111 protein-coding genes, 1 tRNA gene and 1 pseudogene (2 of these 113 running past the window's edge) are annotated in these 115343 nt (G+C 44.1%); 78 read left to right on the top strand and 35 right to left on the bottom strand.

From position 1 onward, the window contains the following. Both BM210_RS11145 and BM210_RS11150 read left to right on the top strand, forming a co-directional pair. On the top strand, window positions 1–206 hold the 3' end of the coding sequence (locus BM210_RS11145) for a galactitol-1-phosphate 5-dehydrogenase (RefSeq protein ID WP_091167904.1). Its footprint begins 838 nt before the window's first position; the window shows 206 of its 1044 coding nt (coding positions 839–1044); the start codon falls outside the window, past its left edge; the stop codon is at window positions 204–206. A 99-nt stretch (window positions 207–305) separates the two neighbouring features. Continuing rightward, window positions 306–1010: an MgtC/SapB family protein gene (locus tag BM210_RS11150; RefSeq protein ID WP_091168450.1), complete on the top strand. Its 705-nt coding sequence runs from the start codon at window positions 306–308 to the stop codon at window positions 1008–1010. A gap of 60 nt (window positions 1011–1070) precedes the next feature. Here BM210_RS11150 and BM210_RS11155 read toward each other — a convergent pair whose 3' ends face one another. Next, a complete protein-coding gene (locus BM210_RS11155) occupies window positions 1071–1928 on the bottom strand; it encodes a helix-turn-helix domain-containing protein (RefSeq protein ID WP_091167905.1) in 858 nt (285 codons plus the stop codon). A gap of 243 nt (window positions 1929–2171) precedes the next feature. Between BM210_RS11155 and BM210_RS11160 the strand changes: the two genes are divergently transcribed. Together BM210_RS11160 and BM210_RS11165 are read left to right on the top strand one after the other, a co-directional pair. Continuing rightward, entirely contained in the window at window positions 2172–2981 is an 810-nt protein-coding gene (locus tag BM210_RS11160; protein ID WP_091167907.1) for a phytanoyl-CoA dioxygenase family protein, read from the top strand. Between the two features lie 157 nt (window positions 2982–3138). Further along, window positions 3139–3936: a potassium channel family protein gene (locus BM210_RS11165; RefSeq protein WP_091167908.1), complete on the top strand. Its 798-nt coding sequence runs from the start codon at window positions 3139–3141 to the stop codon at window positions 3934–3936. A gap of 105 nt (window positions 3937–4041) precedes the next feature. Here the strand turns inward: BM210_RS11165 and BM210_RS11170 are convergent, their stop codons facing one another. After that, window positions 4042–4512 (bottom strand): DUF2306 domain-containing protein, encoded by a 471-nt coding sequence (locus BM210_RS11170; protein ID WP_091167910.1) that lies wholly within the window; start codon window positions 4510–4512, stop codon window positions 4042–4044. A gap of 196 nt (window positions 4513–4708) precedes the next feature. Between BM210_RS11170 and BM210_RS11175 the strand changes: the two genes are divergently transcribed. After that, entirely contained in the window at window positions 4709–5191 is a 483-nt protein-coding gene (locus BM210_RS11175; RefSeq protein WP_091167911.1) for a DUF2798 domain-containing protein, read from the top strand. Window positions 5192–5653: 462 nt separating this feature from the next. Continuing rightward, entirely contained in the window at window positions 5654–7144 is a 1491-nt protein-coding gene (locus BM210_RS11185; protein WP_091167914.1) for an FAD-dependent oxidoreductase, read from the top strand. Between the two features lie 55 nt (window positions 7145–7199). On the opposite strand, the gene BM210_RS11190 is transcribed toward BM210_RS11185, so the two are convergent. Both BM210_RS11190 and BM210_RS11195 read right to left on the bottom strand, forming a co-directional pair. Then, entirely contained in the window at window positions 7200–7451 is a 252-nt protein-coding gene (locus tag BM210_RS11190) for a hypothetical protein (protein WP_091167916.1), read from the bottom strand. 2 nt (window positions 7452–7453) lie between these two features. Continuing rightward, window positions 7454–7774: a heavy metal-binding domain-containing protein gene (locus BM210_RS11195; protein ID WP_091167918.1), complete on the bottom strand. Its 321-nt coding sequence runs from the start codon at window positions 7772–7774 to the stop codon at window positions 7454–7456. Between the two features lie 318 nt (window positions 7775–8092). Here BM210_RS11195 and trxB point away from each other — a divergent pair, with 318 nt between their 5' ends. From trxB to BM210_RS11225, 6 genes are all read left to right on the top strand, one after another. Next, on the top strand, window positions 8093–9040 hold the full coding sequence (trxB, locus tag BM210_RS11200) for a thioredoxin-disulfide reductase (protein ID WP_091168453.1): 948 nt from the start codon (window positions 8093–8095) through the stop codon (window positions 9038–9040). 272 nt (window positions 9041–9312) lie between these two features. Next, window positions 9313–10560, top strand: coding sequence for a multidrug effflux MFS transporter (locus BM210_RS11205; RefSeq protein WP_091167919.1), 1248 nt, complete (start codon window positions 9313–9315; stop codon window positions 10558–10560). A gap of 353 nt (window positions 10561–10913) precedes the next feature. Continuing rightward, the gene (locus BM210_RS11210; protein WP_091167921.1) at window positions 10914–11801 is read left to right on the top strand and encodes a foldase protein PrsA; all 888 of its coding nucleotides are present in this window, start codon (window positions 10914–10916) and stop codon (window positions 11799–11801) included. Window positions 11802–12014: 213 nt separating this feature from the next. Beyond that, window positions 12015–12218 carry a hypothetical protein gene (locus BM210_RS11215; RefSeq protein ID WP_091167922.1) on the top strand — a complete coding sequence of 68 codons (204 nt, stop codon included), beginning with the start codon at window positions 12015–12017 and terminating at the stop codon, window positions 12216–12218. Between the two features lie 128 nt (window positions 12219–12346). After that, window positions 12347–12601, top strand: a complete 255-nt coding sequence (locus BM210_RS11220) for a YkgJ family cysteine cluster protein (protein ID WP_091167924.1) — start codon at window positions 12347–12349, stop codon at window positions 12599–12601. 34 nt (window positions 12602–12635) lie between these two features. Continuing rightward, window positions 12636–13787: a serine hydrolase domain-containing protein gene (locus BM210_RS11225; protein ID WP_091167925.1), complete on the top strand. Its 1152-nt coding sequence runs from the start codon at window positions 12636–12638 to the stop codon at window positions 13785–13787. An 8-nt stretch (window positions 13788–13795) separates the two neighbouring features. Here BM210_RS11225 and BM210_RS11230 read toward each other — a convergent pair whose 3' ends face one another. Next, on the bottom strand, window positions 13796–15550 hold the full coding sequence (locus BM210_RS11230; RefSeq protein WP_371263464.1) for a sulfatase family protein: 1755 nt from the start codon (window positions 15548–15550) through the stop codon (window positions 13796–13798). Between the two features lie 117 nt (window positions 15551–15667). Then, window positions 15668–16561, bottom strand: coding sequence for a helix-turn-helix transcriptional regulator (locus tag BM210_RS11235; protein WP_256223505.1), 894 nt, complete (start codon window positions 16559–16561; stop codon window positions 15668–15670). Window positions 16562–16694: 133 nt separating this feature from the next. Between BM210_RS11235 and BM210_RS11240 the strand changes: the two genes are divergently transcribed. The 10 genes from BM210_RS11240 (at window position 16695) to BM210_RS11285 (ending at window position 28669) form a co-directional block, all read left to right on the top strand. After that, window positions 16695–18668 carry a glycoside hydrolase family 127 protein gene (locus BM210_RS11240; RefSeq protein WP_091167926.1) on the top strand — a complete coding sequence of 658 codons (1974 nt, stop codon included), beginning with the start codon at window positions 16695–16697 and terminating at the stop codon, window positions 18666–18668. A 34-nt stretch (window positions 18669–18702) separates the two neighbouring features. Further along, window positions 18703–20103, top strand: coding sequence for an ABC transporter substrate-binding protein (locus BM210_RS11245; protein WP_177237759.1), 1401 nt, complete (start codon window positions 18703–18705; stop codon window positions 20101–20103). 91 nt (window positions 20104–20194) lie between these two features. Next, the gene (locus BM210_RS11250; protein ID WP_091167930.1) at window positions 20195–21154 is read left to right on the top strand and encodes a carbohydrate ABC transporter permease; all 960 of its coding nucleotides are present in this window, start codon (window positions 20195–20197) and stop codon (window positions 21152–21154) included. After that, the gene (locus tag BM210_RS11255) at window positions 21154–21984 is read left to right on the top strand and encodes a carbohydrate ABC transporter permease (protein ID WP_091167931.1); all 831 of its coding nucleotides are present in this window, start codon (window positions 21154–21156) and stop codon (window positions 21982–21984) included. Before BM210_RS11250 ends, BM210_RS11255 begins: the two co-directional genes overlap by 1 nt. Before the next feature lie 178 nt (window positions 21985–22162). Further along, the gene (locus tag BM210_RS11260) at window positions 22163–23002 is read left to right on the top strand and encodes an immunoglobulin-like domain-containing protein (protein ID WP_091167933.1); all 840 of its coding nucleotides are present in this window, start codon (window positions 22163–22165) and stop codon (window positions 23000–23002) included. Between the two features lie 78 nt (window positions 23003–23080). Further along, complete coding sequence (locus BM210_RS11265) at window positions 23081–23767, top strand: FadR/GntR family transcriptional regulator (RefSeq protein WP_091167934.1); 687 nt, start codon at window positions 23081–23083, stop codon at window positions 23765–23767. A gap of 60 nt (window positions 23768–23827) precedes the next feature. Beyond that, window positions 23828–26002, top strand: a complete 2175-nt coding sequence (locus BM210_RS11270) for a dihydroxy-acid dehydratase domain-containing protein (RefSeq protein ID WP_091167936.1) — start codon at window positions 23828–23830, stop codon at window positions 26000–26002. Between the two features lie 35 nt (window positions 26003–26037). Further along, window positions 26038–26976, top strand: a complete 939-nt coding sequence (locus tag BM210_RS11275; protein WP_177237760.1) for a U32 family peptidase — start codon at window positions 26038–26040, stop codon at window positions 26974–26976. 109 nt (window positions 26977–27085) lie between these two features. Continuing rightward, on the top strand, window positions 27086–27640 hold the full coding sequence (locus BM210_RS11280; protein WP_091167937.1) for an SLOG family protein: 555 nt from the start codon (window positions 27086–27088) through the stop codon (window positions 27638–27640). 123 nt (window positions 27641–27763) lie between these two features. After that, a complete protein-coding gene (locus tag BM210_RS11285) occupies window positions 27764–28669 on the top strand; it encodes an amidoligase family protein (RefSeq protein WP_177237761.1) in 906 nt (301 codons plus the stop codon). 232 nt (window positions 28670–28901) lie between these two features. On the opposite strand, the gene BM210_RS11290 is transcribed toward BM210_RS11285, so the two are convergent. After that, window positions 28902–30281: a hypothetical protein gene (locus BM210_RS11290; RefSeq protein ID WP_143101038.1), complete on the bottom strand. Its 1380-nt coding sequence runs from the start codon at window positions 30279–30281 to the stop codon at window positions 28902–28904. Window positions 30282–30542: 261 nt separating this feature from the next. On the opposite strand from BM210_RS11290, the gene BM210_RS11295 reads away from it, so the two are divergent. The 8 genes from BM210_RS11295 to BM210_RS11330 all read left to right on the top strand — a co-directional run bounded on the left by BM210_RS11295 (window position 30543) and on the right by BM210_RS11330 (window position 39247). Next, window positions 30543–31253, top strand: coding sequence for a GntR family transcriptional regulator (locus BM210_RS11295; protein WP_091167943.1), 711 nt, complete (start codon window positions 30543–30545; stop codon window positions 31251–31253). A 296-nt stretch (window positions 31254–31549) separates the two neighbouring features. After that, window positions 31550–32560: a LacI family DNA-binding transcriptional regulator gene (locus BM210_RS11300; RefSeq protein ID WP_177237762.1), complete on the top strand. Its 1011-nt coding sequence runs from the start codon at window positions 31550–31552 to the stop codon at window positions 32558–32560. A gap of 124 nt (window positions 32561–32684) precedes the next feature. Further along, the gene (locus BM210_RS11305) at window positions 32685–33779 is read left to right on the top strand and encodes an ABC transporter substrate-binding protein (protein ID WP_091167947.1); all 1095 of its coding nucleotides are present in this window, start codon (window positions 32685–32687) and stop codon (window positions 33777–33779) included. A gap of 95 nt (window positions 33780–33874) precedes the next feature. Next, a complete protein-coding gene (locus tag BM210_RS11310; RefSeq protein WP_091167948.1) occupies window positions 33875–35521 on the top strand; it encodes an ABC transporter permease in 1647 nt (548 codons plus the stop codon). Window positions 35522–35533: 12 nt separating this feature from the next. Beyond that, the gene (locus tag BM210_RS11315; protein ID WP_091167950.1) at window positions 35534–36625 is read left to right on the top strand and encodes an ABC transporter ATP-binding protein; all 1092 of its coding nucleotides are present in this window, start codon (window positions 35534–35536) and stop codon (window positions 36623–36625) included. A 23-nt stretch (window positions 36626–36648) separates the two neighbouring features. After that, window positions 36649–37566, top strand: a complete 918-nt coding sequence (locus BM210_RS11320; RefSeq protein WP_177237764.1) for a ComEC/Rec2 family competence protein — start codon at window positions 36649–36651, stop codon at window positions 37564–37566. Continuing rightward, a complete protein-coding gene (locus BM210_RS11325; protein ID WP_091167953.1) occupies window positions 37563–38378 on the top strand; it encodes a Cof-type HAD-IIB family hydrolase in 816 nt (271 codons plus the stop codon). The genes BM210_RS11320 and BM210_RS11325 overlap by 4 nt, the downstream gene beginning before the upstream one ends. A 23-nt stretch (window positions 38379–38401) precedes the next feature. Further along, window positions 38402–39247, top strand: coding sequence for a sugar phosphate isomerase/epimerase family protein (locus BM210_RS11330; protein WP_177237765.1), 846 nt, complete (start codon window positions 38402–38404; stop codon window positions 39245–39247). 183 nt (window positions 39248–39430) lie between these two features. Here BM210_RS11330 and BM210_RS11335 read toward each other — a convergent pair whose 3' ends face one another. Further along, window positions 39431–40714, bottom strand: a complete 1284-nt coding sequence (locus BM210_RS11335; protein WP_091167956.1) for an MFS transporter — start codon at window positions 40712–40714, stop codon at window positions 39431–39433. A gap of 39 nt (window positions 40715–40753) precedes the next feature. Further along, window positions 40754–41590: a polysaccharide deacetylase family protein gene (locus tag BM210_RS11340; RefSeq protein WP_177237766.1), complete on the bottom strand. Its 837-nt coding sequence runs from the start codon at window positions 41588–41590 to the stop codon at window positions 40754–40756. A gap of 153 nt (window positions 41591–41743) precedes the next feature. Here BM210_RS11340 and BM210_RS11345 point away from each other — a divergent pair, with 153 nt between their 5' ends. After that, entirely contained in the window at window positions 41744–42940 is a 1197-nt protein-coding gene (locus tag BM210_RS11345; RefSeq protein ID WP_091167959.1) for an MFS transporter, read from the top strand. Between the two features lie 232 nt (window positions 42941–43172). Next, window positions 43173–44078 (top strand): aldo/keto reductase, encoded by a 906-nt coding sequence (locus tag BM210_RS11350; RefSeq protein ID WP_091167960.1) that lies wholly within the window; start codon window positions 43173–43175, stop codon window positions 44076–44078. 528 nt (window positions 44079–44606) lie between these two features. Here BM210_RS11350 and BM210_RS35350 read toward each other — a convergent pair. After that, complete coding sequence (locus tag BM210_RS35350) at window positions 44607–44732, bottom strand: YjcZ family sporulation protein (protein ID WP_218184919.1); 126 nt, start codon at window positions 44730–44732, stop codon at window positions 44607–44609. 232 nt (window positions 44733–44964) lie between these two features. On the opposite strand from BM210_RS35350, the gene BM210_RS11355 reads away from it, so the two are divergent. After that, window positions 44965–45684, top strand: coding sequence for a class I SAM-dependent methyltransferase (locus BM210_RS11355; RefSeq protein ID WP_091167962.1), 720 nt, complete (start codon window positions 44965–44967; stop codon window positions 45682–45684). Window positions 45685–45741: 57 nt separating this feature from the next. On the opposite strand, the gene BM210_RS11360 is transcribed toward BM210_RS11355, so the two are convergent. The 3 genes from BM210_RS11360 to BM210_RS11370 form a co-directional block, all read right to left on the bottom strand. Next, entirely contained in the window at window positions 45742–45837 is a 96-nt protein-coding gene (locus BM210_RS11360; RefSeq protein WP_091167964.1) for a sporulation protein YjcZ, read from the bottom strand. Window positions 45838–46036: 199 nt separating this feature from the next. Then, on the bottom strand, window positions 46037–46312 hold the full coding sequence (locus BM210_RS11365) for a YxcD family protein (RefSeq protein WP_091167965.1): 276 nt from the start codon (window positions 46310–46312) through the stop codon (window positions 46037–46039). 29 nt (window positions 46313–46341) lie between these two features. Further along, window positions 46342–46776, bottom strand: coding sequence for a hypothetical protein (locus tag BM210_RS11370; RefSeq protein WP_091167967.1), 435 nt, complete (start codon window positions 46774–46776; stop codon window positions 46342–46344). Between the two features lie 259 nt (window positions 46777–47035). On the opposite strand from BM210_RS11370, the gene BM210_RS11375 reads away from it, so the two are divergent. Further along, complete coding sequence (locus BM210_RS11375) at window positions 47036–48352, top strand: voltage-gated chloride channel family protein (RefSeq protein ID WP_091167968.1); 1317 nt, start codon at window positions 47036–47038, stop codon at window positions 48350–48352. Between the two features lie 136 nt (window positions 48353–48488). Here BM210_RS11375 and BM210_RS11380 read toward each other — a convergent pair whose 3' ends face one another. Next, window positions 48489–50474: a methyl-accepting chemotaxis protein gene (locus BM210_RS11380; RefSeq protein WP_091167970.1), complete on the bottom strand. Its 1986-nt coding sequence runs from the start codon at window positions 50472–50474 to the stop codon at window positions 48489–48491. A gap of 251 nt (window positions 50475–50725) precedes the next feature. Here BM210_RS11380 and BM210_RS11385 point away from each other — a divergent pair, with 251 nt between their 5' ends. The 6 genes from BM210_RS11385 (at window position 50726) to BM210_RS11410 (ending at window position 57638) form a co-directional block, all read left to right on the top strand. After that, the gene (locus tag BM210_RS11385) at window positions 50726–51646 is read left to right on the top strand and encodes a phosphate ABC transporter substrate-binding protein (RefSeq protein ID WP_091167971.1); all 921 of its coding nucleotides are present in this window, start codon (window positions 50726–50728) and stop codon (window positions 51644–51646) included. Between the two features lie 699 nt (window positions 51647–52345). Continuing rightward, window positions 52346–53278: a phosphate ABC transporter permease subunit PstC gene (pstC, locus tag BM210_RS11390; protein ID WP_091167973.1), complete on the top strand. Its 933-nt coding sequence runs from the start codon at window positions 52346–52348 to the stop codon at window positions 53276–53278. Then, a complete protein-coding gene (gene pstA, locus BM210_RS11395) occupies window positions 53275–54132 on the top strand; it encodes a phosphate ABC transporter permease PstA (protein ID WP_091167974.1) in 858 nt (285 codons plus the stop codon). The genes pstC and pstA overlap by 4 nt, the downstream gene beginning before the upstream one ends. Further along, window positions 54078–54896, top strand: coding sequence for a phosphate ABC transporter ATP-binding protein PstB (gene pstB / locus BM210_RS11400; protein ID WP_091167976.1), 819 nt, complete (start codon window positions 54078–54080; stop codon window positions 54894–54896). Before pstA ends, pstB begins: the two co-directional genes overlap by 55 nt. An 18-nt stretch (window positions 54897–54914) precedes the next feature. Continuing rightward, window positions 54915–55574: a phosphate signaling complex protein PhoU gene (gene phoU / locus BM210_RS11405; protein ID WP_091167977.1), complete on the top strand. Its 660-nt coding sequence runs from the start codon at window positions 54915–54917 to the stop codon at window positions 55572–55574. Window positions 55575–55802: 228 nt separating this feature from the next. After that, window positions 55803–57638 carry a GGDEF domain-containing protein gene (locus tag BM210_RS11410; RefSeq protein ID WP_091167979.1) on the top strand — a complete coding sequence of 612 codons (1836 nt, stop codon included), beginning with the start codon at window positions 55803–55805 and terminating at the stop codon, window positions 57636–57638. On the opposite strand, the gene BM210_RS11415 is transcribed toward BM210_RS11410, so the two are convergent. Next, entirely contained in the window at window positions 57627–58385 is a 759-nt protein-coding gene (locus BM210_RS11415) for an HAD family hydrolase (RefSeq protein WP_177237767.1), read from the bottom strand. The genes BM210_RS11410 and BM210_RS11415 overlap by 12 nt on opposite strands. Before the next feature lie 158 nt (window positions 58386–58543). On the opposite strand from BM210_RS11415, the gene polA reads away from it, so the two are divergent. The 5 genes from polA (at window position 58544) to BM210_RS11440 (ending at window position 64312) form a co-directional block, all read left to right on the top strand. Continuing rightward, the gene (gene polA, locus BM210_RS11420; RefSeq protein WP_091167982.1) at window positions 58544–61210 is read left to right on the top strand and encodes a DNA polymerase I; all 2667 of its coding nucleotides are present in this window, start codon (window positions 58544–58546) and stop codon (window positions 61208–61210) included. A 169-nt stretch (window positions 61211–61379) separates the two neighbouring features. Then, window positions 61380–62240, top strand: coding sequence for a DNA-formamidopyrimidine glycosylase (mutM, locus tag BM210_RS11425; protein ID WP_091167984.1), 861 nt, complete (start codon window positions 61380–61382; stop codon window positions 62238–62240). A gap of 61 nt (window positions 62241–62301) precedes the next feature. Continuing rightward, window positions 62302–63003, top strand: coding sequence for a sporulation membrane protein YtaF (ytaF, locus tag BM210_RS11430; RefSeq protein ID WP_091167986.1), 702 nt, complete (start codon window positions 62302–62304; stop codon window positions 63001–63003). A gap of 98 nt (window positions 63004–63101) precedes the next feature. Further along, complete coding sequence (coaE, locus tag BM210_RS11435) at window positions 63102–63698, top strand: dephospho-CoA kinase (RefSeq protein WP_091167988.1); 597 nt, start codon at window positions 63102–63104, stop codon at window positions 63696–63698. Next, window positions 63695–64312, top strand: a complete 618-nt coding sequence (locus BM210_RS11440) for a lytic transglycosylase domain-containing protein (protein ID WP_091167989.1) — start codon at window positions 63695–63697, stop codon at window positions 64310–64312. Before coaE ends, BM210_RS11440 begins: the two co-directional genes overlap by 4 nt. 35 nt (window positions 64313–64347) lie before the next feature. On the opposite strand, the gene BM210_RS11445 is transcribed toward BM210_RS11440, so the two are convergent. Then, window positions 64348–64572 (bottom strand): alpha/beta-type small acid-soluble spore protein, encoded by a 225-nt coding sequence (locus BM210_RS11445; protein WP_076229044.1) that lies wholly within the window; start codon window positions 64570–64572, stop codon window positions 64348–64350. Between the two features lie 123 nt (window positions 64573–64695). Here BM210_RS11445 and nrdR point away from each other — a divergent pair, with 123 nt between their 5' ends. The 11 genes and pseudogenes from nrdR to BM210_RS11505 all read left to right on the top strand — a co-directional run bounded on the left by nrdR (window position 64696) and on the right by BM210_RS11505 (window position 74462). Continuing rightward, complete coding sequence (nrdR, locus tag BM210_RS11450) at window positions 64696–65172, top strand: transcriptional regulator NrdR (RefSeq protein WP_091167990.1); 477 nt, start codon at window positions 64696–64698, stop codon at window positions 65170–65172. Window positions 65173–65347: 175 nt separating this feature from the next. Further along, window positions 65348–65423 (top strand) — tRNA-Ala (locus BM210_RS11455). Window positions 65424–65560: 137 nt separating this feature from the next. After that, window positions 65561–66187: a hypothetical protein gene (locus BM210_RS11460; protein WP_091167992.1), complete on the top strand. Its 627-nt coding sequence runs from the start codon at window positions 65561–65563 to the stop codon at window positions 66185–66187. A gap of 24 nt (window positions 66188–66211) precedes the next feature. Next, window positions 66212–66466, top strand: coding sequence for a zinc ribbon domain-containing protein (locus tag BM210_RS11465; RefSeq protein ID WP_091167994.1), 255 nt, complete (start codon window positions 66212–66214; stop codon window positions 66464–66466). A gap of 617 nt (window positions 66467–67083) precedes the next feature. Continuing rightward, entirely contained in the window at window positions 67084–68748 is a 1665-nt protein-coding gene (locus BM210_RS11470; protein WP_091167995.1) for a helix-turn-helix domain-containing protein, read from the top strand. Window positions 68749–68887: 139 nt separating this feature from the next. Then, entirely contained in the window at window positions 68888–69847 is a 960-nt protein-coding gene (locus tag BM210_RS11475; RefSeq protein ID WP_091167997.1) for an iron-hydroxamate ABC transporter substrate-binding protein, read from the top strand. A 16-nt stretch (window positions 69848–69863) separates the two neighbouring features. Then, on the top strand, window positions 69864–70871 hold the full coding sequence (locus tag BM210_RS11480) for a FecCD family ABC transporter permease (protein ID WP_091167999.1): 1008 nt from the start codon (window positions 69864–69866) through the stop codon (window positions 70869–70871). Continuing rightward, window positions 70868–71875: a FecCD family ABC transporter permease gene (locus BM210_RS11485; RefSeq protein WP_091168000.1), complete on the top strand. Its 1008-nt coding sequence runs from the start codon at window positions 70868–70870 to the stop codon at window positions 71873–71875. Before BM210_RS11480 ends, BM210_RS11485 begins: the two co-directional genes overlap by 4 nt. Before the next feature lie 224 nt (window positions 71876–72099). Then, window positions 72100–72408 (top strand): annotated as a pseudogene (locus tag BM210_RS35645) (IS1595 family transposase); the annotation flags it as partial. 72 nt (window positions 72409–72480) lie between these two features. Next, a complete protein-coding gene (locus tag BM210_RS11495) occupies window positions 72481–72993 on the top strand; it encodes a GNAT family N-acetyltransferase (protein WP_091168002.1) in 513 nt (170 codons plus the stop codon). 362 nt (window positions 72994–73355) lie between these two features. Further along, window positions 73356–74462: a glycoside hydrolase family 88/105 protein gene (locus BM210_RS11505; protein WP_091168006.1), complete on the top strand. Its 1107-nt coding sequence runs from the start codon at window positions 73356–73358 to the stop codon at window positions 74460–74462. A 174-nt stretch (window positions 74463–74636) separates the two neighbouring features. Here the strand turns inward: BM210_RS11505 and BM210_RS11510 are convergent, their stop codons facing one another. Further along, window positions 74637–74963: a YnfA family protein gene (locus BM210_RS11510; RefSeq protein WP_091168008.1), complete on the bottom strand. Its 327-nt coding sequence runs from the start codon at window positions 74961–74963 to the stop codon at window positions 74637–74639. 414 nt (window positions 74964–75377) lie between these two features. Here BM210_RS11510 and BM210_RS11515 point away from each other — a divergent pair, with 414 nt between their 5' ends. From BM210_RS11515 to BM210_RS11525, 3 genes are all read left to right on the top strand, one after another. Then, on the top strand, window positions 75378–76184 hold the full coding sequence (locus BM210_RS11515) for an AraC family transcriptional regulator (RefSeq protein WP_091168010.1): 807 nt from the start codon (window positions 75378–75380) through the stop codon (window positions 76182–76184). A 94-nt stretch (window positions 76185–76278) separates the two neighbouring features. Further along, a complete protein-coding gene (locus BM210_RS11520; RefSeq protein ID WP_091168464.1) occupies window positions 76279–76701 on the top strand; it encodes a VOC family protein in 423 nt (140 codons plus the stop codon). 247 nt (window positions 76702–76948) lie between these two features. Continuing rightward, window positions 76949–77470, top strand: coding sequence for a TetR/AcrR family transcriptional regulator (locus tag BM210_RS11525; protein WP_091168012.1), 522 nt, complete (start codon window positions 76949–76951; stop codon window positions 77468–77470). A 153-nt stretch (window positions 77471–77623) separates the two neighbouring features. Here BM210_RS11525 and BM210_RS11530 read toward each other — a convergent pair whose 3' ends face one another. Together BM210_RS11530 and BM210_RS11535 are read right to left on the bottom strand one after the other, a co-directional pair. Next, the gene (locus tag BM210_RS11530) at window positions 77624–78544 is read right to left on the bottom strand and encodes a DsbA family protein (protein ID WP_091168013.1); all 921 of its coding nucleotides are present in this window, start codon (window positions 78542–78544) and stop codon (window positions 77624–77626) included. A gap of 18 nt (window positions 78545–78562) precedes the next feature. After that, window positions 78563–78877 carry a winged helix-turn-helix transcriptional regulator gene (locus BM210_RS11535; protein WP_091168465.1) on the bottom strand — a complete coding sequence of 105 codons (315 nt, stop codon included), beginning with the start codon at window positions 78875–78877 and terminating at the stop codon, window positions 78563–78565. Window positions 78878–78977: 100 nt separating this feature from the next. Here BM210_RS11535 and BM210_RS11540 point away from each other — a divergent pair, with 100 nt between their 5' ends. The 5 genes from BM210_RS11540 (at window position 78978) to BM210_RS11560 (ending at window position 82538) form a co-directional block, all read left to right on the top strand. Next, on the top strand, window positions 78978–79385 hold the full coding sequence (locus BM210_RS11540; RefSeq protein ID WP_091168015.1) for a MerR family transcriptional regulator: 408 nt from the start codon (window positions 78978–78980) through the stop codon (window positions 79383–79385). Between the two features lie 64 nt (window positions 79386–79449). Continuing rightward, on the top strand, window positions 79450–80361 hold the full coding sequence (locus BM210_RS11545) for an alpha/beta hydrolase (RefSeq protein ID WP_091168017.1): 912 nt from the start codon (window positions 79450–79452) through the stop codon (window positions 80359–80361). 98 nt (window positions 80362–80459) lie between these two features. Beyond that, window positions 80460–80894 (top strand): MFS transporter, encoded by a 435-nt coding sequence (locus BM210_RS11550; RefSeq protein WP_177237768.1) that lies wholly within the window; start codon window positions 80460–80462, stop codon window positions 80892–80894. Between the two features lie 170 nt (window positions 80895–81064). Further along, complete coding sequence (locus BM210_RS11555; protein ID WP_091168019.1) at window positions 81065–81256, top strand: hypothetical protein; 192 nt, start codon at window positions 81065–81067, stop codon at window positions 81254–81256. Between the two features lie 541 nt (window positions 81257–81797). Then, a complete protein-coding gene (locus BM210_RS11560) occupies window positions 81798–82538 on the top strand; it encodes a class I SAM-dependent methyltransferase (protein ID WP_091168020.1) in 741 nt (246 codons plus the stop codon). A 68-nt stretch (window positions 82539–82606) separates the two neighbouring features. Here the strand turns inward: BM210_RS11560 and BM210_RS11565 are convergent, their stop codons facing one another. Continuing rightward, window positions 82607–83341 (bottom strand): WecB/TagA/CpsF family glycosyltransferase, encoded by a 735-nt coding sequence (locus BM210_RS11565; protein WP_091168022.1) that lies wholly within the window; start codon window positions 83339–83341, stop codon window positions 82607–82609. A 207-nt stretch (window positions 83342–83548) separates the two neighbouring features. Between BM210_RS11565 and BM210_RS11570 the strand changes: the two genes are divergently transcribed. From BM210_RS11570 to BM210_RS11605, 8 genes are all read left to right on the top strand, one after another. Next, entirely contained in the window at window positions 83549–84844 is a 1296-nt protein-coding gene (locus BM210_RS11570; protein WP_091168024.1) for a Gfo/Idh/MocA family protein, read from the top strand. Window positions 84845–85185: 341 nt separating this feature from the next. Further along, window positions 85186–87042, top strand: coding sequence for an assimilatory sulfite reductase (NADPH) flavoprotein subunit (locus BM210_RS11575; protein ID WP_091168025.1), 1857 nt, complete (start codon window positions 85186–85188; stop codon window positions 87040–87042). A 72-nt stretch (window positions 87043–87114) separates the two neighbouring features. Then, on the top strand, window positions 87115–88839 hold the full coding sequence (gene cysI, locus BM210_RS11580; RefSeq protein ID WP_091168027.1) for an assimilatory sulfite reductase (NADPH) hemoprotein subunit: 1725 nt from the start codon (window positions 87115–87117) through the stop codon (window positions 88837–88839). Window positions 88840–89615: 776 nt separating this feature from the next. After that, window positions 89616–91496 carry a molecular chaperone HtpG gene (gene htpG, locus BM210_RS11585; protein WP_091168028.1) on the top strand — a complete coding sequence of 627 codons (1881 nt, stop codon included), beginning with the start codon at window positions 89616–89618 and terminating at the stop codon, window positions 91494–91496. Between the two features lie 321 nt (window positions 91497–91817). Further along, a complete protein-coding gene (locus BM210_RS11590) occupies window positions 91818–93107 on the top strand; it encodes a cytochrome P450 (protein WP_256223509.1) in 1290 nt (429 codons plus the stop codon). 380 nt (window positions 93108–93487) lie between these two features. Continuing rightward, window positions 93488–95839, top strand: a complete 2352-nt coding sequence (locus BM210_RS11595; RefSeq protein WP_091168031.1) for an FdhF/YdeP family oxidoreductase — start codon at window positions 93488–93490, stop codon at window positions 95837–95839. A gap of 144 nt (window positions 95840–95983) precedes the next feature. After that, a complete protein-coding gene (gene fdhD / locus BM210_RS11600) occupies window positions 95984–96808 on the top strand; it encodes a formate dehydrogenase accessory sulfurtransferase FdhD (protein ID WP_091168468.1) in 825 nt (274 codons plus the stop codon). A gap of 198 nt (window positions 96809–97006) precedes the next feature. After that, on the top strand, window positions 97007–97774 hold the full coding sequence (locus BM210_RS11605; RefSeq protein WP_091168033.1) for a sugar phosphate isomerase/epimerase family protein: 768 nt from the start codon (window positions 97007–97009) through the stop codon (window positions 97772–97774). Between the two features lie 89 nt (window positions 97775–97863). Here BM210_RS11605 and BM210_RS11610 read toward each other — a convergent pair whose 3' ends face one another. Both BM210_RS11610 and BM210_RS11615 read right to left on the bottom strand, forming a co-directional pair. Continuing rightward, window positions 97864–100614 (bottom strand): CHASE3 domain-containing protein, encoded by a 2751-nt coding sequence (locus BM210_RS11610; protein WP_177237769.1) that lies wholly within the window; start codon window positions 100612–100614, stop codon window positions 97864–97866. 124 nt (window positions 100615–100738) lie between these two features. Beyond that, window positions 100739–100957 (bottom strand): hypothetical protein, encoded by a 219-nt coding sequence (locus tag BM210_RS11615; protein ID WP_091168034.1) that lies wholly within the window; start codon window positions 100955–100957, stop codon window positions 100739–100741. A gap of 179 nt (window positions 100958–101136) precedes the next feature. Here BM210_RS11615 and BM210_RS11620 point away from each other — a divergent pair, with 179 nt between their 5' ends. Continuing rightward, window positions 101137–101418 carry a hypothetical protein gene (locus BM210_RS11620; RefSeq protein WP_091168036.1) on the top strand — a complete coding sequence of 94 codons (282 nt, stop codon included), beginning with the start codon at window positions 101137–101139 and terminating at the stop codon, window positions 101416–101418. Window positions 101419–101532: 114 nt separating this feature from the next. Here BM210_RS11620 and BM210_RS11625 read toward each other — a convergent pair whose 3' ends face one another. The 4 genes from BM210_RS11625 to BM210_RS11640 all read right to left on the bottom strand — a co-directional run bounded on the left by BM210_RS11625 (window position 101533) and on the right by BM210_RS11640 (window position 104435). After that, entirely contained in the window at window positions 101533–102159 is a 627-nt protein-coding gene (locus BM210_RS11625; RefSeq protein ID WP_091168037.1) for an FMN-dependent NADH-azoreductase, read from the bottom strand. Window positions 102160–102299: 140 nt separating this feature from the next. Then, a complete protein-coding gene (locus BM210_RS11630) occupies window positions 102300–102581 on the bottom strand; it encodes a hypothetical protein (protein WP_256223511.1) in 282 nt (93 codons plus the stop codon). Window positions 102582–102690: 109 nt separating this feature from the next. After that, window positions 102691–103800: a glycine oxidase ThiO gene (thiO, locus tag BM210_RS11635; RefSeq protein ID WP_091168039.1), complete on the bottom strand. Its 1110-nt coding sequence runs from the start codon at window positions 103798–103800 to the stop codon at window positions 102691–102693. After that, the gene (locus BM210_RS11640) at window positions 103797–104435 is read right to left on the bottom strand and encodes a thiamine phosphate synthase (RefSeq protein WP_091168040.1); all 639 of its coding nucleotides are present in this window, start codon (window positions 104433–104435) and stop codon (window positions 103797–103799) included. The genes thiO and BM210_RS11640 overlap by 4 nt, the downstream gene beginning before the upstream one ends. 187 nt (window positions 104436–104622) lie before the next feature. On the opposite strand from BM210_RS11640, the gene thiD reads away from it, so the two are divergent. The 3 genes from thiD (at window position 104623) to BM210_RS11655 (ending at window position 106789) form a co-directional block, all read left to right on the top strand. Further along, a complete protein-coding gene (gene thiD, locus BM210_RS11645; protein ID WP_091168041.1) occupies window positions 104623–105465 on the top strand; it encodes a bifunctional hydroxymethylpyrimidine kinase/phosphomethylpyrimidine kinase in 843 nt (280 codons plus the stop codon). Between the two features lie 109 nt (window positions 105466–105574). After that, complete coding sequence (locus BM210_RS11650) at window positions 105575–106012, top strand: DUF86 domain-containing protein (RefSeq protein ID WP_091168043.1); 438 nt, start codon at window positions 105575–105577, stop codon at window positions 106010–106012. A gap of 147 nt (window positions 106013–106159) precedes the next feature. Continuing rightward, window positions 106160–106789 carry a helix-turn-helix transcriptional regulator gene (locus BM210_RS11655; RefSeq protein ID WP_256223513.1) on the top strand — a complete coding sequence of 210 codons (630 nt, stop codon included), beginning with the start codon at window positions 106160–106162 and terminating at the stop codon, window positions 106787–106789. A 58-nt stretch (window positions 106790–106847) separates the two neighbouring features. Here BM210_RS11655 and BM210_RS11660 read toward each other — a convergent pair whose 3' ends face one another. Next, window positions 106848–107486, bottom strand: coding sequence for a bifunctional 4-hydroxy-2-oxoglutarate aldolase/2-dehydro-3-deoxy-phosphogluconate aldolase (locus tag BM210_RS11660; protein ID WP_091168045.1), 639 nt, complete (start codon window positions 107484–107486; stop codon window positions 106848–106850). Between the two features lie 179 nt (window positions 107487–107665). Between BM210_RS11660 and BM210_RS11665 the strand changes: the two genes are divergently transcribed. Together BM210_RS11665 and BM210_RS11670 are read left to right on the top strand one after the other, a co-directional pair. Continuing rightward, window positions 107666–108124: a DUF948 domain-containing protein gene (locus BM210_RS11665; protein WP_091168047.1), complete on the top strand. Its 459-nt coding sequence runs from the start codon at window positions 107666–107668 to the stop codon at window positions 108122–108124. A 17-nt stretch (window positions 108125–108141) separates the two neighbouring features. Continuing rightward, window positions 108142–108525: a YtxH domain-containing protein gene (locus BM210_RS11670; RefSeq protein ID WP_091168049.1), complete on the top strand. Its 384-nt coding sequence runs from the start codon at window positions 108142–108144 to the stop codon at window positions 108523–108525. A 106-nt stretch (window positions 108526–108631) separates the two neighbouring features. On the opposite strand, the gene BM210_RS11675 is transcribed toward BM210_RS11670, so the two are convergent. The 8 genes from BM210_RS11675 to BM210_RS11715 all read right to left on the bottom strand — a co-directional run. Next, complete coding sequence (locus tag BM210_RS11675; RefSeq protein ID WP_371263458.1) at window positions 108632–109765, bottom strand: phosphodiester glycosidase family protein; 1134 nt, start codon at window positions 109763–109765, stop codon at window positions 108632–108634. 67 nt (window positions 109766–109832) lie between these two features. Continuing rightward, window positions 109833–111641, bottom strand: coding sequence for an EAL domain-containing protein (locus BM210_RS11680; RefSeq protein WP_091168051.1), 1809 nt, complete (start codon window positions 111639–111641; stop codon window positions 109833–109835). 84 nt (window positions 111642–111725) lie between these two features. Continuing rightward, window positions 111726–111848, bottom strand: coding sequence for a cyclic lactone autoinducer peptide (locus BM210_RS11685; RefSeq protein WP_091168052.1), 123 nt, complete (start codon window positions 111846–111848; stop codon window positions 111726–111728). 1 nt (window position 111849) lies between these two features. Continuing rightward, window positions 111850–112401 carry an accessory gene regulator B family protein gene (locus BM210_RS11690; RefSeq protein ID WP_091168054.1) on the bottom strand — a complete coding sequence of 184 codons (552 nt, stop codon included), beginning with the start codon at window positions 112399–112401 and terminating at the stop codon, window positions 111850–111852. Beyond that, the gene (locus BM210_RS11695; protein ID WP_091168056.1) at window positions 112398–113069 is read right to left on the bottom strand and encodes a hypothetical protein; all 672 of its coding nucleotides are present in this window, start codon (window positions 113067–113069) and stop codon (window positions 112398–112400) included. The genes BM210_RS11690 and BM210_RS11695 overlap by 4 nt, the downstream gene beginning before the upstream one ends. A gap of 139 nt (window positions 113070–113208) precedes the next feature. Continuing rightward, window positions 113209–113796: a CPBP family intramembrane glutamic endopeptidase gene (locus tag BM210_RS11700; RefSeq protein WP_091168057.1), complete on the bottom strand. Its 588-nt coding sequence runs from the start codon at window positions 113794–113796 to the stop codon at window positions 113209–113211. Between the two features lie 22 nt (window positions 113797–113818). Further along, window positions 113819–114475, bottom strand: a complete 657-nt coding sequence (locus BM210_RS11705) for a hypothetical protein (protein WP_091168059.1) — start codon at window positions 114473–114475, stop codon at window positions 113819–113821. A 758-nt stretch (window positions 114476–115233) separates the two neighbouring features. Then, on the bottom strand, window positions 115234–115343 hold the final stretch of the coding sequence (locus BM210_RS11715; protein WP_091168063.1) for a hypothetical protein. It continues 538 nt past the right edge of the window; only the last 110 of its 648 coding nucleotides appear in the window; its start codon lies off the right edge, out of view; its stop codon occupies window positions 115234–115236.

Consider the following 115343-nt stretch of genomic DNA (forward strand, 5'->3'; position numbering starts at 1 on the left):
TTACGATTATCGGTACTTGGAATTCGTATTATGCGAATTTACCGGTTAATGAGTGGCAGCTTGTGCTAAGCTCTATAGCTTCGGGAAAGCTGCGTCTTGCTCCTTTAATAACTCATCGCGTGCCTATAGAAAAAATCGGTGATGCCCTACAGATGTTACGGGATCGCAGCGAGTTTTCAGTTAAAGTGATGTATGTCCAAAATTAAAGGTTGTATGCATACATTTCAGTCATCTAAAAGGAAGTGTAAGTCGTGAATGACATTTCACAAATTTGGTATATCCCACACTGGGAACTGCTTCTTAGGATGGTCCTTGCCGTTGTTTTGGGAGGGCTGGTTGGCATGGAGCGGGAGTGGAACAACCATGCTGCGGGTTTCCGTACCCACATTTTGGTTTGTCTAGGTGCGGCTACGATTATGCTTCTATCGATATATGGTTTCAGCCAATTTGTGAACGAGCCTAATGTACGGATGGACCCCGCCCGTCTTGCTGCGCAGGTTATCAGCGGAGTTGGCTTTCTGGGAGCAGGTGCCATTCTACGTAATGGCCCCGTCATCAGTGGACTGACGACGGCCGCATCCGTGTGGGTAGTTGCTGCAATCGGCTTGTGTGTGGGAGCGGGTTTTTTGTACGCTGCTTGCTATGCCACGTTATTGGTACTGGTCAGCCTTTTTCTGTTGAATAAGTGGGAGAAGCATCTACTTAGAAATCGAAGAAGCAGTGAAGTATGCGTGAGATCATTGGATTGTCCGGGGGTTCTTGGTAAAATAGCGTCTAAATTTGGAGAGCATGGTATCCAAATCATCAACGTCAAAATGATCTCGGATGTGGAAACTAATGATTCGGAGGGCAGGCCTACGATCCAATTAATTTTCAGCCTGAAGGTACAGGAACAGACCAAGCTGCTCTTAGCGGTTGATCAAATTAATTCCTATGACTTTATTCTCTATATGGAATCGGGCCGAAACTTATTGAACCCGCTAGGTCAATCAGCAGAACATGTCCATTAGGTTGATGTAGGATCACAAGATAACAGGTTAACTCAAGCGCAGATGCTGAGGTTAACCTGTTTATTCATTTGTATTGAATTGACTTGCAAATGAATGGTTCCCAAGCTCTATAGCAGCCAATCGGTTGTTCTTCATATAGGAACTGGGATTGATGCCATACCATTTGCGAAATTGATTCGTAAAATGGTTATAATTCTGAAACCCGACGTCAAAGCATACCTGGGTTGCACTGCGTTCGGTATGCTCAAACAAAAGCGCAGCCTGCTGCACGCGCATCCTGTTCAACGTGTCGACAATGCTGTGTCCTGTAATGGTTTTGAACAGGTGGGATAATCGAGAAGCAGACAGACCGACGGATTGGGCCAACTCCTCTATCCGAATGGGTTCTCTCATCCGCTGTGAAAGCAGATATAGCGTTTCTTCTATTCGTGAATCCATAATATGCCTTTTCTTTTGGGCTAGCAGCATAATGATCTCACGAATTGCAGTGCAGCATAATTCATTCCAATACTCCCCGCGCTCTCTGGAATCCGAAATGACTCTCGTAAATGCATGGTGGATACGTTGGCGGGCAGATTCATTTTCTATGCGCTGCTGGATCAGGTTATCGTTAGGAAGCAGGCTGGTTTCAATCACATTTGAAGAGAAATGAGCCCACACGAAGTACCATGTATGCCCTCTTCGCGTACCATATTGATGAGGAATATCCGGCTTCAGCAGCGTCACATCCCCGAATTGACTGATCAACTCCTTGCCAGGCACTTTAAAATAACCTTCACCATCCAAAGTGAATGTCATTAGCCAATCATGCCTGCCGTTCGGCCTGTTGATGAAGTACGTTTCATTCTCCTGAAAATGTCCGGCAATAACCGTATCGTAGGCATAGCTTTTGTATCCGCCGATGAGACCTCTTTCCATATTAACCCGGCTTTCATTTGATATATATTACGGTTTTAACAAGTTCTCTTAGGGTACCTTCTGATTATCAGCATATAACAATTGTGTACATTGTGCTACTAAAAAAAGCATGTTCATAAGTATGATGTAGCAGGATTGTATGAATAAATAGCATCATTGTTACTTTTCTATGGGGCGTAATTCGATTACGATTAGTGTATTCAATTAATGCTTAATTACCGAGCTTTTTAAGGAGGTAGGACCATGACGCAACAGTTACAGAGATTGACAAGGGAACAGAAGCAGCATTTTGAAACCGAAGGGTATCTCGTTGTAAAAGGATTATTTGCGGAGGACCATCTAGCAGAGATCGACAGCACATTTGAGGAGATTAGCCATCAAACGATTTCCGGTTTTTTTGAACCGGATTTGCATGAGGATACAACAGACCCTCTGAAAAGATATCCACGGGTCATGCATCCGCACCGCTTTAACGAAACGGCCAAAAGGTACATGCTGCATCATCCGGTGCTTGAGGTTTTGACCGATTTGTATGAGGAGGAGCCGCTGGCCGCTCAAAGCATGTTTTATTATAAGCCACCAGGATCACGTGGGCAGGCTTTGCATCAGGATAATTTTTATTTAAAGGTCGATCCGGGAAACTGTATTGCAGCCTGGACAGCCATTGATGAGGCAGATGAGGAGAATGGCGGCTTGCTGATCGTACCCAAAACGAACCAATACGACATTGTCTGTCCTGATCTGGCTGATGAGAGGGAGTCGTTTACGACTCATTATGTGAGGCCTCCCAAGGATCAAAAAGCGATTCCAGCGCTTATGGACCGAGGCGATGTGTTGTTTTTCAATGGAAATCTGATTCATGGCTCATACCGCAACAAATCGAAGGACCGCTTCCGCAGAGCCTTTATCTGCCATTATGCGAATCAGTCGGCAACCAGTATTAGCAGCCATTATCACCCGTTATTTCGGAAGGATGGGACAACGGTAGAACTGGAAGCCAATCCAGATGGAGGCCCGTGTGGGATTGAGCATCAGAATGTGTATCCACATTAAAGATGTGAAAAAGATACCAAATTTTGGTATCTTTTTTGTGTTTGAGGTGTTCATGAGACAAGTTTTCTATGGAAAAATTTTACTATCTCCAATATAGACAAATATCCATGAATTTAGATACTATCTATTCAATGACGCAAATAGGAGTGTTTGAATAATGGGTAAGTCTAAGATTCAGTTAGTATATGAAATAGGAATGTTAGTTCTGGCTTTGATCTCCATATCCTTTATTTGGGTAGAGGAAAATACTTCAAGAATCATTGATTGGATTATTTGGGCCATTTTCGTAATCGATGTATGTATTCGCTTCTTCAAAGCAGAAAATAAGCTTGAATATATTAAAAAAAATCCTCTAGATATTATTGCAATCATACCGTTAGATTCAATATTTCGGCTTGCCAGATTAGCGAGGGTTTTCAGGATCATACGCATCATTAGTATGTCGGCTCATTTTTTTAATCCGGTTTTTAAAATATTGCATACCAATGGACTCCACAAGCTGATTACTTTTACATTTGTTCTTGTTTTTATTTCTGCTATACCTGTCTATCTGGTTGAGCCTGGTATTACCACTTATGAGGATGCTCTTTGGTGGAGTGTAGTTACGACAACTACGGTAGGCTATGGTGATATGTCTCCAGTAACGTTTTTAGGAAGATCCGTTGCAGTTGTTCTTATGATCATCGGAATTGGATTGATCAGCATGATAACAGGAACCATAGCGACGTATTTTTTGTCTTCAGAAAAAAAATCTGCACCATCTACAGTAATATTTATAAAACAAGAACTGGATAGATATGATGAACTAACAATAGATGACATGGATACACTATTGGTTCTTCTTGGTAAGATGCGGGAACAAAAGAAACACACAGCCCGAGCGGAGAAAGCGGACCCTTCTAGAGAAACAAAGTGTTCGCCTTTGCAGACGGATTCGTACCCCTATGGGGGCTAAGAATCGAAAGAATCTGGCTGCAACAGCGATTGGAGGAGGGGTCTGCTTTTGCAGCGCCCCTTTGCTATCATGATGTTTTGTTCATCTTATGGAAATGTACATCTGTTAAGATAACTTTTTTGCTCGCTTATAACGTTTTCCTATAAGGATAATGATTGGAGTCCCTATAATCGTCGGCAAAAACCAGAGCAGTAAAGTAGGTAATTGTTTAATTAAGGGGATATTAGGCCCATTAACCACAAGTACAGCCGTTATTATAGCAATATAAGATCCAAGCATGCCGCCAATATGTTTTCCTAACCAGTTGTTCCAACGCAATTTTTTGGATAAATACCCGTACAAGGCAATCGAATAAGAGAAAATGCCAATGAATAAAAGATAAGCGCTTTGAGACCAATGCATAATACCCATAGCTACAGAGGTTATAAAGATAGCAACAAAAGCACCATGATAGATCTCACCAATGAGAGTATGAATTCCTCGTCGTTTGGTTGCCATAGATGAAATAGCTCCAGTTACAAGACATATACACCCTGAAATAATATGGATGATAAGTAGAAAATGAAATAGCTCCATTTGCATTTCCCCTAACAGTATCAGATAGAATCTTATATCTAAATGTATGATAATCGATTTCCGAATTTTACGCCTCTGTATTCTTAGCCTATAGGGGTAAGAATACGTCTAAATTATATTCACAAATTATTCACTTACGAAAAAAAATTTCAGTAGATATACTAAAACCATAATAAAAATGAAAGGATGTTTTCATTTGCCTGGTAACAAAAAAGAAGAAATGATCTTTGGCTTAATGATGGTATTTGGTATGGTAAGTATTATGTTTGCTTATAACATCACTCTTGAGGGCTTATGGGGGGGAATGACAATTGGAAAAGGTTTTACTCTATTTGCCTTAACATTTATTGTCGCATTTATTATTGAAGCATTTGTTGTTGGGACTATTGCTCGAAGAATTGCATTCAAGCTGCCTTATAATAAATCAAAGAAAATCTATAATATTGTTGCCATTTCAACTTGTATGGTAGTCGGTATGGTTTTATTTATGTCGGTTTATGGATTAATTTCAAAAATAGTTACGACTGGTATTGAAGGCACAATACTTAGCAATTATGCTAACCTGTTATTATTGAACTTTATAGTAGCTTATCCAGCACAATTACTAATTGTAGGTCCAGTGGCGCGTTATATTTTAATGAACTATGTGAAGCCATCCAATAAAGCTGTTCAGTTATGATTAGTTTGAAAATAATAGTTTCCCCTTTGCCAAAAAATCAAGGTGCTTGAAATCCTCAGCGTAACCATTGAAAAATGCTGGCGTATATTGCTCAAATAATTGCTGAAAAAATTCAGATGTATGTGCGAAACTAATAAAGAGGGGCCATTTGCCCCTCTCATATGTTACTGACCTTGCTCCTCTTTTGGCCAACCACCCCATATTCCCAAGTGATTACCATCCGGGTCGAGAAACTGGAAGCTATAACCGACTCTTTGACATTTTTAACTGGCAGTTCGATAATTTGAAGATGAACTGATAATACCATGAGTTTTTTTATTGTAGACGCACATGATGGAGTTTTTTTATATGCTAACTGATATACTAATTTGGCGAAAATTGGTATGATTTATATAGTTATTCTAAGATATTAATAATATCAATGCTGTTAATGGAAAACCATATTTGTATTTGGGGGAAGCGATGAAGAGGTATCGAATTTTATTATTTGTTTTACTTTTTGGTTGTTTATTATTTTTAGCTGCTTGTGAAGGAGAAAAGGAGAAAAATACTTCAAGCCAGACACGTGTTGTTGTGATCGGTTCTGAAATTGAAGGTATTTATTTGGCTCGAGCTGCTATGGACGAAGGACTGTCAGTCATTATTTTAGATCCAAGGGAACAACCAGGTGGCCAACTCATTCAAGGGCAAATGCAATTTTTGGATGAACCCATGGATGATCGCAATCATACATTGCTTCAAGGAAGAGTAAAGGACCTTTTTACTCGTTATAAAAAAGGCGAGATACGTAAGGCAAATGAGTTCGAACAATACTTTAACTCACTTATTAATGGCATACCGATGGAATCAGGCATCACGATTACTGGCATAGAAAAGGTGAAGGACATGAATACGTCTGCACAGAGAATTAACTCCATTACTTACCGTACCGCTGACGGTCTAGAAAAGACCCTAAGTGCTGACTATTGGGTGGAAAATACAGATTTCACTGCTTTGGCAGGTGGTCTGGGATTAGAACCCCTTCCTGGTATTGAAACGGTATTTGGTGGAGCTAAAGATTACATGGCGGCTTCGATGATGATGAAATTTCGCAATGTAAATTGGGACAAGTTCCAAAAAGAAACCAGTCGCTTATCTAAAAAAGAAATTGAGGATAAATACGGTTCAACGAGTACGGTGACAGATAAATTTACGTGGGGTTTTGGGAAAACAGGAGCCTCGTTTACACCAAGCAACAAGGAAGTATTTCTACGTGGTTTAAATACGATCAACCAACGTGATGGTGAAGTGCTGATAAATGCCCTGTTACTATTTAATGTGGATCCTTCTAACAAAGGAAGCATTCAAGGGGCAATGGAGTTGGGGAAATCGGAAACCAAACGCATCCTTCCTCATCTACGCCAAGAGCTCCCAGGATGGGAAAATGCCGAAATCAATGGCTATCCAAACTACTTATATATACGTGATTATAAGCGTTACTCAACCGAATATGTTCTGCAAGCATCCGATATTATGAGTGGAAAGATGTTCTGGGATAATGTAAGTGTCGCCGGATACCCGATAGATCTACAGGGAACAGCTAGCCATACTTGGGGTCAGCATAGCGGAGACCCGGACAAATACGGGATGCCTTTACGATCCTTTATTCCGAAGGATTATTCCAATGTAATTCTTGCAGGTAAAAACGTGGGTGCTTCAGCAGTCGCTTACGGTAGTGCCCGTATCCAAGCCAACACTTCCTTGGCAGCCGAAGTCATAGGAATCTTACTTGGGAGATTAAAGGGAGAACAGGATTTAACCAAAATAACAAAAGAAGATATGAATGATATCCATGCGTATGCAAAGAAAAAATATAGTATCACGTTGAGTGATGTAAAAGCTGTAAATAAGATTAAAGACCTATCAGAAGATCAGATCAAGGAGCTAAACATCGGAAAACTGACACTTCCATAGCATGTACAGAGTATCATTCAGGCTCACCTTGGAGAAATATGAAAACAGCTGAAGTCTATTCATCTTCTATCTTTTTTTTCTCATCAATATTTTGATAAAATCTTTCCCCGCTATTCGGATTAAACCAAACTTGCTGCTTGATGCCTGTCGTAGGATCAATAAATACTTCGTTTGTTTTCTGAAAATCAAAGGGAGGTTCATTTATAAGTTTCTTTAAACGATTGCGACGATAAATGACTGTACCCATAACCGAGATAATGGCAACCAACGGGAAGACAATGAAGTAAAGGACAGCTAGAAAGTGCATAGCTACACCTTTTCCACAATAACTGCTGTTCCGTAAGCGACGATTTCCGACATGGTTTGCCCGATTTCACCAGAATCGAAACGCATCATCACGATGGCATTCGCGCCCATGCTATGCGCATTTTGAATCATGCGGTCGATGGCGGATTTACGAGCATCCTCGATCATTTCGGTGTATTCCTTGATCTCTCCGCCGAATAAACTGCGAATAGAAGCTGTTATATTTCCTCCTAAACCGCGGCTTCTTACGATAACGCCAAATGTGTGACCTAATACTTGATTAATGCGATAACCGGAAATATTTTCAGTAGTAACGACTAGCATGAGCCTTCACTCCTATATTTGACTGGGTGCGATATGGTTAGAGGGTCACTCCTCTTGATGTACTTATTATGCTCCTAAAATAATATCTAAATTCGGAAATGCTTTTAGGTAATAAGCTGATTATCGGTAATTTCTGAAGGATTGAGCTTATCTATTGCGGTTTTGAGCGGCTGTTAACCCATTTTTCATTGGATCTTCATGCGAATTTCACGAGACCTTCATGAGGCAGGATTTGGATTCTGATAAGATAGACATATCGCAGAACAAATCAATCAAATGAAAATCGAGATATAAGGGGAGCTAACCATGAGTACATCCGTGTATAAATCAGTTATTATAGGAACAGGTCCAGCGGGGTTAACCGCAGCTATTTATTTGGCCAGAGCCAATCTAGAGCCGTTGATTATTGAAGGGCCAGAGCCGGGCGGTCAATTAACCACAACAACTGAGGTTGAGAATTTTCCAGGGTTTCCAGAGGGTATCATGGGACCGGAGCTAATGGATAATATGCGCAAGCAAGCGGAGAGATTTGGAGCCGAATTTCAGACAGGCTGGGTGAATAAAATTGATTTCTCCAACCGTCCATTCCGTATTTCCATCGAAGGCCGAGAGGATATTGTTGCTGAGACCATTATTGTTTCTACTGGCGCTTCAGCTAAATATTTGGGTATTGAAGGTGAAAAAGAAAATGTTGGTCGTGGTGTGAGTACCTGCGCAACCTGCGATGGATTCTTTTTCCGCAACAAAAAAATCATCGTAGTCGGCGGTGGTGATTCGGCTATGGAAGAAGCCAACTTTTTAACTCGCTTTGCCTCAGAGGTAGTCGTGGTCAATCGCCGCAGTGAGCTGCGCGCTTCCAAAATTATGCAGGACAGAGCACGCCAAAATCCGAAAATCAGCTGGGGCTTGAATAAAACTCCGCTTGAGGTGCTTACCAATGACAGAGGCGTTACCGGCTTAAAAGTAAAAAACAACAGCACGAATGAAGAAGAAGTTATTGACACGGATGGCATCTTTATCGCTATTGGTCATACGCCTAACACCAAATTTCTTGATAACCAGCTGCAAACCGATGACCAAGGCTACCTGCTGGTTAATCCAGGTACAACAGAAACCAATATCCCTGGCGTATTCGCTTGCGGAGACGTTCAGGATCACCGGTATCGCCAAGCGATCAGCGCGGCAGGAACAGGCTGCATGGCCGCATTGGATTGTGAGCGATTCTTGGAAGCGGCGGAGAGTGCGCATCTGCAAGCTGTTCGCTAATCATTTCATAAGAGGGGCATAAGCCTCTCTTTTTTTGCTGGGAAATTTCGATCTTTTCGCTTAACGAATTGAAATAACCAGACATCTCATATTGTCATACCCGAAACGATAGAGTAGGATATACATGATCATTCGTCTATTTAATTCCATAAAGTACAAGTGAGTATGCTATCCTTACCGGGGATGGGCCACAGTACGAGTTAGAGAATGATGACAATTGAGAAAGGATAGAGCACATTAAACTTCGGGTGGAAAATGAGGAGAATCATACGATGAATAGAGAGAAACATACAGTAAATACGAAGAAGAATACGGGGAATACAAAAAAGAATCGAAATCAACTCAGATTTGCATTATTATTAGGTACATTTTCAGCTTTGGGACCTTTTACGATAGATATGTATTTACCTTCATTTCCTGAAATCGTGGCACAATTTGGTACTACAGCTTCTCTGGTACAGCTCAGCTTAACCGCTTGTCTGTTAGGACTGGGGCTGGGACAATTGGTCATGGGAACTTTAAGTGATGTGCATGGAAGACGCATGCCGCTGCTGATTTGTATGATTTTATATTTGGCAGCATCTTTTACATGTGCGATTGCACCGAACATTGTTTTTTTCATAGTGGTTCGATTTATTCAAGGCTTTGCCGCATCTGCAGGTATAGTTATTTCGAGAGCTATGGTTCGTGATGTATATAGCGGTCATGAATTAACTAAGTTTTTTTCATTGCTCATGTTAGTGAGTAATTTGGCTCCTCTGGTAGCACCCGTAGTTGGAAGTGGAATCATTTCCTTTACCACATGGGTAGGCGTGTTTATTGCTTTGGGCTTGATCGGCATTTTCCTGAGCCTAATGACGACCTGGAAGCTGGATGAAACCTTACCTGTGGAGAAACGGGTTCCGAGCAATTTTATGCAGGTATTAAGGAATTTTAAATCCTTGCTTAAGGATCCTCAGTTTGCCGGCTACGCACTCGCACAGGGCATTATGATAGCCGGGGTATTTGCCTATGTATCGGGGACACCATTTATTTACCAAAATATTTACGGAGCATCGCCTCAGCTGTTTGCGATATTGTTTGGTTCGAATGGGATCAGTTTAATCATCGGCTCTCAAATCGTGGGTAGATTAACTCATCGGATCTCGGAGCGCAGCTTCCTGTTGATAGGATTATTGTTAGCCGGTGCTTCCAGCGCCGCAGTATTAATTGCAGCACTTGTTCATGGTCCTTTATTTGCACTTGTGATTCCACTTTTCTTTTTTGTAGCTTCCATCGGGATGACGGCAACAGCTTCATTTTCACTGGCTATGGAGCATCAAAGCCATATCGCGGGCAGTGCTGCTGCTCTGCTCGGGTTGATTCCGTTTATTTTAGGTGCGGTGGTTTCACCACTTGTTGGAATTGCGGGTGAGCATACGGCTGTTCCTTTGGGCGTAATTATCTTATTGACGAGTTTAATAGCTTTGCTTGCTTACCTCGGTCTAGTAAAAAGGTCAAGTAAAGAGCTAGCTGGATAAGGAGACCTCAGCATTAGAACGAAATTAACTGAATCAGGTTAGTCAACTGCCGCGGCAAATGAAAAGTAGCATCGTAAAAGGAGAATTATTTTCCTTTTGCGATGTTTTTTTGTATGACTGGTGGATTATGTATTCAGAAAACATTCAGGTTAAAATCAGCTTTTATTCAGGTGAGCCCTTTATAATTCATATCGTAACGGAGATAAGAATTCATCGAGGAGGTGCTTCATGTTAAGAACCCATATTTCCACGTATTCGCTGCCGCTGTATTCTCTTATAATGGTCACCTTGTTGATACTCACGTATAACCTTTCCTGACATAATAACCTCTACTATAGAAAGGAAGAATAAATGTGACAAAAAAAGCTAACTTTAAATGGATCATCTCAATTTTATTATTATTGGTCGTCTTTATCACATATGTGTTTCTATATCCTCCGGTAAGCAAAGGAGAATCGATTGCAAAAGTAAATGGTATTTCTATAGCCAAGGAGCAGCTTTACAATGCGGTAATGGAAGCCGATGGTAAAAAGGCGCTGCAGAATTTAATCGATCAGGAATTGATTCAGCAGGAGGCTCAAAAGGCTGGTGTTCACGTTGAGCAAACGGAAATTGACAGCGCACTGGAATCAACCAAAGGACAATTTTCAACAGAGGATGAATTCAATCAGGCATTGGACAATTATGGGATGACTCTCGCCAGCCTAAAGCAAAATTTACAAACTCAGTTGACGATTGAAAAGATTTTGGAGCCTCAGGTAACGGTGACTGATGATGAAATCAAGAAATACTATGACGAAAATCTGGAAACATTAAAAACACCAGAGCAAGTTAAGGCTTCACATATCTTGGTTGCGACGAAAGAAGAAGCTGAGGCGATTCTTCAAGAATTAAAGAACGGTGGGGACTTTAGTGCAATTGCTCAGGAAAAATCACTCGATACGGCCACCAAAAGCCAAGGCGGAGACTTGAACTATTTTGCTAAAGGCGAAATGGAGGAGCCTTTCGAAACTGCAGCATTCAAGCTTGAGATCGGAGCCTTAAGTGATGTCATTCAGTCCACAAACGGCTTCCACATTATTAAAGTAGCCGATCATAAACAGGCATATACGCCAACCTTAGAAGAGAAAAAGGAAGAGATTCGAAAGACTGTGACGAAGGAAAAAATATCGACTCTAGCTACAAGCTGGCTTGAAGAGAAAAAATCTGGAGCTTCTATAGAGAACTACTTGACCAGCTAACGATTGGAAATCATGTAAAGACGGTAACGTGGCATCTTACAAAGGAAGCCTCAGTTGCCGTTTTTTTTGAGGAGACGCCCACATAAAACGAACGATAAAGGAGAATTATATAATAGGAATCAACCCTACATCTGCATGCTGACGAAAGTTGTTATTGTAACAAACCTCTATAACTACCTTACAGGGTGTGGTTCTATTTGAGGAGGAAGACATATGATGATCGAAACAAGCGTATTGATAGAGATAAAACTAGAGAATGAGGAAAAGGCTTTGTTGATCCAGACAATGAAAGAGGAACAGGTTAGACTAAGTATCCACTTGGCTCAACTTGATGAGCTGCTGCTGCAGCTGGAAAAAAAACTCAACAGGTTTGATCATTCTACAGATTTCACTTCCATTATTGAAGCATCGGCGTAGATATTGCGTCTACTGCTTGAAAATAGAAAAAGACTCTTAATTCCGAATGGGAATGAGGGTCTTTTTGCTCGTCTAAAGGAAACGATATGTTATAATAAGTAAAATTGGAAAAGAGTGGGGGCTAAGCATTGGAATGCCGATTAGGTTGTGCGGCCTGCTGTATAGTCATTTCAATTTCTTCACCAATTCCAGGAATGCCGAATGGAAAGCCGGCAGGAGTTCGATGTATTCAGCTTTCCGATCACAATACGTGCAAATTGTTTGGTTCGTCAGAACGCCCAGCTGTGTGCAGCAGTTTAAAACCTTCAATGGATATGTGTGGGTCACTTGATGCAGAGGCTTTCCAGATTTTGACGGATCTCGAGCAAGCAACAACTCCTTAATAACATGAAATCCAATTCGGAAGGGGATTAGGAAATGGACCGATTACAACGTTTGACGCCATTGCTTAAGAGCTTTATGGAAAAAGGACCTGCTGGTTGTGCCATTACGGTTGTTAGAAGTGGAGAAGTTCTGTATCAGGAAAGCTTTGGATATGCAGATTTGGAAAAGAAACAGAAGCTTAATTCCGACACGATTTACCGGATCTACTCGATGACCAAAGTGCTTACCTGCGTCGCGGCTCTCATGCTATATGAGAAGGGGATCTATCTGTTAAACGATCCACTGGAGGAATACTTGCCGGAATTTAAGGATCTTTCGGTGTACCGATATAACGAGTTCGGGCTCAGGTCTACTTCTCCCGCGTCTGGCCCGATACGAATCAAGGATCTGTTCACTATGTCCTCCGGTCTTACCTATGGTGGGGACGGAACGGAAACGGAAAGACACACCCGTACCATCATGGAGAATGCCATTACTACCATGGATATGAGAGCGCTATCAAAAGCGTTGGCGGCGGTTCCTCTGGCTTTTGATCCAGGAACGCACTGGAAGTATGGTACGAGCCACGATGTTCTGGCCGCCTTGATCGAAGTATTATCGGGGGTTACCTTCGGAGAGTTTCTGCAAAAGGAAATATTCGATCCGCTTCAAATGAAAGATACTTCATTCCGAATTTCAGAGGAAAAGCGTGACCGTCTCAGTATGATGTACAACCGTGCAGAAGACGGAACCTTGACCCCTAATACCGAGCGAGACGTTCCCTATCAGCCTGGATGTATTCACGAAAGTGGCGGAGGCGGGCTGCTGTCAACGATAGGGGATTACAGCCGATTTGCGCAGGCATTGGCAAGAGGCGGAGAATTGGATGGGGTGCGGATACTTGGACGAAAAACCGTGCAATTGATGGCGACCAATCATTTGGGACCCCAGCAGCTTCAAGATTTCAATTGGCCACAGATGAAGGGTTTTGGTTATGGTTTAGGGGTTCGAGTTTTGATAGACCCGGCAGAGGGTGGCCTTAATGGCTCGATTGGTGAATTTGGCTGGGCTGGGCTAGCCGGATCTTGGGTGTTAATTGATCCTAAGGAGCAGTTGTCTGTGGTTTACATGCAGCAAATGCTGCCGAGTCTAGAGCCTTACATTCATAACCGTATGCGTGCCGTCATTTATGGAGCGTTGGAATAGACAGTCGTTCACATCACAGTTTGATATGGCACCAAGCGTTTTTGATTCCTCTGCTCCTTCAAAAGCTTTGCCATAAACTGCTGAATAGGTTTCGTTTCCTCAGTTGCCAACGTAATATGGGCGAGATTACGAGTTTCAAGAGGGTCTTCAGATAAATTGTAAAGTTCATATTCCTCTGCGACTGGTTCTGTTTTGATTGAAAAGCTGTTAGTCTGGTAGCCGCCTTCGGGGGTTAGATAGACGCTCCCCATTGGAGTGGACGACTCATCCCGAAGGCCTGGCTGACTCCAAAACTGCTTGTTGTCAAAATAACGGGAAAATTTCCACAATTGCTGTTTATTATCTTTATTGATAAAGGCAATTACGGTTTCAATGTGATTAGGTTGGATCACGGAAGAATAGGGAATACCAATTGGATTTACTTGATGGGGGCCGCGTGTCACATCGTCATCAGTCATAAAGTAAACAGGTTCGTCAGCACGCTCGCAATCGAAGCCAAAGAAGCAAGGTGACAGGTCACGCCCCACTAAGGGGTGAACTTCGCTGAACTTTAATCGCAATCTTTGTTGGATGTCTTCCAGATCTGCGTCGGCCAACCCAAGCATGGTGGGGATCAGATCTACATGACTTGTCAGCTTATCGAAATGTTCATGCTGCTCAAATAATTGTTTATTATGAATGATGAAAGGCACGTGAACGATTTCTTCATAAGCACAGTACCATTTTTGGTGAAGATAGCCATGAGCGCCTAACAGATCTCCATGATCCGATGTAAAAATGACAATGGTTTGATCATAAAATGAGGACCTCATTAGGGAATCGAAAACCTTGAGCATTTGCTGATCGGCATTTTTTTGAAGCTGGTAGTACAGCTTACTGTAATGAGGCTGGTTGAATATGGGCTGCAAAGCCTGTGGATAAACTTCCTGATAGCTTGCCTGGCATCGAGGTTTCGTATGTAAAGACTCGTGGATGGTAGGTGGGGGATCCGGCTGCGGCATGGACTCCACTGCAAAATTAAACATTGGGTTATGGGCAGTCAGCGCTCCATACAAAACGATATCATGCGGGTTTACGAAGGATGCAACAAGAAGCCAAGGCTGCAAATGCCCAGCTTCATTTTTTTTGTGATCCAGTGACTCGATAAGATCGACAACTTCTGCAGCATAAAACTCATCTCTACCGCTTACGCCCACCCCAGCTGAAGAGGCGGAATTTCGGGGACTTTTCCCATGCGGCTCCGGTCCAATCCAGCTGGAAAATCCATAATCCTCTAAAGGATCAGCATGCAGATATAACTGTTCTTTTTCCTTATTCGGTATGCCGGTTATGGGGTCATAGCTCAATAATCCACTGCGAGTACCAGGGATGATGATATCTTCATACGATACATGCCATTTCCCTTTATAAAATGTTTGGTAGCCTGCTTCCCGGAAATAATGGCCCATTGTGGGTACTGTGTTTCTATTTAGCCAAAACATATCGGGATCGGATGCTTCCTTGGCGATTCCGTTCGTCTGACTGACACCATGGAGCGAAGGATACTGTCCGGTAAATAATGTGGCTCTACTGGGACAGCAGGCAGCACTTCCGATATAATGTCGATTGAATTCAATACCGTTTGTTCTTAACAGTTCCTGTGTAATGAGATTGTTGACTCGCCATTCTTTGATGTCATTGCTCTCATATATAGGGGGATACTGCTGTTCATCGATAACGAGTACAAGAAAATTAGGCTTCTGAATGCTCCGGGTACGTGTCATCATTCACCCCGCCATTTTGTCATGTCTAAGTAATATGCGGAAGGCTTATGTCCTATGAAGACCTTTTATAGATTCAATTGCAGCTTACGGGTTTTCATCTGGCTTCATCTATTAAGCTTAAGCATGTCTAATAAACTTTTTTCGATAGTTGAGCGGAGAGATCCCCTCCGTATTAGAGAAGCACGAAGAAAAATAAGAACCATGATGGAAGCCGACCTCCTCTGCAATACGGGTGACAGACCACTCGGTTTGAATCAGCAGCTTTTTGGCCTGCTCGATACGATACAGCTGTAAATAGTGGATGGGAGTCATGCCGTAAACCTTAAGCATACATTTGGCCAAATAGTTAGGATGATAATTCATTTCCTTGTGCAGCAGCGCATTGGTTATCGATAGCGTGTAATTATGCCGTATAAATAATTCAACCCTTTCAGCCACATGAATGGCTGCCGCATCAGTCGTAGCTGCCACTTCCCGATCCAAATGCTGCATAAAAAGCTGAAAGGAATTTTGCCTTTTCCAATTTCGCAACGATCGCGGCTCCAAATCTAACAAAAAAAACTGCTGTAATATGTCCATTGCTTTTGGGGTCAGCTTCATATATTTAGGAATAAAGATCGAACACACCTCGCTATGATTCAAATAGGCGGTTTGTTTGTGTTTATGGATTAAACTTGATTGATTTTCGAGGCAAGCACTCATATTGCCGCATTCATCCCAGGCACCGAAGGTGTGAAAGTGAATCCAGATAATATCGGTTTCCTCTGAACAAGGCTCCGTTCCATAATGACTGGCATCAGGTCTTAAGATACAGGCTTCCCCCTCATCAACCCGCCACTGATCCGTACCCTCTCCAAGAAATAAGGTGCCTCTCGTAACCACGATCAAATCGAATACGCCAATTTGTTGTCTGCTGATATGACGTTCGCCCATACGATAAAAATCCCGGCCGCAATCAATAAAATAGGGAACTGGTGGAGAAATAAAGTGAAGAATGGGTGAGTTCAGCATATGCCCCTCCAAAAGGTTGATATTTTTAAAAAACAGGTTGGTATTTATTGTATTAATACCAATATATAACATGTAATATAATTAATAAAGCGCTTACCATAAATAGCGAAAACAAATAAAGGAGCTGCGCATCATGAACCAATTATTAAGCTCCAAGCCCATTCCACTAAGCAATTTGCGCATTCAGGATAACTTCTGGACTGAGTATATTCGGCTCGTTCGGCATGTTGTTGTACCTTACCAATGGGAAGCACTGAATGATCGGGTAGAAGGAGCAGAGCCAAGTCATGCGATACAAAATTTTAAAATTGCAGCAGGCTTGGAGCAGGGAGAATTTTATGGAATGGTGTTTCAGGATAGCGATGTCGCCAAATGGCTGGAGGCGGTTAGCTATTTGCTGGAAACCGGTCCAGACCCCGAATTGGAGGCCATTGCCGACGGGGTGATTGATATTATTGCCAAAGCACAGCAGGCGGATGGCTATTTGAACACCTACTTTACGCTAAAAGAGCCAGGGAAAAGATGGACCAATTTAGCGGAATGCCATGAATTGTATTGCGCGGGCCATATGATTGAAGCCGCTGTTGCTTACTATCACGCGACTAGAAAAACGTTAATTCTGGATGTAGCCTGCCGTCTGGCGGATTGTATCGATTCGGTCTTTGGCGATGGAGAGGGCAAGTTAAAGGGCTATGACGGTCATCAGGAGATCGAGCTTGCGCTCGTCAAGCTGTACCATACCACATCACAAAAGAAATATTTGCAATTGAGTCAATTTTTCCTCGACGAGCGTGGGCGTGAGCCGGATTTTTATGATATTGAATTTGCGCGCCGTGGTCAGAAGGTCCACTTTCCAGCACTGGATATGGTGCATAACAAGTCATACAGCCAAGCTCACTTACCCGTGCGACAGCAAAGGTCTGCAGAGGGCCATGCCGTACGTGTCGTGTATATGTGCTCGGGGATGGTGGATGTAGCGTATGAAACGGGTGATGTGGAGCTGTTTGAAGCCTGCAAAAGCTTATGGCGCAATATTGTGAGCAAACGGATGTATATTACCGGCGGAATAGGGTCATCAGCTTATGGTGAAGCCTTTTCGATGGATTATGATCTGCCAGGCGATACCGCTTATGCCGAGACTTGTGCGTCGATTGGACTGATCTTTTTTGCACAAAGGATGCTTCAATTCGAAGCGGTCAGCGAGTATGCCGATGTGATGGAGCAGGCGCTGTACAACACCGTAATCAGCGGGATGTCGAGAGATGGCCAACGTTTTTTTTATGTGAATCCGTTAGAGGTGTGGCCTGATGCCTGTGATAGGAATGCCAATGTTCGCCATGTCAGGTCGGAGCGTCAAGGCTGGTTCGGATGTGCTTGCTGTCCGCCCAATATCGCAAGATTGCTTGCTTCGCTTGGCCGTTATATGTATACCCTTCAAGATCGAATTATTTACACGCATTTGTATATAGGAAGTGAAATTTCAATAGGCTGGGAAGGAGGCGATGAGGTTAGATTGGTGCAGGACTCAAAGTTTCCTTGGGAGGGTGATGTTCGTTTTGAGATTACAACAAGAAAGGAGACCGAATTTACATTGGCGCTGCGTATTCCCAAGTGGTGCAGAGCAGAGCAGGGACTAAGGGTGAGTATCAATGGCCAAGACATTGCTTATGAGGGGCTGGAGAATAACGGTTATATCCATATCCATCGAACATGGCAGTCTGCTGATGTGGTTGAGCTGCTGCTTCCCATGAAGGTAAGTCGAGTTCGAGGCCATCCACTCATCCGTGAGACACTTGGCAAGATAGCGCTTCAGCGTGGACCCATCGTCTACTGTATGGAAGAAGCCGATAACGGACCAAATTTACATCAAATCATACTGGAAAAGCAATCCGTGGAAGAGGTCCGTTTTGAGTCGGAGCTTCTTGGTGGAGTTCCAGTCATTACCGTTCCGGCTGTAAGGGTTCAATCCACAAATTGGGAAGGACAGCTGTATCAAGCAGCTTCAGAGGTCCAAACCCTACCTGTGACAGCGAGGTTCATTCCTTATTTTGCTTGGGCTAACAGGGGACGTAATGAGATGGCAGTTTGGGTCAAAGAAGAACTTTGAAAGCTTTCAAACCAGATTATTTGGAGGGGTTATAATGGGATCGATTGGGCAGCTTTTGAAAATGGGAACCATTTCAGCGTTAGCATTAGCTTTGGCAGCAGGTTGCACCTCAGCAGGAACACCGGCGTCAGGGACAACGGCCACGGATGCCAAGAAAGCAGGCAGTGAGCAGGTAACGATCAAATACATCGATTGGGGCGAAAAGGAAGAGCATGCGGCCAACGCCATTGGCATAGCTAATTTTGAAAAGGCTCATCCGAATATTAAAGTGGATTATCAAAGTATTCCCTATGATCAATACAACACGAAGCTGAGTGCCATGGCTGCCTCCAAAACACTGCCTGATTTAGGAAATCTACTGGAAGCACAAGCTTTAAAATGGGCCGAATCCGGCGTATTGCTCGATTTAACCCCTTATTACAAGGACGGTTCGGTGAAGCCGAAGCTGGAAAGCAATAAATTTACGACACCTGACGGTAAAGTTATAGGCTACAGTGTGGCTAACGAAGTCGTCCTGCTGCATTATAATAAGGATTTATTTGACGAAGCCAAGGTTCCTTACCCGCCTGCCGAAACGGAAAAAGCATGGACATGGGATCAGATGGTGGATGCAGCCAAAAAGCTGACGAAGGATAAGGCCGGCAAACATCCGGGAGAAAGCGGTTTTGACCCGAAAAATATTGTGCAATACGGGATACAAATGAGTACAGGCGCAGATTTCTTCTGGACCCCGTTTGCAATTAGTAATGGCGGTGGGGAGGGCAGCCAGGACGGCAAACAGCTCCTACTGGACAAACCAGAAACGATTGAAGCGATCCAAAAGGTAGCTGATCTGGCGCTGGTTGAGCATGTATCGCCGAATCCGGCTCAAGCCAAATCACTGCCTGGAGATGTGGGTACTAAGCTGTTTACCAAGAAGGTAGCGATGGTCGAATCGGGACAATGGGAACTGTCTAATATCGGACCGCAGGTTAGCAAAGGCTTAAGAAACGGTATTGGTGTGCTGCCAATCTTCAAAAAACCGGCGACTACCAACACAGGAACACCGCTCGTTATCTTCAATACAACCAAGTATGCAAAGGAAACTGTGGAGCTTTATAAATTTCTGATGGACCCGAACAATAATATGGCGTTGATTGATAATGGAACATGGATGCCCGCCGAAACGCAGTGGTATAGCGACCCTGAATTGATCAAAAGATGGACGCAGAACCCTGTACATCCTCCTGAGTATAAAACGGCTGTTATTGATTATGCATTGAAAGCTACTTACCCGACTCCATGGTTTTTTCTTCCAACATATGGCAGAATTTCCGATGTGTTGAACCCTGGCCTTGATCCGGTATGGTTAGGTACCAAAACAGCGAAGGAAGCCATCCTTAATGATATTATGCCTAAGGTCAAACCTATATTTGAGAGCGGTAAAGCGAATTAATAATGCGTTGTTGTAACCAAATCGCAAGTGTACAGAGACTTTCGGAAAGCGGGGAGCTCTGTACACTTCGATATTGAAGGAGAGGACCCCTATGTCTGTGTTAAAGCCAGCTGTAACCAAGACCGCGGCAGCCAAGACTTTTACTGCAAAGCCAGCCAGCTACAAAAGCTTTTACAGGCAGCGGGTATTGGTGGGGTACATTTGTATATTGCCTGCGATACTCGGCATTTTTCTGTTTACGATCGGTCCGATGCTGTACAGCCTGTATTTAAGCTTTACGGATTGGAACATATTAACCGATGCCAAGTGGATCGGGCTGGCTAATTATACGAACATTTTTACACAGGATTTGTTTTTCTATAACTCACTTAAAGCGACGGCGTACTATTCGTTGGGCGCGGTTGCGGCTTCAATGGTTTATGCTTTTATTATTGCGTTATTTTTGACTCAGAATATTAAAGGAAGATCCTTGTTTCGGGCCATCTTCTTTATCCCCTCGATCATTCCGGTTCTGGCGAGCAGTATACTTTGGACCTGGCTATATGATGTGGATTTTGGTGTAATCAATCATATTTTGGGGTGGTTTGGGATTGAGAAGCAATTGTGGATAGGCAGCCCGCAAACCTCCGTTATGTCGTTGATCATCCTTGCGGTATGGGGCTCGGGCAATGTGATTGTTATATTTCTCGCAGGCTTGCAGGATGTTCCTCAGCATCTGCATGAGGCGGTTGAAATGGACGGTGGGAATTGGTGGCACAAGCTAAGAGCGGTTACGGTTCCGCTAATGACGCCAATTATTTTTTATAATGTGATTCTAGGCTTGGTGAACTCTTTCACGACATTTACACAAGCCTATACAATGACCAAGGGCGGGCCAGAGGACTCGACGCTGTTTTATGCGTTCTTTATACATCGTGAAGCATTTGAGCATCAGAGTATGGGTTATGCATGTGCGCTGGCATGGATTCTGTTCGTAATTATTTCATTATTAACCTATCTGCTGTTTAAATCATCGTCAGGCTGGGTTCATTACGAAGGAGGGAAATCCTGATGAGCTCTCGAAGACTAGGCGCTTGTTGCACATATACATTTCTCATATTGATGTCAATTCTGGTGTTCTTGCCCATCTATTGGCTGCTTCGCAGCTCCCTTATGGATACCTTGGAAATTTATGCGTTTCCGCCGATCTGGTTTCCGCATGTTTTCAGATTTGAAAATTATACGGAGGCCATGACTCGTGTGCCTTTTCTGCTTTATTTTAAAAATACACTGATTATTATCATCCCCGTACTCATAGGTGTGACCTTAACCAGCGGTTTGGCTGCCTTCGCCTTCGCAAGACTAGAATTCCCGTTAAAAAACCTGTGGTTTACGATTGTCATCATGACCATCCTGCTTCCAAGTATTGTGACGTTGATCCCCACTTATATCGGTTGGTCCCGAATTGGTCTTGTCAATACATTTTGGCCGTTGATTGTTCCCGCCTTTTTTGGTGGAGGAGCCTTCAATATATTTTTACTCAGACAGTTTCTGCTTACGATCCCTAAGGAATTGGATGAATCGGCGGTCATTGACGGTGCTAATTATTTTGTTGTTTATTTAAAAATCATTCTGCCTTTGATCAAGCCTGCGATGGTTGTTGTGATGCTGTTTACATTTGTTGGCGTCTGGAATGATTTCCTCGGTCAATTGGTGTATCTCGGCGATCAACAAATGTTTACGGTCGCACTCGGCCTATTTCAATTTAGAGGCAATTTGACTACGGCATGGAGTTTGTTGATGGCTGCGGCTGCGGTACTGATAGCACCTGCTGTTGTGGTTTTCCTGATCGGGCAAAGATACTTTATTGAAGGACTGACGATGACGGGAATCAAAGGATAACGTTATCACTATTATAAATCACTTGCTTTCCATAACATCCAGCTTTCCTGCTTTGGGGATTGCTGGATTTTCATTTAATCTCCTGATACCAAACATTTTATGCAACTTTATCCAGTTCGCTGCAGTCTATTACAATGAGAGTGATTGAACCGAAACCCTTTAACAAAGGAGATTTGATATGAAGCTTTTTGTCCTATGGGTAATCCTGACGGGAATGGCTTTAATAAATTCAAGTGGATACAGCAGCTCTGAATCGAGGGCTCTATGGATAGCTCAGGAAGCAGAAAAAGCTGGATTTCATTCCACAAGCGCACCTTATTTTGAATTTCAGTCTGCTACTGGAAAATGGTTTTGTTGTTCAGAAAATAAAGCCATATTTGCGCTGAGTAGCTCTGCCGGGGCTCACAAGCCTGGGACGGAAATTGGGATTCATTTGTATTCATATGGGGAAGAGCTGAAAGTAAACAGGGACATTGTGTTCAAATTAACGGAAAGAAATGCGGATAGCAGCTATAAACAGACGTTAGATATCACAACACTACATTATACTACGACGGCAAGTCATCCGGCCGGTTATTCGATTACGCTGCCCGCGCAGGAAGGATCGCAATACTTTTTGTCAGCCGAAGTAATGAATGGTAATGGAGTGGAGGACACTTTGCTCACTTCGATTGAGGTTCCTATTCAAAGCGTGACGGCCTCGATGCATACACAGCAGCCCCTGTATGAGGGAAATGAAAGGGTCATACTGGTTGTCGAAAATCAGGGGCCTACAGCGATTGAATTCGGGCTTTTGTATACGCTTGAAACTCTAAGTGAAGGTGAATGGACAGAAGTCAAGGCAAAAGGAATAATAATTTTTCCCATGATCGGTATCGGGCTAAAATCCGGGACTTGGGAGCAGAAGACACAATGGGATGAGCTCGCACCTGGTCACTACCGCTTCGTAAAGGAAATTTCGGCAGAAGGAACGGACATCAAACAGCGACTATATGCTGAATTCGATGTTGCGAACTAAGCATTAATTATGTATTGTTTTCATGTATTTCAAGTGTTACTATAACTTTATATACATATCATATGAGTTGGTGATACATTGAAAGAGCTTGCGAGTACGAAGGTACTGAATGAATTGCTACAACGCATCGATCAGGAAGTATGGGCAGCTGGCGATAAGCTGCCTTCCTTGTCGGCATTAGCCAAGGAGCTGCAGGTAGGTGTTTCTACAGTGAGGGAAGCACTGCGTATAATGGAAAATAAGGGTTATTTGTTGATTGAGCATGGTCGAGGTATGTTCGTGCGCAGTCGGAATCATTGGAGGCAGGACAGCTCGCTTGATCTGACATCGCTTCCTGTTGGTGATCTGTTCTCCCTGCTGGAGTTTCGCGTTATGCTGGAGCCAGAGATGGCAGCGTTGGCGGCTGAAAGAGGCTCACCAGGACAAATTCGCAATATTAAAGAAGCGGCGGCTCAAATGATCGCTGATTTGGCTTCAGGCAAGGATTATTTTGCATCTGACATTGCCTTTCATGATCATATCGCAGAGGCTTGCTCCAATGAGGTGATGGCGAGTGTGATGAAAGGAATCTCAGAGCTGCTTCTGGAGAGCCGTAGAAAGACAACGCGTATTAAAGGCAGTCCGGAGAGAGCGGCGCACTTTCATATGTTGATTGCCTTGGCGATTGAACAGAGAAATGTACAGCTGGCCAAGGACATGATGAGATCTCATCTGCTCGACGTGAAACAGGACAGTATGAAGCTCAAGGTAAATACAGAAGGATAAGTGTTATATACGGAGAAATTTGCGGAAAGCTTTTTATTATGAACCTGAGATGGGGGATGCATGGTGAGAATAACGATTCCGAACAAGGCCAATTCTTATCAGGGAAATGTGCAGGGAAAAGCAAATGAGCCGATTACCGTTGCAGGTCTGCTGGATAACGCGAGACGTGGACTAGATGGTTATTATGGGGGTGGTGAACCCGATTGGACGCTGGAGCATATATACGACCGTCTGGAACATAATGCACCAAGAATCGCAATCATTGGTGGGTCATCTGACCATCCGGCGCACATTTTGGATCATGAAACGGTGTTCAAGGCGGCTTTGAAAATTTGGCAGGAGGGCGGTGTGCCTTTCTATTTCAGCACCCCAGTTCTTTGTGACGGAACGGCCCAGAACAATATTGGCATGTCGTATTCACTGCAAAGCCGCAACGCAATAGCTGAGATCGTAGTCAATCAAATGGAAGCGCATTCATATCATGGCGCCTTTGTCATTCAAGGCTGCGATAAGCAGCCGCTTGGTATATTAAGCGGGCTTGCCCATCTAGATCGGGTTCGACGTTTTCGCGGGGAGCATCATGTATTTGCGACCTTTAGTCCTTCCCATGTCCTGAAGGGCGGCACGATTCCCGACGATTTGAAGCTGGAGTTGGCCGATCTGGCTTTGCAGGCTGATGCCGCAGGCTTTGATGATATAGGTGCTGATATCCGCGAGGCAGTGAGTTATATTTTGCAATGCTCCTCGAATACTTCCTTTCAGGGTGTGTTTCAACGCGCTGTGGAGCGTGGGCTTTTGACGGTGGAGCGGCATCTTGATTTTGAAAAAAGATTAGCCGTCAATACCTGTGATTCTGCGGGCGGTATTTGCGCGTTCCATGGTACGGGCAACAGCTCGCGAGATATTACCGCTGGCTTCGGTATCGTAAGCCCTGTGCTTGAGCTGCTGACAGAGCCGCCTACCCAGGCTCAGGTCGACAAGGCCATTGAGCAATTATTTTCCATTATCGATAGGCAAGAATGCAGTGTGGGTGAATTAGTGCGGGCGAATATTGGCAATACAATCAGACTGCACAGCGCAGGTGGCGGCTCGACGAACCTGATGATGCATATCGTTGGAGCGATGATTTATGCTGGTTACGATTTTCGATTAAAGGATCTGGAAGCGATTTGTAATTCGCATCCTATTCCTGACCTGTTTGACTACAGTCTTACGGAAGGCAGAGATATCTATGCTTTGGCGCAGCAGTGCTGCTCAGGGCAAATACGAGGCATGGAGACGTTGATCTACGAGCTGTCGCGTAATGGGGTCCCTATGGATTTGGACGCACCAACCGTAACGGGAGAAACATGGAGGGAGCGTCTGTCTGACACAACTAATTTAAGCGCGGATGGCGTTAAGGAAAATCAGATTATTTTAAGTACACCAAGAAGAAGCTTTAGCGGTGTTGATGTACTAAGCAGCAACTTTTTTAACAACGCCGTTGTGAAGATTAGCGGGATGCCGACCAAGCAGTTGGATCTATTTGATCGCAGGATTGCCTTCGTGCTCTATTACGAGAATGAAGAAGAAGCCAACCATCATCTGCTGGATGTGAATTTGCTGGACGGATTAAAAAAGAGCAGGCTGTTCCAGCTGGAGCATATGCGGCAAATGGCCTGTCATAACGCAGCGGTTTCAATGGAGCAGCTGCAGCATATGAATTATGATGAGCTGTTTGATAACATGATTCAACACGAATGGCTGAGGCTGGCTGTCATTATTTCGGGACAAGGGCCGGAGGCATTTGGCATGCCGGAAATGATGACCCCGATGCAGCATATTAACGCGGATCGAAAGCTTAGACGTTTAACGACTTTAATCAGCGATGGACGCTATTCAGGAGTTACCTTCGGAGCGGCAGTTGGGCATGTGACACCAGAGGCCTATCATGAAGGTGGCTTGCTGTATGTGCAGGAGGGCGATCTGCTGCATCTCCAGTTCCGCAGTAAAAGAATTGATTTGCTTGATTCTGAAGCATTCGCTGCCGGAGAAGTGACGCCTTTTCAAGGAGAACTTCGTGTGCAGCGTAAGGAATTGGGTACGGCAAGGCTTGATCGATTGCGCCAACGTCAACGGATGGTGGCAGCCTCCAACCGTCTGCGTGATTGTACGGATGCTTCACGTGGGGTTGTTCCAATGGGAGTGGCATTGGACGCGGATATAGAATGGTCGTTAGCGCTGCTGCACAAGTAACTTAAATCAGATAAGAAATGGAAGGGATTATTATTATGGATAAATCGAGAGCACTATTAAAATCATTAGGTTTTCTGGAGCGAGAGGCTTATGACCTGCCGGATTCACCAAAGCGATTTCCAGATGGAGCGCAATATCGTGTGGAAATTCCAAGTGTGGAAGGACCGGAGGCGTTAAAGGCTGTATTTGAAGAAGCGGACCGTTACGGGATTCGGATTCACCGCGTCTCTCAGGGCAGTGGCATTATGCTGCTTACCGATGCGGAAATTTCTGAGATGGTCGAGCTTTGTGCAGCTCGCGGCGTTGAACTCAGCTTGTTCGTCGGCCCGCGCGGAACATGGGATATTAGCGCGCTGCCGTTAACACCTGCGGGCAAGGTCGTTGCACTACGCCATGAGGGAATAGATCAGCTGGTTTATGCTATGGAGGATTTACAGCGTGCTAACCGTCTGGGAGTACGGGGCGCTTTGGTTGCCGACGAGGGGCTGCTCCTGCTGACCAAAGAAATGAAAAAGCAGGGATTAATTGCTGCCGATTTTGTCGTCAAAGTATCGGTACAAATGATGGCGGCGAATCCGGTTTCAATCAAGCTGATGGAGGATATCGGCGCAGATACGTACAATTTACCTACTGCACTGACGCTGCCCAAGCTGGCTTCTATCCGTCCGGCTGTTGATATCCCGCTGGATCTCTACGTGGAGGCACCGGACGGTTTGGGCGGATTTATTCGTCACTACGAGATACCGGAATTCATCCGTGTGCTGTCACCGGTATATATTAAATTTGGTCTACGTAATCATCCGGATGTATACCCGAGCGGGCAGCATCTGGAGCAGATTAACATCAATCTATGCCGTGAGCGCGTGCGACGGGCTTATATGGGCCTGGAGCTGCTCAAGCAGTATGCACCGGATTTGGTAACCTCCGAGCTTGGCGTAGCAGATTTAGGCATTCCAGTTCCGCCGAGATCGTAGATACTTTTCATTGTTGCCTTTTCTGTGCTAAGGTGGTACTAGGAGTCTGACCGACGAAATACTTTTTGTATTTGTCGATAAGACTTTTAGATAAGGAAGTGTGGAAGCCATGAAGAGGGTACTCATAACAGGATACAAGGCGACGGAGCTGGGTATCTTTTCGATGAAACATCCCGGGATTGCCATCATCAAGAAAGCTATCGCCAAACAAGTGACTGCATTAATGGATGAAGGTTTGGAGTGGGTCATCGTTAGTGGTCAATGGGGCGTAGAGGTGTGGGCTGCTGAAGCAGTTATCGAGCTCAAACAGCAATATCCCAACCTGCAGCTGGCGGTCATAACCCCATTTCTGGAGCAAGAAGAGAAATGGAGCGACGATAAGAAAGAAATCTATAACCATATGCTGCAGCATGCCGATTATGTGAATAGCGTGACGAAGAGCAAGTACGAGGGGCCTTGGCAGTTTAAGGAGAAAAACAGGTTTTTGCTGCGCAATTCCGATGGTATGATACTGCTTTATGATGAAGAAACCGAGGGTTCTCCCAAATATATGAGGGAACAAGCTTTAAACCAAGCAGCAAAAACCAATGCCTATGCACTTTATACGATTACAGCATTTGACTTGCAAAGTATCGCAGAGGACGAACAAAATCGTTATGATTAATAGACTGCCACCTAAGGAGGAATAGCTATGTTAAGAGACAAAATCCCCCGTTAATCTCGTGGTCCACCTCCTCTCATTTCATTATCGTATCTGTTTCCATATGATAACGAGAGGATGAATGCAATGTGGCCTAAATCAATTGATTGGAAAGACCTGAAATTTGGAATTGAAATTGAGTTTATAGGCGGCAACCCAGCCAGCTTGGAGCTTTTACCTGGTTGGGTTATGTCATTGGATGAACGACAAATAGACGAGACAGGGGCAGAGTCAGGAAGTGAACTGAAGCCGCCTCCGATTTTGTGGGAAGACAGAGAGCAAATACGAGTCATGCTGAACCGACTGAAGGCGCAAGGAGCTACAGCGAATTGGAGCTGTGGGCTCCACGTTCATATAGGTTTAGAGTCATGGGGGCAAGACATTGTGCTTCCACTGCTAGACGCAGCACTGCGATATCAAGCGACTATTCAAGAACTATTGAATACGAGCGAGCATCGACTCCTATTCTGTCCTCCAGTTACTCCTGAGATGCGAGATAGCTTTATGATCAATCCAAGCTCCAAAGCAGTTCGCCATCGGGGGCGTCCCCAATCACATCGATGTGGAATCAATACAGCAGCTTGGTTTGATTTCGGTACTGTGGAAATTCGCTATGCGAACGGAACAATGAGCTATGATGAACTGCTTCATACCGTTGAGCTTTGCTTAAAGTTTGTGGCAGCGATAGGTGCTGGTCGCCAACTTTCAGACGCCCCCTGCAGCATGGCGGTCGAACTCGAAGCTCCCGTTAAGGGCTATCCAGTTTCCATAACACCTCCACGCTGGTTTCAAGAAAGAACGTGGCTGGAGGAATCCATTATTCCTGTATTAACGGTTCTCGCAGCTGAACTTGTACAGGATGGCGAAATTCACCACGTACTGCCGGTACCTGATGGTTTATTAATTGCGATAGAAAATCATGATGGAAAGCTATTCAACTATGTAGTTGAACCACCCACTGAGGGCTGGAAGCTTAAACGTCAAGTTTTATAATGAAACATGACTAATTCAAGTAAGACCCTTCTGCCGTGTTGAGGCAGAAGGGTCTTTATGAACGATGCGCAGGCATCGAGTATTCCACACTTCTGGTTTGTACGCTACTTGCCCAGCATATAAGCTTGGGTGTAACGATAAGGAGAAAGCATAAAGAGACAAGCACACGAAAGGTAAAAACCGTCAGGAGGATCTTTCCTGACGGTTTTTCTTATTCGCAATTTGCGCTAAATTATTGAGCGCGCACGGTGGCAGAAACCTTAGCCTGTCCGTTGCTGGTTACGACGTTTTCCCATGTCTTTGTGGTTCCGGGAGCCACAACAGCCGATACGTATCCCATGTCATCATCTCCGGATGTTCCGTCAGAATCGTAGACATGAATTTCTACATTGGTATTGGATGGTTTTGCTACGTATATGGAATTGTAGCTTTCCGAGAAGTTGGGGCCGAATTCAGCATCATTAGCGCCAAATACAATGTTGTAATTTTGGTACATCGGTGCATCATTTTTCTTCCAGAACCTGGCGTCTGTCTGGCCTTGGCCGTTGACGTAGGCTTTAATATAGATGTCGCTCTTACCTCCAAATGGGTCGCGATCAGCCATGCTCTGAGTATTAACAAGCACGATTTGATGAGAATAATAAGGGTTGTAAACGTAAGAGTGCGAGAAGCTGCCCAAATTATTAAGGTGGACATCCACCTGGTGCGCCGGATCGGACCAGTTCATCCCTTGCAAGGTTGGACCGTCGTCACTGTCGTCCCATCCCCAAGGGGCGTTAGCCGAGTTGGCTGTGTGATTATTACCTGCAATGGTACCCCAGGAAGAGAAAATATTAGGGTCGTTTCTTTTGCTCCAGAGGTCACCCCACTCGATAAGGGCATACCCGTAATGATTTACATAGCTGCCGGCCGTGTTAGTTGGGAATTGAGCCGTGCCTGTATAATCATATACGATGCCGTCGCCACCCGGGGCGCTGGACCCGTCATACGCATGTACGCCATGCCCGCCGCTTGGGCTCTGTCCATTTGCTTGACAGAATACCTTAGGATGACTGCCATTAAAAAGAACACCGCCGTCCACGTTGTCAGAACCTGAAGTAATGGTCGTATCGTTGGTGTAATCGTACCACTGGTTATGTGCCATGGTCTCCATTAACTGGAATGTTCCGTAAGTGGAGCCGTCCTTTCTGATGACGAGGATTAAGCCTTCGAAATCATTTTCATGTGCATCGAGAGGTCTCGTATAAGCATCGTCTCTAGCGTGGAACAAGTCATATTCTATAAAATAATGAGTCAAGGTTTCAGCCACTTTGTAGTAAACATATCCGTTCTCATTGTAGTTATCTAGGTTGTCCCAATTGTTAAGCGCAAGATAATCCCCGTCATAATTGAAATTCGTAATAAAATCTGCTCTTACGTTCAGATCTGCGTTAACGTCTTGATAAATTTGAGGAGCCCAATGAGCAGCCAATTCAAAGTAGCTTGCAGCACTTGCCTTCGTTGCAAAGGTACCGCAGAAGAGAGGAAGAACGAGTGCCACTACGCTTAAGAGGTGAACGATCGTTTTTTTCATAAATGATTTCCCTCCAATAATTTTAATTGATTTTCCCACGAATGCTGCTCAACTGGTGCTTAAAGATTGGATTTTCCTGATAAAGCTCCCCTCCTTTGCATCTTATGTGACTTCAGCTGTCTGACAGCTAGAATTATAATTAGCCATTTTGACTTTGTCAACCCATTTTTTCCCAAGCAGTTGTGCGTTTATTTTACAAAAAAACAATGCCATCTTATACTTATGATGTCAGACATCACTCCGATAAAGTAATCATTTACATGATTATCGCAAAATCACGCAGGGAGGAACTGCCGTCATATGGAGAAAAAATTGCTTTATCTCAAAATAAAAGAAGAAATCGAAAAAATCATAAGAGAAGGAGAGTTCAAGCCGGGGGATAGACTTCCATCGGAACCGGAATTGGCGAAAAAATTCGATGTGAGCCGCTCTACACTCAGGGAAGCGCTCAAGTTGCTGCAACGGGAAAAAATTCTTATCAGCAAGAACGGAGTCGGAACCTATGTTAATAACCGTTCCGATTTCATTACCAATCCACTTAGCAAGCTTCAGAGTTTGGGTCAAATGATTCAAAACGAGGGTTATGTGGAAAGTGAGTCAGACGTAAAAATTTATACGAGTGATCAGGAAGCAGATTGGAAAAAACAGCTGGCCATTGACGAACCGGTCGTTATTTTAGAACGGTCACGAACAGCAGACGATAAAAAAGTAGCCTTTTATTATAATATTTTCCCGCAAAGCTTGGCCAAGCATTATTTCGACGATGGATTTTCCGGTGCCATTTTCGATTTTTTAAAAAGTAAGCTCGGGATCAACATTGCCTACGCCATAACGGAAATTTGTGCTATAAACAGCTCCAATGAAAGAGATCAGAAGGCCATTCAAATGCTCGGAAACGAAATTGTTTTGCTCAAACAGCTTCACTTCGACGATGCAGACCACCCGGTCTTTTATTCGTTGGATTACTTGAAGAACAGCGTTTTTAAATTAATGATTAAACGTGAGTTGTAAGGTTCAAGATCGGATCAGTTTGCTCACGGAGAGAGTGTTTTAAATCAGAGAATTCAAACGAATGGACCCGCCATACTTCGAAAGCTGCTACCTTTAAGTTACAGGTAACGGCTTTTTTTTGCAGACAGAGCATCAAAAGAGGGAGGAAAACTCTTTACAAAATCAATAGATAAATTTTACAAAAAACGTATTGAAAACGTATACAACTTGTTGTAATATAAACTCAAATGTAACCGGGAACGTTACCGGTAACGTTTCCGGCATTGTTTCAGTAACGTTTGTACGGAGGTGTGATTGTGGCCAACATCAAAGACATTGCCAAACATTTGGGCGTATCAGTATCGACGGTTTCCAGAGCGATCAACAATCATCACGATGTACGCGAAGAAACTAAATTACAAGTGATGGAGGCGATCAAATCCCTTAATTACCGACCTAATGCAATCGCAAAAGGGTTGATCCAGAAAAAAACCTATACGATAGGGCTTATGATCCCGGAAATATCGGACCCGTTTTTTTCAGGACTGGCCAACGCAGTTGAGGAAATACTTTTTGAACACGGCTATCAGGTTGTTTACGGTAATACGAACCGAAACCCTGAAAAAGAAAAACAATTCATATCCAAGGCGATCGAGAGACAATTCGACGGGTTAATCATCACGCCTGACTGTTTGGATGAAGAATTCGTTCAACTACTCTCCAGTATCGATATGCCGTTCGTCTTCTTGCGAAGGCGAACGCCGGCAGCGATATCCATGCCGTTCGTTGACGTCGATCATTATGAAGCGGCCATCACAGCGGTAAATTACTTAATTGAACTGGGGCATAAGCAGATTGGTTTTATCGGCATGCCGGAAAGTTCATTTACAGGAAATGAAAGATTGCGGGGGTATAAGGATACCATGCGCAAACACGGACTTTCCCCGGATCAGTCCCGTATCGTGATAGGCGGAAGAACGATAGATCACGGCCGTGAAGCGATGGGGAAGCTCTATGAGAAGAGCCCGGATGTAACCGCCGTGTTCGCGGCAAACGATTTGCTCGGGATTGGAGCTCTCGAGTGGTTGGCCGTCCATCAAATACAGGTGCCTGACAAACTTTCCGTTATAGGCTTCGATAACTTGGAATATGCAGAGCTGTATTGGATCCGATTGACCACGATGGAACAGCCACGAGGAGAAATGGGAAGTAGGGCAGCGCAGCTGCTGCTGCAAATGATCGAAAATAAGGGAACGACGCTCAATTCTGAACTGATTCAAGCAAAGCTCATCGTCCGACAATCATGCAAACCGTTGGAAGTAACGTAGACTCCATGATAAACCAGACGAGAGATCCATCTTAATTCCATTAACACCATCTGCGGAATGATACATAAGTTACCGGACAATTTAACAAGAAGCGACTGTTGGCAAACAATAAGGAGGTTCTCATATGTTACGGACTTTTAATAAAAAAATGGTTAGTTTAGGTTTGGTGGCTTTATTATCGAGCATGACTATTTTAGCAGGGTGTGGAACGAGTACGCCTGCGGCGACGGTTACGCCTGCGGCCGCTCCTAAAGCGGGGGAGGCTAAAGGTTCCGGTAAGCTGGTTGTATATGCGGCACTTAATGAAGATGACATCGTTGCAATACAAAAGAAGTTTAAAGAAGATACAGGCATCGAAATCGAATATTTGCGCACAAATGGTGCAGGAGAGGCGAGCACGAGAGTTCAGGCTGAGAAGGCAGCTCCAAAAGCTGATGTCTTGATTGGCGGATCGGTTGAATTCTATGGACCGTTAGCGGAGCAAAGTTTGCTTGAAAAATACAGCTCTCCGAATAGCAAAGAGCTTGATGCGAAATTCAACGATCCGAGCGGCTTCTGGCAAGGATGGTATATGGGCGTACTCGGCATCGTGCTAAACACGGAAAGATTCAAAAAAGAGCTAGAGCCAAAAGGTGTGAAGGAACCAAAAACATGGGATGATCTGCTAAATCCAGCTTACAAAGGCGTGTTCGTGACAGCCAATCCTGCAACAGCAGGCAGCGGATATATTTTTGTAGCGGATCAATTGTTTCGCTTAGGTGAAGACAAGGGTTGGGACTACGTGAAACAGCTGCATACCAACGTTCACCACTATATACCTGCAGCAGGGGACGTCATCAATCTAACGGCTACAGGCGAATTCATTGCCGGCATGTCCTGGGCGCATGATATCGTCAAGTCTCAACAAAAAGGCTATCCGATCAAAGTCATCGTCCCTGAGCAAACGGCATTCGAGATAGGCGGTGCTGCGATCGTAAAAGGCGGCGCCAATATGGAAAATGCAAAGAAATTCATCGACTGGCTATTAACGAAACCGGTTGGTGAAATGAACACAACCATCTCCAATCGTTATTCCGTACGCAAGGATGTCGCACCTCCACAAGGCATGATTAAAATCGAAGACGTTAAGCTTGTTAACTATGACCGTGATAAAGCAGCCAAGATGAAACCGGATGCATTAAAGAAATTTTCCGAAGTGACCGGCCAAGGCGCGAAGTAGCAATTGCTCAACATATGAGGGGACTTGACTATGCGGGAAATGAGATTTCCATTTTCCGCATAAATTGGGTTTGTAACTGAAAGGTGTGAAACGGATTGAACTCATCTGCAGCCAAACATACATGGATGGAAATTAGAAAGTTAAAGAACGAACCTGGCTTAGCCATCGTTATTGCAGCCATCGTCCTGATTACGACTTATTTCGTACTGTGGCCTATCCTTAAAGTTGTAAGTGTCCCTAATTTAGGTGATTATGAAAAGTTATTTACCATAACCCGTTGGACCGAAGCGGCTTTGAACAGTTTGTTTATGACGGTTATTTCTACGATATCATGTACGGTTGTGGCTTTTATTTTCGCTTATACGATTTCAAGACTGGATATACCATTTAAAGGGCTGTTCAAATTCATTACGATATTGCCTATCGTTTCACCACCTTTTATTGTAGCTCTGTCATACATCCTGTTGTTTGGAAGACAGGGCATTGTTTCCAAGCATATCTTGGGTGTGAGCATCGACGTCTATGGCTGGCATGGCTTGTGGTTAGTGCAGACGATCAACTTTTTTCCTTTTGCTTACGCCGTCATATACAGTGTTTTGAAGACGAGTTCGACTAATTTGGAATATGCAGCCTACAATTTGGGGGCCACACGCTGGCAGGTTTTTAAAGATATATTTTTTCCGCTCTGCAGACCGGGCGTTGCGGGGGGCGCGCTGATCGCAGCCATGAATATTTTGGCCGATTTTGGTAATCCGATGATCATTGGAGGGAATTTTTCCCTGCTTCCTACAGAAGCTTATCTGCAAATGTCGGGTTGGAATGATCTGAATTCGGCAGCGATGCTGTCGACTACATTACTGGTTCCAGCGTTGGCGTTATTTATCCTGAATCGTAAATGGGTCGGGAAACGATCCTATGTTACCGTAACAGGTAAAGAGACATCCTTAAAGCCTTACCCAGTAGCCGGATATGTGAAATGGATATTGTTTGGGTTTTGTTCATTTGTCACAATCGTCATCCTTGCCGTTTATGGCGTTTTGTTCTATGGGGCATTTACAAAAACGTGGGGGTATGATTGGACGTTTACTTTGAAAAATTTGGACTATGTGTTCGGTAAAGGAACGGAAATCATCAACAGTTTGAAATTTGCATTTTTCTCTTCGGTAGGCGCTGCCTTCTTAGGCATTATTTTGGCGTATATCGTTCAAAGAAAACAGATTGGCATTAATCGCCTCCTGGACTTCCTTGCCATTCTACCCGGTGCGGTTCCGGGAATATTCTTAGGACTTGGTTTCGCGATGGCGTTCAATGGAGAGCCGCTGGCACTAACGGGTACATCCGCTATTATGATACTCGCATTGATGTTCTGGAATTTGCCGACGTGCTATAGCGCCAGTCTTGCAGGCTTTCAGCAAATCGGTAGTTCGCTTGAAGAAGCGTCAACCAATCTGGGCATCGGTAGTTATGGGACATTTAAGATGATTCTGCTGCCACTGCTTAGAGGGCCGTTTATGTCCAGCATTATCACATCCTTTCTAAGATCGATAACCTGCTTAAGCGTCATCGTTTTTATATACTCGGCTAGCACTTCGGTTGGCACAATTTCTATTCTTGGCCTGGTAGGAAACGGTGAATGGGGCAGAGCGTCAGCATTTACGGTTGTGTTGATTTCCATCGCGTTCGCCGTGCTGGCGATCTCAAAGCTTATTTTCAAAGACAACGATAAATCATTAAATATATAGACGGAGGGACCTATGAGCGCAGCGGAAAGCATTATCAGAATTGAAAACGTCACCAAAACATTTGGATCATTCACGGCTATCAAAGACGTATCGCTGGACGTGTCTAAAGGCAGCTTCACAACGCTTCTTGGTCCCAGCGGATGTGGGAAAACGACGTTAATGCGGTTGATCGCCGGTTTCCACGAACCGGACGGCGGGACGATCGTCATCGAAGGCAAAAAGGTAAACGGCATACCTGCCTATAAAAGAAACACGCCGCTCGTTTTCCAAGAGTACGCTTTATTCCCCCATATGACCGTATATGAGAATATTTCCTACGGTTTAAAATTAAAAAAATTGTCCCGAAAGGAAATGAAAGATAAAGTAGATGTCATGCTGGATATGTTCGGTCTTCAAGGAATGGAAAACAGGTTTCCTAAGCAGCTCAGCGGGGGACAGCAGCAGCGCGTAGCATTCGCTAGAGCTCTAATCACTGGGCAAAATATTTTGCTTATGGACGAACCGCTCAGTAATCTTGACGCCAAAATGCGTGTTGAAGTTCGGAGCGAGCTTCGGGAGCTTCAGCAGCGCACGGGCATCACGGCTATTTTCGTCACCCATGATCAGGATGAAGCACTATCGTTGTCCGATAGGATCGCTGTGTTCGATAAAGGGCACATTTGTCAGGTGGGCACGCCTTGGGAAGTGTACTTCAAGCCACAAACGGCGTTTGTCGCCGATTTTGTGGGTGTAGCCAATTTTATCAAGGGCCAAGTTGTCGGCATAGAAAATCAAGACATCATAGTTAGGAGCACTGATGGCCCCATACGAGTGAATAAAGGCGATTATAACGTCGACATGGGTCAAGAGGTAACGCTCGTCATTAGGCCGGAATGCATTTCGATTATTGAAAACACGAATACGGATGCCAGAAGTGAAAACGTATTTATTGGCACCATCGTACAGAGCAGTTTTCTTGGACGCATGATCCGTTACTGGGTGCAAGCGGGTTCTTTGAAATGGATTGTGGACGATACGAGCCCGAGTGTTCGTGGAACGCTGCAAGGCACCATAAAAATCGCCTTAGATAAAAATAAGATTCATATATTACCTAAAGAAAGCTAATGCATTGGATGGGAGAGGACAGTTTGCAACCGACATTGTATGCACTAAATGTAGGGCGTGGTGATTCTTTTTTTGTCGAAATTCCGACAGAGAGCGGTACCTCCGTCGTGCTCATAGACGGGGGCGATGATTTTTTCGATGAGTCGGTTAAACCGTTACGCTTCGTGCAGGACAAAGGCTGGAACCAAATCGATTTGATGATTTTAACCCATATCCATCCCGATCATCTCACTGGGTTGTTGGAAGTGGCGGAACATATTCCCATTCGGGAAGCGATACTCCCGTATCCAGAAATTGTGGTGGAGTTAGGGAAGATGATGCATCCGAAAGCCATTCAAACCGCCGAAATGCTCCAGATGTACAAGCAATTACATGTATGCTTGGAGCGGCAAAATACCCGAATCACACTAAGACCACCCTTTGGTGAAAGAACGATATGGCAGTTTGGGAATTTTCTGTTGAGACATTTGGATCCGGTGGAAAAAAGTGATTTATCTGCTTTTCACATATTGGAAGAACTCCAGACTGCGCCAGCTTATAGGCAGGAACGGCTGTGCGCAGCTTTCGATGGACAATCGAACGGCGACAGCAGCGTTTGGCTGCTTGAGGATGCCGACGGCGCTCATTTGGTTCTGTTCGCAGGTGATGCGCTTCAACCGAATTTGGAACGCATTACGGAACGTGAATATATCCGTCCACGCGGATTCAAGGTGGGCCATCACGGCATGATGGACGCCTGGAATGAGCCAATGCTGCGGCTGTTATCGCCGGAATGGATTCTCATTACGAACCATCGCGAGGAATATAAAATATTTGTGGATGCTTGGATGCAGTTAGCACAATGCTCAGATAGCAGGTTGTTCGTGACTGGCTCAGAGGCGAACACGTTCTATCTTGTATCCCGCTTACCGTTGATGCCAGAAAGGATTGAACTGCTATGACGCCGACAGTACGGCCTTATCGAATGGTAGTGACCGATATTGACGGAACACTAGTTGATTTAGAGCAAATGATCAGCAGGCGGAATAAGGACACGATCCATGCTTTTCAGCGGCAAGGAGGTATCGTCACTTTGGCGACCGGCCGCATGGAGGACGCTGTGCGGCATTATGCGAAGGAACTGGATATCCGTCACCCCGTTATCCTCTATAACGGAGGCAAGATCGTAGATTTAATAACGGGAGAATGTTTTTTTGAAGCATTGCTCGATGAGCAAGTCGTTAGAAAAGCGGTACAATTGCTGCAGGACACTCCGCTTGATATGATTTTTTATTCCGAAAAGAAATTATGGGTTAAAAAGATCACTCCTGTCATTTCAACCTATATGAATAAGGATCGCGTGCAGTGTCTAGAGTGGGAGACACCTGAATATTTGATAAAAGGCAACGTGAATAAAATCCTAATCATTCGGGAAAATCAGGATTTCACATCCGTACTGGATGTCTTTCTGCCCGTTAAGGGAATTGAGTGTGAGCTAGTGCAGTCCGAGTCAACGTACTTGGAGATTTTGCCCAAAGCAGTATCCAAAGGTCATGCCCTCAAATTACTGGTCGAACGCATAGGCATCGACATGAAGGACGTGATTGCCATCGGCGATAATTTAAACGATTTGGAAATGATTCGCGAAGCGGGGCTTGGAGTAGCGGTAGATAACGCGCATCCGAAGCTGAAAGACGAGGCTCAATATATCAGCCATTCACACTTGAATCATGCAGTAGCGGAAGTGATAGAGAAGTATTGTTTAAAAAAATAATAGCAATGAGGAGGCTGCAGAGTATGATCGTCGGATTAGGAGAATGGGGTTTGCAGTATCGTACGATTGAAGAACATTGCCGGATCACCCAAGATTTCGGCTTACGTTATCTCGAACTCGGGATCGGCGGCGATTTTCCGGGCAGAATCCAAAGGGATATTAGCCAACTGGAAATCGATAGTCTCCTTGCTTGTATACGGGACTATGGCATAAAGGCGCCTTTTTTCGCGCTGGATAGCGATTTTACATTAGAAGATCCGAATGCGTTACAAGAGATGATGGGGCAGGTGACCCATGATATACAGCTGGCTGCCCGATTTAACGCTACACACGTCCGATTGTTCGCCGGGTTCGAGCTTGCTTCCAACATGACGGAGGCGCGATGGGCTCTAATGATACAAGCCTTTTTCGAAATGAACGAACTCTGCTCTCGACACGGCATGGTTATTTCTATAGAAACACATGGACGCATCACGAAGAAGAACGAAGGTTTCATTCAAGAGCATACGACAACTACGGATTGGAATTGTTTACAGCGGCTGCTGCGTGAACTGCCTCCCACTGTGGGCTTTAACTTCGACCCTGGCAATTTAAAAACGGTCGCGGAGGGACGTCGGCTGACGGATTATGCCAAGCTTTTAGGCAACCGTATCAACTACTGCCACCTCAAGGACTGGAGACGTGTCGATGATTATTGGGTAGCCTGCGCACCGGGCGATGATGATCTGGATTATGACGACCTCTTAAAGGACGTACCCTTTAATGGTGTTCATCTGATTGAATACGAACAAGCGGACGACATCATAGAGGGAATCGGCAGAAGCTTGACTTATTTACGTTCTATACGTCCGAATTTGCTAGTGGAATAAGAATGGGCCATTATCGGTGAAGCGGAGGCGTATGGCCTGCAAGTTGTGGATCCAACAAACGAAAAATTAAAAATTTATATGTAAAAAAAGGAAGTCCAGAACATCTTTTTCAAGTTCTGCACTTCCTTTTTGCTTTTTTGATATTCAGCCTCGTCCTCGTTGTATAAAATCACTCATGCGGGATTAGTTTGATCCTTGATTGCTTTGCTTGGCACTTGCCCAACGCAGCATACTGGGGGTGACAATCAGCAGAAAGCATAAGGAGCCGATTACACGGAAGGAGCCTATTAAGGTCATACTCGTTTCATAAGCTACAGATGAAAAAAGCTTCATACCGAGAATCGGGGCAAAAATAGCTGATATTTGTGATAGTGTTGTATAAATTGCGATGCCCCGCTGACGACCTTGCTCGGGAACGATTTCCAATAATCGGTTAAAAGCGGATTGCTGAAAGCCCGCGGTAGCAATCCCGCCTATAAAATCGTAAAGATAAACCCAGTTCATATTAGGCGCATGCAGCCAAAGATAAGGGGTCAGACCCAGCATAAGCGCAGAGATGAACACCGTCCAGGCTGTTCCCCTGCGATCGGCAACCCGCGCAAATAAACGGAAACCGAGCAATGCGCCAAGTGCTCCGGCGATAACATCGATACTGATCATCGTATTGGTTGCAAGCAGGGTGTCAGCTTTAATTTTGGCGTAAATCGGCCAAGCAGCCTGCCAAGCAAATATGTAAACAATGGCGCTCCCACAAAAAAGGTAGTAGGCTCTCCCTTGATTCAGCTTGTAACGTTCGATCCAACTGGTTGAGGAATGGCTCTCTTTGACAGGCCCAATCTGCTGCATGATTTGATTATGATCAATGATTTCCTCACTGGGAATGCGAAGCTTCATAAAATACCAGGTTTCAATAATGGCAAACAAGAAGCCTACGGAAAAAGCAACCTGATAGCCAAATGGATAAGGAAGACTATCAATGCCCCAGCCTGCAATGAAAGCAACTACACAGCCGCACAATCCGGTCCACATATTACGCTGTGCAAATACACGATTCCGGTAGCTTGCCGGTATAATTTCACCCATCATGGATTGCCAGGCTACGGCGATAACGGAGTTAGTCGCACTGTACAAGCCGACAAGCAGAATCAACGAGGTAATCGCCGATACCCCCATATAGGGGACGAATATTAACAAGAAATAAAACAATCGACAGATGATGATGATAGTGGCGATAATCCGTTTTTGCTTACGGAAGCGTCCGATGATGATAGACGCGGGAATAACCAGCAGAATTGTGAGCAGGGCGGGTATGGAAGATAATAAGGCATAATCATTATTGGTAGCACCCAAACGGGCAGCCAGCACAGCAATAAAAGGAGTAACGCAATTGAATCCGATCGACCATGCAATGCCGTTCCATAGATTATTACGGATGTTATTGCGCAGGACTTTGTATTCAGCTTTCATCCAGTCACCCTGAATCCTTTAATTTTTGTTAAGCTCACGCTATGAAATCAGGTTGGAAATCGTCACGAATTGATATCCATGCTCTTTTAAAAAATTAATGATTTGCGGGAGCGCCTGGATCGTATTGTCCAAGTTGCCATTTTTACCGCCTGCAGAATGCTGCAAAATGATGGCGCCTGGCTTGGATTGCTTTTTGACATTTTCAAGTATGCGATCAGGGGTAATTCCTTCCCAGTCGCGTGTATCCACAGACCAGTTAATGATACGATGCGACTTTTCCGCGTATTCAATAACCTGCTGCGACACCGAGCCATAAGGTGGACGCATCAGAGTGGAGGGTCGATTCGTAAAGCTTGTAATGATCTCGTCGGTCTTATTAATTTCTGCTTCTAGTTGCTGTTGGTCGAGTTTGGTTAAGTCTTTATGACTCCATGAATGGTTGCCAATCTCATGACCAGCGCTAACGATTCGTTTCATCACTTCTTTATGGGCAGCAGCATGTTCTCCTATTACGAAGAAGGTGGCTGTCACATTTTGTTTTTTTAATAGATTGAGAATTTGATCTGTATACTTGGCATCAGGACCATCGTCAAAAGTCAGTGCTACCCTTTTGGGATTACTGCGATCGCCGGAGTATGTGACATGATCCTTGATCCTGTAAGAGCTGCTTCCTGTTTGAAGAGCAAGGGGGTCAATTACTGTCGGATTGGTCAGGGTTGGTAAAGATGTCAGTGATTGTGGCTGAGCTGGCGCGTCGACAGGCTTGCTTTCGTTTACAGGTACAGCACTCGGTGCCACCAAAACAGGGTTGGTAGTTCGACCGCAGCCAACAAGTAATAGCATAATCACAATAACTGCAATAATCTTAGGATGCATGATATCATCTTCTCTCTTAAGCTTTATATCATTATTATAATAGATTTGTAGAACGTTGTCGTATATTAAAATAAGATCACGAAAATAGTTGTTGATTTCCCAATAAATTGCTAGCATAGGGGTCATAGACGTTACTAATAGTGGAGGTTGTATATGACTGCGTTTAAATTATGGGCGATTGCTCCCCCGGAAATTAAGGTACTGTATGTCACAATTTTCATGATGAATATGGGTTTTTATGCACTGATCCCTTACTTGACCTTATACCTGACTGGCAGTCTGCTGTGGTCGATGGCTCTGACCGGTATTATGCTGGGTGTGCGCCAGTTTTCACAGCAGGGTTTGACCTTTGTTGGAGGGCTGCTGGCGGATCGCAGAGGCTGTAAACAAACGATGGTCCTTGGACTAGCCGTTCGATCTATCGGGTTTCTGGGATTTGCTGTGAGTGTGCAGCCATGGCACTTTTTTGCTTCCGCCATTATTGCAGGCTTGGGTGGAGCCTTGTTTGAACCTTCTCTGCAGGCTGCCTTTGCTAGATTGGCGCCGCTGGCTTATCGTAAGCAGTTGTTTTCATTAAAAAATATGATAGTAAATATCGGGATCATCGCTTCAACACTGATGGGCAGCTTGCTGCTATCGGTTGATTTTCAATATTTGAGCATTTTTGCGGGTTTGGTTTTTCTTTTTCTTGCCATTTATGTATATGTCAAACTGCCTGCACTGGATGTAGAGATCGCAAGAAGTCATTTTCGCAAGGATATCGGAAGTATTCTTAAGGATATGCCCTTTGTTTGTTACACGATTATCCTGATCGGTTATTTTTATTTGTATATGCAGCTGTTTCTTACGATTCCGCGGCATGCTGTGTCGGTAACCGGAGATTCTTCGAGTGTTGCTTATGTATATGGGACGGTTTCCGGGTCGGTCATTTGCTTTCAGTTGATGGTGACACGTTTCTTTGAGCGTTTTTCGAATCGCTTTGTTCTTATTGGATTGGGAGCCGTATTGATGGGCACGGCGTTAATGCTATTTGGTCTGTCTGATGGGTTGTTCATGTTATGTGCAGCCTCGGTATTGTTTGCGCTAGGGACTATGATTTCGGCTCCACTCATGCTAGATGTAGTGCAAATGTTCGCTTCTCCCCGACTAATTGCATCTTATTATGGGTTTAACGGTTATTCGATGGCTCTGGGCGGTGCTCTAAGTACAAGTTTGGGAGGATGGTTTTATGATCTGGGACAAGCGAAGGGACTGCCACTTCTGCCTTGGAGCTTGTGTTTGGTCGTTTCGCTGTTCGTCATGATCAGTATGTGTTTCTTCAAGGAAAGAAAAGCGAGTCAACCTGCTTAGCAAGTTTTTCGAAAACTCCAAGCAGACGCTTACGAAGCCAGCTTCCTACTAGGCGCTTGCAAAAAAGGATCGGATCGTCGATGTGACAACCTTCAATTCGGCAATAGACAGCTCTTCTATTAGTTACTTTAGATTAACTAGCGCACCTTTTTTTCCATTCTTGTTGAGGTTTGGAAACTTCCCTATAATGGGTATTGTTACGTAGAACTCAAATCGAAGGAGCTGACGTTACTTGAAATACCGCAGACTAGGTAAGACAGAGCTAAAGGTTTCCGTCGTTGGAGTAGGCACATGGCAGTTTGGCGGAGCTTGGGGTAAGGATTTTACACAGGATGAAGTGGATGCAATCCTAGATAAAGCTGCAGAGCTTGGCATTAATCTGATTGATACGGCAGAATGCTACGGTCATCATCTTTCGGAAAGCTTTATCGGAGATTACATCGCACGCAGAAAAAGCAGGTCAGACTGGGTAATTGCAACCAAATTCGGACATAACCACGCAGATAGAGAAAGTACAACAATTGATTACTGGTCGCCTGAACAAGTGCTTATTCAATTGGAGAACTCGCTGAAGTCATTGAAAACCGATTATGTCGATTTGTACCAGTTCCATTCGGGTACTGATGAAGTGTTTAATAACGATGCGCTTTGGACGATGCTGGACAAGCAGGTTCAGGCAGGCAAAGTGAGAAATCTAGGTATTTCAATCAGCAGCAACGATAATTTGTATCAGACAGATGCGGCGTCGAAAGTGAATGCCAAAGCGATTCAGGTCGTATACAATCGATTGGATCTAACCCCTGAAAATCGCGTATTTCCATCTTGTGAACGTCAAGATCTCGGTGTGCTTGCGCGTGTGCCTTTAGCAAGCGGTTACTTGAGCGGCAAGTACAAACCGGGTGCGGATTTTGCCGATAATGATGTGCGCTCCAGACATAACAAAGAGCAGACTCTGATCAAGCTGCAAAAGGTGCAGGAGATCCAAAAAAATGAACTGCCGGAAGGCGTAAATATGGCAGAGTGGGCGCTTGCTTGGTGCTTGAAGCATCCGGCTGTAACCACTGTAATCCCAGGCTGCAAAAGCCCGGAACAGGTGGAATCCAATGCAAGAGCAGCGGATTTTGATTTTGTTAAATAAATAAAGCAGCCTCCAAGCCACATTTCTATTATGTGAGCGAGGAGGCTTTAATTATTTTTCAAGAGGGTGAGATAAATTCGGCCTAACGAGTGGTTAGGTTCAGGTGATTTAATGCCTAACCCCTTTGCTAACTCCTTGGGCGGTGGCTCATACAATATATTTAAAGTTGGTAGCCAAGGTATGACGGCCACTTTAGATATAGATGGATCTACGAAAAGAAAAACGATAAGGGTATGTATCTTGCCAATTATTATACAGCGTACATCAAGACGTGATCGATTAGACAGCAGTCGCAGTAGACGGTGTGCTAAGAAGTTAGAATTTGAACACGATTGGTAATGGGATCAGCTTGCAAAAGCTCTTGATGGCCTGTATCGAAAAGGCTTATTCAGGGATTACCGAAGCAGACGCTTAATTTCTGAATACTGTCATACTGGCGCGGCAGAACGGTGTTGATAGATAACATTTAGACAAAAAAAGTAGGTAGTAACCACCTCCTGTATCAACCTGGAGGTGGTTAACAAATATTTAAATAATAAAAGCACTACTTATAATAACCAACAAAATGAAAAGTACAAGAATGGCACCTGTGGAAGTTCCTAAACCGAAACCTCCACAGCTTGCACCAACTCCACCAACTCCGAGTGCACCCATGTTCATCCCTCCTTCCGCCTTGCATAGAGTATGTTATGAATGTCAGCGGTAACGTGATTGGACTGACGCCAAAATGGGTGATTAAATGTAGGACATCATTCGTAAATATGTTTGTATTGAGTTTAAATTCTTAATTGGGTCTATTTACCATCAAAGAATGATTTAAGTGGTGCAAAATTGGTTTTCTTTCATATGATGAGATAAAACCTGCTGCGAAAGGAATTAAATACTCATGGATTATTTGGATATGCTGGCTAAATTAGGTGTTGGTAATGCTCATCCTGGAGGGTTTGCAGCAACTTTAAAGCAATTTGAACAATATCCGCTACCAACTAACTCCCGAATCCTCGAAGTTGGTTGTGGCACAGGCAGAACATCTTGTTATGTAGCTGCTCAGGGTCATGATGTAGTAGGTATAGATATTCGTCCAGATATGATCACAAAAGCAAAAATGCGGGCCGAAAAAGAGAATGTCTCGATTCAATTTATGGAAGGAGACGCAAGCTCGCTTCCTTTTCCTAACGAATCATTTGATGTGATTCTTGTTGAATCTGTATCCATATTCACTGATACGGATAAAGCATTATCGGAATATTATAGGGTTTTGCGTACTGGAGGCAAACTTTTTGACAGAGAAATGATTCTACGAAAACCAGTGTCTATAGAAATCAACCAAGAAATTACTAGATTTTATCACATTGAGCGGCTATGGGACATTAATGATTGGTCAGCTTTAGTAAAAAAAATGGGATTTAATCAATCAAAGATAGAGGGTCCATTCTTGTTTCCTGAAACAAGTGAGGATCTTTTTGAACATCCAGACCCAAATCAACAAATTGATGTTGGTTCTTTTCTTGACATGAATATTTGGGAAGTAACAAGTAAGTACAACGGTATAATGGACAGATTTCGAAAATACATCGGATTTATTCTCGTTATTGGAACTAAATAAATCAAAAGAAAGAACAAGATGTCAGGCTCTTGTTCTTTCTTTATCCTCACTTTTTTGTTAAATAAAGAAACCAACCGACAACACGATTACCAACAAAATGTAAAGAACCAAAATTTCTGCAGTGGAAGTTCTTCCAACACCAACACAACTCATCGATTATCCCTCCTTTTTGCTTCCTAATTGTATTGATATTCACCATCCGTTCTGGATGTATGGATTGTAACCTAAATAACATGGAGGAATAGAAATTATCCGTGAAACTCACAAATAACCCCCGCCAAGGTTAGCGCCAATGGCAGGGGTCACCCATTCTGATATGTCCAATCTCAGTACCGAAACCGTTTTTTCTAATTTATACGATGTCTGCGACGATTTCTTCATTCAGTTGAAGATGGATTTGATCGCGGAATACACGAACGTTTTGGTGTGTTAACATATAAAGCTCGATGGCCTCCAAAATAGTGGCCGCGATTATAATTTGTTTGCGACCCTCGGCGTAGACTTCTGCTGAAAATCCATAGTCCTCGTCCCACATCATCTCAACCTCTACCTGGATCGGCTGAATCTGTTTCCGTTCAGCCATATGTAGGCATATGGCATTTATGATTTCTTGCTCAGAAAGTCTCATGTTTAAGTGACCTCGTCATTACATTGGGATTAGGAGCGATTCGGATCATTTTCGAGTTTTCGTTTGTTACGGAAATACTGCACAATTTTGATAACACCCGTGACCAAAGCCGCGATAGCTAATACGTTTACGAGCATGCCTAGTATATTTCCAAGTCCCCCTAAATCACCCAATAAGCCGCCAAACAGCATACCAGCCAAACCGCCAATTAGGAGTCCCTTCATCAGACCACCGCTAAAAAAGCCAGGCTTTGCTGCTGTGCTAGGATTTGTAGTCGCGTTCGGTGTTTTTGTAGCCGTGCTTGGGTCTGCTTTGTTGACGCCACTGTTTTGATTTGGAGTCTTGTCCAAATTGATACTTTTCTTAGGACCCTTGTAAGACTTTGCAGCATCTGCAACGTTTACAGCACTGAACGAAAAGACAATGATGAACCCCATAATAATCATAGATAACTTTTTCCACATACCAATAACCCTCCATCATCATTTCGAGTAATTTTGTATCCAATTGTTATACTACGAAAGATTACTTCAATGGTTTCAGTTTTATTCCTATGACAACAAAAGTCCACAGATCATCAAGTTTCAAATTTCATGAAAAATGTTAATTTTAACTTGTCCGCAAGGATATATGTGATTCCTGCTACTCCGATTTATTGCTTGCGCACGTATTCGTTGGAAGGTATTATTACGTGAAAGAGTGTTCGGGGAGTGGAAGGAAAATATGAACAAATGGCTGAAAACATGGACAACTCGGGAATCCACGGACAGCCGAAATGTTCGGCAGACAGATTTGATCAAGTATATACTGCAGTGGTTGGTGTTAGCGGGTGCAGTAGGTTTCTTGACCGGCTCGGCCTCGGCATTATTTTTGGTCAGTCTGGAGTGGGCGACAAGTATGCGAAACGAGCAGCCCTGGCTGTTATATTTACTGCCGTTTGGTGGTGCTTTTGTTAGCTGGATGTACCAAGCCTATGGTCGTAACAGTACAAAAGGCAACAATCTGATTTTGGAGCAAATTCATGACGGAAATGAAACCATACCCTTGCGTATGGCTCCATTTGTGCTTGTTGGAACGGTGCTTACGCATTTATTCGGCGGCTCGGCAGGACGTGAGGGAACGGCGGTTCAAATGGGAGGCAGCTTGTCCGAGACGCTTGGCAAGCTGCTGCATATCCGTCCGGAGAATCGTAAAATCATACTGATGTGCGGGATCAGCGCAGGCTTCGGTTCAGTGTTCGGAACACCGCTAGCTGGGGCTGTCTTTGGGTTAGAGGTACTGGCTATCGGTCTGATCAGTTATGAGGCACTGCTACCCTGCTTGATTGCCAGTCTTGTCGGGCATGTTGTGACATTAGGGTGGGGAGTGACGCATGCTCATTACTCCATGGGGCAAATACCGCCGCTCGGTGCGATCGTGCTGCTGAAGGTTACGGCTGCAGCGGTCGTATTTGGTTTGATAAGTCGGTTATTCAGCGAGCTGACTCATAAGCTGAAGTCCTTGTTTACACGCCTATTCAGTCATACTGCGGTCAAAGCCTTCATAGGCGGTTGTGTTATCATTTTGTTGACAAAGGCTATAGGTACCCGGGATTATCTTGGTCTTGGACTGCCGCTTCTGGACGATTCTTTTCAAGACGGAACGGCATCATTGGCTTTCCTTTGGAAGCTGATTTTCACTTCCATTACACTTGGAGCCGGCTTTCAGGGTGGAGAGGTAACGCCGTTGTTCGTGATTGGTGCGACATTGGGGAATACGTTAGGTACGTTATTGCAGCTGCATGGTCCTTTTCTTGCGGGGATTGGCCTCATTGCCGTATTTAGCGGGGCGACGAATACACCGATTGCTTGCTTCCTGCTTGGTATTGAGCTGTTTGGTTCCGAGGCGGCAGTTTACATGTTTGTGGCAGTTGTGATCAGTTATTTATGTTCCGGACACGTGGGCATCTACACGGCTCAGAGGCTGAAGGTTGCGAAGGGGCAGAGCGGTCAAAAGTTAGATGAAAAAACTGCACTCGGAACATTGAAGTCCAAACGCTAAACAGATTGCTTTAGTCGAACAACCATTCATTCTGAGCGGGCATGCGATGATGTTTTTGTATCGTTCAAACAGCCGCTGTGATTTACAGTAAAAGCCCCGCTCGGGAGTTAGATATCCGACGCGGGGCTTAGCTGTACTAGCCTATTGTTATGAGTTTTTTTTCTTTTTCTTTATCCTCTTCTTTTATTTCCTCGCTTTTCTTAGTGACGACCGGTATCGAAACGGAATGCTCAGCAGCAGGTTTTGTCATACCTTCAGATATATCTAAACGGTTTGCTGTGTTCAATTGATTGGCTTCAAATTCACTCGAATCAGCGAGACTTTCGATAGAATCCTCTTCTATCCCGATGATATCCGCTGCGTTAGCATCAGGTTTTTCAATTTCTCCAATCTCGAATCGGTTTACTTCATTAAAGAGATTTTGCGATAGCAGCATCATATCATCGGCTTGTGAAGCGATTTGCTGAATGGCTGCATTTTGCTGGATAGAGGAGGCAGTAACCTCTTCGACGCCTGCTGCTGTCTCTTGGGCAATAGCTGCAACGATTTGGACAGAATCGATTAAACTTTCGTTCTTTTGCTGGGCCAGCCCAATTTGCGTTTGGATTTGGTTGATATCTAGTGAAAGTGCGTCCATGGAACTGCGAATTTCCTGAAAAGCCTCGACGCTTTCATTCATTTTACCATTCTGCTGTAAAAAAGATTTACGTGCTTCTTCCATATATATCTCCAAATCCTTCGTTTGCGCCAGCAGTGCATGTATAATCGTAGCTATCGATTTGGACGAATCATTGGTCTGCAGCGACAGCTGCCTGACTTCCTCAGCAATAACTGAAAAGCCGCGTCCGTGGACTCCCGCTCTTGCCGCTTCAATAGCAGCATTCAAGGCGAGGACATTCGTTTGTTGAGAGATATCGGTAATCGTATTTACAATTTTATTGATTTGCATGGAGCTAGCGGATAAAGAGGTCATTGCTTGATACACTTTACCGAGTAAGTCTTCCGAGATTTTGGATGCGCTTCTAAGGGCCTCCATGGAATTGGAGCCTGTATGTGTATTAAAAGCGGCCTCGTTGCTTCTTTCGTGAACGGTTTTGGACAATCCTGAGATGAGGTCGATTTCACGACCCAGTTCGCCAATCAACTGAGTGCTTTGCTCAGTGTGAGTGGCTTGCTGCTCAGCACCAGTCGATATTTCCTGAATGGCTCGAACAATATCCGCATTTACAGCAGCCGTAGAACCCGAGAAGCCCTGAGATGCTTTAGAATGCTCTGATAACGAGAAGGCAATAGCTTGCGTATGGGCCAACATATTGCGGACCTGATCAATCATGTGATCGAAGCTATTGCTTAAAGCCCCCAACTCATCCTTTGAAGTGCTGTTAATTTTATTGCGCAAATCACCATTCGCTATAGAATATACCGCGTGCTGCAGCCGTTGGATGGGCTTAACAAAGGATCTGATAAGCAAGTAAGCAATGGCGATGCTGGAAATAATCACAATAATAGAACAGATGAGCATCATGGTTACCGTATTGTTAAGCAAATGCTGAGTATTGGCAACAGCGAGTTCTGCATCATCTGAGTATGCGACATAGAATTGGTCGACATAGACGAAAATATCACCCATCAACTTTTGTGATTCGTTGTAGAGATACTCCATATTTTTGTTAAGATCGTCTGCAGGCAGCTTGTTTTCTTGTACCAGTTTGGCCGCGACGTCAAACGTATTTGTATAATCGACGGTTAAGGAGATCAGCTTGCTGCGCCATTTGGCTTGTTCGGGTGTGATGGCAGTGTCACCAACACGTTTGATCATTTTATCGAAAATGACTCTTTTTTCATTATATTTAGGTATGTAATCGGCTTTCTTAGAAATTTCAAGTCCAGATGCAATAATATTCAGCTCCTGAACCATCTCTTTAAGCTCCAATGCCATCAGCTTGAGTTCTACCTTATCATTTTGCTGGCTGAGCTGATTTTTGATATCGTTCACCTGCTGCAAATTATAAAGCGCCATTCCCAGGAACAACACCAGCATACCAGCAAAACCAAGCATTAGCTTCAATTTCAGGGACAACACCGGGAATGAAATTGTCTTCTTACTTATTAGAATGCTCATTTAATCCCTCCATTATTAACATCAATAGTCCATACGTGTAAACGTGGTCAGTAGTGATTTGCTTCCTATTATGCGAGCTATTTATTAAATACAAGTCCATTGTTTGTAAATAATTCGTTAAATTTAGATTAAACTCGACATCAAAAACTTTTACATTCCGTTAACGTTTCGAGGGTTTAGACTTTACACTCGCTTGTTAAGATGATCTAGTAAACAAAAATACTAGAGGATAAAAGGGAGGACATGCAAAGATGTTGAAGCATTTCTCGAGAAAAGGCAGTCTTGCAATGGTAACAGTTTTATTAATGGGGGTACTCGCAGCATGTGGTACTCAAACGGCAGCTCCAACAACAGATACGAAAACACCAGCAACCAACGCGGCAGCACCAGCGGCTCCTGCTAAACCAGAACCACCTAAAGAATTGACAGGCACAGTAACAGCGTCAGGTTCCAGCGCACTTCTTCCATTGGTAAAACAAGCTGCAACAGAATTTATGGAGAAAAATCCTAAAGTAACCGTTAACGTAACTGCCGGTGGATCTGGCACAGGCTTGAAAAACGTTGCAGACGGCACTTCCGATATTGGTAACTCCGACGTTGCGGCAGGCGACGAGTACAAAGATAAAAACCTTGTTGACCACGTAGCGGCAATTGCTCCTTTTGCTCTAATCGTGAACAAAAAAGTACCTGTAGATAACCTGTCCAAACAACAGGCTGCTGATATTTTTATGGGTAAAATCACGAACTGGAAAGAAATTGACGGCAAAACCGATGCGAAAATCGTCGTTGTTCACCGTCCGGACAGCTCTGGTTCAAGAACACTTGTTAAACAAATCGTTCTTGATAATAAAGATTTCACCAAAGATGGCGTAACTCAAGAATCCAGTGGTGCAGTTGCTACAACAGTAGGTTCCACAGATAACTCTATCGGTTATGTGGATACGCCTTACCTGAACGATACAATTAAAGCGTTGAAATTTAATGACGTAGCTTTCAGCAAAGACACAATCAAAGACGGTAAATACCCGTTGTTCGGTATTGAGCATATGTATACAAAAGGCGAAGCTAAAGATGCTGTTAAAGCTTTCCTTGATTACATCACAGGTCCTGATTTCCAAGGCAAAAGAGTAGAAGAATTGAAATTCTTACAAGCTAACCTTTTGAAAAAATAAGTATTTCTTAATCAAGTAGGATGCGGAGTGATCTCCGTGTCCTTTTTGTGTTGTGCGCTTATAAAAAGAGCTGTCAAAGTCCGGAGAATAAGTCCCGCTGCGCGGCCAAATATCCTTCCGATCACTGTTGTTTCCGTATTTTTTGATTTATTAAGATATGTAGCGGTAAAAGTACGGAAACAAAGGCGAACGCTGACGCTTCTACAGGATTATTTGGCCGCTCCGCTCTTTATTCACCGCACTTAAGATCTATGATCTAAGATCTGATATGCGGTCCATAGTGTCTTTCTCTTGCCCTTGCCTTTGTTCTTGCTCTTGCTCTTGCTCTTGCCCTTCGGGAAGCGAGCAACGCAATGCTTCCCCCTGCACTCTACTCCTACCACTCGGAAGTGAGGTGAATAAAGAGCGGAGGGGACGAAATTGTTCTGTAGAAGCGTAGCGTTCGCCTTTGTTCAAGGATTTCCACCACTAAATCCCTTATATAATGAAGAAATCATTGAACAACAGCGATCGGAAGGACATTTCGGCCCCGCAGCGGCACTTATTCACCGAACTTCCTGCACTTTTTACATTCCCTTAACAATTGAAACGTATGGCTTTAACAATTGTCCATTATGATGAATAAAGAAGATTCAGGCCGAGCTAATAAACGTCATCTTTAAGGCTTGTACGCTAAATTATTTGAGGGGGAAACATCCTGTGAATTCTTTCGCTGATCAGCTCACTGAAAGAGCAGCTTTAAAACACAAACAAGTAAGCCAATGGACCAAACGGCAAAACCGGACCGATCAAGTCATGAAGCTTATTTTTGTCGGAAGCGCCATTATTGTATCGGCTATCATTTTCTCCGTTATTGCATTCGTTGGGATTCAAGGTGTTAAGACGTTTAAAGACGTAACGCCATGGACCTTCTTCTTTTCACCAGACTGGACACCGACCAAAGGAGAATTCGGAATCTTCGCCTTTCTGTACAGCACACTGCTGCTGACATTGATCTCGATAGCCTTATCGGTTCCTTTAGCCTTGTCTGGAGCTGTATTCCTTGCCAAAATCGCACCTAAATGGGTTCGTGAAATTATGCGTCCTGCAACGGACCTGTTCGTCGGGATTCCATCCGTTGTTTATGGCCTTATCGGTTTAACGGTTATAGTTCCGGGCCTTGCCAAGTTAACGGGAACAATTGGATACGGAATTTTGCCAGCTGCTATCATCTTGGCCATCATGATCCTGCCAACGATCTTGTCAATCTCCGAAGATGCGCTTCGGGCGTTGCCAAGTCGGCTGGAGGAAGCTTCATTAGCTCTGGGAGCCACACGCTGGCAGACGATTTGGAGAGTGCTTGTACCTGCAGCACGTCCTGGTATTATAACGGGTATCATTCTTGGCATGGGAAGAGCGATTGGGGAAACGATGGCTGTATTCATGGTTATCGGTAACTCGCCGCAGATCCCTGGCTCCTTGTTAGAATCAACAACGGTGCTGACGACAGCTATCGTTAAAGATATGGGTAACACCAATTACGGAACTGTATGGAATAACGCTTTGTACATGATGGCTCTCGTGCTGTTGTTAATCTCCTTATTTATGATTATCGCTATACGGATCGTTGCCAAAAGGAGTGAACTGAAATGACGAGCAAAACAACGGATCGCGCGGCTACCTTATTTTTCTGGGTTTCCGGTGTTGTCATCATGCTGCTGTTGGCTTGGTTCCTGATCCGAATATTAGGAGATGGACTTCCTCAGCTTTCCTGGAATTTCATTACGGGGAAACCATCTGAGGTTATGGCAGGCGGCGGGGTTGGTCCGATGCTGTTCAACTCCTTCTACATTCTATTTTTATCCTTATTGTTTTCCATTCCGATCGGTGTAGGCGCAGGTGTATACTTGTCAATCTATGCGAAGCAAAATCGGTTTACGGATTTTATCCGGATTTCCGTCGAGGCTTTATCATCAGTTCCATCGATCGTTTTCGGATTGTTCGGTTTCTTACTATTCGTGAATCTGCTTGGCTTGAAATTTTCGATTATCGGCGGTGCCGCTACACTCTCCTTGCTGAATTTGCCTGTATTGGTTCGTGTAACGGAAGAATCGCTTCGATCCGTACCTGATTCGTATTGGGAGGCTTCGCTCGCGCTTGGCTCCACCCGTTGGCAGGCCATCCGCAAGGTTCTTTTACCAGCTGCCATGCCAATCCTGATTACCGGTATCACGCTTGTTGCCGGACGGGCATTGGGCGAGTCAGCCATTCTGATCTATACAGCCGGTTTATCGGTTTCCCGCCATTTTCCAGACTTTAGTCCTCTGGCTATGGGGGAGACGCTGGCTACGCATCTATGGTACGTGCAGTCTGAGGCTATTGTTCCTGATGCCAAGAAAATTGCCCAAGGAAGCGCTGCGCTTCTGCTTATCGTCGTCTTGATTTTTAACTTATGTATTGCCATACCGAGCAAAATGATTCAAAAAAGACTGACCGGGGGGAAATAATCGTGGCGGATAAACATAAAATCAAAGTAGAAAAATTAAACCTGTTTTATGGTGAAAATCAAGCACTGCATAATGTGGAGTTGGATATTAAAAGCAATAATATCGTAGCGTTAATCGGACCTTCCGGCTGTGGAAAATCGACCTTCCTCAGAACGCTGAACCGTATGAACGATCTCATCGATATTGTGCGGATTAATGGAAGCATTTATGTGGATGGACAGGATATTTATGGTTCGGAAACCGATGTAGTATCCCTTCGCAAAAAGGTAGGTATGGTGTTTCAGCGTCCCAATCCGTTTCCAATGAGTATTTACGACAATATAGCATACGGCCCGAGAATTCATGGAACGAAGAAAAAATCGGTTCTTGATGAGATCGTAGAAAAGAGTCTACAGCAAGCCGCACTATGGGATGAAGTTAAGGATCGGTTGAACAAATCGGCACTCGGATTATCCGGTGGTCAACAGCAGCGCTTATGTATAGCCCGTTTGTTGGCGGTTGAGCCAGATGTCCTCTTAATGGATGAGCCTACTTCGGCCCTGGACCCGATCTCCACATTGAAAGTTGAGGAATTAACGCAAACGTTGAAAGAAAAATATACGATCATTATCGTTACGCACAACATGCAGCAAGCAGCGCGGATTTCCGATTATACGTCATTTTTCCTGAACGGATTGCTGATTGAGACGGATCAAACGGACAAAATTTTTACAACACCGTCAGATCAGAGAACTGAAGACTATATTACAGGCCGTTTCGGCTAAAGGGGACAAGAACCAAATATGGACACTCGCCATAACTTTCATCATTCGGTGGATGAACTGCAAAAGGTTTTACTCAAAATGGGTACATTGGTCGAAGATTCGATTTCCAAGGCTATCGAGTCATTAGCGACGCTGGATGAGAAGCTGGCCGTTACTACGGTTAATCAGGATGATGTCATCGATGATTTGATGCTGGAGGTAGAAGAACGTTGTTTAAGGCTAATCGCTTTGCAGCAGCCTATGGCAAGTGATCTGAGAATCATTGGTATGGCTTTGAAAATTGCGACGGATTTGGAGCGGATTAGTGACCACGCGGTGGATATCGCCAAAATCTCGATTCGATTGTCCGGTGAACAATTAATTAAACCGCTTGAGGATATTCCTCGGATGGCGGTGCTGGTTAGAAATATGCTGCAGGAAAGCCTGCTCTCTTATATGGAGCTGGATATTCACCGTGCTTCCTCGCTTGCCGAGAAGGATGATGAAATCGATAAAATGTACAGCACATTAATGAATGAAATTATCGCGTTGATGAACAATGATTTCCAGCGCAACCGGCAGCTGTCTCACCTGATGTTTGTCGCCCATTATCTGGAGCGAGTTGCCGACCACGCAACAAACATTGGCGAAGGCGTAATCTACATGGTTACCGGCAAGCGGAAAGATCTGAACGTTTAAAAGGCTTATAGCTACAATTTCGCTTTTTGCTGAGTATGTAGTTCGGACCCGCCTGGAAGAAGGATATATGAACTGGAAAAGAGCCTTGCTTAAGGCTCTTTTTTGCATGTTCCACGGAGATAAGGTTTTACACAAATTTAACAAAACAATGGTCATATTTGACATAGGGATGAAGGTTGTCTGTTATAGTTATGGGTATACAGCAGCTTACTCAAAGTAGGGATCAATATGGATACTCACCAGTTTACGATAGCGAACACGGATTCGGAAATCGAAATACTTAAGAAGCAGTTTCGGAATATTCTGGAGGCCAAACTCATTCATTCTGTTTATCAGCCTATTGTTTCATTGAAGGATGGTACAGTGTTTGGTTACGAGGCATTGACACGTGGACCGAAGAACAGTCCGTTCCACTCCCCGATGAAATTGTTTCCTTTTGCTGAGGAAGAAGGGGTCTTATACACCTTGGAAAAATTGGCTAGGGAAATGGCGATCAAGGGAGCTTTTTTCTCACAGAACAACGAAATGTTATTTATCAATATTTCCGCGGCTATTTTGCAGGACCCGCATTTTGCTGCTGGTAAAACTCTTGAGCTGCTGCAGGCTCGCGGCCTGAAGCCCGGCAATATCGTATTTGAAATTACGGAACGCAGCTCCATTGAGGACTTTACCACGACCAAGCGTATACTTGACCATTACCGTAATCAGGGCTACCGTATTGCCATTGATGACGCGGGAGCAGGATATTCCTCCTTACAGGCAATCGCTGAGCTGCAGCCGGATTTCATCAAAATCGACCGTTCTCTGGTGCACGATATTCATCTTCATAAAAATAAAGAATATATCATGGAAACCTTCGTTTCGTTTGCTGATAAGCTTAATATTAGCTTGATCGCTGAAGGTATTGAATCGCAGGAAGAGCTGCAGCTGTTGACGCGTATGGGCATCCATTATGTTCAAGGCTTTTTGTTGGGCAGACCTGCCACAGAGATTGCGGTAATTGACCCGGAATGGGTTGAATTGATTGTGCAGCACCGCAAAATCAGGGATACAGGTGGAGGAACATTGACTATTGGTGATGTTATCGCACCGATTCAAACCTTTGACAGCAAGGCACTCATATCCGAGGTTGCGAATTTTTTTAAAAGCAATGTCAAAGCCCAAGGAGCTGCTGTCATATCAAATGGAGTCCCTGTAGGCTTGATGATGCGAGAGCGTTTGTTTCAAAAGCTGGCAGGTCAGTATGGCTTCTCCTTGTTCTGGAATCGCTCCATTGATCAAATGATGGACCCAAAGCCGCTTATTGTAGACAAGGATACCCCTATTGAAACGGTTTCCCAGTTGGCTACATCACGGGATACGAATTTGTATGATTTTGTGATCATTACGAATGAAGGCCAGATGGCGGGTGCCTCATCCATTCGGGCGATCCTGGAGTGCATCACGAACACCCGGATGGAAAATGCGAAGGTGGCAAGCCCGCTGACAGGATTGCCAGGTAATATCCAAATTCAACGGGAGCTGACCCGGCGGCTGATGGAAAAGAAGCCATTCTCAGTTTTATATGCAGACCTGGATTATTTTAAATGGTTTAATGACCAGTATGGATTTCAAAAGGGTGACCAACTGATTCAGTTTACGGCAGATGTGCTTCAGCATGCTATTGTGCTTTGCGGCAAGCCATTAGATTTCGTCGGTCATATCGGAGGCGACGATTTTATAGTGATTACGTCTGCGGAAGAGCCGGATCGGATGTGCAGGGAAATCATTCGCCGCTTCGACCAGAGCGTACCGTTATTTTATGAAGGTGAAGATTGGACCTATGTGGAGGATCGAAAAGGAAATCGGATTGAAACAAGAGGCGTGACCCTTTCCTTATCCTTAATTGTTTGTGAATCCGAGTCGCAGATCACCCTTGAGGAGATTTCTCAATCCGCGGCGACATTGAAAAAGCAGGCAAAAGCAAGTGTCGGCAGTGTATATTGCAGTACCTTCCTTGGTTTAGCTGAATTGGAAGATGAAGAAATAACCAAACCAGATGTTGAAGCTTATTTATTGGAATAGCTCAAGCAACTGATTAATTTGTTGAATACAATAAATATTGCGTTTCCCGAGCTTTTGCCGGGAAATTTTTTTGTTTGTGTTTTCCTGATTAGTTTGCAGCCAGATCACGTCAAGTCCAGCTTTAACGGCACCGCAAACATCGTGTTTCCAGGAGTTGCCTACCATGACAGCCTGCCGCGGTGTTAGCTCCAGCGTCTGTAGAGCCGTCTTAAAAAGAGAGCTTCCTGGTTTTTTCTCAGACAGCTTATGGGCAGTGAATATTTGTTCAGACGGAAAAAAAGCCTGCAGCTGAAATCGATCCAGCAAGTGCATTACCTCGTTATGGGGACTGTTGCTAATAATCGCGAGCTTAAAATGCCGTGACAAATCGCGAAGCGTACTTTCTACACCGTGTACCAGAGTTTTCCCCTCCATGCGTCTCTGTCGAACGAGTCGAAAAAAATCCTTTGCGAATCCTTGATGGACCGGAATCTGCTGATCCTGAATCGCTTGCTGGAGGCATTGCTCCTGAAGCTGATCAAATGATATCGCTGTTCCCTTCGTTTTTTTGTTGAGCTGCCAGTTAGCTTGGTATCGATCCCAAAGGTTATCGACCTCACTTTGATCCTGTTGTAAGCCGCGAGCGGCATAGTCGCTGCAGACGGATCGAAAAGCCTGCTCAAAGTGAATGCCTTGGTGAATTAATGTCTCATTCAGATCGAAACAAATCGCTTTTTTTCCTGGGATTTTGTAAACTTTCCCTATCAATGGAATCTCCTCCGTTCAAGCTTACTTTGCAACCTGATATCCTATGTTTATGCTGGAATGTCTGGCGTCACACCTATGTACAGGAATGTGGGATTAAGCTTTTTATATTGCGTTGTCCTATGCTATCATGGAGGTAGTATGGAAAATGAGGTGCTATAATGTCCAAATTGATCGTCATTGATGGCAACAGTATTGCGTACCGTGCGTTTTTTGCACTTCCGCCGCTTAGTAATTCAAGTGGTTTGCACACGAATGCTGTTTTTGGCTTTACCACGATACTTTTGAAGCTAATGGAAGAACACAAGCCTACTCATTTCCTCGTTGCATTTGACGCGGGTAAGGTGACGTTTCGACATACGAATTATAAGGATTATAAAGGCGGCAGGGCCAAGACTCCTCCTGAGCTTTCTGAGCAATTCCCGGTGCTTAAGGATTTGATCCGGGCCTTCGGTGTTTCCCAGTTTGAGCTGGAGGGCTATGAAGCGGATGATATTATAGGAACCTTGACAAGGATGGCAGATGAGCTTGGCAATATTGAGGTCATCGTCGTAAGCGGCGATAAGGATATGCTGCAGCTAGCCTCCGAGCATGTGAAAATTGCTTTGACACGTAAAGGGGTTAGTGATGTTGAGCTGTATGACCCTCCCTATATTATGGAAAAATATGGGTTGACGCCGAATCAGATCATTGATCTGAAAGGGCTTATGGGGGATACGAGCGATAATATACCAGGCATTCCCGGTGTTGGGGAGAAGACGGCGCTAAAGCTGCTGCATGAGTACGGTTCAGTCGAAGGTGTGTTGGCGAATACGGATCAGCTGAAAGGCAAGATGAAGGAGAAGGTTGTCGAGCATGCGGACGACGCACGGATGAGCAAGGAGCTTGCAACCATATTTCGTGAGGTTCCGATCGGTACACCTTGGGACGAGCTGGCTTATAAGGGGTATGAGAAGCAAGCTTTGGCAGAGATGTTTCACAAGCTGGAGTTCAAATCTTTAATGGAAAAAATGGATCTGACCGGCGGAGATGTGAAGCTCGCGGATCAACAGCCTCAGGCAGAGCTTGTCGCGATTGCTATCCAAAAGCTGGAGCAGCTGGCAGAGCTGACAGATGCGCTGGACAAGGTAGAATCGCTGCATGTTGAGGTGATTGGTGACAATCCGCACGCAGGTTATGTGCTGGGACTTTCGTTTCATACCGAAGAGGCCTGTTATTATGTGCCGTTCGAGTTGTTGAAGGAGAACAGCTCTGAGGTAGATACGCTCAAAGCATGGCTGGAATCACCGGATAAGTCAGTTGCCGTATATGACCAGCATCGTGCCGAGATTGCATTATCATGGCAGGGAATTGCACTTCGGGGTACTTCATTCGATGTGCTGCTCGCTGCGTATTTATTGGACCCAACAGAATCAGCGCTTACTCTGCATGGATTGCTGGCCAAATACAACCTACCTTCCCTTAAAGCGGATGAAGACGTATTCGGTAAGGGAGCGAAGTTCAAGGTACCTGCAATTGAGATCGTAACGGACCATCTTTGCCGTAAGGCCAATGCGATTCATACCTTGTTGACGCTAATGAAGCAGGATCTGCAGCACAAGGATATGGATCAGCTGTTCTATGATCTGGAGCTGCCGCTAGCGAACGTGCTTGCTTCTATGGAGGAAAAGGGCATTCAGGTCGATGTTGAAGGGCTTAAGCAGTATGGTGTGGAACTGGCGGCGCAATTGGACAAGATTATGAAATCGATCTATGAAGCAGCCGGCGGTGAATTCAACATCAATTCAACGAAGCAGCTTGGGGAAATTTTATTTGAGAAGCTGAATCTGCCTGCATACAAAAAAACAAAAACCGGCTATTCGACTGATGCTGAGGTACTGGAAAGACTGGAGCCCTACCATCCTGTCATTAGTCATATTTTGAACTATAGATCTCTTGCGAAGCTGCAATCGACTTATGTCGAAGGGCTGCTAAAGGAAATACGTCCGGAAACCGGTAAGGTGCATACGTACTACAGGCAGACGATTGCTGCTACAGGCCGATTAAGCTCACAATTTCCGAATTTGCAAAATATTCCTATTCGTCTGGAGGAAGGACGCAAGATCCGTAAGGTATTTGTCCCTTCACAGCCAGGCTGGTCGATTCTAACCGCTGACTATTCGCAGATCGAGCTGCGCGTGCTTGCACATATTTCACAGGATAAGAACCTGATGGAAGCTTTCCTGAACGATATGGATATTCATACGAAAACGGCGATGGATGTATTTGGCGTCGCTGAATCGGCTGTTGATTCCAATATGCGTAGACAAGCCAAGGCAGTAAATTTTGGGATCGTTTATGGGATCAGCGATTACGGCTTGTCGCAAAATTTGAATATTACTCGTAAGGACGCCGCCGCGTTCATTGAGCAATATTTTGTCGTATTCCAAGGGGTACGCCGTTTTATGGATGATATCGTACTGAAGGCCCGTAAGGATGGCTACGTGACAACTCTGCTGCAGCGCCGCCGATATTTGCCTGAAATCTCTGCATCCAATTTCAACCTGCGTTCCTTTGCTGAACGAACGGCGATGAATACACCTATTCAAGGTACCGCGGCTGATGTCATCAAGCTGGCTATGGTTCAAATGGACGAGCGTTTGAAGCGTGATGGGCTAGCAAGCCGGATGCTGCTTCAGGTACATGATGAACTGGTATTCGAGGTGCCTGAGAACGAGATCGAAGTGATGCGCAGAACCGTGAAGGAAGTTATGGAGGGTGCGCTTAAGCTGGATGTGCCGCTTAAAGTGGATGTGGACACTGGCTCGAACTGGTATGAGGCGAAATAATGAAAATAAGACAGAAGTGCGGTGAAAAATGAGCGGAGCAGTCAAATGATTCTGGAGAAGCGCTAGCGTTCGTCTTTGTTTACGTAATGTTACAGCCGATCGGAAGGATATTTGGCTTCGCAGCGGAGACTTATTCACCGTACTTTAAATAACTAGAGGTGAGGACATCATGCCGGAATTGCCGGAGGTTGAAACGGTCAGACGAACATTAAACGAACTGGTCATAGGTAAACAGATCGATCATGTAAGTGTTCATTTGAATCGAATTATTATTAAGCCAGAGGAAGTTGGGGAGTTCTGTATACAGCTCGCTGGGCAAACAATACTTAGCGTAGAGCGAAGAGGCAAGTTTTTACGTTTCCTGCTGGATGATTTTGCACTCGTATCGCATCTCCGTATGGAGGGCAGATATGGTCTGTACGATAGCAAAGACCCTTTAGAGCTGCATACGCATGTCGTGTTTCATTTTACGGACGGTACGGAGCTGCGCTATAAGGACGTGCGCCAGTTTGGAACGATGCATCTATTTCCGAAGGGAAGGGAGCTTGAGGAACAGCCGCTCAAAAAGCTGGGTCTCGAGCCGCTGGAAGAGGCGTTCGATCTGGCTGCGTTTCGTGCCCGGATTGCTCATCGATCCACGAAAATTAAGCCGTTGCTGCTTAATCAGGAATACATCGTCGGTATAGGGAATATATATGTGGATGAATCCCTGCATCTGGCTCGAATTCATCCTGAGCGTGAAGCGAATTCGCTGACACCCAAGGAGCTGGCCGCTCTGCATGAAGCCATCGTGAAGACCCTGAGTGAGGCTGTTGCTGCTGGCGGCTCATCGATCAAATCATTTGTGAATGGACAGGGTGAGATCGGGATGTTCCAGCATCAATTCAAGATGTATGGACGTAAGGGGGAAGCTTGCTATACATGTGGACAGCCCATTGAGAAAAGCGTCGTAGCTGGACGGGGCACTCACTTTTGTCCTCATTGTCAGCCTTTGAAGCGTACCAGAGATAAGAAGATAAAGCCTATATAAAAGCTGCACCCTCCAACCCTATCCGCCATATAGTAGGGTAAAATGGTCGGGAGGGAATGCCATGCTTCCTTTTATCTCCTTAATGCTGCTGGCTTTAGCGGTAAGCTTGGACGGATTTGGCGTAGGTGTTACATACGGCCTGCGCAAGATTAGAATGCCATTGGTATCGATTGCTATCATTTCAGGTTGTTCCGGTGTTATTATTTATACTTCGATGCAGATTGGTGTTTGGATTAGCCTATATGTCGATCCGGTTTTTGCAAAAAGCATCGGCGGCATCATCCTGATCAGTATAGGTTTGTGGGCATTGTATCAGGTGTTGGGAAATAAACAGGAATCTGTTGAATCCGTACCTGCAGTTGTACATGAAAATGCAATTGAATCAGAGCCCGCAGCAAAACCAGATCCACTGCCAACTGCTAAAGAAGTATTGTATATTGAGCTTAAGCGCTTTGGTCTAGTCATTCAAATCTTACGAACACCTTCTATGGCGGATATGGATCGCTCCGGTAATATTTCTCCTTATGAAGCTTTCCTTCTCGGCATCGCTTTATCATTGGATGCTTTTGGGGCTGGGATTGGCGCTGCCTTGATCGGGTTTACGCCTTGGCTTACGTCTATGGTTATCGCTATGGCAAGCGGGATTTTTTTGGCAGCAGGTTTGCGTGTTGGCTACAAATATGCAGATTTATCATGGATGCGCAGCTTATCCATTTTTCCGGGATTTGTATTGATTGTGATGGGAATTATGAAGCTGTTATAATAAGCAGATGCTTACGAAGTTAGTTTTGCTAAAGCAAAACTTGAAGTGAATGCTTACGATGTTAGTTTTGCTAAAGCAAAACTTTAAGGAGACTAGCCATGAATATAGGGTTGACCGGAGGCATCGCCTGTGGCAAAAGCACCGTTTCTAATCTACTGGTGCAGCGCGGCGCGATGCTGGTTGATGCCGATCGGATCGCAAGAGAAGTGGTGGAGCCTGGTATGCCGGCTCTTGACCATATAGTGGGCCGATTTGGTAAAGAGATACTATTTCCAGACGGTACTTTGAATCGCAAGAAGCTGGGAGAGACTGTGTTCGGCAATACAGAAGCATTACAAGATCTTCAAAATTTGCTTCATCCTCCTATTAGGGCATTAATGCGCGAGCGGAGGGAGCAATATGAGAATTTGTATCCGGACAAGCTGGTCGTTGCCGATATTCCTTTATTGTATGAATCGGGCTTGGAGGCTGATTATGAAGCCATCATGGTGGTTTACGTTCCCAGAACCGTTCAGCTTGAAAGATTAATGGCGCGTGATGGGATGACCCGTGAAGCGGCAGAGCAAAGATTGCAGGCTCAGATGGATATTGAATTGAAAAAGGCAAGGGCCGACATTGTTATCGATAATCAGGGTGATCTGATCCTAACGGAAGGTCAGGTAGACAGGTTCCTCAGGGAAAGGGGGCTGTTATGAGCGTCAGCTTTTGGCGAAAAAAACGGGTGTTTGCCTTGCTATTTTTTACCTTTGTTTGTTTTCTTTTTTTGACCAGCAGTTCTGTAAGCAAGTTGTTATATCCGATTCATTATCAAAATGAAATTCAACAAAACGCAGCAACCTACCAGTTGGACCCGTTTCTGATCGCAGCTATCATTCGGGTTGAATCCAATTATAAGACCCATATCGAATCAAAAAAAGGGGCTTATGGCCTGATGCAGCTCATGCCGGACACTTCAGATTGGATCGTGGATACAGCTCGCTTTTCACCATCCTTTAAGAATGATCTACATAACCCTGCGGTAAGTATCCAAATGGGCTCCTGGTACTTAAATTGGCTGCATAAGCAGTTCAAGGGAAATGCAGTGCTTGCGATAGCCGGGTATAATGCCGGACAAGGTAATGTTAGTCACTGGTTGAGTGACGAACAATGGGATGGGACTCTTGAAAATGTCGCATCCATACCTTATGGTGAAACAAGACATTACATTCAGCGCGTTTTGTATTATTATAATAAGTATCACAAGCTGTATGCTCAGGAATGGGGCATTCCTGCCGAAAAACAAAGAAGTATAGGACAAGCCACTAAATAAAAGTGGCCTCCCATACTTCCTTATCAAGTCATTTGTTATTTAAATTGACCAGCAAGCTGTTGTTCCGCGATTTGTACTAATCGACGAGTAATGTGTCCACCGATTGCACCAGTGTCACGAGTAGCCATGTTACCATAGTAACCGTCTTGAGGAATGGAGATTCCCAATTCCTGAGCTACTTCGTATTTCAATTGATCCAATGCCTGACCTGCTTGAGGTACTACAAGAACGTTGCTGCTCCGAGATTGTCCTGCGCCCATGTGTGTTTCACCTCCTTGTGGTTGGTAAACCTATTATGTGCGAATCCGCGAACTTCATTACAGGTATTCGTTGCCAATTACATCTAGCTTTATAATTTCGTTTAACAAGAGGAGCGTTACCCGATGAAATGTCCTTATTGTGACTACCATGGCACCAAAGTGCTGGACTCCCGAGCCGCCAATGAAAATAAATCGATACGACGCCGCAGAGAATGTGAAAAATGCACAAAGCGCTTCACAACCTTCGAAATGATCGAAGAAACGCCGCTTATAGTCATCAAAAAAGATGGCAGCCGTGAAGAATTCAGTCGCGAAAAATTGCTGCGTGGTTTGATTCGTGCCTGTGAGAAGCGACCTGTATCGATTGAGCAGCTCGACATGATTGTATCCGAGGTGGAGAAGCAAATCCGCAATACGGCTCATGCAGAGGTCAATAGCCGAGACATCGGAGAGATCATGATGGAACAGCTCTATCCAGTCGATGAGGTCGCTTATATTCGCTTTGCATCCGTGTACCGCCAATTTAAAGACATCAACATGTTCATGAGGGAACTCACCGAAATTTTGTCCAAAAATCATGTGGTGGATGACTCTAAATAAATGGTATCGAAGTAGAAAAAAGACAGTTGACAAGCAGAAAGTACCTGTGGTATGATCATTTTTGTCGCCAAACGTACGGGGTTTAGCTTAGCAGAGAGCTAGGTCTAATTAAGAATTATACTCCAAACTGACAGAATAGGATGACTCAGTGCAACTTTCGAAATATTATCAACTTGGGGTCATAGCTCAGCTGGGAGAGCGCTTCGCTGGCAGCGAAGAGGTCAGGGGTTCGATCCCCCTTGATTCCACCAATATTTTAAACTATAACGGCAGAGATGCCGTTTTTTTGTATTGATTTCTGTTGCATTCCAGACATGTGGAGTCGATAATATTGATGGTTTGAAATGAATAGAAACTAGGATTAAAACTTGGTAAATGAGGAGTTATTATGACTATCGTGTACAAATTAGCTTCACAGCTAAATCGGCAAGATGAGGAACCCAATATTGAGTTGGCCCATAAATTAATCAACGAAAATAATATTACAGGTATAGACGAAGTAATAGAAAACTTATCGAACAAGGATAGCAAAATTCAACACGATTGTATAAAAGTAGTGTATGAAATAGGACAAGTAAAACCAGAGCTTATAAGCAAGTATGTTTTGATTTTTATTGAATTGCTAAAGAATCGCGATAATCGATTGGTTTGGGGTGGATTCACCGCTTTATCTACCATTGCTATAGTATCATCCGCTTCCATTATGGATCATCTCGAAACATTATTTTCTACCATTAATAAAGGTTCCGTCATTACCGTTGACAAAGGTATACTAACACTAGCAAAGCTTGCATCCGTAAACAAGCAATACAATGAGCGAATTTTCCCTTTTTTACTTAATCATCTAGAAACTTGTAGATCAAAAGAAATCCCCCAGCACTCGGAAAGTACGCTACTTGCTGTATCAAACGAGAATAAAGAAGATTTTTTGAATGTGTTAAAAAAAAGAGCACAATATCTTACGGTTTCTCAGTTAAAAAGAGTCAAAAAAATTTTTAAAGCACTAGAGAATTAACTAAACGGTTTGGAGGAGATATCGATGAAAGAATATAAAAAATGCCAAAGTTGTGCCATGCCGTTAAAGAAAGCGGAAGATCGCGGGGTTGAAAAAAATCTTGAGAAAAGTCTAATGTATTGTAAACATTGTTATCACGAAGGTGAGTTCACACAAAAAAATATCACTGTAGATGAGATGAAACAAAGAGTAAGAGAAAAGTGCATTGAAATGGGGCTTCCAAAGTTTTTAGGCGGCATGTATGTAAGAAACATTCACAAGCTAGAGAGATGGAAGTAAAGAGTCACTATATAAGATGAACCAAACATTCGGACAGCAGGGAGACGCTGCGAAAGCAGACCCTTCTTCCAATCGCTGTTGCAGCCAGATTCTTTGTATTCTTAGCCCTATAGGGGTAAGAATCCGTCTGCAAAGGCGAACACTTTGTTTCTCCAGAAGGGTCCGCTTTCTCCGCTTGGGCTGTATGTTTTTTTGGTTCATCTTATATAGTTCACGATCAAGCGGCTAGGGCAGTGTAGTTGACTATGACTACTGCGGGATCGCTGGCAGCGAAGAGGTCAGGGGTACGGTCCTCCTTGCCTCCAACAACACCTAACAAAACGGCAGAAATGCCGTTTTTTTTTGTTTTAGCGTGCCTGGGGGCACGCATCATCTATATCGTGAAAGTCCAGCCGAAGGAGGGACCAAGCCACCTTCGTAGCTTGTATACCTGTCTATGGCGAAATCTGTGCAACTGGGGAGACCCTCCCATGCACAGAAAAAACTGTAAAGATGTGCCCTATAAGCGCTACAGGTGAAATGGGTTATCTGCAGGTATGGGTATTATAGTTTATAGTATAGATAGAAAGTGTCATTCTAATGGTATATCGAACTTTTATTGTAATGGAGGTTTCGTTGTGAATAACGTTGTGGTCTCGGAGTGGGCGGAGTCCCGCTTTCCATTATATACAGCTGACAGCATTCAATCGCTGTACAGCACCTCGAATCTACCGATGTATAAGATTCATGAGAGTTTAACCGTGCTGATTGCGATTGTCAGTGGCGAGGGCGTTCTGAATGCTGACGACGGTCAAACTACATACGAGCTTATGGAAGGGAATGTTATCCTTCTTCCGGCACATAGGCATGCCGTTTTAATTGCAAATCGCACGCAGCCGCTGCATGCTTATAAGCTGGTAATCGGCACCATGGAGCAGGCAAGGTCTGCACTATCAGGTGCTATGATGCGGAAAAGCGAGGTGGCCTTTAATTCCAACATTCAATTCTTTCCTCACGAGCCTGCGAGTGTAGCTAAGGTGGAGGAGCTTTATATCCATCGGTCACCAGAAAGCGAAACTCGCCACGTGAAGAACCAAATTGTATTTCATCAAATCATTCTCCAGTTACTCGACCTTCAGGAGTCTAAGTATGCGGCAAGCGAACAGCCGTCCATGGAACGCAGCATGGCCTATTTGGAAAACCACTACAGCGATAAAATAACGCGTGAGCGGTTAGCCGAAATAGCAGGCGTTAGCAAATCTCACTATTCGACTCTCTTTAAGCAGCTTACCGGCTTCTCGCCCAACGAATATTTGTCGCGTCTTCGTGTTCACCGGGCCAAGGAGCTATTACTTAACGGAACGGGCACGCTTAGGGAGATTGCACTGAAGGTTGGTTACAAGGATGAATTTTATCTGAGCCGGCGGTTTAAGCAGCAGACGGGAGCATCACCTTCAGCCTTTAATCGGAGTTCCTTCCAACGCGTGGCCGTGTGGCTTACGCCATACGCCAGCCATCTGCTGCTGCTGGGCTTGGAACCAGCCGTCATGATTTCGGACAATAGCGAATATGTGAATACGGATGGGTTGCAGCCGCCGCAAACGATGGTGTTTATTAATGCCGATAGCGCTGTAGAACAGATGAAGTCGGTATTGCTTGACAACAATATCGAGCTGATTTTTGCAGCAAGCCAGCATTTGTATGAATACGGGTTGAATGCCGGACAATTGAGGGCTGTAGCGCCTATTATGGAAATTTCATGGATGGAAATAGGATGGAAGGAACACCTTCGCCGTATCGCCCAGGTTATTCAGAGAAGCGAGCGGGCAGAGCGGTGGTTAGCCGAATTTGAACAAGAGGAACGGACAGCCCGTTCGCTGGTGCAGCAAAGCGGAGCTTCGGATGAGATCCTTACGATTCTCGTCATTAAACCGGAGCAATTGCTCGTTTATGGAGCTCGCAATATTGGATATGTTATGTATCAATCGCTCGGGCTGCGGCCTCCTGCAAGGATCCAGCAGGAAATAGAGAAGCTCGGGGATCAATTGCATTCCATTCCCATCGATATATCGGAGCTCGCGGATTATGCAGGAGAACGGATATTGGTAACTGTATTTCCGGATGTTAAAGGCTCCACTGCGCATTCTGAAGCGATATTTAACTCTCCCTATTGGAATGAGCTTCCCGCCGTACAGCGGAATTGCATACATCATCTTGATAAGGATGAATGGATCCCCTACAACCCGGTTTCTATTCGTTTGCAGCTTCAACGAGCTGTAGCGTTATTTACTGTCCATCAATAGTCCATGCTTATTATCAAACAAAAAGGCATGGTTCGGCGCCTGACGCATCCATATAATAGTTTATGTAGATGAGAATGATTTTCATAATCATATACATGATCATGAAGACATCATAATTGAAAAGGGAGAGAGTCATTTCATGAAAAAGCTTTTTGTTCCGATCCTTCTGATTCTTGTTCTTCTATTGAGCGCTTGTGGCGGCAATCAAGTGAACAATAACAACCAAGCAATCAGCCCTTCTGCAAATTCTTCTTCGGCCGTTCCGTCAGCCGCCTCGAAATCCGATACCATTACTTATCAATCAGAGAGCGGACCCGTAGAAGTTCCAGCTCACCCAAAGCGCGTCGTCGTACTCACCAGATTCCTGACGGGTAATGTGATGATACTTGGTGTACCACTGGTTGGCGTGGACGAAATGTCTAAGAACAATCCGAACTTCGTAAAAAAGCTGGAAAACGTATCGGCAGTTTCGGATGAAAGTCTGGAAAAGATAATCGAGCTGAATCCGGACCTTATTATCGGACTATCGGATATTAAAAACATCGATAAATTCAAGCAAATCGCCCCAACGGTTACATATACGTACGGTAAAGTCGATTTCAAGAAACAGCAGGTTGAAATCGGTAAATTGTTGAATAAAGAAAAAGAAGCTCAGGCTTGGGTGGATGATTTCGATGCTCGAACCAAGAAGGCTGGAGAAGAAATCAAGGCGAAGATCGGTGCGGAGGCGACGGTTTCGGTCATCGAGACGTTCAATAAGCAGCTCTACGTCTATGGAGACAACTTTGGCCGCGGAACTGAAATTCTGTATCAGCAATTCGGGCTGAAAATGCCGGAGAAAGTCAAAGCAGCGACAAAAAAAGATGGTTTTTTCGCCTTGTCGACGGAAGTTCTGAAGGATTACACGGGTGACTATGTCATTTTCAGCAAGGATGCGGATCAAAACAACTCGTTCCAGAACACCGAGACATACAAGAATCTTCCCTCTGTTAAAAATCAACACGTCTATGAGGCCGATGCGAAGACTTTCTATTTTAACGATCCTCTGAGCATGGAATACCAACTGGAATTTTTCATCCGGCATTTTCTCGGCCATTAGGAATTGATGACATCCAATGAAGAGTAAACGACAACCCGTTGCTATTTCATATAAGCTCCTTGGCTGCTTGCTTGTACTCGTGCTGTGTTTCGTCCTATCGATGATATTCGGCGCAGCGGAAACAACGCTCCGTGACCTATGGCTGGCGCTGACTTTCGCCCCGAAGGACGAAAAAGTTCTCGTCCTTCGCGAGCTTCGGATGCCCCGCGAGCTGGCCGCGATTCTGATCGGGGCCGCTTTGGCAGTGTCCGGCGCCATCATGCAGGGGGTCACCCGCAATCCATTGGCCGATCCGGGCTTGCTAGGTCTGACTTCCGGCGCCAATCTGGCGCTCGCATTGGCTTTCGTGTTGTTCCCCGGGCTGAACTACTTTGGCATCATGGTATCCTGTTTCCTCGGCGCTGCTTTTGGAGCGGCTTTGGTACTTGCTCTTGGCTCAACGCGCCGTGGCCGGCTGTCTCCGACTCGAATCGTATTGGCCGGAGCGGCAGTGTCCGCGTTTCTGTATGCCATCGGTGAAGGCGTCAGCCTCGTATTCAAAATATCTAAGGACGTATCCATGTGGACTGCCGGAGGCTTGATCGGAACCACATGGGGACAAATCCAGGCGATTGCGCCGGTGATTCTTCTGGGCATTGCAGCGGCTATGTTCCTATCCAACCAAGTGAGCGTTCTCAGCTTGAGCGATGAGGTGGCCACTGGATTAGGGCAAAAGCTAATGCTGATCAAAGCGATTCTATTGGTTCTTGTCATTGTGCTTACCGGCTCATCAGTGGCACTCGTCGGTAATATGGCATTCGTGGGTCTAATGATTCCTCACATTGTCCGCAAGCTCGTAGGTACCCATTATCGGCATGTCTTGCCCTTCTCGGCTTTGACGGGAGCCACGTTCATCCTGCTTGCCGATACGCTGGGCCGTACGATCAACGCACCTTACGAGACCCCTCTGGTAGCTATCGTAGCCATGCTGGGCTTGCCTTTCTTCTTATTCGTCGTGCGTAAAGGAGGCAAAGTTCTCTCATGACCCTGTCCTCTCTTATCCGCAAACAACGCCTGATCCTTCTTTTCTGCTTGGGGCTAATCGCTGTAACGGCTGTAGCGAGCATGGGGATAGGGTATTCCTCTTTGTCGTTTGACAGGCTGATCCCCGTCTTGTGGGGCCATGGCACCTTCAAGGAAAATTTCGTTCTGTTCTCCGTCCGATTGCCGCGAATTGTGATTACCTTGCTGTCCGGCATGGCGCTTGCGATGGCCGGCTCCATATTGCAAAGCGTTACTCGCAATGATCTGGCCGATCCTGGCCTTATCGGCATCAATTCCGGATCGGGAGTTGCGATCGCTATCTTCTTCCTGTACTTCCCGATCAACGTAGGATCGTTCGTCTATATGCTGCCGTTGGTCGCACTGATTGGCGCATTGGTCACGGCTGCACTTATTTATATTTTTGCATATAGCCGAACGAAAGGGCTTGATCCTATCCGGCTAGTTCTGGTCGGGGTGGGCTTTTCCCTGGCTTTATCGGGGATTATGATCGTAATTATCTCATCGGCAGAACGCTCGAAGGTCGACTTTATCGCGAAATGGCTCGCGGGCAACGTTTGGGGAGCGGATTGGCCGTTTATCTGGGCTTTGCTTCCTTGGGTGATTCTGCTAATTCCGTTTGCCTTATACAAGTCTCGTAAGCTGGATCTTTTCAGTTTGGGAGAAGAAGTGGCGATTGGCCTCGGACTGAAGCTTGAACGGGAACGCCTCATGTTGATTCTGGCCGCCGTCGCCGCGTCAGCGTCAGCGGTATCTGTCACAGGCGGGATCGCATTTATAGGTTTAATGGCACCACATATTGCCAAGGCGTTGGTCGGTCCGCGTAATCGATTGTTCATCCCCGTCGCTGTTTTGCTTGGAGGGTGGCTCTTGCTCATCGCGGACACGCTCGGTCGCAATCTCGTCAGTCCTAATGGTATTCCGGCTGGCATTATGGTATCGGTGATCGGCGGTCCATACTTCGTTTATTTACTTCTAAAAAAATAGCTCTGGTTCGCATATGAAAAAAAGATCAACTAGGGCTTTTGCCAATAGACTTGTCCCTTTGAGACTACCAGAACTTATCAAGTGGTATCGGGGCCATATATATTTCAAAAAGGTGACCTAACTAAGCATCTTTCATTATGTAGCTAGCGCGAATGTTACAAGTCATAAACCATAAACCAAAACGGCAGAGATGCCGTTTTTTTGTTGTGTTTCTTTTCCTTACAGCTTTCAGTTCCTATGCCAATTCAAAAGGCTTGGCTCATTACCGATTCAAGTCCGACGGAAAGCAACGTGTGAAAGGCGTGTACCATATCGAAAACGTAAACAGCTGCCACAGCCGTTTGAAGAAATGGATGGATCGCTTTAATGGTGTTGCAACTAAATATTTGCAACATTATTTGGCTTGGTTTCGTTACTTAGACAGCAAGGAATATGAGAATACCGCATCGAATAAGAAAAACATGTTGGTCAAATCGTGCCTATTTACTGTGACCGACACGAACACCAAACTTCGGCTTTCTGCTTATTCTTGATAAGCTAAACGGAGTTTACTTCAATCCGCAAGTTTTATTTAGAACAATTTGATAAATGAACGGAAGTGACTAATGAACATTCGTCTGTTGAATGACTCTGATGCCCAAGTGTACAAGGAAGTAAGGTTGCGTGCATTGAAAAATGATTCTGATGCATTTGGATCAACGTATGAGCAAGAAGAAACTAAACCTCTGGGGTACATTATAGAAAGGATACACCATACAAAAGATCAATTTGCATTGGGATGTTTTGACGACAATAACACATTAGTTGGCATTGTCAATTTTTCACGTGAAAACAGGCTTAAGACGGCACATAAAGGAAATATTTACGGCATGTACGTAGAGCCTAAATTTCGAGGAAGGGGGTTAGGTAAAGCCCTTCTAATAGCCTTAATTGAAAGAGCAACAAAAGAATGTGAAGGGTTGGAACAGATTCATTTGACGGTTGTGTCTAATAACAAATCAGCAAAACGCTTATATGTCTCGCTGGGGTTTGAAGTTTACGGTGTAGAACCACATGCATTAAAGTTTGATGAACAGTATTTCGATGAAGACTTAATGATTTTAAGATTGCGACTTTAAACTAAAGGGCACGATAGCTCAATGAACCGCCTTTTCAGCAAGGCGGTTTTCTTATGGTTTATTATCAACATTAGGACTTAAAAAAGCTAATGAGAAAGTAACATGCCGCTTTTCTAATGCACCTATTTTTTAAAATAGTTATTCAAAAATTACATCTCATGGCATTTATTTGGTACCCATATAGTTACTGCAGTTGTTGAAGAAACCTGCCCGTTACTTTTTTCTTTTTTCGTTGCTCAGAAGGAGAAAAGAAGGTACAATGACTAGTAAGTTCTGCCTTCTTATTGGTTTTTATTTGGTTAATCGCTTTTTCAACCTGGGATTCACTATGAAACAAACATAAACAAAAAGGAGCAACTGCCATGCAGGATACCATCCAACAAGGATTAAAGAAAGTTATCAATCAACTATTACATTTAAAAAGACCCGACAACGAAAGCCATTTAAAGGAATTGGCTGCTGAAGGTAAAGCCTTGGGGTACTTTCCCCGCGACTTTGGAATGGAAGAATGGGACTGGCCGCAGGGCATTGGCTTATACGGTTTAAATAAACTCACGAATCAAGAAGGCTTTGACGGATATCAGGACTTCTTCGTGAAGTGGTCCAACGAACAGATCGAGCGCGGACTGCCCCTCAAAAATGTAAATACGACGGCGCCTTTACTTACGTTGATGGACATTCCCAGCATAGAGAAGCTTGCTTTGGAATGGATGCAATGGATTGAAAATGAGTGCCCACGGACAAAGGAGAACGGGATTCAGCATGTAACTTCGGGTAATACTTCGAAGTTCGAGTTAAATTTGCACGATCAAGAAATATGGATCGACACTTTGTTTATGGTTGTGTTGTTCACCGCCAAAATGGGCAAAAAATATAATAATCCGGGTTGGATGAACGAGGCGATCAACCAGTTTGCACTTCATATCAAACATATCTTTAATCCCGGGAATTCCTTGTTCTTCCATGGCTACGATTTCAATAATCAAAACAATTTCAGTGCAGCGCATTGGTGTCGGGGCAACAGTTGGTTTACATTGGCAGCCCCTGAGTTTTTGGAAATTATGCAAGATTCCATAACGGAGGAGTCCCGTGACCTTATTTTCAGCACCTATAAGGCCCAAGTAGATAAATTGGTTGAATTGCAGAATGAAAACGGACTTTGGCACACCCTGCTCGATGATAAAGACAGCTATACAGAGGTATCCGGCACGGCTGCGATTACGGCGGGCATCTTGAAGGGGATCCGTCAAGGCTTGCTGGATTCCAGCTATCTAGCACCATGCCGTAAAGCGGTAGCCGCTGTGCTGGAGAACATATCCGAAGACGGTACGGTGTTAAACGTCTCTGGGGGAACCCCGATCTGCGACCGTAAGGAAGACTATAAAAAGATCGTCTTCGCCCCGACGGCCTATGGACAAGCCTTAGTGATCGTGCTGTTGGCCGAAGCTCTGTATCATACTGAATTGTAAATGTGAATCTTCTACTTTAATAAAACTTGAGTTATCTTTTCCATGTCGTTTGTGGATAAATAAACTCATTAAAAGACAAAATCGCGAAAGCTTAATGCTACGCGATTTTGTCTTTTTTCTTGGTCGATTCTTCACTATTCTTTTATTTGACTTTTGTAGAAAATAAGAAAAATATTAGTTTCTAGGAGCCCAAAGCATAATCGAGACTCCGAGGACGCAAACAGCGGCTCCGATCCAATCGTAAGTATCAGGTGTTTTTTTATCAACGAACCATCCCCACAGAACCGCTAAAACAACAAATACACCACCATATGCTGCGTAGACGCGACCAAATGATGGAAAGCTTTGCAGCGTTGGAATGATTCCGTAGGCGACAAGTATGATGCTCCCTACAATGCCGTACCACATGGGTTTGGATTCCCGTAACCAAAGCCAAACAAGATACCCGCCACCAATTTCGGCAAGTCCTGCCAGAATGAAAATGAAAATAGCTAACAACAAAATAGATTACTCCTTTCTCTAGGTACAAGTGCCGATGGATATTATTTTTATAAAATATTTCGACCAGGTAAGGCATTTGCGGTAAAAACCATCGTCTAAAATTTGAATCATGGAGATGCATTTATAGCGTGGCTGCTAATGGCCCAATGGTTAGACTCGACAAAGGACTTCATCTCCATAACTTAAAGTCAGGCTTAGGTACGATGAGACAATTATAATATTCATGAGGTGGGGGAGCAAATGAAGAAAAGCGAAGGGCTAGTAGGGCTTGGAATCCTTGAGCATTTCCTTGAGCATCCTCCAAATAATTCGCTTGAAGCGGAGCCTCTGCAACAGTTAAAATATACATAAAAAGATTTTGAGGAAGCATTATGCCTATGTTGAATCGACGATTTTAAGGGAGCGGGAAATACCATGCGTGTATATCTTCCTTTGCAACCACCTACACTACAAAGCGAGTTGCTAGATTCGAATTATCGATATCAGGAGTTTTTACCGAGTAAGGGTTTGGATCCTTATATTGCTTGTTATTGGACCATTCACTCCAAAGCATCTCATAACAATAAATTGCACCGCATCATACCGGATGGATGTATAGATATTATTATTGACTTAAGAGCTTCTTCCCTTGCCAAAGGTGCCTTTGTGGTGGGATTGATGACGACATTCGAAACGATAAACCTTACAACAAACTACTCCTTATTTGGCATTCGTTTCTTTGCGGATAAAGTTCGTCAATTTATAAGATATCCTGTTTCCGAGTTGACTGGACATCATGTGCTTCTTGAAGACATATGGGGAAGAGAAGCAGTGTTTATAGCGGAAGAAGTACAATCAGCCAAAGGTTTATCAGAAATGATGGAGCGGATTGAATTCAATTTATTAAAATTACTTAACTATGAGCTACAAACGGATCAACTGCTGCAAGCGGCTATGCATTACATGCATGCTAGTTATGGAATGGTTTCCATCCGCACTCTTGCGGAAAAACTCAGTTACAGTGAAAGAAATGTAAGAAGAACCTTTCAGAATGAGCTAGGAGTTAGTCCAAAAGAACTTTCAGGCATCATTCGATTTCAGTATCTCTTGCAGGAGCTGAATAAGGGTTCACAGTCCCATTTCACTGATATTGCTGTGAAATACGGATACTATGATCAACCGCATTTTATTCACAATTTCAAACGCTTTTATGGATTGGCTCCTAATGAAGTTTTTAAATAAACGTGTCCGTTTTTTACAATTATAAAGCATTAAAATAGACGATCATATACTTCAAGGGTATAAAATAAACGATTTATGGAGGACCGATCAAATGATGAAACCACGTATTACCGTACTCACATTGGGTGTAGATGATTTGGAAAGATCATTGACTTTCTATCGAGACGGATTGGGTTTGCCCACACAAGGTATAATAGGTAAAGAATTTGAACATGGAGCGGTTGCCTTTTTCGACTTGCAAGCAGGTTTAAAGCTCGCTATCTGGAATCGCCATGATCTCGCCCATGAGGCCAAGGTCACTCTGACATCACCAAGCTCTACCGAAATAACGATTGGTCACAATGTCGGCAGTAAAGAAGAAGTGGATAAGATCATAGAACATGCCCAAAAAGCAGGGGCCATTGTAACGGATCCCGCGCATGATGCCTTTTGGGGAGGATATTCTGGACACTTCCTAGATCCGGACGGTCATTTGTGGGAAATAGCCTGGAATCCCCAGTGGGAGATCGAGGATTGAACAACCTAAGAGGTATGTGAAATAAGAGCTTACGCTTGTATGAACGCAGGTGCATTTTGGATATGAACGTGCCAGATATCTTGCATAAAAATTGCATCCATTTAGGGTGCTATTTTTATGTGAATCCCCATACAAGCCACGCTGCGCCTGTCAACGTACCGTTACAGCATTGCAATGGTGTGCTATTTCATATATACTAAGTGAACTATTGATTAATCACTTACTTATTTGAAAGGCGTGAATATATATGGCAAAAAACGAAGCGACTGCTGTTAACCGCAAATCGGACATCATATCAGCGGCGATTGAAGTGTTCGCTGAAATTGGATACTATCGGGCTACCACAGCACAAGTTGCGGAAAGAGCAAAAATATCGCAACCTTATATTTTTCGTTTTTTTGCGACGAAGGAGGCCTTGCTGCTGACTGCGTTGGAGGTTTCGTGGTCGAGGGTAATTCAATCCTTCCGTCAGGTTGTGGAATCCGCGCCTCCAGAACAGCTGGAAACCAGCCTGATCGAAGCATACGAGGATATTCTGGACACCTATCAGAATGAGGTGCTGCTGCAGATGCAGGCGCAAACCATTCAAGAAGAGGCGATTCGGGAAGCGATGCGCGACGGATTCAGGAATGTTCGTCTAATGGTGTTGAATGCTTTTCGCGGAGCTGACATCCCCAATCCCGAAGAACGGACGATGTTATTTTTGGCCAGGGGAATGTTGTGCAATATATCGGTATCATTGGATATGCCTGAACTGAAGGAAGTGTAAGGGGCTGATTACAGAGTTTTGACGAGCTGTTCAGCTTTTCGATTCCATTCTTTATCCTTGGCATACAAATAGGAGTAGAAGCGTACTCGCTTCTACCCCGGGATTACTTGATTGTTTATAGATAACCGATCCTGCTAAGGTCGGTTGTTTTGTTTAGCTGCTGCTTTCTATATAGGGTTCACCTAAAACTTCTTTGAAAGTAAACGTATCAGGCGAAAGAAGTTCTTGTACAAATGAATGGAACTGATTTTGCTCAAGATCATACATGACTTCAATTTCTTTTGAAAACAAACGAGTTTCTTTCTTAATAAGCTTCGCAAGCTCCGGTATCGGTTGTGCTTGAAGAGTTTCTGTCGGCAGAACTTGCTCCAGTCCCTTCACGTAATGTTCCAGTGACTGTGCACCAACGATTTTAACGCCTTGATTGTCCTCGTTTGTCATGATAATGGTTGGGAATCCACGCACACCGAGCGATCTGGTAAGGTCAAAGTCCTGCTCTAACAACTGCTGAGCGGCAGGAAACTCCGCTTTTTCCACGATTGCTTCTCCATCAAGGCCCATTTGATTGACGATGTCTATTAGTACCTGATTATTTCCGATATTTAGATTATATGCAAAAACAGCTTCTTTCGCCCGGCGGAGGAAAGCTCTGGCAAGATGCTCATCCTGTTGCTGGATCACTTTAAACACTCGGGAAGGCGGATAAGATGACAGGACAGGATGCTTAAGCCATAATGACCCGTCAATTGGCATGCGGGAGTGCTTGCCAACCTCTTTCCAATGACCGGCTACATCAGCTAGACTGCCAATACCATTCTTAACATCGGCAAATCCATCCCAACTCTCCAGCAATCCGCCCATCACAGTATGGAAATTGACATAATGCCCATATTGCTCCTCAAAACGCCGTAATACGGGTTCAAGTGCCCAACAATGGGAGCAGATCGGGTCGGTAACATAATAAAGATTTACCTTTTTCCGAGACGGCTTCAGATCAATGAATTGTATGGTATCTTCGCCCGCTGTACCGCATACGCCAGTTTCTAAATCGCAAATCATCTTATTGTTATGGATACTAATCTCCTCTTTCCTTTACAGACTCTTATATTCATGTGCCCATTGTTGAACGGATTGGAGTGCAATTGTCAAAGATCGTCCTTTTTCCGTTAATTCATATGAAATGGTCACCGTGGAGCCTGTTGTCACTTTTTTCTCTATTAATGCATGCTCGACAAGTTCAGTTAGTTTCAATGAAAGAGCTCTTGGTGTTATATCAGCAAGATCTCTTTTAATTTCAGAAAAGTGAGCTGCTCCATTCGGACAAAGGGAAAGGTAATGTATGATCAGGCCGTTCCATCTTTTCCCCAAGATTTGAAACGAATATTCTAAATACGGACAAATTTCAATGACAATCACCACCTTAGTATATTTAGTATATCAGATATAAAAAATATATCAATTGACATACAGTTTACTTAAAATAAAATCGTGATAGGGGTGATTGTATATGTCTAATTATTTGCGGGGGCAAATTGCAAAAATGGCCAATGTGAATATTGAAACGTTAAGATATTACGAAAATCATGGTTTAATTCCTTCACCGGTACGTTCGGAAACCGGATACCGTTTGTATTCGGATGAAGTTTTGAATCGACTTGCCTTTATCAAAAACGCCAAATTTTGTGGATTCACTTTGAAGGAAATTAAAAAAGCATTGACGAAGTCCGAAAGCAGCAGCATCAGTCTTACTGATTTTTTGACTGTTATCGATAAAAAAATGGAGAGAATCGATGCAGAAATTGCCAAGCAGAAAAAAACGTTGGCGATGTTGTCAGATTTGAAAACGAATCTGCAAGCAGAGGACCAACATCCCGAGGTGCGGGCGACGCTGCAAATGCTCAATATGGAAATGTAACTTGACTGTGTACCTTACTACAGGCTTTACAATAACGATAAGTTAACCTGTAGGAGGAATTCCATTGGAAAATACGAGTATGGAACAGCTTGCTGCTATCAAAACCTATTTAAAACAAACCAGCCGATTTGGAGAAAAATCAGTGGAGATGATTCGGCAAGAAATAGCTGAGGTCACACGAAAGCTGCACATACCTTCTGATATTAAGATTCAAACGGCAGTAATTGACCAATTACATGCAGAGTGGATTATTCCTGCTAATCCTCCTCCGGGAATGGATAATAAAGTGATTCTTTATTTCCATGGTGGTGGATTTATTTCAGGCACCTGTGAATTTTATCGTGATCTGTCCGCGAGAATAGCGAAGTCCGGCGGTGTGAAAGTATTGGTCGTCGAGTACCGTCTTGCACCGGAGCATCCGTATCCCGCTGCTAACGTCGATTGCCTGAGAGCCTATCACTGGCTGCTTGAGAACGGGTACGCTTACGGCAATATCCTATTCGGAGGAGATTCAGTTGGAGGCAGTCTTGCGCTTATGACGCTGATTTCTTTACGAGATAACGGCGAGCCGCTTCCGGTAGGCGCTTTTCTGATCTCACCACATACCGATCTTGTTCATTTGGATGGTGAATCCTATCTGAGCAGAGCAGAGCTTGATCCTACTGGGAGTATTGAGGGTAATCAAAGGATACTGGATGCTTATTTAGGTAACAGGTCTGAGGAAATACCTTTACTATCACCATTAAGGATGGATTTGAGCGGATTGCCTGACTTATTCATCCAAGTAGGGGATCATGAGGTTTTGTTAAGTGATTGTACACGGTTTGCGGATCGAGCCCGAGCAGCAGGTGTTGTAGTGCATCTGGAAGTGTGGGAACATATGTGGAGCGTCTTTCATTTTTTGGCATACATGCTGCCTGAGGCACAGCGGGCCATTGTTCATATCGGTCAATATATACAAACGAGACTGAGGTAAATTAGATTGCGGAGAATTCGAAGCAGGGTACGATACCATAGAATGGTCAATGGGTATTGTCTAATTCTTATTAATAACAGAAAGTTCAGGTGTTGAGAGTGGATTTACTGAGCGCACTGGCTACCGACATCATACCGGAATCACGAAAAGGTGAAGGTATCGGTTATTTTAGTATGTTTATGAGCATCGCCATGGTTGTTGGCCCGGCACTCGGGATTTTGGTATGGAATAAATTTGACAACGAAGTCGGTTTGTTCTCCATTAGTGCGTTTGTCTCATGTTTGGCTTTAGTGTTCACTATGCTCGTTAAAAAAGATAACAACCGTTCATCCATTCCGCAAAAAACAGAAAAAATGTCCTGGCGTAATCTGATCGAGAAAAAAGCACTGCCTATTTCGCTTTCGGGATTGGTGCTCGCTTTTTCCTACAGCTCTTTGACGTCATTCATCACTGCTTATAGCATAGATCTCCATCAAGATAATGCGGCTGGATTGTTTTTTATCGTATTTGCAATTATGATCATTATTTCGTGACCGCTAGTCGGTAAAATATTCGATAGGTTTGGTGGACACTATCTGACTTATCTTCCAAACGGCAGAGATGTCGTTTTTTTGATATGCAATTTGATTCACGGATATACTATTTTGGTCAATATTGGTATGATATTATCCAATCAAATTGATCTTAAGGAGCAAGCAATTGAATGGATGAAGAATCGGCAAGAGAAGAGTTAAGGAGAAAATTAATCGAGGCTGAAATTGCACTAAAAGAAGCTGAGGAAGCGTATGTGATTTATATGAAACAAGTGGAAACTTATAAGAAAGCTATAGAAGAGCAAAAAAATGTCATTCTAAATATAAAATCGAGTTTGTCCAATCCTACGTATTTAAATTAAAGGGCGTAATAGTGGACAGGAAGACGCTATTTCTCATGATCCAGCATCATCTATTATGCGGTAAAAATAATATTCGTGAAAACAACTTAAGTCTTCTACGTCTTTTTTTTGATCTGGGAATAAAAAGAGGCTCCTCCGCTGACTTTTCGGATGAAATATCTTTAGATAATAATAATGCCAATTCTTCATGAGTAACTCCTTGAGAATTCATCTGCCACACGCCCTTTGAGGTAGTCTTCATCATCTTATCATAATATGGAATGAAATAATGTAACACTCATCACGTTTTGATTGAAAGACGTGCTCCTAGTCAGGATTCCCGAAACTTGAAATAATAATTATAACCAATGTATCCGTTGAAATAACAGAAGTCATCCATTACAATTTGGAGATTCGATACTAGGGAGAGATGCAGAATGAAAAGTAGTTGGGGGCACCTTCAAAAGGAAAATAAACTCAAAATGAATGCTGGAAGCCGCATTTAATACAATAGAGATAGTAATGTGCTTCCGTAGTCATCACCATATGGAGGTTTGACGAAATGAGCATAAATGATTGGGAAGCTTTTTTTGATACGCATGCTCCTCATTACATGAACAATAGCTTTACTAAAAATACGGTTGCCGAAATTGATTTTGTTGTTGAGCAATTAAAAATTCCAGCAGGAAGCTTTATTCTTGATGTGGGCTGTGGGACAGGAAGACACTCCATTGAGCTGGCAAAGCGTGGGTATCAGGTTACAGGTATTGATATATCATCCGGGATGCTGGAAGAGGCCAGCAAAGCAGCCTACGAAGCAAAAGTTGTTGTCGAGTGGATTCATGGGGATGCGGTAAAATATACCCCAACCCACTCTTTTGACGGTGTAATCTGTCTTTGTGAAGGTGCCTTTGGCTTAGTGGGTAAAGATGAAGACCCTATGGAGCATGATATGGCCATCCTTAATAATATTTGTAAGGCACTAAAACCAAAGGCTCAGTTTATTTTGACAACATTAAATGCATACTCAAAAATTCGATCCTTTACCCAAGAAGAGGTGGATCGCGGAATTTTCAATCCGGTAACGATGATCGAGAATAATGTGGTTGAATGGGATTTGCCAGAAGGTAAGAAGCTAGTGCAGCTTAAGGAACGGAGATATTTGCCAACAGAGCTCCAAGAGATGTTTCACAAAGCGGGGCTTCGTGTGGAGAATATCTGGGGTGGCACAGCTGGTAAATGGGGGCAAAGAAAGATTAACCTAGATGAGGTTGAAATTATGATAGTAGCGACTAAAGAGTAATACAAAAAAGGGATTGCTGATGTCTAAGCAATCCTTTTTTGTATATCCGGAAGAACGAGTGAAATGGATTAATGCTCTTTAAAAAATAATGCACTTAAAGCGAAACGTGGCAAAATCAATTGTCTTCGCCATCTTGACGGTTGTTTAATTAACCGATACAACCATTCTGCATGTAATTTTTGCCATATTTCCGGTGCACGCTTGACTTTACCCGCGATGACATCAAGACTTCCCCCAACACCAATGGCAATTTTGGCATTCAGATATAATCTATACTTATGAATCCAACGTTCAGCGTAAGGAGCTCCCAGTGCTACTATTAAGAAGTCAGGTGCTAAGGACTGAATTTCTTCAACGATCCTTGCATCCTCCTCCTGTTTAAAAAAGCCATGATGCCTGCCCAGTATCGATACATTCGGATAGGTTTGACTAATGACTTCGGCTGCTTTTTTACTCGTCGCATCATCTGCGCCAAGAAAGTAGAACGACCATTTTTGTTGATTCCCAGCTTCCAGCAGCTTGATTAAAAGGTCGCATCCGGTAACCCTTTCTGGAAGATTTCCACCTTTCAAACGCGAAACCATGACAATACCAATACCGTCAGCTGTGACAAGACCAGCCTCATCAATAATGGAACGCAATGATTGATCATGTTGACAGGACATGACGATTTCCGGGTTTCCCGTAACAACATGGAAAAGCTCTGATTTGTCTTTCTCTATGACCTTACTAAGCTCTTGCAAGGTTTGGTCCATCGTAATTTTTGGAAAAGGAATTCCCATGATTTTGGCGACATTGTTCATTGAAGAAACTCCACCTTCGGTTTAGATATCCATATATATTAACATGATTTATGTTAATGGGCTACCTCGGTATCCGTTAGAAAATGAATGCGGTTTCAGTCCCGTTTGGGTTATAATCAAGGTGATGTGCTGGTCACAAGCTCATCATAAGCCGTCACATTTATCAATATCTTTTAACCGCAGGATGATGATACAGGAGGAGTCAAAATGAATGTACAGGCAAATATGTTTAAGCCAGTAACTGCAATCATTGTAGGAGCGGGGCAACGCAGTCTTATATATGCGTCCTATGCAGAACTTTATCCTGATCAATTGCGCATTGTCGGAATCGTGGAGCCGGACTCCGAACGCAGACAATTAGCCGCAGCGCGTTTCACTATTTCTGCCGAGAACACCTTCGCTTCAGTTGAGGAGCTGTTAAGTTACGATCAGCTCGCGGATGCGGTGATTAACGGTACGATGGACGAGCTCCATGTCAAGACAACCCTGCCTCTTCTTAAGCACGGGTATCATGTTCTGCTGGAAAAGCCGATCGGGGTGACGGAGGAGGAGACACTGGCACTGGAAGCCGCAGCGCTCAAGCATAATCGAACGGTTATGATTTGCCATGTGCTTCGTTATGCGCCGTTCTACAAGATGGTAAAGCAGCTTGTGTCTGACGGAGAGATCGGCGAAATTCTGACCATTCATACCTCCGAGCATGTGAGCTATCATCATATGGCCGTATCCTTTATTCGGGGCAAATGGAGCTCAGAAGCTCAATGCGGGTCTTCGATGCTGATGGCCAAATGCTGCCATGATCTGGATTTGGTATCCTGGCTGATGGGGGAAGCCCGTCCAAATCAAGTAAGCAGCTTCGGCAGTTTAATGCAGTTCAGACCGGAGAAAGCTCCAGCAGGAGCCGGGAGCCGCTGTCTGACCGATTGCACCATTGAAGAAAGCTGTATGTACTCAGCACGCAAACATTATTTGAATATGGATCGCTGGGGCTTCTATGTTTGGAATAACTATCACCTGGGTATTCGAATGAGCGAGGAAGATAAGCTGGAATCCTTGCGTACGGATAATCCTTACGGCCGCTGTGTGTGGCATTGCGATAATGATGTTGTTGACCATCAGTCTGTTATTATTGAATTTAATAATCAGGCAACAGCCTCTCACAACATGGTGGGTACTGCTTCCAGATCCTGTCGTATCCTTCATATCATCGGCACCCTCGGTGAAATTCAAGGGGTGCTTGAGGACGGCTATTTCTATTTGCGCCAGCCGGATCCGGTTAAAGGGCGCGAATACAAGGAGCAAAAGATGGTTGTAGATGTGGCCAATGACAGCCATGGCGGAGGAGACCTCCTATTAGTAGAGGATTTTGTGCGAGTTCTACGCGGAGAACAGCCGTCTATCTCGTCTACAACGCTCGGACAATCCGTAGATGGTCATCGGATCGGTTTTGCTGCAGAGCGCTCAAGACGAACCAACCAACAGGTACTGCTTGATTTGAAATAGTGCTCGACACAATTCGATTTACGTACGACAGGACCGCTCGGTGATGTCTCCGAACGGTTTTTTCCTATTGGAGAGGTAATTTTCGCAACAAATAAAATCCGATGGTATATCATTTTTTCTAATGAAAACCATCACTTTTAATAATGAAATGGCCGAAATCAGGGCAAATCACCCTGATTTCTATGTCTTTTTGTTTAAAATGGATATTAATGTAATAAAACCATTTATCAGGATGAAATGTCTCCGTTGATCGTTTTCACTTAATATGTTAGGTTAGTATTTGAATGAATTGTCGATATGGTTAGAAAACAAGATTTTATGTTTATGAGAGGTGGATATTGTTGCAACTTCACGTAATGAACAGTCCTTTTAATCAGGAGCAGGTCGAGCTTCTCAATCGCCTACTGCCAACCTTAACGGAGTCACAGCAGGTATGGATCAGCGGTTATTTGTCCGCTCTTCAAAGAACAGCGTCAGCAGCACCGATTGTCGCTGATGAGCAAGCGAGTTCGGCAGCAGTTGTGGAAGTATTACCCGTAGTCAATCAGCCTGTTATTTCCCGTGAAGTGACGATTCTCTTTGGTTCCCAAACCGGTAATTGTCAGCGGTTAGCTGGAAGCTTGTCCCGCAAGCTCGAAGAGCAAGGTTTTCAGGTAACTCTATCTTCCATGAACAATTTCAAATCGAATGGTTTGAAAAAGGTAGAGAATTTGTTGCTGCTGGTAAGTACGCATGGTGAAGGCGAGCCGCCGGATAATGCTCGGTCCTTCCATGAATTCCTTTATAGCAAAAGAGCGCCTCAATTAGAAAGCCTGCGGTTTTCCGTGCTCGCTCTGGGAGATACCTCCTACGAATTTTTCTGTCAAACCGGCAAAGATTTTGATACCCGTCTGGCGGAGCTTGGTGCTCAGCGGTTAACTCCGCGCGTCGATTGTGATCTGGATTATGATGAACCGGTAGCAGAATGGTTTGAGAATGTTATCAATTCTTTAAGTGGAAGCCAACATACATCTGCAGCGGCTTCGAATGCTGCCCAAGTAACGGTTAGCACACTCGGGGAAGATCAGTCCGCTTATTCCCGCACGAACCCTTTTAACGCCGAGGTGCTTGAGAATTTGAATCTGAATGGCCGCGGCTCGGATCGGGAAACCCGTCACCTTGAGCTGTCACTTGAAGGCTCTAATCTGCAGTTTGAACCAGGCGATTGCGTCGGTATTTATCCGGAGAATCATCCTGAATTAGTAGATTCACTGATTAAGGCCATGAACTGGAACCCTGAGGAATCCGTTTCAGTGAACAAGAAAGGTGAAGAGCATCCATTACGCGAGGCGCTGCTGTATCATCTTGAAATTACTGTATTGACGAAACCATTATTGGAGCAGGCAGCACAGTTGTTCTCCAACCCTAAACTGAGCGAGCTGTTAGCACCAGGACATGAGCAGGAGCTTAAGGCGTATCTCGAAGGTCGCGATTTGCTGGACTTGATAGAGGATTTCTCGACAGGTCAAGTATCGGCACGTAGCTTTACCGCTATTTTGCGCAAGCTGCCTGCGCGTCTGTATTCGATAGCAAGCAGTCTTAAGGCTAACCCGGATGAGGTGCATGTGACGATCAGGTCCGTGCGTTACGAAGCTCATGGCCGGGAGCGTTATGGCGTATGCTCCATTCATTGTGCAGAGCGTGCGGAGACTGGCAGCACTTTGCCTATCTATATTCAGCACAATCCGAATTTCAAGCTTCCAGCTAATACGGATATCCCTGTCATCATGATAGGTCCAGGCACAGGAGTCGCTCCATTCCGGTCTTTTCTGGAGGAACGTGAGGAGCTTGGAGCCAAAGGAAAAACGTGGTTGTTCTACGGCGATCGGCATTTTGTTACCGATTTTCTGTATCAGACCGATTGGCAGCGGATGCTTAAAGAGGGTGTGCTGACACGTCTGGATGTGGCATTTTCTCGCGATACGGAAGAAAAAGTGTATGTACAGCATCGTTTGCTGGAAAAAAGCCGCGAGCTCTTCGCTTGGCTGCAAGAAGGAGCGCACATCTATATTTGTGGTGATGAGAAGCATATGGCACATGACGTCCATGCTGCTTTGGTTACCATCCTTCAGCAAGAGGGCAATATGAGTCCTGAAGAAGCTGTGGCTTACTTGGACGATATGCAGCAGCAGCAGCGCTATCAGCGTGATGTGTACTAATTAGCGATTAGCGAGTTAAACAGCCTCTAATAATAGATGAATACGGATTGAGTGCGAGAGGAGATAGCAACAATGGCGAATGATCAATTGGTGAAGCCTGTAGGCGGTCCGCCAAGTGAAGTTGAGCATATTAAGAGCGAGAGCAATTACCTGCGGGGAGCGCTTGTAGAAACGATTGGAAACCCGATTACCGGCGGTTTGCCCGAAGACGACAATCGGTTGTTAAAATTTCACGGGAGCTATATGCAAGACGATAGAGACTTGCGTAACGAGCGTGAAAAGCAGAAGCTTGAGCCATCTTACCAGTTCATGCTTCGCGTAGTGGCGCCTGGCGGTGTTGCCACACCAACCCAATGGCTGACCATGGACGACCTAGCTCAAAAATATGGTAATGGTACGCTGCGAGTAACGACACGGCAAGCTTTTCAAATGCACGGGGTACTTAAATGGAACTTGAAAAAGACGATTCGGTCCATTAACGACACGTTGATGACGACATTAGCTGCCTGTGGCGATGTAAACCGTAATGTAATGAGTAATCCGAATCCTTATCAATCTGAGGTTCATGCAGAGGTTTACGATTGGGCGCGCAAGATTAGCGACCACTTGTCCCCTCGAACACCGGCTTATCACGAAATATGGCTGGACGGCGAAAAGGTATTGGACAGCACCGAAGGCGGCGCGGAAGTAGAGCCGATTTATGGCCCTGTGTATTTGCCGCGTAAGTTCAAAATCGGTATGGCGGTTCCTCCATCTAACGATGTCGATGTATTTTCTCAGGATTTGGGTTATATTGCTGTCGTTGAAAACGGGAAGCTGCTTGGTTTTAACGTTACTGTTGGCGGCGGAATGGGTATGACTCATGGTGATACAAGCACCTATCCTCAATTGGGACGCGTCATTGGTTTCTGCACACCGGAGCAAGTGATTGATGTAGCAGAGAAGACGGTCACGATCCAACGGGATTATGGTAATCGCTCTGTCCGTAAAAATGCGCGTTTCAAATACACAATCGACCGCCATGGTCTTGAGTGGTTTGTAACCGAACTGCATAACAGATTGGGATGGCAGCTTGAGGCAGCACGCGCGTATCATTTTGATCATAACGGTGACCGGTATGGTTGGGTGAAGGGCAGCAATGGCAGATGGAATTTGACACTTTATGTACAGAGTGGACGGATTCAAGATCAAGAAGGCTACCTTCTAATGACGGCTTTGCGTGAAATTGCCAAGATTCATACGGGTGATTTCCGGTTGACTCCGAATCAGAATGTCATCATAGCCAACGTGACCACGCCGAAGAAGCGTAAAGTGATGGAGCTTGTTGAGCAGTACGGGCTCTCTGATGGCGCTCATCAATCTGCTTTGCGCAGAAGCTCTTTGTCCTGTGTGGCCTTGCCAACCTGTGGGCTGGCTATGGCTGAAGCCGAACGTTATTTGCCAGTCTTAATGGAAAAGCTGGAGCTGATTCTAGATGAGGTTGGCTTGCGCGAGGAAGAGATTGTGATCCGGATGACAGGCTGCCCTAATGGCTGCGCAAGACCTGGATTAGGTGAAATTTCGTTTATTGGTAAGGCGCCGGGCAAATACAATATGTATATGGGTGCCGGCTTTACTGGAGACAGGCTGAACAAGCTGTATCGGGAAAATATCGGTGAGACCGAAATTTTGGATACATTGAAGCCAATTTTTCACCGATATGCGAAAGAGCGGACACAAGGCGAGCATTTTGGGGATTTTGTTATCCGTACCGGCTATGTCAAAGCCGTTACTTCAGGATTGAATTTCCACGATTAATTATATAGGATGAAATCAACATCCAGATAGCAGGGAGCCGCTACGAAAGCAGACCCTTCTTCCAATCGCTGTTGCAGCCGGATTCTTTGTATTCTCAGCCCCATGGGGGTAAGAATCCGTCTGCAAAGGCGAGCACTACGTTTCTCCAGAAGGGTCCGCTTTCTCCGCTCCGGCTGGGTGTTTCTTAGTTCATCTTATATAGTTTTATTTAAATCATATCTCAAAAAGACCAGAGACATTCGGCTCTGGTCTTTTTGAGCCTACTACAATATTTAAATTCTTTGCAGCGCTAAGGTATAAAGTAGGGCAGGACTACTTTCTAGGGATGCGAAAATCTTAAGAACCCATGGAAGCTGCTAGTTTGTAAGAGCAACGATAAGAGGCAAAGGTTTCTTTTTCGGTAGAAAACATACGATTATTAGATGTATAAGCAGCATCAAGCTCAGAGTAGAACAAGTAAGGGAACGGCTGTGGGGTGGAGAAGCGGCAGCGTCCGCCTTTGAAGCTCGTGTTCCAACCGTTGCAAGCCTGAATTCATGGAACACGAGGTTCAACAGCGGTCGGAAACCCACAGCCATTCCCTCCCCACGCACAAAAGCCACTTGTACATCAGGGCGGTTTTCTTAGTAATTAAGGGTAGTTTACTCTTTACAACTATACATAACTTCTATACCTTATTGACATTAAATGCGAGTAGTGATATAAAAATAGAGAATAGCACTCAAAGGATGAGAGTGCTAATCTATTTTTGTTCGATACTCAAAGGAGAGATTCAAATGGAAAAAAAGCAGTTTCAGGCAGAATCCAAGCGACTATTGGAAATGATGATCAATTCCATTTACACACAAAAAGAGATATTTCTCAGAGAGTTGATTTCCAACGCGAGTGATGCCATCGACAAGATCTATTACAAAGCATTAACAGATGATAAACTGGTCTTCGACAAAGACAGCTACTATATCAAAGTAACAGCGGACAAAACGAACAGAACGCTGACGATTCGCGATACCGGAATTGGTATGACCAAAGAAGATCTTGAAAATAATCTCGGAATCATCGCTAAGAGCGGTTCCCTTGCATTCAAAAAAGAAAACCAATCCAAGGACGGACACGATATTATCGGCCAGTTTGGGGTTGGATTTTATTCCGCATTTATGGTAGCCGATGTGGTTACCGTAATCAGTAAGTCTTTGTATGAAGACAGCGCCTATAAATGGGAGTCAACCGGTGCGGAAGGCTATACGATTGAACCGTGTGAGAAAGATTCCATCGGTACGGAGGTCATCCTGAAAATCAAGGACAATACAGAGGATGAGAGCTTCGACGAGTATTTAGAGGAATATCGCTTAAAAGCGATTATCAAAAAATATTCCGACTTCATTCGTTACCCTATCAAGATGGACGTTAGCGGAAAAAGGCTGAAAGAAGGAAGCGAGAGCGATTTTGAAGATTATCAGGAGGAGCAGCATGTAAACAGCATGGTGCCGATCTGGAGAAAAAACAAAAGCGAGCTGACTCCCGAAGATTACGACAAGTTTTATGCCGAGAAGCATTACGGCTTCGACAAGCCGATCAAGCATATTCATATCAGTGCGGATGGAGCGGTTGTGTATCAGGCTATTTTGTTCATTCCCGAGAGCATTCCTTTTGACTTTTATTCCAAGGAATATGAAAAGGGTCTTGAGCTGTATTCCAATGGCGTATTGATCATGAATAAATGTGCCGATCTGTTACCTGATTATTTCAGCTTTGTCAAAGGTATGGTTGATTCGGAAAGCTTGTCGCTTAATATTTCCAGAGAGATGCTGCAGCATGACCGCCAGTTAAAACTGATTGCCAAGAACATCTCAAGTAAAATCAAAAGCCAGCTGCAAAGCTTGTTGAAGGATGAAAGAGAGAAGTACGAGCAATTCTACAAATCGTTCGGCAGACAGCTCAAATACGGGATTTACAGCGATTATGGCAGCCACAAAGACGTATTGCAGGATTTGGTCATGTTTACCTCCTCGAAGGAGAAAAAGCTGGTTACCCTGGATGAGTATGTAGCAGGAATGCCGGAGGATCAAAAATACATTTATTACGCATCTGGCGAATCGAATGAAAGAATTGAAAAGCTTCCACAAACAGAGCTTGTATCCGATAAAGGCTATGAAATCTTGTACTTCACGGATGACATCGATGAGTTTGCAATCAAGATGATTATGAAATACAAGGACAAGGAGTTCAGATCCGTATCCAGCGGCGATCTGGGCATTGAGGTGGACGAGAACGAAAAGGATACGGAAACCGAGAAGAACGAGAATCAAGGTTTGTTCGAGTATATGACAAGCCTGCTGGAAGGCAAGGTTACTCACGTAAAAGCGTCCAAAAGGCTCAGAACGCATCCGGTATGCTTGTCTACGGAAGGCGAGCTTACGATCGAGATGGAAAAAATATTACAAGCGATGCCAAACAATCCGAATGTAAAAGCGGATAAGATATTGGAAATCAATATCCACCATGCCGTATTTGAATCTTTAAAGGACTCCTTTGAAAAAGATAAGGAGAAGCTGAACCTGTATACGGCTTTACTGTACAATCAAGCCTTGTTAATTGAGGGATTGCCAATTCAAGATCCGGTTGAATTCACCAATGATATTTGTAAAATTATGGTTTAATAATTGAATATGAAGGCGGCTTTCTTGAAGCTGCTGAAATGGAAAACGGCAGAAATGCCGTTTTTTTATTTCGAGACATAACCATGGATATGTTTTCAGCGGAGCTGAATCATTCGGATCTCGCAAGAAAAGCTAACGTTTAGTCACGGATGTATCTCTGCCCTAGAGGCTCCGATCAGGAGCTTTTTCTTATATCCCTTTTCCAGCGGAATAGTATGATAAAAAAAGGAAAGGTTATACCTATGAGGAATCGGAAAAAGCGAGAGGTGTGATTGAATGTTCAGTAACCATAAGGTTTCGGGATTCAACATAAGGAATCTTTTGAGATTTAGAAATAATCCTTTGCATTTTTTAACTGAAATTCGCGAACTGGGTGATATTGTTGAGATCGGACATAGAGCTAATCGCAAAATATTGGTTTTGAATCATCCAGATCTGGTCAAAGAGGTTCTTGTTGACAAAACTTCGAGCTTTCGGAAAGGAAAAGGTCTTCAGATCGCCGGTAAATTTCTGGGCCAAGGATTATTGACAAGTGAAGGTGACACGCATAAGCGTCAAAGACGATTGATGCAGCCACAGTTTCATTCCAAGCACATAGCTTCTTTTGCTCAATTAATGGTCGAGCACACAGAACGAATGATCCATACTTGGGCTAATCTGGAGAATAGAAATATTCATCGGGATATGACAGAATTAGCTCTGGAAATCATTAACAAAACGATGTTTGGTCATACCATTACTGAAGATGTAGATAAAATAGGCGAAATCATCGAGGCAGGAAGCCGAAGAAACATTCAACAAGCCAAGAGCATAATCAATCTACCAAAGTTTTTTACAAAAAAAGCGGATGATAGACTGCAGGAATCACGATCGTATTTGGATCGAATTATTTATTCCATGATAGAATCAAGACGTGAGAAACCGGATGAACAACATCAGGATCTTTTATCCCTGCTGCTCGCAGCCAAAGATGAAGACGGTACGCTGATGACCGACCAGGAGATTCGCGATCAGCTCATTACGATCTACATAGCTGGACATGAAACTACGGCGAACACGTTATCTTGGACATGGTTTTTATTAGCTCAAAACGAAGCAGCCGAAAAGAAGCTTTGGGTTGAACTCGATGAAGTATTAGGGGGCAATCCCCCCGGTTTACAGGATATTCCCAAACTCAAATACACCAATCAAATCATACAAGAATCGATGAGACTCTATCCAGCCGCGTGGATGATTGGGCGGGAAGCTGTAGAGCCCTTAGTCATAGGCGGGATGAATATTGAAAAAGGCGATACCATCTTTATGAGCCAGTACGCGATGCACAGGAACCCGAAATATTTTTCAAATCCGGATCAATTTAGTCCTGAACGCTTTGATCATGAATTTCTGAAAACGATCCCTGCTTACGCCTATTTTCCTTTTGGGGGAGGGCCAAGAGTCTGCATAGGAAATAACTTTGCACTTATGGAAGCAGCTATCATTTTGGCTGTCGTCGGGCAAAAGTTCAAATTACAGCTTGCTGAATCTCATGTGGTTAAACCCGAACCCTTAATTACTTTACGGGTGCAAGGCGGTTTACCGATGAGGGTTATGGAAAGAGCTAATTCATGATCACGCATCAGGAGGAGCCTGTTTCATTGGTTTAGTGTAAGGGGATTGAACTCTGTACGGTACCATGATAAAATTTGCTACATAGACCCGAAAATGAGGGAGTCTCAGAACGAACAAGACGGAAGCTGCGTTCGACATTTAGTGAAAGCGTTTCGAAAACGGCATATGGGTAAGGGTCCGCGGGAAATTCGAACTACTTTTGAATCCGTCATAATCACATACTAGAGCCGTTGGCACTTAGCAGCGATCCTGCTCAAGACTAACCGCCGCAACAGGAGCTTTATTTTTGTATCAACAAAAATGGGGAAACTGCTGCGGCTTTTTTTATAAATCCCTTCGCTTTTCTTATGATGCTGAATGCAACCAAGGAGGTAATCAAGATGGGTAAAACACAACATACGGGACCAATCAAGCTTCCCAAGCGGCTGGATCCGAAGCTCTGGGTGAGTATGGCTCCCTTCGGTCTGGGGCAGGTCAAGCCTCATCATATTAAAGAATCATTGAAGATTGCGTGGGAGAATAAAGATCAGCTGCCGTATGCCTATCGAATACTGACACAAGGTGTGTGTGATGGTTGTGCGCTTGGTGTATCAGGATTGTATGATCAGACGCTTGCAGGACCTCATGTATGCACGACCCGTCTTAACGTGCTGCGTCTCAATACGATGCCGGAGATCAGACCGGAGGTGCTCCATCAGGAGGTTGAAAAGCTGCGGACTATGGATAGCACGGCCTTGCGTAAGCTGGGACGTATACCGTACCCACTCATACGCAGACCCGGGGACGAGCGGTTTTCGAGGCTTTCTTGGGATGAGGCTCTGGAGCTCGTAGCCGCAAAGATTCGAGCTATTGATCCTATGCAGCTTGCTTTTTATTTGACAGGCCGTGGCATCACCAACGAGTCGTATTACGCTGCCGGCAAGGTTGCCCGTTTGCTGGGTACGAACCATATTGACAATGCCTCAAGGATTTGCCATTCCCCCTCCAAAACTGCGCTGAAGCGTTCCGTAGGGATCGGGGCTTCCAGCTGCAATTATAAGGATTGGATCGGTACCGATGTGCTTGTATTCTGGGGAAGCGTGGCCGCTAACAATCAACCGGTATCGACGAAATACATGTATGCGGCCAAGCGCAAAGGGACCCGAATAATCGTCATTAATCCTTATCATGAACCTTCCATGGATCAATATTGGATTCCTTCCATTCCGGAGTCTGCCTTATTTGGGACGAAGCTGACCGATGATTTTTATCAAGTTCATATTGGTGGGGATATCGCTTTTATGAACGGTGTCATGAAGCATTGGTTTGAGATGGAAGAAGAAAACCCGGGTTCTGCGGTGGATCATACCTTTGTGCAAGCGCATACGAACGGTTATGAGCAGCTGCAGGGCCATGTGAAAGAGCAGGATTGGGAGCAGCTGGAACGATCGTCAGGACTAAGTCGTGAGCGCATGCTGGAATTTGCACGGTTGCTGGCTTCAGCGAAATCGGCTGTATTCGTCTGGAGTATGGGGCTGACGCAGCATCGCTTTGGTACAGATAATATTTCACAGGTGGCGAATTTGTCGCTGCTGCGAGGTTTTTTGGGTCGTCAGCATTGCGGACTGATGCCAATCCGTGGACATAGCGGGGTGCAGGGATCAGGAGAAATGGGTGCAGATCCGTTCAGCCTGCCTGGAGGTGAGTTCAGCGCGGAAGGTATTAAGCGCATGGAACAAGTATGGGGCTTCGAGCTGCCCAAATGGCAAGGTGATATTGTTGGGGTATCGTTAGAAAATTCGATGCTTCCTGATGAACATGAGCGCAAGCTGAAGCTTTTCTACACATCAGGAGGGAATTTCCTGGAAACGATGCCTGATCCCGACTTCGTTCGCAAATGCCTGGAGAATGTCGATATTCGGGTGCATCAGGATATTGTACTGAATACATCTACTCTTGCTAATGCAAGGGAGGCCGTGATCGTATTGCCGGCAATGACTCGCTATGAGCAGCCCGGGGGAGGAACATCAACATCTACGGAGCGGATGGTCTATTATTCGCCGGAAATAAAAGGGCCAAGAGTCGGTGAGGCGCGTGCGGAGTGGGCTATTTATGCAGAGCTTGCCGCTAAAGTGAATCCCGAATATCAACGATTGGTCGCATTTCGCAATGCGGAGGATATTCGGTCTGAGATTGCTGCAGCAGCTTCGTATTATGATGGTATTCAGCACTTATCCGAGCGCGGCGATGTATTTCAGTGGGGTGGGGCATGGCTATGCGAGGATGGGGTTTGCCCAACCTCTGATGGCCGCGGGAATTTGATCCCCATTGAATTGCCTGAGCTGCGTAAGCCGGAAGGTCATTTCCGCGTCACGACCCGCCGCGGCAAGCAGTTCAATTCCATGATCTACAGTACAACCGATCCCTTTAATGGAGCAGACCGCTATGATGTGCTGATGAATCCGCAGGATGCCGAAGCGCTGCAGCTTAAAGCGGGTGATGCTATCGTGGTCTATAACCAATACGGATTGCTTCACGGACGGGCGAAGCCGGTTCCGATTCAACTCGGTAATATTGAGGTACATTGGCCGGAAGGCAATAGCCTAATTCCCAAAGGTGTCTACGAAGCTCACGCCGGTATTCCTGAATATAATACAGCTGCGGTTGTGGAGAAGGCGGAAACGTTCCATGCGCTCAAAGACACCAAATATGTGGAAAAAAGAATCATGGAGCTGGAAACGGAAATGGGGTGAAGCAGAATGGGCAAGGACTTCTTGGAGAAACAGGGAGCCGAGAACAACAAGAAACCGATGGAAACCATCAATTTAGCTGATAGCCAAATAGGGACGAATATTCAGGAAATTATGGACTGTCGACTGTTTAAGGAACCACAGGTAATGGGCGGTGAACAATCAGGAGGACAATCGGTAACAGCTTCATGGCAGATACTGAAGTATTCAGGTGGTCAGCTGCACGAGAAAGAAGATACGGTTGCTTCTGAATATCCGCTTACCCTTCGAATAGATGGGGAGGAGTTTGCCACCATTGTATGCAGTCCTTCGGATTTGGAGGATATGGTTATTGGCTTTCTAGCATCCGAAGGGGTGATTCGGGTCATAGAGGATATCCGTACATTAAAGCTGAATGTGGAGCGTGGTTTTGCCGATGTCGAGCTGACGGTGAAGCAAAGCATAAGCAAGGATTCATACAACAAACGATTCATTGGTTCTTGCTGCGGGAAAAGTCGGCAGTTTTATTTTCATAATGATGCCAGAACAGCCAAAACCATTCCAATCCGAACCCGAATTACCGCCGCCCGGTGCTTGGAGCTAATGAATCAGCTGCAGCAGGCTTCTGCTGAATTTCATCATACTGGTGGCGTGCATAATGCTGCGTTGTGCTGTGCTGACAGCTCAGCGCAGCTGACCTCTCTCGTCCGCACAGATATAGGCAGACATAATGCATTAGATAAAATTTTTGGACAATGCATCAGACATCGCATCCCGCTTACGGGTAAGGTTATTGTTTTTAGTGGAAGGGTCTCCTCCGAGGTGCTGCTCAAGGTGGCCAAGATTGGTGTAGGTGTTCTACTGTCCAAGTCCGCCCCTACCGGGCTCGCGCTGGAGCTTGCCCATGATCTTGGTATTGCCGTAATCGGTTTTATTCGTGGACATTCCTTTAACGTGTACACCCACTCGGAACGTTTGGAAATAGAGAATTGAAAATGCTCGAACGAAAGAACGAAAGGTTCTGCTAGGAAGGTCAAGATAAGTTGATAAATCATAAATTTCGACAAGAAATGTCCGGAAACGAATATATATTTACTGTAAAATTAAGCATAGGCGATGAGAGTTAAGCCTATCAAGCACGTGTCGGATTTAATTCCATCTTGTCATAACATACTCTAAGGAGGTATTGTAATGAACGCATTCGGTTGGTGCATGCAAATCGAGCATGCCGAGGAGCTTCAAAGATACGGATATGATTATATTGAATGTATGATAGCTCCGTTGTTGAGTCTGGATAATGAAGCTTTCAAGAAAGCGCTGCCTTTGTATGTCAATAGCCCGCTTCCGGTAAAAGCCTGGAATGTATTATTTCCTGGAGATATTAAAGTGGTAGGTCCAGAGGCAAATGAAACCATTATTACTAATTATTTGGCCAGAGCCGTAGATACCATGTCTCAAGCAGGCTCGTCTGTGTTCGTATTTGGCAGTGGAAAATCACGCAGCATTCCAGACGGCTGGGAGCAAGCACGTGCCGAGGAGCAGCTCTTAAGGCTTCTAAGGATCATTGCTGAGCAAGTTAAAGGAACTAACCTTACCCTAGCTATCGAGCCTCTAAACACCAAAGAATCGAATGTGATCACAAGTGTAGCTGAAGGTGTGTATTATGCCAAGCAAATTAATGATCCTGCTATTCGTGTATTAGCTGATTTTTATCATATGGATGAAGAGTCTGAGCCATTGGAAACCCTCTTTGCTCATAAGGAATGGCTGTCGCATATTCATATTGCAGATACGGGACGATTGGCTCCTGGAACAGGACAATATCCTTACGAAAGTTTTGTTGCTCAATTGAAGGCTGCAGGCTATAACGGTATGGTCTCTGCAGAATGCACATTGAAGGACGCCGATCAAGAGCTTCCGGCTTCCTTGAAGTTTATGAAAGAGCAGTGGTCGATATAAACGGATTCTTATCATTTGTATAATTGATACCCAAAAGAAGCCTTCGAATCAACGAAGGCTTCTTTTGGGTATCACATTTTTCGAATACATTAGGACTTGCTCAACCAAACTCGCATAACTGAAAATAATTGCTCTAAATGGATAGGCTTACTAATATAATCCGAAGCGCCTGCTTCCAGACATTTTTCACGATCATATTTCATGGCTTTGGCTGTGAGTGCAATAATAGGCATCTCATTCAGCTGTCGATCCCGACGAATATGTCTCATTGTTTGGTAACCGTCCATCTCAGGCATCATAATGTCCATTAAAACAATGTCAACATCCTTATGAAGATCCAGCATGTCCAGACACTGCCTTCCATTATGAGCCGTTATGACGCTCATTCCTTGCATTTCCAGTGCCTTGGTTAAAGCAAATATATTTCTGACGTCATCGTCTACGACAAGTACCTGCTTACCATCAAATACCGAAAGATGGGTCAATGCTGGTTCGGTATTCGGCACTATCAGATTATTTACAGGTGGGGTCTCAGGCAGCTCCGGGGTACTCACAGAAGCAGCTGAGGATTCGGCATACATTGTAGCCATTTCCATGGATGAAGAGTTTTGCAGGCAAGGTACGTAGAGTGTGAATGTACTTCCGATGCCTTCTTCACTTTCCAAGGCGATGCTGCCGCCAAGCAGGCTCGCAAATTCCCGGGATATGGACAAGCCGAGCCCGGTTCCCCCATATTTCCGTTCTGTTTTACCGTCAACCTGTTGAAAAGCTTCAAAAATGAGGAGACGCTTGTTATCAGGAATACCGATTCCCGTATCAGATACGGAAAAGGCTATGACATTTGCAGAGCTTGCATGCGGCAGCGCGATATTGGCTTCAAGCGAATCTGCTTTTCGTATAGATAACGTTACCGTGCCGCTTTCCGTAAATTTGAAGGCATTGGATAACAGATTTTTTAATATTTGCTGCAGCCGCTGTTCATCCGAGAAAATTAAAGAAGGAAGTCCAGGATGCTCAATAATGCGGAATTGCAGGTTGCGCTGTTTTGCGATTGGTGTGAAATTGCGCTCCATAACATGAGGAAGCTCTGTCAGGTTGACAGCGGCGATTTCAATTTCCAGCTTGCCAGCCTCAACCTTGGATAGATCGAGAATATCATTGATCAGTGACAAAAGATCTTTACCGGATGAATTTATGATTCGTGCATATTCTTGTTCATCCGCATTGAGCGTACCGTTTGCATTTTCAACTAAAAACTGGGACAAAATAAGTAAACTGTTGAGTGGCGTACGAAGCTCATGGGACATATTAGCCAAAAATTCCGACTTGTATTGTGAGCTTTGCTGGAGCTGCTCGGCATATTGCTCGAGTTCTTTTTTGGCCTGCTCCACCTCGTACGATTTTTGTTCTGCAAACAGGTTCTGCTCTTCCAGATGCTCGTTCGTTGAGCGTAGCTCCTCGGTTTGCACTTGCAATTCTTCGGCTTGTGTCTGAAGCTCTTCCGTCTGTGCTTGCAGCTCTTCCGCCATAGTCTGAGACTCACTATATAAATTTTCAATTTCCGTACGGCTGGCTGCATTGTGCAGTGTGACACCAAATGGCTCAACAATTTGTTCAAGAAGCTGCTGTTGAAGCTTCGTAAAGCTGCTTAAGCTGGCTAGCTCCATAACAGCAAGCACATTTTTTTCAAACTTAATAGGTGCAATAATAATTTGTTGAGGTGCTGTGTGACCCAAGCCTGAAGCGACTTTAATATAGTCGTTTGGCAGTTGATTCAAAATGAGGATCCGATTCTCCAACGCACTTTGACCGACCAGACCTTCGCCGATGCGGAAGCTCTCTGTGCCTACACCATCCGCTTGTCCGGCATAGGAAGCAAACCGGGTCAAAACATCCTTTTTGTCTGCGATCTGACGTAAGTATAAGACTCCGTAGTGGGCTTCGACTAAACCGGCGACTCTATTGATAAAGGATTGAGTGAGCAATTTCATATCAGTAACACCTTGAAAGGTTGTCGCCATGTCCGTAATCTCGGTGCTGACCCAGTTTTGTTGTTCAAGCTTGGTTAACAACTCATTGGTAACCTCTGCCAGATCACCAACCTCATCATTTGTTTTCACTTCAACCCTCATGGATAAGTCGCCTTTAGAGGCCGCGATATGTTTGATCGAATCCGTAACCTGTTTGATCGTTTTTACAATCGAACTGGATGTTACTAACGCAATCAGAATTGCAATAGCGGAAACGATAACCCATATTGTATTTAAGATGGAAAGGAGAACTTCATTATCACTAATGAGCTGTTGACTACGCGCATCCGTTAAGGAAAGCTCTGTGCTGCGAAAAGCTGCAAGCTGAGATCTCAGCTGGTCTGTATATTTTTTGCCGATGTCTGTTTTGAAAAATTCAATGATGCCTGCGTTGTTGTTTTCTTTTTTCATTGTGATTACAGGATCACCGGCTTCATTGATCCAATGCTCGATGTTTGTTCGGATGCTTGCTAAATTTTGAACCTGTTTGGGATTATCCATGACCAACTGGCGAAGTTTACTATAGTTTTCCTTCCAGCTGCTGACTCCATTATTATAGGGGATCAAATACCGCGTATCTCCGGTAACAACATAGCCGCGTTGGCCACCTTCCATATCCAAAATATTTTTTTCAATTTCATTGCTAAGGTTATGAACCTGGAAATCGTGTCCCGTGATATATTCTCTATCTGCCTTCATAGACGTAACCCGGTCATTAATTAAAAGTATAGATATGCTAAGGCCAATAAGTACGATAAGATAGCCCAGAATAATTTTCGTTCTCAAATTGAATCTAACTTTGCTGAACAACTTGAAATACCTCCTCATGAAGCCTCTTCGAACATGGATAGCATATTTAAACCGTTTAATAGTTAGAATACCAAGTTTAACTCTACCATATTAACGAAATCTATAAAAGATGAATTTTGAATTTTTATATGGTTTCATATAGTAAGCAAATGGAACCATCTCTGTTGTCCAGGGAATGGTTCCATTTGTGTTTGCGCTGCAACTTTTCCTTGTGTTCTCTAAAGGTTGGTGTTAACCGGGCCGCAGGATCAAGTCCATTCCAGCTTAATCGGTTAATCTCAGGATTGTATTTGCCTTCACGTTCTTGCTTCTGACGGAATTTTTTGGCTTTACTAAGCGCCATAATGAAACCTCCTCCAGTAAAATGATTCATTGACAATTATACATGAGATGGCTATTTTTTGCATCGAAAGAGTATGACATTTTTGCAACGTTATGGTGAATCGGTTGTGTTCGACAATTCGTTTTGGTAATCTAATGAAAGATTGCTGTAAACAATATACCCGTTCGGGAGTGAGTAAGTTGTCCTACGATTTTTACTATTGGTTGATTATGGGTGTCGGATTTATTATTCCAAATTTGGTAGGTGTGGGGCTTATGTGGAAGACGCAGAAGCTTCTTATGTCTTCACTGGTTTCGCTGGTTATCAATTTGATCATATTCGTACCGGCTAGTTTATGGTGGGCGGCTTTATTTGTCGGATTTCCACGTACATTTGGATTAGCTGGCTATGGCATCGCATTTGTAAACATTGAAGTACTGCTGCTGTTCGCTTTGATTATTATGAGAAAGAAAAGCACTTGATTCGTTCTGAGTCAAGTAAATCAATCGATATGAAAAAACTCCCGCCACCTAAATGTACATAGGTGTGTGGGAGTTTTTAGGTTGATGATAAATAACGATATCTTCGTTAAAATCTTAGAAGGATGCAGCAGCAGCTTTGGCTTTTTCCAGACCTTCTTCAATAATGGCTTGTCCACGATCAGGGAATTGGTTATGTCCCTCGATAACAACAGTTGTTGGATCTTGAACTCCGAAGAAATTAAAGATCGTTTTAACATAGTTCAAAGACATTTCGATTGCAGCGGCAGGACCTTCGCTGTAAACGCCGCCTCGTGCGTTCAGCAATGCTACTTTTTTATCGCTAATTAAGCCTTTAGGACCTTCAGCAGTGTAAGCAAAAGTTTTGCCTGCTTGGGCAACATAAGTCAAATAGGTTAACAATTGTGCAGGAACCGTGAAGTTCCAAAGTGGGAAAGCAACAACGATTTTGTCAGCAGCAAGGAACTGCTCCAAATATTTATTAACATTATCCGCTTTTTCTTGCTCGGTTCCTGTTAAGTCGTAACCTTTGCCAAGCTTAAAGAGGCCTGTTAAGGTATCTACATCGTAGTATGGAAGTGTTTCATTGAATAAATCTAGTTCTTCAATATCATCATTGGGATTAGCAGCTTTGTAGCTCTCCAAAAATGCGTAGTATAACTTGACACTAACTGCTTGATCTACTGGACGTCCATTAGCTTTAATAAATAATACTTTTGACATAAGTATGATGCCTCCTGAAAATAAATTAACTTACTTTACTTTAGTATGATATTAAATCTGCTTACATTTGTCAAGTGACTATTTTTAAATAATTTACGAATTATTTTTAAAAAAATGTAAAAAAAAAAGAGCTGATCGGATTACTCCGCAGCTCCCTTTTTACTCAGGTAAGACTTGAATTTTCGTTCACGGGCTTCCCAACGCAACACGGATATAAAAAATCCGATTGATGCAAACACGATTAGCCGAATGTACAGCCAGGACGTTTGAAAGGTATGCTGTGTCAGCCATTCCATACCTGTAATTATCGCTGTTAATGCGATTCCCCAGGTGATTAAACCAAAGTACATCACATATTTGCCTTTGCCCATGGTTCTTCTTTTACGCCACTGCTCGGCTTGTTGTTCGTTCATTTCGTTCATAAAGCTGCTCCTCCTGAATCCGTCTCGATCATTTCATTGCTTGGAGTTATTCGCTACTATGAGCTCGAAGTCCTCCTGTCTGCAAATTGTTTTAAGTAGTTAGCCTTATTTAGATGGCTTTCGTCCGGTCCGGAGAGAATGGAGTCAGATCGATTTCGGTTGATTCACCAAGGATTAGCTGCTTGATCAGCCTGCCTGTAGCGGGGGCTAATAAGATTCCATTGCGGTAGTGTCCCATTGCAATCGTTAAGCCTGGTGCATGGCTGGATGTCCCCATAAATGGCAGACCATCACGAGTTCCGGGACGCAGTCCTGCCCAGGTGCTGACAAGCTCAGCTTGGTCTAACGACGGCAGCAGCTTGACGGCTCTTGCGAATAAATCGCTTATCACGTTCACATGGCAGCGTTTGTTAAAACCTGCTTCTTCCTGAGTAGCTCCTATGATCATGCTTCCGTCAAGTTTAGGCACGATGTAGCAGCCTTGTGTAAACACGGTGCCGCGTAGGACTGGTGCTTCAGTTCTTACCGATATACACTGCCCTTTAACGGGGAATAAAGGAAGCTCCAGACCGAGGGGCTCCGTTAATGCGGAACCCCAGGCACCTGCACAAATAATGACATGGTCAGCGAATAAAGACCCTTCGGCTGTTCGCACACCTTCAATGCGACCCTGTCTTTCAATAAGTCCGAATACAGGTGTCCATTCACGAATTTCGCAGCCAAGCTTGCGCAGACCTGCTTGCAACGCTTTGGCCAGCTGGACAGGATGAATTTGATGGTCCTGCGCAAAACGCAAACCACCCAGAATGTTGTGTGAAAGACCCGCCTCCAAAGCAAGCATCTCCGACGTGCTTAACCATTCAGCATCCTGAATCCATGGGAGACGGCTTTTCAATTCCTGCTCATCATCTGCGTGAAGCGCAGCACGCAAAATGCCTTGGGTTATGTACTGTGGCGAAATCGCGCTAATCTGATGAATTTCTTCGCTCCATTCGCGGTATAATCGTTGGCTCAGACGGCACAGCTCGTAGAAGGCGCCGGGCTGGTGTGTCTCTACTTGAGCTCCCAGCATGCCTGCGGCAGCTGTTGAAGCTTCCTGATTCAATGCCCCTTTGTCCAGTAGCGTACATTGTATTCCGCTGCGGGTGAGCTCCCAAGCGATCGTGCAACCTATAATACCACCGCCAATAATGATTGCGGATGTAGACCTGCTGTTCAATGATAATCTCTCCTTGGGCTATATTGGGAATAATTCAACGCATCTCGATAACGGATGATTTGTTGAGCGGGCTCTGGATGGAGCAGAATGGAGGACAGCAAGGCAATACCGCTGCATCCGGTCGATAGAACCTCCTCAACATGGGATACGTCAATGCCGCCAATCGCAATGACTGGGATCGGACTGGCTGCAACGACAGCCGCAAGTGTGGCAATACCTCGAGGCGCGAGCCCGGCTTTGGAGTTCGTTTCATATACATGGCCGTAGAAGACATAATCAGCTCCTTGTTCTGCCGCGAGTACCGCTTCTTCAGCTGAATGGACAGAGCAGCCCATTCGGACGGCCGCTGGCATAATCTGGCGGCTTTGCTGAATGGTCAAACTTTGATATCCAAGCTGAACGCCCGGAGATTGTACGGCAAGCGCAACATCCAGCCGATCATTGATATAAATGGCAGATTGAGCGAATAAGGGCTTAAGAACGGTATACCACATTGCCAGCTCGCGAGCGCTGCGTTGTTTTTCCCGAATATGAAACATATCAATAAGTTCAGTTGGGCACCTCGAAGCAATAGCTGCTACCTCGTCAAGCTCTTGCTGGGCCGTAGTAAGGACGTGGAGCTCATGCTTCCTCATGAAGAGCACTTCCTTTGGCAACAATGGATTTAGGAACATCATAACGCAGCCTATGCAGACCGTCAAAGCGTTTGGGAAAGTTGTCATAAAATGCTCAATAAGCTGCGTACTTGACGGTGGGAAAACAGACCTATACACTTTATGATAAGAGTAGCAACTGAACACGCCTTAGAAGGAGAGAATAAATGTGAAGCAAGTCTTTAAAGCACTGACTATTGCTGGCTCGGACAGCGGCGGTGGAGCAGGTATTCAGGCTGATTTGAAAACTTTTCAAATGCTTGAGGTTTATGGAATGTCAGCGATTACGGCGGTAACCGCTCAAAATACGCTCGGTGTCCATGGTATTTATGATATTCCAATTGAGGGCATAGCGCTGCAAATTGAATCGGTTATTTCCGATATCGGAGTTGATGCGCTCAAGACCGGCATGTTGTCCCAGCCTGAAGTGATTGAACTGGTCGCCGATCTGGTTACCAAGCATAAGCTCCGTAATCTCGTGGTTGATCCAGTGATGATTGCCAAAGGCGGTGCTAGTTTGCTCGCTGATCACGCTCAAGATGCGATGCGAAAGCGTCTATTGCCATTAGCGGCACTGGTGACGCCGAACATCCCGGAAGCAGAGGTCATTCTCGGCGTGGAGATATCATCTTTGGAATCAATGAAGGATGCCGCTGTGCGGATTGTCGAACAGTTTGGCTCGGCAGCAGCGATTATTAAAGGAGGGCATCGAATAGGGGAGCCCACCGATGTTTTATACGACGGAGAGCAATTTCATCTTTTTACCGCAGAACGCTACGAGACACGCCACACTCATGGCACAGGCTGTACATTCTCTGCTGCGATTACAGCTGAGCTTGCCAAAGGCAAGAGCTTGACTCAAGCGGTACAAACAGCCAAAACATTCATCACACTCGCTATCCGAAACGAGCTTGGCATTGGAGGCGGACACGGACCTACAAATCATTGGGCTTATTGGCGTGAAGAACAGGCTCATTTGGGGTTACAGGCAAAGGAGCATGGGGAATCATGAGCTATGAATATTTGATGCAGGCAGCTATGTTAATCATTCTGATGCTGGCCAGCTTTCCGGCCATCATGCTGTGGTCCAAATGGAGAAAGAAGAAACGGAGATAAGAACTATGTATTATGTCAATCATGAACAAATCGATTTGCGTTTGCAGTTTATTCCCACATTGATCGAGGCATGCCAGCAGCTGGAGCAAGCCTGGGAATCGACACCGTCATCGGAGAGGCTGCTGTTGCATCTGGCTCAGGAGCGTACCCTGCACTTAACGATTGAGACCATTACCGACGTTGGCAGCTTGTTAATAGATGCTTTCATGATGCGGGATGCCAGCAGCTATGAGGATATTATCGAGATTTTAAAGGATGAGCGTGTTTTTGATGAGCCTATTGCTTCTGTTTTTCGTGAGTTGGTACAGCTTCGGAAATCGCTTGCACAGGAGTATGCCAGTTATACCCGAGACACTCTTCATCCTTTGATCAGCGCGCTGCCGGCTGTACTTGCCGTTTTTGAGGCTGCGGTGCCTGCCTTTATTAGTCGTGAGCTGGTGTAAGAAGTATTTCAGCAGAACTTCGAATAAATGGAAAGTTATGATACTTTTTAGTATAATAATTTACTTATAGTTGATTTTCATATACAATCAATTTATAAGTTTGAATGATAAAATTCATTAGAGTAATACAAAAGGCGGTGAGACTAAGTGAACCAGGAATTTGATATGTCGACACGTAGAGTAGTATTGACCATGTTGAAAACCAAAGGACCACTGGCTGTCAGTGAAATGGCCAAGCAGCTCGGAATTACGGAAATGGCTGTACGAAGACATTTGAATACACTGGAACGCGATGGTCTGATCGAATCGAAGCTGATACGTCAAGCGATGGGAAGACCGACGAATCTATATTCATTGACCGAAAGTGCGGATGATTTATTTCCTAAAAATTACTATCATTTGACATTGGATTTATTAGGCGAGCTTGTGGAAGAAGCGGGTGAGGCCAAGGTAGAGCTGTTGTTTGAGCGTCGCAAGGAAAAGATGATTGATCGCTATGAAGAGCAAATGCAGGGTAAAGAGCTCGGGGATCGGGTTAAGGCGCTGGCGGAAATTCAGAATGCCAATGGTTATATGGTGAATTGGTCTGCTGATACGGATGGAACCTTTGTCATTAATGAGCACAACTGTCCGATCTCGCAGGTAGCGAATCATTACAATCATGCTTGCCACTGTGAACTGATGATGTTTGAAGCTCTGCTGGATGCCGATGTCAAGCGTACGGAATGCTTGGTCAAAGGCGGACTCAAATGCTCGTATTCGATACAAGCCAAATAGGAACGATCTCCCGCACGCTTTCTGCGCTGGAGATCGTTTTTATTTTAAGGAGGATAGCTTACTTAACCAACAAATTCGCTGTTAATGCGGCAGCTTTATCACGAATCCATGTAAAATTACCAGCGGCAATTTCCTGCAAATTAATCAAAGAACCACCAATTCCAAGACCATAGCATCCTGCTTGTATAAATTGGGCGATATTGGCTTCATTAACACCACCTACTGCTACCATCGGGATGTGGTTAAGTGGTCCTTGGAGCTCTTTAATATAGCCCAAACCGAGGCTCGCTCCAGGAAATATTTTGACAGCAGTTGCCCCAGCTTTCCAAGCCTTGACGATTTCTGTCGGAGTCATGGCTCCCGGGAAAATCGGAATACCTTGCTCTACCGCATAGCGGATCACATCCTCATCCGTGTTCGGTGTGACTAAATAGGAGGCGCCTGCCGCAATTGCTTGCTTAGCATCCTCGATATCGAGTACGGTTCCAGCCCCTATATACATCTGATCGCCGAATTGCGCCTGCAGCTTGGTGATCATGGCTAAGGCACCGGGTGTATTCAATGTTATTTCCATGGCTCGGATACCGCCATCTAGCAGCGCTTGAGATAAATCGATAATATGTCTTTCCTCCACGCCTCGAACTATCGCAATGATGCGCGTTTTTTCAATCCATTGTAAACCTTGTTCACGATCCATGCTTCCATCCACCTCATCCACAAGTAATGTGTCTATTATGCCATCTTTTCAGCAAACAGGCTATTGCTCCATAGAACAAATTTCAGAAATTGTGTGTCAAATCGCTGGGCTGCTACCTATAATGTAGTATTCCATAGGCATTCGTCCTGGGAAGCTGTTTTGGAAGGAGGTCCGGGAAAATGGATTGGCCATTAATCGTTGCCTTGGCGGTGCTAACAAGCCTAGTAATCATTGGTTTTGCCTTTCATGTATGGATTGAAACCCGTCGCGCAGTCCGTAGGTCGATGGAGATGATGGAGCGAATGGAGGCACAGATGGTCTGTACCCTAGAGGACACCCGAAAGCTGATCGAAACCTCACAAAGCCTCATTGGCGATATCCAACGCAGCCTGAACGCAGCAGAGGGTTTCATTCAGGCCATCCAAACCACGGGTGAAGCATCTGCTAGCTTATCCAAGTCCATTAAGGGGATATCCGGGGTATTGTCCAATTCGATAACAGAGGCACGAATCACTCTTCAAAATGAGCATGATACGGTGCGCAATCTGATCGCCATGACGACAATGGGTGTAGAGCTGTGGCACAAATGGCAGTCTCGCAAGCCTTCCAAACTAGCCTCGCACACGAATGAACAATAGTGAAGGAGATGATCAGTTTGACAACTAATAACAGAAACAAGGATTTACTGATCGGAGCTGTAGTAGGCACCGTTCTGGGAGCTGTGACCGCACTGCTCTTTGCTCCCAAATCAGGTCGTGAGTTGAGAACGGATATTGTGGATGGTGTACAGCAGGTATCTACCAAGACCCAGCAGGCTGCAGAGTCCATTGCCGATAAAACCAAGCAGCTGGCCGGAACTCTAAATGAAAAAACACAGCTAGCTGCGCAAACCGTGAGCCGCCATACATTAGAATGGTCCGAAAAAGCAAAGGAAACGGCTTTGTCGTGGAAAAATAAAGCTTCGCTTTCCGGCACAGAAGGTACAACGGAGCCAACGGAAACTGAGCCAACAATCCAGGATGAGTCTAAAGTTAGCTAAGCTCGAAGTCTTACAGCAAGTATGGCTTTCCAACAGCAAAAAGACACCGATTCAGCAGCGCCAATTCGCTACAGGGTCCGTGTCTTTTTGCTGTTTAACTGTCTGTTCACCATTTCGAAGCATCAATCTTGCTCGGGTCCAGACCCTCCCATATATTGCGTATAGGAGCAGAGTCAGGATTATCGAAAACGAGCCATGCGGTAGGCAGGAATCGCTCGCCGTATTCACTGGAAGGACGATTCACAATCTCATTGTTATGAACAAGAACCGTAGATGAACCACCATCCAGGTTGGCTGCTGTCACCGCACCTTTCTCTAGAAATATTTGTTGGATGTCATAGAGAGTGGCACCGATACTGTAGCCGGGCTGCCTGCCGTCAATAATGGCAAACATAATCGTTCCATCTTCCTTCTGGGCCATCGCGGTTCGCGGCGCAACTCCCCAGCCGTCCGCCTGACTCTTGATCTGACCCACACCGTTTACTATAAACCGCGGCGCAAAAGTAACAGCTTCCTGTACACCCATCTGCAGCAGCTCACTTGGCTTGTATTTGCCCGCGACCATCCGCCCATCCTTATCAATAGCCACGATATGATTGGCAGTATTCATACCGCCATCGTTATAAAAAATTTTACCGCCCGAAATGACAATTCCTGTTGGCTGAAAGCCATTCCCCATCCATTCGGGATCGACGAAGCCGCCTGCATTCACTCCTGCAACCGCACCGAGACGTTTGACCATAGAGGAAACCTTCTCCCCTTTGCCAGCCTTGCCAGGTACCGCGATTCTAAGCTTTTTGGCGTCATTGACGATCAGCAGCTTTCCTTTAAAATTTTTCCCTTCGATGGGCTCGATTTGGACGAGTGGTTTTTTTTCGACAGCTTTGATTTCCGGTGGTTTATTCACCTGAACAAGCTTTTGATCCTTTATCTCGGCAAATTGATCGAATTGCTTCCAGTAACTGTCGACACGTTTCTCAAGCTCATCCTGACCAATCAAATATTTGGCCCAATGCCGATGTTGAGTGGAAATCAGCGTATCGGCCATCATATAGCGAAGATTAGAGCCTGACTCCGTCAAAAAGAACCATAAGCTAAACATCATCCCAAATATCATCAACACGATAGATGTATATAAGGATAAGGTAAGGAAGACGGAGCTACTTTTCTTTTTTACCTTTTTATTAACTCTCCTTATTGCAGTTGCTGCTGGCATGTTCATTTCCTTTCCATACTTCATGGTCTAACCATTAGACGAAAAAAAATAGAAAAAAGTTTCAGTACAAGACCTCACTTTTTTCTATTTATCAGACTATCGACAGTTGTTTGTTTTCTTTTAGCAGAATTTCAAAATCATCAGCCGAAATCGGCTTACTGAATACATAGCCCTGAATTTCATTACAGCCTCGCATAATTAAAAAATCCAGCTGTTCCTTCGTTTCCACGCCCTCGGCAAGGGACTTAATTTTTAATTGCTGGGCCATTGCGATAAGTGCTGTGACGATTGCCGCATTTTCCTCGTCAAAGGTCACGTCGCGGATGAACGATTGATCGATTTTGAGCGTATGTACTCTAAATCGCTTTAGGTAGCTGAAGGAGGAGTAGCCAGTTCCAAAATCATCAATCGAAATGTAGACACCCATGGATCGCAGCTTTTGCATCGTTTCAATAATATAAGGAACGTTCGTCATGGCGACGTTCTCGGTAATTTCCAGACAGAGCAGCGCTGGATCGAGACCTGTTTCTTCTAATGTATCCTCTATGATTTGCACGAACTGAGGCTGATGAAATTGTATGGCCGAAATATTAACAGATACGCGGAGCGGTTCGTGACCGAGCGATTGCCATTTTTTATTTTGAATACAAGCTTGCCGGAGCACCCAGTTGCCTATCGGAATAATAAGGCCGGTTTCCTCGGCCAATGGTATAAATTCAGCCGGAGATACCATTCCCCATTCCGGATGAAACCAGCGGATGAGCGCCTCCATACCAAATATTCGACCGTGGCTCAAATCCACAAATGGCTGGTAGTACACATGGAATTCGTTGCGCTCCAGTGCTTTACGCAGATTGATTTCCAGACTCAATCTGTGTAGGGAGCGTTTGTTCATTTCAGGATGGTAGTAATGGTATGAATTCCCACCTTTCTCTTTGGAACGGTACATCGCAATATCCGCATTTTTCAATAAGGTTTCTGCATCCGTACCGTCATTCGGATAAAGACTGATTCCAATGCTTGCTGTTACAAACAGTTCCTGATTTTCAAATATAAAAGGCTCCTTTAGCAGCTCCGGAATGCCTTTGGCAAATTGGGCAGCTTCATCGTTGCTTGAAATATTAGACAACAATACAATAAATTCGTCTCCGCCGAAGCGTGCTACAAGATCCTTGTCCAATACGTACTCTTTAAGTTTATTGGATAAAGCATGTAAGAGCAGGTCACCAACATGGTGCCCAAGTGTATCGTTAATTACTTTGAAACGGTCCAAATCGAAGAAAATAATAGCCATTTTACCGCCGGTACGCTCTGCTTCGACAAAGCTCCTTTTGAGGCGCTGATCAAAATGCAATCGGTTCGGTAAATTGGTGAGTGCATCATGGTAAGCCATATGGACGATTTTTTCTTCTGCACGCTTGCGTTCGTTCACTGCGCGTATAGTCGCATAAGAACGAAGCAATTGTCCATCCTGAGTCTCGCTGATGATTTTTTCGAACAATTGATCATGTTTTCTGGGATTGTGTTCAGCAGAGCTTGGATCAGATGTACTTATGAGCTGAATCACATTCTCAACATGTTCGCGATGAATTCGGGCTGCAGAAGCCATTTTGTACTTTTGACGGTCCTGCTTGTTGAGATAGACGATGCCTTTTTTATTATCATATTCTGCCACATGATTCATATTGACGATATTGGCATTATCCAATAATCGAAAGCCATCCTCAAACAGCCATTCTTCCAAATTGTCGAAAGAGAAGTCAAGGTAATACTGATGTTCTTTAGTATGAACGATAATTTCACGATCGCGAATCTTGTCAATTTTGACAACCTCACTAGAATCAATAATCAGTATTTCTGACCCTCTCTTGCCATCTCGCGTGACGGGAATTTTCTGCATAAAGACTCAGCTCCATAAGAGAAGGATTGGATAGCGCAATAGGGGCCGCGGCAAAGCGCAGCCCCTATTCATTACAATAACATATTATTTTTTCAAAAGCTCTTGTGGAGTTTCCGGACGGTGCGCAATTAGAGAATTAGTTGTTACAAAAATGGCAGCAAGGGACATAAGAGCAGCATTAGCAATAATGGCAAGTCTTAGTTTCATATTAACACCTCCTCTCTATAAAATCTCTTAGACGATAAGCGGGACTGGTAGTGAGAAATGCTTGTATACAAAAAGCAGCCGTTAGCATTGTAGATTGGATTATAAAATTTGAGGAAACCATTAGAACTGCGATTAATTTTAGAATTGGATAATATTTTGGGTCCAAGCTGCTCATATTTTGTATGTTATTGGGTGTAGTAATCAAAAAGACAACAATAGCTGCTGCATCTAAAACTGCAGAATACAAACTGTAATCAAATGTGACAAAAGCGATAGTATTAAAAATGAGTATCGATATGATGCAGCATGACATTGAGGAAGAAGCGTGCATGCCACCAGTTATACTTCTTATAAGAATAAAGGCTGCAATACCCAATACACATTGAATAAAGTGTCCAGTGATTAAACAAAACAACAGGGAAATCGTAATGGATATGAACGTGTTAATGATTAAACTTAGTGCATACTTTAGTGCAGTTTCAGATCCTGCTTCACTATAGTTTTTTCTAATAGATTTGGCTAAAAATTCAGCTGATTGATCGATAATACTCATCTTTTAGACAACCTCGCTCGTCGATTCTCCCATAACTTTTTATTATGTTTATACGCGAGAAAAATCCCTATTAAAAAAATAATTCCTGATATGATAGGGATATAAAAATGAAGAGAGGACTGTTTAAATGCAATAACTAATACTTGAATAATTACAATGGCAATTACCAAGATAGCTGATAATAAAAAGTTGTATCCTTTTAGCGCATCATTGCTTGTAGTATGGAAACCTAATTTATATCTCAGCAGCGGATAAACCAGCAATAGCAATAATGCAGTTACAATTAAATCAAAACACATAAATTCGATAGCTGATGCTTGCATCGATTCTTGCGTAAATAGATTATAAGGGGCACCTATTGATATAACGACCCCCTCAATGGTCGCTGTAGCCAGAGAACCAATCACGCACAATAAAAGTGAAAATATTAAGGGTAAGTAGAATAATAAGGTTATGAGTACGATTTCAGCAATGATGACAGGTAATGCTGAAAAATCGGGCTCAAGAATAATATCCCTTATGTAGACTGATATACTGGATAATATGAATGCAATTAATAAAACCTTATGCAAAGAATAACGGAAATGAATTCTGAACAATGATAGACATAATAAGATCATAGCTGAAAATTCTATAGTTGAGAAAAAAATCTTAATCAATATGTTCATACATTGCTCCTTACATTACGCTTGTTTTTTAATAATAATTTGTTCAGAGGGTGAATTTAATATGCAATTATACCCAGTTTAATACACTATCAAAAACTTAACAAGAAAAATTTGTCGAATAAAGCGCTATCATTCATTATCATCCTTTTAAAGTCCTTACAAGCAGTGAAATGAAATTTAGACTTCCGTGTATGAGGATGCTTGTTGCAATCGTACCACTCTTTTTGTAAGCATAACAAAGTACAATTCCCGTGATAAAATACGCTCCAATCCTCTCTATACTAAAATGTCCCAGAGCAAAAATAGATGAAGATACAATTGCCCCTATCCAAAAAAGATTTTTATTATTAAACCAACCGAAAATGATTTTTCTATACGCAATTTCTTCAATTATAGGTGCAACTACTACTACATAAAAGGGCATGACAAGATATGTTTGGATCAGATCGTCGGTTATGATTTGTGAGTTTCCTATAAGTAAAGCATTGGCTGCATGAGCAAAAATACAGTATTTTAGACCGTTAAATGCCCATTTGTACATCTCATTATTTCGTAACAGTAAATTAAAATCGATATTCTGGATCTCTTTTCTTAATAGAAAAAGAAACAGAATACAACTACTTATTGGAAGGAAGGAGACTGTATATTTGTTAAGAAAAAAGACAACAGGACCTGGTCCGACAAATAAGAAAAAAATGATTAAAATCCACACGTATTCTTTTTTCAACACTAATTCTCCTTAAAGAAATTTATTCAATAAATTCTCTTTTGTAACTGTAATGCAAAACAAAGGCAAGTATGATAGAAGTAGCAGAAAGGACGATCAAAAACATGTCCTTCCATATATACAGACATAAACTGATCGTGCTAAGAAAAGCAATGAATATCACTGCACTCATATAAAGCTTTTTTTGAATGCTCATATTACTGGGACGGTGTTTATGTATTCGAGGAGCAATAAATGTAAAGCCCCATCTGTATTTCTTTATTAAGTAGGCAGTCAAAAGATTGACAAATGCAACCCAAAAACCTTGAATAATAAATTCATTTTGAGTTACTTGTACAAACTGATCATAATCAAATTGAACGATTACGATATTGTAGCTATATTCTACGAATATATCGTAAATAAATGTAAGTCCCGTCATAATAATGCTATTAAAAAATTTAAAGTGAAACAAGACCATCAGACAAAATAAAAACAACAAAGGTTGAACAATGGTTAATAAATAATTTAATTTTGCATACTGCAGCATTGCTGAGGCCGGAGTCATTATTAAACTACTGACAATAATGGGATTCAAATACTGCTTAACTTGTATCCGAAAAAAAGCGAGGGCTAATATAAAAAAGGTAGGCCAGATTAAAAAAAGAATAAGAATTACCAGTGTATTCACTGTATCCAACTCGAAATACCCCCGTAACTCTAGAAATGGAAAGAATCATCTATTGAATAGCTTCATTTTAATCTAGGGATTCTCGCTTATAGCTATAATGCAAAACAATAGCAAGTATTAGAGAAGTAGCAGAAAGCACTGCCAAAAACATCTCGGCCCACAAATAAATAAAAAAGCCATTCATGCTTAAAAATATAATAAATATGCTTGCACTGAGGTACAGCTTGTTTTGGACAGTGGTTGCTTCCGAACGGAGCTTAGTCATTCCTGGAGAAATGAATGTAAACCCCCATCTGGTTTTTGTGAAGATATAGACGGTCAAACCATTGATAAAACTCATGAAAAGCCCCTGCATAATATATTCATCCTGGGATATTCGCAGAAAATCTTCGTAATTGAATTGGACAACAACTAGATTGTAGCTGAATTCTACGAATATATTGTAGATGTAGGCAAGGCTAGCCATGATGAGGCTATGAAAGAATTTGAAATTAAAAACGACTATGAGGCAAATTAAAAACACTAATGGTTGAATAACGGTTATCAAAAAAAGTAATTCTGAATGCTGCAGAATGGCAGCAGTGGGGGCCAGAATACAAGTTGACACGACAATAGGTACTACATAGTTTTTTATTCGTATACGGAATAAGGCGAGGGCTAACATAAAGAAGGTAGGCCAAACCAGAAAATGGACCAAGTACTCAGGTATTTGTTCAATAGCAAACATATAGATCCCCCAGATCATTATTTTTGGACCTTGCTGCTACCTACTCCATAGCCTCCTTATGATACGCCTCTCGTATCACAACAAACCACAATACAACGACTAATACCTGCAGCAACATGGCGATGTGAGAATGAAAATAAAAGATGGAAA

The sequence above is a fragment of the Paenibacillus sp. 1_12 genome, assembly GCF_900114475.1.
In the GTDB taxonomy this organism is placed as follows: domain Bacteria; phylum Bacillota; class Bacilli; order Paenibacillales; family NBRC-103111; genus Paenibacillus_S.

Excerpts from the sequence above, each read along its gene's own strand:
- BM210_RS11150 (WP_091168450.1), top strand. The coding sequence starts at position 306 with ATGGTCCTTGCCGTTGTTTTGGGAGGGCTGGTTGGCATGGAGCGGGAG.
- BM210_RS11155 (WP_091167905.1), bottom strand. The coding sequence starts at position 1,928 with ATGGAAAGAGGTCTCATCGGCGGATACAAAAGCTATGCCTACGATACG.
- BM210_RS11160 (WP_091167907.1), top strand. The coding sequence starts at position 2,172 with ATGACGCAACAGTTACAGAGATTGACAAGGGAACAGAAGCAGCATTTT.
- BM210_RS11165 (WP_091167908.1), top strand. The coding sequence starts at position 3,139 with ATGGGTAAGTCTAAGATTCAGTTAGTATATGAAATAGGAATGTTAGTT.
- BM210_RS11170 (WP_091167910.1), bottom strand. The coding sequence starts at position 4,512 with ATGGAGCTATTTCATTTTCTACTTATCATCCATATTATTTCAGGGTGT.
- BM210_RS11185 (WP_091167914.1), top strand. The coding sequence starts at position 5,654 with ATGAAGAGGTATCGAATTTTATTATTTGTTTTACTTTTTGGTTGTTTA.
- BM210_RS11190 (WP_091167916.1), bottom strand. The coding sequence starts at position 7,451 with ATGCACTTTCTAGCTGTCCTTTACTTCATTGTCTTCCCGTTGGTTGCC.
- BM210_RS11195 (WP_091167918.1), bottom strand. The coding sequence starts at position 7,774 with ATGCTAGTCGTTACTACTGAAAATATTTCCGGTTATCGCATTAATCAA.
- BM210_RS11205 (WP_091167919.1), top strand. The coding sequence starts at position 9,313 with ATGAATAGAGAGAAACATACAGTAAATACGAAGAAGAATACGGGGAAT.
- BM210_RS11215 (WP_091167922.1), top strand. The coding sequence starts at position 12,015 with ATGATGATCGAAACAAGCGTATTGATAGAGATAAAACTAGAGAATGAG.
- BM210_RS11225 (WP_091167925.1), top strand. The coding sequence starts at position 12,636 with ATGGACCGATTACAACGTTTGACGCCATTGCTTAAGAGCTTTATGGAA.
- BM210_RS11230 (WP_371263464.1), bottom strand. The coding sequence starts at position 15,550 with ATGACACGTACCCGGAGCATTCAGAAGCCTAATTTTCTTGTACTCGTT.
- BM210_RS11235 (WP_256223505.1), bottom strand. The coding sequence starts at position 16,561 with ATGCTGAACTCACCCATTCTTCACTTTATTTCTCCACCAGTTCCCTAT.
- BM210_RS11240 (WP_091167926.1), top strand. The coding sequence starts at position 16,695 with ATGAACCAATTATTAAGCTCCAAGCCCATTCCACTAAGCAATTTGCGC.
- BM210_RS11245 (WP_177237759.1), top strand. The coding sequence starts at position 18,703 with ATGGGATCGATTGGGCAGCTTTTGAAAATGGGAACCATTTCAGCGTTA.
- BM210_RS11250 (WP_091167930.1), top strand. The coding sequence starts at position 20,195 with ATGTCTGTGTTAAAGCCAGCTGTAACCAAGACCGCGGCAGCCAAGACT.
- BM210_RS11255 (WP_091167931.1), top strand. The coding sequence starts at position 21,154 with ATGAGCTCTCGAAGACTAGGCGCTTGTTGCACATATACATTTCTCATA.
- BM210_RS11260 (WP_091167933.1), top strand. The coding sequence starts at position 22,163 with ATGAAGCTTTTTGTCCTATGGGTAATCCTGACGGGAATGGCTTTAATA.
- BM210_RS11270 (WP_091167936.1), top strand. The coding sequence starts at position 23,828 with ATGGTGAGAATAACGATTCCGAACAAGGCCAATTCTTATCAGGGAAAT.
- BM210_RS11275 (WP_177237760.1), top strand. The coding sequence starts at position 26,038 with ATGGATAAATCGAGAGCACTATTAAAATCATTAGGTTTTCTGGAGCGA.
- BM210_RS11280 (WP_091167937.1), top strand. The coding sequence starts at position 27,086 with ATGAAGAGGGTACTCATAACAGGATACAAGGCGACGGAGCTGGGTATC.
- BM210_RS11285 (WP_177237761.1), top strand. The coding sequence starts at position 27,764 with ATGTGGCCTAAATCAATTGATTGGAAAGACCTGAAATTTGGAATTGAA.
- BM210_RS11295 (WP_091167943.1), top strand. The coding sequence starts at position 30,543 with ATGGAGAAAAAATTGCTTTATCTCAAAATAAAAGAAGAAATCGAAAAA.
- BM210_RS11305 (WP_091167947.1), top strand. The coding sequence starts at position 32,685 with ATGTTACGGACTTTTAATAAAAAAATGGTTAGTTTAGGTTTGGTGGCT.
- BM210_RS11315 (WP_091167950.1), top strand. The coding sequence starts at position 35,534 with ATGAGCGCAGCGGAAAGCATTATCAGAATTGAAAACGTCACCAAAACA.
- BM210_RS11325 (WP_091167953.1), top strand. The coding sequence starts at position 37,563 with ATGACGCCGACAGTACGGCCTTATCGAATGGTAGTGACCGATATTGAC.
- BM210_RS11330 (WP_177237765.1), top strand. The coding sequence starts at position 38,402 with ATGATCGTCGGATTAGGAGAATGGGGTTTGCAGTATCGTACGATTGAA.
- BM210_RS11335 (WP_091167956.1), bottom strand. The coding sequence starts at position 40,714 with ATGAAAGCTGAATACAAAGTCCTGCGCAATAACATCCGTAATAATCTA.
- BM210_RS11340 (WP_177237766.1), bottom strand. The coding sequence starts at position 41,590 with ATGCATCCTAAGATTATTGCAGTTATTGTGATTATGCTATTACTTGTT.
- BM210_RS11345 (WP_091167959.1), top strand. The coding sequence starts at position 41,744 with ATGACTGCGTTTAAATTATGGGCGATTGCTCCCCCGGAAATTAAGGTA.
- BM210_RS35350 (WP_218184919.1), bottom strand. The coding sequence starts at position 44,732 with ATGGGTGCACTCGGAGTTGGTGGAGTTGGTGCAAGCTGTGGAGGTTTC.
- BM210_RS11355 (WP_091167962.1), top strand. The coding sequence starts at position 44,965 with ATGGATTATTTGGATATGCTGGCTAAATTAGGTGTTGGTAATGCTCAT.
- BM210_RS11360 (WP_091167964.1), bottom strand. The coding sequence starts at position 45,837 with ATGAGTTGTGTTGGTGTTGGAAGAACTTCCACTGCAGAAATTTTGGTT.
- BM210_RS11365 (WP_091167965.1), bottom strand. The coding sequence starts at position 46,312 with ATGAGACTTTCTGAGCAAGAAATCATAAATGCCATATGCCTACATATG.
- BM210_RS11370 (WP_091167967.1), bottom strand. The coding sequence starts at position 46,776 with ATGTGGAAAAAGTTATCTATGATTATTATGGGGTTCATCATTGTCTTT.
- BM210_RS11375 (WP_091167968.1), top strand. The coding sequence starts at position 47,036 with ATGAACAAATGGCTGAAAACATGGACAACTCGGGAATCCACGGACAGC.
- BM210_RS11380 (WP_091167970.1), bottom strand. The coding sequence starts at position 50,474 with ATGAGCATTCTAATAAGTAAGAAGACAATTTCATTCCCGGTGTTGTCC.
- BM210_RS11385 (WP_091167971.1), top strand. The coding sequence starts at position 50,726 with ATGTTGAAGCATTTCTCGAGAAAAGGCAGTCTTGCAATGGTAACAGTT.
- pstA (WP_091167974.1), top strand. The coding sequence starts at position 53,275 with ATGACGAGCAAAACAACGGATCGCGCGGCTACCTTATTTTTCTGGGTT.
- pstB (WP_091167976.1), top strand. The coding sequence starts at position 54,078 with ATGTATTGCCATACCGAGCAAAATGATTCAAAAAAGACTGACCGGGGG.
- phoU (WP_091167977.1), top strand. The coding sequence starts at position 54,915 with ATGGACACTCGCCATAACTTTCATCATTCGGTGGATGAACTGCAAAAG.
- BM210_RS11410 (WP_091167979.1), top strand. The coding sequence starts at position 55,803 with ATGGATACTCACCAGTTTACGATAGCGAACACGGATTCGGAAATCGAA.
- polA (WP_091167982.1), top strand. The coding sequence starts at position 58,544 with ATGTCCAAATTGATCGTCATTGATGGCAACAGTATTGCGTACCGTGCG.
- mutM (WP_091167984.1), top strand. The coding sequence starts at position 61,380 with ATGCCGGAATTGCCGGAGGTTGAAACGGTCAGACGAACATTAAACGAA.
- ytaF (WP_091167986.1), top strand. The coding sequence starts at position 62,302 with ATGCTTCCTTTTATCTCCTTAATGCTGCTGGCTTTAGCGGTAAGCTTG.
- coaE (WP_091167988.1), top strand. The coding sequence starts at position 63,102 with ATGAATATAGGGTTGACCGGAGGCATCGCCTGTGGCAAAAGCACCGTT.
- BM210_RS11440 (WP_091167989.1), top strand. The coding sequence starts at position 63,695 with ATGAGCGTCAGCTTTTGGCGAAAAAAACGGGTGTTTGCCTTGCTATTT.
- BM210_RS11445 (WP_076229044.1), bottom strand. The coding sequence starts at position 64,572 with ATGGGCGCAGGACAATCTCGGAGCAGCAACGTTCTTGTAGTACCTCAA.
- nrdR (WP_091167990.1), top strand. The coding sequence starts at position 64,696 with ATGAAATGTCCTTATTGTGACTACCATGGCACCAAAGTGCTGGACTCC.
- BM210_RS11460 (WP_091167992.1), top strand. The coding sequence starts at position 65,561 with ATGACTATCGTGTACAAATTAGCTTCACAGCTAAATCGGCAAGATGAG.
- BM210_RS11465 (WP_091167994.1), top strand. The coding sequence starts at position 66,212 with ATGAAAGAATATAAAAAATGCCAAAGTTGTGCCATGCCGTTAAAGAAA.
- BM210_RS11475 (WP_091167997.1), top strand. The coding sequence starts at position 68,888 with ATGAAAAAGCTTTTTGTTCCGATCCTTCTGATTCTTGTTCTTCTATTG.
- BM210_RS11480 (WP_091167999.1), top strand. The coding sequence starts at position 69,864 with ATGAAGAGTAAACGACAACCCGTTGCTATTTCATATAAGCTCCTTGGC.
- BM210_RS11485 (WP_091168000.1), top strand. The coding sequence starts at position 70,868 with ATGACCCTGTCCTCTCTTATCCGCAAACAACGCCTGATCCTTCTTTTC.
- BM210_RS11495 (WP_091168002.1), top strand. The coding sequence starts at position 72,481 with ATGAACATTCGTCTGTTGAATGACTCTGATGCCCAAGTGTACAAGGAA.
- BM210_RS11505 (WP_091168006.1), top strand. The coding sequence starts at position 73,356 with ATGCAGGATACCATCCAACAAGGATTAAAGAAAGTTATCAATCAACTA.
- BM210_RS11515 (WP_091168010.1), top strand. The coding sequence starts at position 75,378 with ATGCGTGTATATCTTCCTTTGCAACCACCTACACTACAAAGCGAGTTG.
- BM210_RS11520 (WP_091168464.1), top strand. The coding sequence starts at position 76,279 with ATGAAACCACGTATTACCGTACTCACATTGGGTGTAGATGATTTGGAA.
- BM210_RS11525 (WP_091168012.1), top strand. The coding sequence starts at position 76,949 with ATGGCAAAAAACGAAGCGACTGCTGTTAACCGCAAATCGGACATCATA.
- BM210_RS11540 (WP_091168015.1), top strand. The coding sequence starts at position 78,978 with ATGTCTAATTATTTGCGGGGGCAAATTGCAAAAATGGCCAATGTGAAT.
- BM210_RS11555 (WP_091168019.1), top strand. The coding sequence starts at position 81,065 with ATGGATGAAGAATCGGCAAGAGAAGAGTTAAGGAGAAAATTAATCGAG.
- BM210_RS11560 (WP_091168020.1), top strand. The coding sequence starts at position 81,798 with ATGAGCATAAATGATTGGGAAGCTTTTTTTGATACGCATGCTCCTCAT.
- BM210_RS11565 (WP_091168022.1), bottom strand. The coding sequence starts at position 83,341 with ATGAACAATGTCGCCAAAATCATGGGAATTCCTTTTCCAAAAATTACG.
- BM210_RS11570 (WP_091168024.1), top strand. The coding sequence starts at position 83,549 with ATGAATGTACAGGCAAATATGTTTAAGCCAGTAACTGCAATCATTGTA.
- cysI (WP_091168027.1), top strand. The coding sequence starts at position 87,115 with ATGGCGAATGATCAATTGGTGAAGCCTGTAGGCGGTCCGCCAAGTGAA.
- htpG (WP_091168028.1), top strand. The coding sequence starts at position 89,616 with ATGGAAAAAAAGCAGTTTCAGGCAGAATCCAAGCGACTATTGGAAATG.
- BM210_RS11595 (WP_091168031.1), top strand. The coding sequence starts at position 93,488 with ATGGGTAAAACACAACATACGGGACCAATCAAGCTTCCCAAGCGGCTG.
- fdhD (WP_091168468.1), top strand. The coding sequence starts at position 95,984 with ATGGGCGGTGAACAATCAGGAGGACAATCGGTAACAGCTTCATGGCAG.
- BM210_RS11605 (WP_091168033.1), top strand. The coding sequence starts at position 97,007 with ATGAACGCATTCGGTTGGTGCATGCAAATCGAGCATGCCGAGGAGCTT.
- BM210_RS11615 (WP_091168034.1), bottom strand. The coding sequence starts at position 100,957 with ATGGCGCTTAGTAAAGCCAAAAAATTCCGTCAGAAGCAAGAACGTGAA.
- BM210_RS11625 (WP_091168037.1), bottom strand. The coding sequence starts at position 102,159 with ATGTCAAAAGTATTATTTATTAAAGCTAATGGACGTCCAGTAGATCAA.
- BM210_RS11630 (WP_256223511.1), bottom strand. The coding sequence starts at position 102,581 with ATGAACGAAATGAACGAACAACAAGCCGAGCAGTGGCGTAAAAGAAGA.
- BM210_RS11640 (WP_091168040.1), bottom strand. The coding sequence starts at position 104,435 with ATGAGGAAGCATGAGCTCCACGTCCTTACTACGGCCCAGCAAGAGCTT.
- BM210_RS11650 (WP_091168043.1), top strand. The coding sequence starts at position 105,575 with ATGTATTATGTCAATCATGAACAAATCGATTTGCGTTTGCAGTTTATT.
- BM210_RS11660 (WP_091168045.1), bottom strand. The coding sequence starts at position 107,486 with ATGGATCGTGAACAAGGTTTACAATGGATTGAAAAAACGCGCATCATT.
- BM210_RS11665 (WP_091168047.1), top strand. The coding sequence starts at position 107,666 with ATGGATTGGCCATTAATCGTTGCCTTGGCGGTGCTAACAAGCCTAGTA.
- BM210_RS11675 (WP_371263458.1), bottom strand. The coding sequence starts at position 109,765 with ATGAAGTATGGAAAGGAAATGAACATGCCAGCAGCAACTGCAATAAGG.
- BM210_RS11680 (WP_091168051.1), bottom strand. The coding sequence starts at position 111,641 with ATGCAGAAAATTCCCGTCACGCGAGATGGCAAGAGAGGGTCAGAAATA.
- BM210_RS11685 (WP_091168052.1), bottom strand. The coding sequence starts at position 111,848 with ATGAAACTAAGACTTGCCATTATTGCTAATGCTGCTCTTATGTCCCTT.
- BM210_RS11690 (WP_091168054.1), bottom strand. The coding sequence starts at position 112,401 with ATGAGTATTATCGATCAATCAGCTGAATTTTTAGCCAAATCTATTAGA.
- BM210_RS11695 (WP_091168056.1), bottom strand. The coding sequence starts at position 113,069 with ATGAACATATTGATTAAGATTTTTTTCTCAACTATAGAATTTTCAGCT.